The organism is Gordonia sp. 34D (assembly GCF_056682775.1).
Genome location: NZ_CM155293.1, coordinates 2758253 through 2872345, shown reverse-complemented (window position 1 = coordinate 2872345; position 114093 = coordinate 2758253). Strand labels below are relative to the sequence as shown.

At 64.1% G+C, this 114093-nt stretch carries 100 protein-coding genes, 5 tRNA genes, 1 other RNA gene and 3 pseudogenes (2 of these 109 only partly in view); 64 read left to right on the top strand and 45 right to left on the bottom strand.

What is annotated here, in order from left to right; genetic code table 11:
* The 3 genes from AC1L34_RS13395 to AC1L34_RS13385 all read right to left on the bottom strand — a co-directional run.
* Nucleotides 1–2861, bottom strand: the 5' portion of a protein-coding gene (locus tag AC1L34_RS13395) for an arabinosyltransferase domain-containing protein (protein ID WP_424321942.1). It extends 517 nt beyond the left edge of the window; 2861 of the gene's 3378 nt are visible here — the first part of the coding sequence; the start codon lies at nucleotides 2859–2861; the stop codon falls past the left edge of the window.
* A complete protein-coding gene (locus tag AC1L34_RS13390; protein ID WP_424321941.1) occupies nucleotides 2858–6220 on the bottom strand; it encodes an arabinosyltransferase domain-containing protein in 3363 nt (1120 codons plus the stop codon). The genes AC1L34_RS13395 and AC1L34_RS13390 overlap by 4 nt, the downstream gene beginning before the upstream one ends.
* 74 nt (nucleotides 6221–6294) lie before the next feature.
* On the bottom strand, nucleotides 6295–9621 hold the full coding sequence (locus AC1L34_RS13385; RefSeq protein ID WP_424321940.1) for an arabinosyltransferase domain-containing protein: 3327 nt from the start codon (nucleotides 9619–9621) through the stop codon (nucleotides 6295–6297).
* 33 nt (nucleotides 9622–9654) lie between these two features.
* On the opposite strand from AC1L34_RS13385, the gene aroQ reads away from it, so the two are divergent.
* A complete protein-coding gene (gene aroQ, locus AC1L34_RS13380; protein WP_424321939.1) occupies nucleotides 9655–10122 on the top strand; it encodes a type II 3-dehydroquinate dehydratase in 468 nt (155 codons plus the stop codon).
* 336 nt (nucleotides 10123–10458) lie between these two features.
* Nucleotides 10459–11916, top strand: a complete 1458-nt coding sequence (locus AC1L34_RS13375) for a DEAD/DEAH box helicase (protein WP_424325286.1) — start codon at nucleotides 10459–10461, stop codon at nucleotides 11914–11916.
* Nucleotides 11917–12177: 261 nt separating this feature from the next.
* Here AC1L34_RS13375 and AC1L34_RS13370 read toward each other — a convergent pair whose 3' ends face one another.
* The 5 genes from AC1L34_RS13370 to dprE1 are packed head-to-tail and all read right to left on the bottom strand — an operon-like array spanning nucleotide 12178 to nucleotide 18709.
* Nucleotides 12178–13731 (bottom strand): hypothetical protein, encoded by a 1554-nt coding sequence (locus tag AC1L34_RS13370; protein WP_424295686.1) that lies wholly within the window; start codon nucleotides 13729–13731, stop codon nucleotides 12178–12180.
* 43 nt (nucleotides 13732–13774) lie between these two features.
* Nucleotides 13775–14521, bottom strand: coding sequence for an MBL fold metallo-hydrolase (locus tag AC1L34_RS13365; protein WP_424295688.1), 747 nt, complete (start codon nucleotides 14519–14521; stop codon nucleotides 13775–13777).
* Between the two features lie 4 nt (nucleotides 14522–14525).
* Nucleotides 14526–16475 (bottom strand): arabinofuranosyltransferase, encoded by a 1950-nt coding sequence (locus AC1L34_RS13360; RefSeq protein ID WP_424325613.1) that lies wholly within the window; start codon nucleotides 16473–16475, stop codon nucleotides 14526–14528.
* A gap of 5 nt (nucleotides 16476–16480) precedes the next feature.
* Entirely contained in the window at nucleotides 16481–17242 is a 762-nt protein-coding gene (gene dprE2, locus AC1L34_RS13355; RefSeq protein WP_424295692.1) for a decaprenylphospho-beta-D-erythro-pentofuranosid-2-ulose 2-reductase, read from the bottom strand.
* A 48-nt stretch (nucleotides 17243–17290) separates the two neighbouring features.
* On the bottom strand, nucleotides 17291–18709 hold the full coding sequence (gene dprE1, locus AC1L34_RS13350) for a decaprenylphosphoryl-beta-D-ribose oxidase (RefSeq protein ID WP_424321828.1): 1419 nt from the start codon (nucleotides 18707–18709) through the stop codon (nucleotides 17291–17293).
* Between the two features lie 169 nt (nucleotides 18710–18878).
* On the opposite strand from dprE1, the gene AC1L34_RS13345 reads away from it, so the two are divergent.
* On the top strand, nucleotides 18879–19286 hold the full coding sequence (locus AC1L34_RS13345; protein ID WP_424295696.1) for a universal stress protein: 408 nt from the start codon (nucleotides 18879–18881) through the stop codon (nucleotides 19284–19286).
* A 15-nt stretch (nucleotides 19287–19301) separates the two neighbouring features.
* Here the strand turns inward: AC1L34_RS13345 and AC1L34_RS13340 are convergent, their stop codons facing one another.
* Nucleotides 19302–20525 carry a lipase family protein gene (locus AC1L34_RS13340; protein WP_480034841.1) on the bottom strand — a complete coding sequence of 408 codons (1224 nt, stop codon included), beginning with the start codon at nucleotides 20523–20525 and terminating at the stop codon, nucleotides 19302–19304.
* 229 nt (nucleotides 20526–20754) lie between these two features.
* Here AC1L34_RS13340 and AC1L34_RS13335 point away from each other — a divergent pair, with 229 nt between their 5' ends.
* Nucleotides 20755–21186, top strand: a complete 432-nt coding sequence (locus AC1L34_RS13335) for a GtrA family protein (protein WP_424293039.1) — start codon at nucleotides 20755–20757, stop codon at nucleotides 21184–21186.
* A 22-nt stretch (nucleotides 21187–21208) separates the two neighbouring features.
* Here AC1L34_RS13335 and AC1L34_RS13330 read toward each other — a convergent pair whose 3' ends face one another.
* Genes AC1L34_RS13330 through AC1L34_RS13305 form a run of 6 tightly spaced genes read right to left on the bottom strand, consistent with a single transcriptional unit; the run spans nucleotide 21209 to nucleotide 26428 of the window.
* Nucleotides 21209–22228 (bottom strand): fused (3R)-hydroxyacyl-ACP dehydratase subunits HadA/HadB, encoded by a 1020-nt coding sequence (locus AC1L34_RS13330; protein ID WP_424293025.1) that lies wholly within the window; start codon nucleotides 22226–22228, stop codon nucleotides 21209–21211.
* Between the two features lie 49 nt (nucleotides 22229–22277).
* The gene (locus AC1L34_RS13325; protein ID WP_424293026.1) at nucleotides 22278–23156 is read right to left on the bottom strand and encodes a TIGR03619 family F420-dependent LLM class oxidoreductase; all 879 of its coding nucleotides are present in this window, start codon (nucleotides 23154–23156) and stop codon (nucleotides 22278–22280) included.
* Nucleotides 23157–23204: 48 nt separating this feature from the next.
* The gene (gene glfT1, locus AC1L34_RS13320; protein ID WP_480034840.1) at nucleotides 23205–24143 is read right to left on the bottom strand and encodes a galactofuranosyltransferase GlfT1; all 939 of its coding nucleotides are present in this window, start codon (nucleotides 24141–24143) and stop codon (nucleotides 23205–23207) included.
* Nucleotides 24143–24961 carry a galactan export ABC transporter ATP-binding subunit Wzt/RfbE gene (gene wzt, locus AC1L34_RS13315; RefSeq protein WP_424293028.1) on the bottom strand — a complete coding sequence of 273 codons (819 nt, stop codon included), beginning with the start codon at nucleotides 24959–24961 and terminating at the stop codon, nucleotides 24143–24145. The genes glfT1 and wzt overlap by 1 nt, the downstream gene beginning before the upstream one ends.
* A gap of 8 nt (nucleotides 24962–24969) precedes the next feature.
* Complete coding sequence (wzm, locus tag AC1L34_RS13310) at nucleotides 24970–25833, bottom strand: galactan export ABC transporter permease subunit Wzm/RfbD (RefSeq protein WP_424293029.1); 864 nt, start codon at nucleotides 25831–25833, stop codon at nucleotides 24970–24972.
* 22 nt (nucleotides 25834–25855) lie between these two features.
* Nucleotides 25856–26428, bottom strand: coding sequence for a bacterial proteasome activator family protein (locus AC1L34_RS13305; protein WP_480034839.1), 573 nt, complete (start codon nucleotides 26426–26428; stop codon nucleotides 25856–25858).
* Between the two features lie 42 nt (nucleotides 26429–26470).
* Here AC1L34_RS13305 and AC1L34_RS13300 point away from each other — a divergent pair, with 42 nt between their 5' ends.
* Together AC1L34_RS13300 and AC1L34_RS13295 are read left to right on the top strand one after the other, a co-directional pair.
* A complete protein-coding gene (locus AC1L34_RS13300) occupies nucleotides 26471–27667 on the top strand; it encodes an aminotransferase class V-fold PLP-dependent enzyme (RefSeq protein WP_480034838.1) in 1197 nt (398 codons plus the stop codon).
* A gap of 49 nt (nucleotides 27668–27716) precedes the next feature.
* Nucleotides 27717–28190: a MarR family winged helix-turn-helix transcriptional regulator gene (locus AC1L34_RS13295; protein WP_424293032.1), complete on the top strand. Its 474-nt coding sequence runs from the start codon at nucleotides 27717–27719 to the stop codon at nucleotides 28188–28190.
* Between the two features lie 33 nt (nucleotides 28191–28223).
* Here the strand turns inward: AC1L34_RS13295 and AC1L34_RS13290 are convergent, their stop codons facing one another.
* On the bottom strand, nucleotides 28224–29189 hold the full coding sequence (locus AC1L34_RS13290) for an NAD(P)H-quinone oxidoreductase (protein WP_424293033.1): 966 nt from the start codon (nucleotides 29187–29189) through the stop codon (nucleotides 28224–28226).
* 94 nt (nucleotides 29190–29283) lie between these two features.
* Between AC1L34_RS13290 and AC1L34_RS13285 the strand changes: the two genes are divergently transcribed.
* Nucleotides 29284–29368: transfer RNA gene (locus AC1L34_RS13285), tRNA-Ser, on the top strand.
* Between the two features lie 92 nt (nucleotides 29369–29460).
* On the opposite strand, the pseudogene AC1L34_RS13280 reads toward AC1L34_RS13285, so the two are convergent.
* Together AC1L34_RS13280 and fdhD are read right to left on the bottom strand one after the other, a co-directional pair.
* Nucleotides 29461–31753: pseudogene (locus AC1L34_RS13280) on the bottom strand (FdhF/YdeP family oxidoreductase).
* Nucleotides 31754–31818: 65 nt separating this feature from the next.
* A pseudogene (gene fdhD, locus AC1L34_RS13275) lies at nucleotides 31819–32667 on the bottom strand (formate dehydrogenase accessory sulfurtransferase FdhD); the annotation flags it as partial.
* Nucleotides 32668–32928: 261 nt separating this feature from the next.
* On the opposite strand from fdhD, the gene AC1L34_RS13270 reads away from it, so the two are divergent.
* Nucleotides 32929–33417 (top strand): hypothetical protein, encoded by a 489-nt coding sequence (locus AC1L34_RS13270; RefSeq protein ID WP_424293036.1) that lies wholly within the window; start codon nucleotides 32929–32931, stop codon nucleotides 33415–33417.
* A gap of 166 nt (nucleotides 33418–33583) precedes the next feature.
* On the opposite strand, the gene AC1L34_RS13265 is transcribed toward AC1L34_RS13270, so the two are convergent.
* On the bottom strand, nucleotides 33584–35260 hold the full coding sequence (locus tag AC1L34_RS13265) for an FAD-dependent oxidoreductase (RefSeq protein WP_480034837.1): 1677 nt from the start codon (nucleotides 35258–35260) through the stop codon (nucleotides 33584–33586).
* Nucleotides 35261–35442: 182 nt separating this feature from the next.
* On the opposite strand from AC1L34_RS13265, the gene AC1L34_RS13260 reads away from it, so the two are divergent.
* The 4 genes from AC1L34_RS13260 to AC1L34_RS13245 all read left to right on the top strand — a co-directional run bounded on the left by AC1L34_RS13260 (nucleotide 35443) and on the right by AC1L34_RS13245 (nucleotide 39640).
* Nucleotides 35443–36015, top strand: a complete 573-nt coding sequence (locus AC1L34_RS13260) for a helix-turn-helix domain-containing protein (protein ID WP_424293038.1) — start codon at nucleotides 35443–35445, stop codon at nucleotides 36013–36015.
* A gap of 166 nt (nucleotides 36016–36181) precedes the next feature.
* Nucleotides 36182–37654 (top strand): HNH endonuclease signature motif containing protein, encoded by a 1473-nt coding sequence (locus AC1L34_RS13255; protein ID WP_480034836.1) that lies wholly within the window; start codon nucleotides 36182–36184, stop codon nucleotides 37652–37654.
* A 183-nt stretch (nucleotides 37655–37837) separates the two neighbouring features.
* Nucleotides 37838–39310: an alanine/glycine:cation symporter family protein gene (locus AC1L34_RS13250; protein ID WP_424293306.1), complete on the top strand. Its 1473-nt coding sequence runs from the start codon at nucleotides 37838–37840 to the stop codon at nucleotides 39308–39310.
* Nucleotides 39311–39361: 51 nt separating this feature from the next.
* Complete coding sequence (locus tag AC1L34_RS13245; protein WP_424293305.1) at nucleotides 39362–39640, top strand: hypothetical protein; 279 nt, start codon at nucleotides 39362–39364, stop codon at nucleotides 39638–39640.
* On the opposite strand, the gene AC1L34_RS13240 is transcribed toward AC1L34_RS13245, so the two are convergent.
* Nucleotides 39637–41811 carry an acyltransferase family protein gene (locus tag AC1L34_RS13240; RefSeq protein WP_424293304.1) on the bottom strand — a complete coding sequence of 725 codons (2175 nt, stop codon included), beginning with the start codon at nucleotides 41809–41811 and terminating at the stop codon, nucleotides 39637–39639. The genes AC1L34_RS13245 and AC1L34_RS13240 overlap by 4 nt on opposite strands.
* Before the next feature lie 425 nt (nucleotides 41812–42236).
* Between AC1L34_RS13240 and AC1L34_RS13235 the strand changes: the two genes are divergently transcribed.
* Nucleotides 42237–42926 carry a hypothetical protein gene (locus tag AC1L34_RS13235; RefSeq protein ID WP_424293303.1) on the top strand — a complete coding sequence of 230 codons (690 nt, stop codon included), beginning with the start codon at nucleotides 42237–42239 and terminating at the stop codon, nucleotides 42924–42926.
* A gap of 10 nt (nucleotides 42927–42936) precedes the next feature.
* Here the strand turns inward: AC1L34_RS13235 and AC1L34_RS13230 are convergent, their stop codons facing one another.
* Entirely contained in the window at nucleotides 42937–44718 is a 1782-nt protein-coding gene (locus AC1L34_RS13230) for an alpha/beta hydrolase (protein ID WP_424293302.1), read from the bottom strand.
* A 213-nt stretch (nucleotides 44719–44931) separates the two neighbouring features.
* Between AC1L34_RS13230 and AC1L34_RS13225 the strand changes: the two genes are divergently transcribed.
* From AC1L34_RS13225 to AC1L34_RS13195, 7 genes are all read left to right on the top strand, one after another.
* Nucleotides 44932–45834, top strand: coding sequence for a polysaccharide deacetylase family protein (locus tag AC1L34_RS13225; RefSeq protein WP_424293301.1), 903 nt, complete (start codon nucleotides 44932–44934; stop codon nucleotides 45832–45834).
* Between the two features lie 40 nt (nucleotides 45835–45874).
* The gene (locus tag AC1L34_RS13220) at nucleotides 45875–46171 is read left to right on the top strand and encodes a hypothetical protein (RefSeq protein WP_424293300.1); all 297 of its coding nucleotides are present in this window, start codon (nucleotides 45875–45877) and stop codon (nucleotides 46169–46171) included.
* On the top strand, nucleotides 46168–47094 hold the full coding sequence (locus tag AC1L34_RS13215; RefSeq protein WP_480034835.1) for a CobW family GTP-binding protein: 927 nt from the start codon (nucleotides 46168–46170) through the stop codon (nucleotides 47092–47094). The genes AC1L34_RS13220 and AC1L34_RS13215 overlap by 4 nt, the downstream gene beginning before the upstream one ends.
* A 90-nt stretch (nucleotides 47095–47184) precedes the next feature.
* On the top strand, nucleotides 47185–48210 hold the full coding sequence (locus AC1L34_RS13210; protein ID WP_424324288.1) for an asparaginase: 1026 nt from the start codon (nucleotides 47185–47187) through the stop codon (nucleotides 48208–48210).
* A gap of 114 nt (nucleotides 48211–48324) precedes the next feature.
* The gene (locus AC1L34_RS13205) at nucleotides 48325–49686 is read left to right on the top strand and encodes an MFS transporter (RefSeq protein ID WP_424293297.1); all 1362 of its coding nucleotides are present in this window, start codon (nucleotides 48325–48327) and stop codon (nucleotides 49684–49686) included.
* A gap of 30 nt (nucleotides 49687–49716) precedes the next feature.
* On the top strand, nucleotides 49717–50511 hold the full coding sequence (locus tag AC1L34_RS13200) for an SDR family NAD(P)-dependent oxidoreductase (RefSeq protein WP_424293296.1): 795 nt from the start codon (nucleotides 49717–49719) through the stop codon (nucleotides 50509–50511).
* Nucleotides 50512–50537: 26 nt separating this feature from the next.
* On the top strand, nucleotides 50538–51284 hold the full coding sequence (locus AC1L34_RS13195) for an SDR family NAD(P)-dependent oxidoreductase (protein WP_424293295.1): 747 nt from the start codon (nucleotides 50538–50540) through the stop codon (nucleotides 51282–51284).
* Between the two features lie 35 nt (nucleotides 51285–51319).
* Here the strand turns inward: AC1L34_RS13195 and AC1L34_RS13190 are convergent, their stop codons facing one another.
* Together AC1L34_RS13190 and AC1L34_RS13185 are read right to left on the bottom strand one after the other, a co-directional pair.
* Entirely contained in the window at nucleotides 51320–52360 is a 1041-nt protein-coding gene (locus AC1L34_RS13190; RefSeq protein ID WP_424293294.1) for a LacI family DNA-binding transcriptional regulator, read from the bottom strand.
* Nucleotides 52357–53415 carry a LacI family DNA-binding transcriptional regulator gene (locus AC1L34_RS13185; protein WP_424293293.1) on the bottom strand — a complete coding sequence of 353 codons (1059 nt, stop codon included), beginning with the start codon at nucleotides 53413–53415 and terminating at the stop codon, nucleotides 52357–52359. Before AC1L34_RS13185 ends, AC1L34_RS13190 begins: the two co-directional genes overlap by 4 nt.
* A 251-nt stretch (nucleotides 53416–53666) precedes the next feature.
* Here AC1L34_RS13185 and AC1L34_RS13180 point away from each other — a divergent pair, with 251 nt between their 5' ends.
* Both AC1L34_RS13180 and AC1L34_RS13175 read left to right on the top strand, forming a co-directional pair.
* Nucleotides 53667–54854, top strand: a complete 1188-nt coding sequence (locus AC1L34_RS13180) for an acyl-CoA dehydrogenase family protein (protein WP_424293292.1) — start codon at nucleotides 53667–53669, stop codon at nucleotides 54852–54854.
* On the top strand, nucleotides 54851–55984 hold the full coding sequence (locus AC1L34_RS13175) for a CaiB/BaiF CoA transferase family protein (RefSeq protein ID WP_424293291.1): 1134 nt from the start codon (nucleotides 54851–54853) through the stop codon (nucleotides 55982–55984). The genes AC1L34_RS13180 and AC1L34_RS13175 overlap by 4 nt, the downstream gene beginning before the upstream one ends.
* On the opposite strand, the gene AC1L34_RS13170 is transcribed toward AC1L34_RS13175, so the two are convergent.
* On the bottom strand, nucleotides 55981–56454 hold the full coding sequence (locus AC1L34_RS13170; RefSeq protein WP_424293308.1) for a winged helix-turn-helix transcriptional regulator: 474 nt from the start codon (nucleotides 56452–56454) through the stop codon (nucleotides 55981–55983). The genes AC1L34_RS13175 and AC1L34_RS13170 overlap by 4 nt on opposite strands.
* Before the next feature lie 198 nt (nucleotides 56455–56652).
* Between AC1L34_RS13170 and AC1L34_RS13165 the strand changes: the two genes are divergently transcribed.
* The 4 genes and pseudogenes from AC1L34_RS13165 to AC1L34_RS13150 all read left to right on the top strand — a co-directional run bounded on the left by AC1L34_RS13165 (nucleotide 56653) and on the right by AC1L34_RS13150 (nucleotide 59061).
* Complete coding sequence (locus AC1L34_RS13165) at nucleotides 56653–57069, top strand: PaaI family thioesterase (protein ID WP_424293290.1); 417 nt, start codon at nucleotides 56653–56655, stop codon at nucleotides 57067–57069.
* 42 nt (nucleotides 57070–57111) lie between these two features.
* A pseudogene (locus tag AC1L34_RS13160) lies at nucleotides 57112–57750 on the top strand (cysteine hydrolase family protein); the annotation flags it as partial.
* A gap of 24 nt (nucleotides 57751–57774) precedes the next feature.
* Complete coding sequence (locus AC1L34_RS13155; RefSeq protein ID WP_480035333.1) at nucleotides 57775–58296, top strand: TIGR03086 family metal-binding protein; 522 nt, start codon at nucleotides 57775–57777, stop codon at nucleotides 58294–58296.
* A gap of 9 nt (nucleotides 58297–58305) precedes the next feature.
* Nucleotides 58306–59061 carry a LysR substrate-binding domain-containing protein gene (locus AC1L34_RS13150; protein ID WP_424293289.1) on the top strand — a complete coding sequence of 252 codons (756 nt, stop codon included), beginning with the start codon at nucleotides 58306–58308 and terminating at the stop codon, nucleotides 59059–59061.
* Between the two features lie 10 nt (nucleotides 59062–59071).
* On the opposite strand, the gene AC1L34_RS13145 is transcribed toward AC1L34_RS13150, so the two are convergent.
* Complete coding sequence (locus AC1L34_RS13145) at nucleotides 59072–60490, bottom strand: serine/threonine-protein kinase (RefSeq protein WP_424293288.1); 1419 nt, start codon at nucleotides 60488–60490, stop codon at nucleotides 59072–59074.
* A gap of 143 nt (nucleotides 60491–60633) precedes the next feature.
* Here AC1L34_RS13145 and AC1L34_RS13140 point away from each other — a divergent pair, with 143 nt between their 5' ends.
* Nucleotides 60634–61536: a D-isomer specific 2-hydroxyacid dehydrogenase family protein gene (locus AC1L34_RS13140; RefSeq protein WP_424293287.1), complete on the top strand. Its 903-nt coding sequence runs from the start codon at nucleotides 60634–60636 to the stop codon at nucleotides 61534–61536.
* Here the strand turns inward: AC1L34_RS13140 and AC1L34_RS13135 are convergent.
* Together AC1L34_RS13135 and AC1L34_RS13130 are read right to left on the bottom strand one after the other, a co-directional pair.
* Nucleotides 61514–62176: a class I SAM-dependent methyltransferase gene (locus tag AC1L34_RS13135; RefSeq protein WP_424293286.1), complete on the bottom strand. Its 663-nt coding sequence runs from the start codon at nucleotides 62174–62176 to the stop codon at nucleotides 61514–61516. The genes AC1L34_RS13140 and AC1L34_RS13135 overlap by 23 nt on opposite strands.
* The gene (locus AC1L34_RS13130) at nucleotides 62173–63078 is read right to left on the bottom strand and encodes a LysR family transcriptional regulator (RefSeq protein ID WP_424324282.1); all 906 of its coding nucleotides are present in this window, start codon (nucleotides 63076–63078) and stop codon (nucleotides 62173–62175) included. The genes AC1L34_RS13135 and AC1L34_RS13130 overlap by 4 nt, the downstream gene beginning before the upstream one ends.
* 91 nt (nucleotides 63079–63169) lie before the next feature.
* On the opposite strand from AC1L34_RS13130, the gene AC1L34_RS13125 reads away from it, so the two are divergent.
* A complete protein-coding gene (locus AC1L34_RS13125; protein WP_424324281.1) occupies nucleotides 63170–64216 on the top strand; it encodes a YeiH family protein in 1047 nt (348 codons plus the stop codon).
* Nucleotides 64217–64310: 94 nt separating this feature from the next.
* Here the strand turns inward: AC1L34_RS13125 and AC1L34_RS13120 are convergent, their stop codons facing one another.
* The 3 genes from AC1L34_RS13120 to AC1L34_RS13110 all read right to left on the bottom strand — a co-directional run bounded on the left by AC1L34_RS13120 (nucleotide 64311) and on the right by AC1L34_RS13110 (nucleotide 67737).
* The gene (locus AC1L34_RS13120; RefSeq protein ID WP_424325407.1) at nucleotides 64311–64733 is read right to left on the bottom strand and encodes a DUF779 domain-containing protein; all 423 of its coding nucleotides are present in this window, start codon (nucleotides 64731–64733) and stop codon (nucleotides 64311–64313) included.
* A gap of 14 nt (nucleotides 64734–64747) precedes the next feature.
* Complete coding sequence (exaC, locus tag AC1L34_RS13115) at nucleotides 64748–66271, bottom strand: acetaldehyde dehydrogenase ExaC (RefSeq protein WP_424294375.1); 1524 nt, start codon at nucleotides 66269–66271, stop codon at nucleotides 64748–64750.
* Nucleotides 66272–66465: 194 nt separating this feature from the next.
* Nucleotides 66466–67737, bottom strand: a complete 1272-nt coding sequence (locus AC1L34_RS13110; RefSeq protein WP_424322021.1) for a sigma-54-dependent transcriptional regulator family protein — start codon at nucleotides 67735–67737, stop codon at nucleotides 66466–66468.
* Between the two features lie 236 nt (nucleotides 67738–67973).
* On the opposite strand from AC1L34_RS13110, the gene AC1L34_RS13105 reads away from it, so the two are divergent.
* The 6 genes from AC1L34_RS13105 (at nucleotide 67974) to AC1L34_RS13080 (ending at nucleotide 74045) form a co-directional block, all read left to right on the top strand.
* The gene (locus tag AC1L34_RS13105) at nucleotides 67974–68918 is read left to right on the top strand and encodes an ABC transporter ATP-binding protein (RefSeq protein WP_424324280.1); all 945 of its coding nucleotides are present in this window, start codon (nucleotides 67974–67976) and stop codon (nucleotides 68916–68918) included.
* Nucleotides 68919–68964: 46 nt separating this feature from the next.
* A complete protein-coding gene (locus tag AC1L34_RS13100) occupies nucleotides 68965–69741 on the top strand; it encodes an ABC transporter permease (RefSeq protein ID WP_424322019.1) in 777 nt (258 codons plus the stop codon).
* Nucleotides 69738–70910 (top strand): sensor histidine kinase, encoded by a 1173-nt coding sequence (locus tag AC1L34_RS13095; protein ID WP_424322018.1) that lies wholly within the window; start codon nucleotides 69738–69740, stop codon nucleotides 70908–70910. The genes AC1L34_RS13100 and AC1L34_RS13095 overlap by 4 nt, the downstream gene beginning before the upstream one ends.
* A gap of 26 nt (nucleotides 70911–70936) precedes the next feature.
* Complete coding sequence (locus AC1L34_RS13090) at nucleotides 70937–71548, top strand: response regulator (RefSeq protein WP_424322016.1); 612 nt, start codon at nucleotides 70937–70939, stop codon at nucleotides 71546–71548.
* Nucleotides 71539–72726 carry an acyltransferase family protein gene (locus AC1L34_RS13085; RefSeq protein WP_424325408.1) on the top strand — a complete coding sequence of 396 codons (1188 nt, stop codon included), beginning with the start codon at nucleotides 71539–71541 and terminating at the stop codon, nucleotides 72724–72726. Before AC1L34_RS13090 ends, AC1L34_RS13085 begins: the two co-directional genes overlap by 10 nt.
* 110 nt (nucleotides 72727–72836) lie before the next feature.
* The gene (locus tag AC1L34_RS13080; protein WP_424322014.1) at nucleotides 72837–74045 is read left to right on the top strand and encodes a hypothetical protein; all 1209 of its coding nucleotides are present in this window, start codon (nucleotides 72837–72839) and stop codon (nucleotides 74043–74045) included.
* Between the two features lie 7 nt (nucleotides 74046–74052).
* On the opposite strand, the gene AC1L34_RS13075 is transcribed toward AC1L34_RS13080, so the two are convergent.
* Nucleotides 74053–74508: an acyl-CoA thioesterase gene (locus tag AC1L34_RS13075; protein WP_424294506.1), complete on the bottom strand. Its 456-nt coding sequence runs from the start codon at nucleotides 74506–74508 to the stop codon at nucleotides 74053–74055.
* 115 nt (nucleotides 74509–74623) lie between these two features.
* On the opposite strand from AC1L34_RS13075, the gene AC1L34_RS13070 reads away from it, so the two are divergent.
* The gene (locus AC1L34_RS13070; protein WP_424322030.1) at nucleotides 74624–75622 is read left to right on the top strand and encodes an alpha/beta hydrolase; all 999 of its coding nucleotides are present in this window, start codon (nucleotides 74624–74626) and stop codon (nucleotides 75620–75622) included.
* 118 nt (nucleotides 75623–75740) lie between these two features.
* Here AC1L34_RS13070 and hisC read toward each other — a convergent pair whose 3' ends face one another.
* Entirely contained in the window at nucleotides 75741–76802 is a 1062-nt protein-coding gene (gene hisC, locus AC1L34_RS13065) for a histidinol-phosphate transaminase (protein WP_424322775.1), read from the bottom strand.
* A 111-nt stretch (nucleotides 76803–76913) separates the two neighbouring features.
* Here hisC and AC1L34_RS13060 point away from each other — a divergent pair.
* The 4 genes from AC1L34_RS13060 to galK all read left to right on the top strand — a co-directional run bounded on the left by AC1L34_RS13060 (nucleotide 76914) and on the right by galK (nucleotide 79513).
* Nucleotides 76914–77002: transfer RNA gene (locus AC1L34_RS13060), tRNA-Ser, on the top strand.
* A gap of 56 nt (nucleotides 77003–77058) precedes the next feature.
* Nucleotides 77059–77131: transfer RNA gene (locus tag AC1L34_RS13055), tRNA-Arg, on the top strand.
* A 160-nt stretch (nucleotides 77132–77291) separates the two neighbouring features.
* Nucleotides 77292–78434, top strand: a complete 1143-nt coding sequence (gene galT, locus AC1L34_RS13050; RefSeq protein ID WP_424293423.1) for a galactose-1-phosphate uridylyltransferase — start codon at nucleotides 77292–77294, stop codon at nucleotides 78432–78434.
* On the top strand, nucleotides 78431–79513 hold the full coding sequence (gene galK, locus AC1L34_RS13045; protein WP_424293424.1) for a galactokinase: 1083 nt from the start codon (nucleotides 78431–78433) through the stop codon (nucleotides 79511–79513). Before galT ends, galK begins: the two co-directional genes overlap by 4 nt.
* Before the next feature lie 61 nt (nucleotides 79514–79574).
* Here galK and pcaD read toward each other — a convergent pair whose 3' ends face one another.
* On the bottom strand, nucleotides 79575–80348 hold the full coding sequence (gene pcaD, locus AC1L34_RS13040; RefSeq protein ID WP_424293425.1) for a 3-oxoadipate enol-lactonase: 774 nt from the start codon (nucleotides 80346–80348) through the stop codon (nucleotides 79575–79577).
* Nucleotides 80349–80424: 76 nt separating this feature from the next.
* Between pcaD and AC1L34_RS13035 the strand changes: the two genes are divergently transcribed.
* The 6 genes from AC1L34_RS13035 (at nucleotide 80425) to AC1L34_RS13010 (ending at nucleotide 85287) form a co-directional block, all read left to right on the top strand.
* Nucleotides 80425–81312, top strand: coding sequence for a LysR substrate-binding domain-containing protein (locus AC1L34_RS13035; RefSeq protein WP_424293426.1), 888 nt, complete (start codon nucleotides 80425–80427; stop codon nucleotides 81310–81312).
* Between the two features lie 153 nt (nucleotides 81313–81465).
* Complete coding sequence (locus AC1L34_RS13030) at nucleotides 81466–82569, top strand: mandelate racemase/muconate lactonizing enzyme family protein (RefSeq protein WP_424293986.1); 1104 nt, start codon at nucleotides 81466–81468, stop codon at nucleotides 82567–82569.
* Between the two features lie 59 nt (nucleotides 82570–82628).
* On the top strand, nucleotides 82629–83486 hold the full coding sequence (gene catA / locus AC1L34_RS13025; RefSeq protein ID WP_424293977.1) for a catechol 1,2-dioxygenase: 858 nt from the start codon (nucleotides 82629–82631) through the stop codon (nucleotides 83484–83486).
* Nucleotides 83487–83492: 6 nt separating this feature from the next.
* On the top strand, nucleotides 83493–83777 hold the full coding sequence (gene catC / locus AC1L34_RS13020; protein ID WP_424293978.1) for a muconolactone Delta-isomerase: 285 nt from the start codon (nucleotides 83493–83495) through the stop codon (nucleotides 83775–83777).
* A 136-nt stretch (nucleotides 83778–83913) separates the two neighbouring features.
* Nucleotides 83914–84627: a hypothetical protein gene (locus AC1L34_RS13015; RefSeq protein WP_424293979.1), complete on the top strand. Its 714-nt coding sequence runs from the start codon at nucleotides 83914–83916 to the stop codon at nucleotides 84625–84627.
* 60 nt (nucleotides 84628–84687) lie between these two features.
* The gene (locus tag AC1L34_RS13010; protein ID WP_424293980.1) at nucleotides 84688–85287 is read left to right on the top strand and encodes a putative glycolipid-binding domain-containing protein; all 600 of its coding nucleotides are present in this window, start codon (nucleotides 84688–84690) and stop codon (nucleotides 85285–85287) included.
* Between the two features lie 9 nt (nucleotides 85288–85296).
* On the opposite strand, the gene AC1L34_RS13005 is transcribed toward AC1L34_RS13010, so the two are convergent.
* Nucleotides 85297–86268: a prephenate dehydrogenase gene (locus tag AC1L34_RS13005; protein WP_480034834.1), complete on the bottom strand. Its 972-nt coding sequence runs from the start codon at nucleotides 86266–86268 to the stop codon at nucleotides 85297–85299.
* Between the two features lie 51 nt (nucleotides 86269–86319).
* On the opposite strand from AC1L34_RS13005, the gene AC1L34_RS13000 reads away from it, so the two are divergent.
* From AC1L34_RS13000 to AC1L34_RS12980, 5 genes are all read left to right on the top strand, one after another.
* Nucleotides 86320–86841: a tRNA adenosine deaminase-associated protein gene (locus tag AC1L34_RS13000; protein WP_424293982.1), complete on the top strand. Its 522-nt coding sequence runs from the start codon at nucleotides 86320–86322 to the stop codon at nucleotides 86839–86841.
* Nucleotides 86842–86926: 85 nt separating this feature from the next.
* On the top strand, nucleotides 86927–87364 hold the full coding sequence (locus tag AC1L34_RS12995) for a nucleoside deaminase (RefSeq protein ID WP_424293987.1): 438 nt from the start codon (nucleotides 86927–86929) through the stop codon (nucleotides 87362–87364).
* A 110-nt stretch (nucleotides 87365–87474) separates the two neighbouring features.
* Nucleotides 87475–87744, top strand: coding sequence for a hypothetical protein (locus AC1L34_RS12990; RefSeq protein ID WP_424293983.1), 270 nt, complete (start codon nucleotides 87475–87477; stop codon nucleotides 87742–87744).
* Between the two features lie 56 nt (nucleotides 87745–87800).
* Nucleotides 87801–87888, top strand: a tRNA-Ser gene (locus AC1L34_RS12985).
* A gap of 243 nt (nucleotides 87889–88131) precedes the next feature.
* Nucleotides 88132–88788 (top strand): hypothetical protein, encoded by a 657-nt coding sequence (locus AC1L34_RS12980; RefSeq protein ID WP_424293984.1) that lies wholly within the window; start codon nucleotides 88132–88134, stop codon nucleotides 88786–88788.
* 105 nt (nucleotides 88789–88893) lie between these two features.
* On the opposite strand, the gene AC1L34_RS12975 is transcribed toward AC1L34_RS12980, so the two are convergent.
* A complete protein-coding gene (locus AC1L34_RS12975; RefSeq protein WP_424293985.1) occupies nucleotides 88894–89967 on the bottom strand; it encodes a D-alanine--D-alanine ligase family protein in 1074 nt (357 codons plus the stop codon).
* A 39-nt stretch (nucleotides 89968–90006) separates the two neighbouring features.
* On the opposite strand from AC1L34_RS12975, the gene AC1L34_RS12970 reads away from it, so the two are divergent.
* Nucleotides 90007–91326 carry a UDP-N-acetylmuramoyl-tripeptide--D-alanyl-D-alanine ligase gene (locus AC1L34_RS12970; protein WP_424322797.1) on the top strand — a complete coding sequence of 440 codons (1320 nt, stop codon included), beginning with the start codon at nucleotides 90007–90009 and terminating at the stop codon, nucleotides 91324–91326.
* A 7-nt stretch (nucleotides 91327–91333) separates the two neighbouring features.
* Here AC1L34_RS12970 and AC1L34_RS12965 read toward each other — a convergent pair whose 3' ends face one another.
* Nucleotides 91334–91783: a hypothetical protein gene (locus tag AC1L34_RS12965; RefSeq protein WP_424296982.1), complete on the bottom strand. Its 450-nt coding sequence runs from the start codon at nucleotides 91781–91783 to the stop codon at nucleotides 91334–91336.
* 44 nt (nucleotides 91784–91827) lie between these two features.
* Here AC1L34_RS12965 and tgt point away from each other — a divergent pair, with 44 nt between their 5' ends.
* Nucleotides 91828–93078, top strand: coding sequence for a tRNA guanosine(34) transglycosylase Tgt (gene tgt / locus AC1L34_RS12960; protein ID WP_424296980.1), 1251 nt, complete (start codon nucleotides 91828–91830; stop codon nucleotides 93076–93078).
* 1 nt (nucleotide 93079) lies between these two features.
* Here the strand turns inward: tgt and gluQRS are convergent, their stop codons facing one another.
* From gluQRS to AC1L34_RS12945, 3 genes are read right to left on the bottom strand one after another with little or no spacing between them, the layout of a single operon-like run.
* A complete protein-coding gene (gene gluQRS, locus AC1L34_RS12955) occupies nucleotides 93080–93988 on the bottom strand; it encodes a tRNA glutamyl-Q(34) synthetase GluQRS (protein ID WP_424296978.1) in 909 nt (302 codons plus the stop codon).
* A gap of 2 nt (nucleotides 93989–93990) precedes the next feature.
* Nucleotides 93991–95505 carry a DHA2 family efflux MFS transporter permease subunit gene (locus AC1L34_RS12950; RefSeq protein ID WP_424296977.1) on the bottom strand — a complete coding sequence of 505 codons (1515 nt, stop codon included), beginning with the start codon at nucleotides 95503–95505 and terminating at the stop codon, nucleotides 93991–93993.
* The gene (locus AC1L34_RS12945) at nucleotides 95502–96122 is read right to left on the bottom strand and encodes a PadR family transcriptional regulator (protein WP_424325227.1); all 621 of its coding nucleotides are present in this window, start codon (nucleotides 96120–96122) and stop codon (nucleotides 95502–95504) included. Before AC1L34_RS12945 ends, AC1L34_RS12950 begins: the two co-directional genes overlap by 4 nt.
* A 272-nt stretch (nucleotides 96123–96394) precedes the next feature.
* Here AC1L34_RS12945 and AC1L34_RS12940 point away from each other — a divergent pair, with 272 nt between their 5' ends.
* The 3 genes from AC1L34_RS12940 to AC1L34_RS12930 all read left to right on the top strand — a co-directional run bounded on the left by AC1L34_RS12940 (nucleotide 96395) and on the right by AC1L34_RS12930 (nucleotide 100383).
* Nucleotides 96395–98011, top strand: coding sequence for an HNH endonuclease signature motif containing protein (locus AC1L34_RS12940; RefSeq protein ID WP_424323499.1), 1617 nt, complete (start codon nucleotides 96395–96397; stop codon nucleotides 98009–98011).
* A gap of 246 nt (nucleotides 98012–98257) precedes the next feature.
* On the top strand, nucleotides 98258–99316 hold the full coding sequence (locus AC1L34_RS12935) for an ATP-dependent DNA ligase (RefSeq protein WP_424323535.1): 1059 nt from the start codon (nucleotides 98258–98260) through the stop codon (nucleotides 99314–99316).
* Nucleotides 99316–100383, top strand: coding sequence for a DNA polymerase domain-containing protein (locus tag AC1L34_RS12930; RefSeq protein WP_424296514.1), 1068 nt, complete (start codon nucleotides 99316–99318; stop codon nucleotides 100381–100383). Before AC1L34_RS12935 ends, AC1L34_RS12930 begins: the two co-directional genes overlap by 1 nt.
* Here AC1L34_RS12930 and AC1L34_RS12925 read toward each other — a convergent pair.
* A complete protein-coding gene (locus AC1L34_RS12925) occupies nucleotides 100380–101162 on the bottom strand; it encodes a helix-turn-helix domain-containing protein (protein WP_424323498.1) in 783 nt (260 codons plus the stop codon). The genes AC1L34_RS12930 and AC1L34_RS12925 overlap by 4 nt on opposite strands.
* Nucleotides 101135–101527, bottom strand: coding sequence for a VOC family protein (locus tag AC1L34_RS12920; RefSeq protein ID WP_424296510.1), 393 nt, complete (start codon nucleotides 101525–101527; stop codon nucleotides 101135–101137). Before AC1L34_RS12920 ends, AC1L34_RS12925 begins: the two co-directional genes overlap by 28 nt.
* A 115-nt stretch (nucleotides 101528–101642) precedes the next feature.
* Here AC1L34_RS12920 and AC1L34_RS12915 point away from each other — a divergent pair, with 115 nt between their 5' ends.
* The 4 genes from AC1L34_RS12915 to poxB all read left to right on the top strand — a co-directional run bounded on the left by AC1L34_RS12915 (nucleotide 101643) and on the right by poxB (nucleotide 106326).
* Nucleotides 101643–102734, top strand: coding sequence for an HtaA domain-containing protein (locus AC1L34_RS12915; RefSeq protein WP_424325228.1), 1092 nt, complete (start codon nucleotides 101643–101645; stop codon nucleotides 102732–102734).
* Nucleotides 102735–102773: 39 nt separating this feature from the next.
* Nucleotides 102774–103970 carry an AI-2E family transporter gene (locus AC1L34_RS12910; protein ID WP_424296506.1) on the top strand — a complete coding sequence of 399 codons (1197 nt, stop codon included), beginning with the start codon at nucleotides 102774–102776 and terminating at the stop codon, nucleotides 103968–103970.
* Nucleotides 103954–104490 (top strand): putative immunity protein, encoded by a 537-nt coding sequence (locus tag AC1L34_RS12905; protein ID WP_424325229.1) that lies wholly within the window; start codon nucleotides 103954–103956, stop codon nucleotides 104488–104490. Before AC1L34_RS12910 ends, AC1L34_RS12905 begins: the two co-directional genes overlap by 17 nt.
* A 102-nt stretch (nucleotides 104491–104592) precedes the next feature.
* The gene (poxB, locus tag AC1L34_RS12900) at nucleotides 104593–106326 is read left to right on the top strand and encodes a ubiquinone-dependent pyruvate dehydrogenase (RefSeq protein WP_424296502.1); all 1734 of its coding nucleotides are present in this window, start codon (nucleotides 104593–104595) and stop codon (nucleotides 106324–106326) included.
* Nucleotides 106327–106330: 4 nt separating this feature from the next.
* Here poxB and AC1L34_RS12895 read toward each other — a convergent pair whose 3' ends face one another.
* Nucleotides 106331–106993 carry a DNA alkylation repair protein gene (locus AC1L34_RS12895; RefSeq protein WP_424323495.1) on the bottom strand — a complete coding sequence of 221 codons (663 nt, stop codon included), beginning with the start codon at nucleotides 106991–106993 and terminating at the stop codon, nucleotides 106331–106333.
* A 206-nt stretch (nucleotides 106994–107199) separates the two neighbouring features.
* Nucleotides 107200–107288, bottom strand: a tRNA-Ser gene (locus AC1L34_RS12890).
* A gap of 60 nt (nucleotides 107289–107348) precedes the next feature.
* Between AC1L34_RS12890 and ffs the strand changes: the two genes are divergently transcribed.
* From ffs to AC1L34_RS12865, 5 genes are all read left to right on the top strand, one after another.
* An RNA gene (gene ffs / locus AC1L34_RS12885) (signal recognition particle sRNA small type) lies at nucleotides 107349–107445 on the top strand.
* A gap of 57 nt (nucleotides 107446–107502) precedes the next feature.
* A complete protein-coding gene (locus AC1L34_RS12880) occupies nucleotides 107503–108774 on the top strand; it encodes an aspartate aminotransferase type Ic (protein ID WP_424293054.1) in 1272 nt (423 codons plus the stop codon).
* A gap of 78 nt (nucleotides 108775–108852) precedes the next feature.
* Entirely contained in the window at nucleotides 108853–111126 is a 2274-nt protein-coding gene (locus AC1L34_RS12875; protein ID WP_424323701.1) for a DNA polymerase III subunit gamma and tau, read from the top strand.
* 124 nt (nucleotides 111127–111250) lie between these two features.
* Nucleotides 111251–111505, top strand: a complete 255-nt coding sequence (locus AC1L34_RS12870; RefSeq protein ID WP_424293052.1) for a type II toxin-antitoxin system Phd/YefM family antitoxin — start codon at nucleotides 111251–111253, stop codon at nucleotides 111503–111505.
* Nucleotides 111502–111888: a type II toxin-antitoxin system VapC family toxin gene (locus tag AC1L34_RS12865; RefSeq protein ID WP_424293051.1), complete on the top strand. Its 387-nt coding sequence runs from the start codon at nucleotides 111502–111504 to the stop codon at nucleotides 111886–111888. The genes AC1L34_RS12870 and AC1L34_RS12865 overlap by 4 nt, the downstream gene beginning before the upstream one ends.
* 67 nt (nucleotides 111889–111955) lie before the next feature.
* On the opposite strand, the gene AC1L34_RS12860 is transcribed toward AC1L34_RS12865, so the two are convergent.
* Together AC1L34_RS12860 and AC1L34_RS12855 are read right to left on the bottom strand one after the other, a co-directional pair.
* A complete protein-coding gene (locus AC1L34_RS12860; RefSeq protein WP_424293050.1) occupies nucleotides 111956–113224 on the bottom strand; it encodes a class I SAM-dependent methyltransferase in 1269 nt (422 codons plus the stop codon).
* On the bottom strand, nucleotides 113221–114093 hold the 3' portion of the coding sequence (locus AC1L34_RS12855; RefSeq protein ID WP_424293049.1) for an FAD-binding protein. 543 nt of this gene lie beyond the right edge of the window; the window shows 873 of its 1416 coding nt (coding positions 544–1416); its start codon lies off the right edge, out of view; it ends in the stop codon at nucleotides 113221–113223. The genes AC1L34_RS12860 and AC1L34_RS12855 overlap by 4 nt, the downstream gene beginning before the upstream one ends.

Here is a 114093-nt window from a genome sequence, read left to right as displayed (position 1 = left end):
TAGGTTTGCTCCATCGCGTCGGTCGGCATGAGGGCCACACCCAGCGGGACAACTTTGCCGCTGGCGTCGCGTCGACCAAACTGGGCCACCAGGTGACGGCCCGGAGTGACTGCCCGCAAGCCGTTAATGGACTCGATGGAACCGGCCGCGGCAACCGTCAGGAGCGGCTTGTCCTCGGGTGCGCTGCCAGCGTCAAAGCCGAGGTCGTACCAGTCGGTGGTTACCGAGTTCACGCCCTGAGCGCCATAGCTACCCAAGACCGGCGTCGTTGCCGGGTTGAGTCCAAACGGAAGACGGACCGTAGTCGCCTTCTCCGCTGGCTCGGCAGCTTCCTCCGCACCGGACTCCTGTGCCTCGTCGGTGTCGGTCCCGGTTCCGTCGTCGGTTGCCGAACCGCCACCGGCGGTCGGCGGTGCGAGCGACGGATCGGATTCCTCGTCGGACCCGGAACGCTTCTCCTCCAACGGATCGATGTAGGTACCCGCCGGGATACCGTCGGGCCGGAACCCAACATTCTCACCAGCGAGCGCACGGAACGGTGATGGCGCGGGCCTGCCGTTAACGGCGGCCGGTTTCAGCAGCGTCTTGTTCGGGTCCGGTTCGACGAGAACATCGTTAGCCAAACCGCACTCGTTGCCGGTGAGGGCGCGGATATTCGACTTCGTCCACGACCAACTGTCGCGCTGCTCCCAAGCACCCTTCGCGAACGAGCCCAGCATGAAGAGCACCAGGAGGCCAGCGATCACCGGCAGCGGCGACACCTTCAGCTTCGACAGTCCCTTGCGATGAGCTTCGGTCCGAGTCGCTTCGTCGACGTAGTCGTCCCGGAAGTGGTACCAGAGGCCGACGGCCGCGGCGATTAGGGCGGCCAGCAGCACGATCCAGCTGAGCTTGATGCCTGCCAGCGCTACCGGACGGTCCCACCAGGGGATGCCGTAGCTACCGACGTACCACCACATGTTGGTGCCTGCCGCGGATACGGCTGTCACGAGCAGTACGGCAGAGGCGAAGAACGCGCGGTTGCGACGTGACCGCAGCAGCGCGGGCGCCATCATCGCTGCCACGGCCGCGCACAGTGCCGCGCCGATACCCGCGTAGATACCGAAGTGGTGCGTCCACTTGGTCGGGGTAAACGACGTGAAGAACATGGTGCCGATGATGACGGCAATCAACCGCCACATCGGGGCGCGGGCGATACCGTTCGGCGACCGGCGCGAAGCCAACCGGAAAATCGCCACGACCAGCGCCAAGATCATCATTAGGATGCCGAAGCGACGTGGGAACGTGCCGTCGCCCGTCTGCAGAATCAGGTAGTAGTAGCGAACCGGCTCCTGCCACCACTGCTCGGTGGGACCGACTTCGGTCGCGACCTTGTTGCCTTCCAGCAGCGGCGCAAGGGCCTGCGAGTAGAAGATCATGTAGAGCACCGCGGTGCCCGCTGCCGCCACCGGCGCGATCATCGGGAGCAGGCCGTCGCGTTGGCGGCGGTCGACAATCGCCTTGACGACACCGCGCAAACCAGCGACCAGGGCTGCGGCCGCCATCAACCCACCGGGCGCGAGAGCCAAGGTGAAAGCCGCGGTGATCGCGGCAATCGCGAACGGCAGTAGCCGTCGGGTGGCGATCGCACGCTCAACGCAGCACCAGGTCAGCAGGGCGCCAACAGCTTCGGCGGGTTCGGGCCGAATACCGTTGTTGTACGGCATCCAAATGGTGAGGAACACCATCGCACCGGTCCAGACGGCGGCCGGACTGTTCCGGACTGCACGACCGAGGCGCGGCAGTACTTCGCGGCTGATCAACCACCAGCCGAGCAGGCCCAGCAGGAGCGAGGGCAGTCGAAGCCACGGAGTGGCGACCGAAATGTTCGTCATCCACGACAACACTTGGAAGTGCCAACCGAAGGGGTCCTGTGGCACACCGAAGTAGCGGAAGTAGTTGTCCGCGTACCCGGCTTCTTCGGTAATGCGAGCAACGGTGATGTTGTAGCCGTCGTCGGACGTGTTGCCGCCGATCAACCACCAAGCGGCGAGAACCACAAACACGGCTACGTCCGGTCCGCGGATGGTGAACCAACCGGCGGGCAGGAAGCGCTTGTGGCCGCGGCCGTCACGGGCGTCGAGCAGTCCCAACGCGAGCAGCGACAGGATGGTCGCGATGATGCCGACAATGATGGCCGCCAACTTCAGCGGGGTCGGGGAGTTAATGAAGCGAGTGTCGACGGTTGCATTCAACGACAGCCCGTCGCGCGGGGCGTCGGCCGGAAGGTCGGAGAAGACGCCGATAATCTGCGGGCGCATATCCGGATCGTCTACGCGATACGACGTCGCGTCGCCGGGCGCAATGCCCTCGATAGCGGCGGTAACGCCTTCGCCGTCGCCCTTCATGACGAAGCGGCAGTTCGGATTGTTCTGCGCGCTGCGGTCGGTCGACAGCAGAACGACGTCGCGAACAATCATGCTCAACGACTTGTCGGTGGCGCTGACGAAGACGGCGCGAGCGCTCGCCTGCTTGCCTTGGCGCGGCACCGTCGACAGCAGGACGCCGCCAGCGGCCGGGAGTTCCTTGGCGAGCGAGCACGGCACCGACAGGTCAACTTCGGTCGGCACAAACGCAACCATGGGCGCAGTCACGTTGCCGATCGTGTTGTTCTGCGGCCAATGCAGTTCGGAGGTCTTCTGATTGATCGGCATCAACGGTGTCAACACCGCTAAGACAAAACCGAGGACACCGGCAATCGCGGCCAAGAGTTTGGCATTGCGATAGTTGTTCGCCTTCAGCAACTTCCACCGGCCGGTCGGTCCGGTAGATGTGGTTTCGGTTGCGCTCACCTGGGTTTGCTTCCCGTTCTGCTCACTCATTTAGTTGGCTCCACCCGGATCGAACCGGTCCGCGACCAGCCCCAAGTCGAAACTGCGGACGTGTCGACGGTGGCGACGGTGGCGTCAGGACTCAACGACGTCAGCTTTTCAAGGGAACCCCAGTCCTGATGCCAATCATCTCGGAGATAGGTCGGCACGGTCACCGACGACGTCGTCGACTCACTGATCGAAAGGAGGCCACCGGAATTGGCAGCCATCCACGTCTTCGACTGCGAGTTCGCCATCACGTAATCGGGCAGGATGCGCCAGTCGGGGACCTCGGCCACACCGTGCGTGATTGCGAGGGGACGCTGGCACGGGAAATGCGCGGCAACGGGGAAGTCGATGAGCACCGGGTCGTCGGAGCCCACCAGTTCCTGCAAGGTCTGCAGCTTCGGGGCACGCGGCGGCGTGATAGCGATGAACTGCATCGGTCCGAGGTTGGTGTCGTCAAGAACCAGGCGCATCACCTCGGCCTTTGCCGGTACCGCAGTCATCGGGACGCGCAGATTTCGCCATGGCCGGTTGGGGATCACGGGTCCGGGATCGACAGGGATCACGTCGCCACCGACTTGGGTAAACGTGCCGTCGGCGGCTTTGGTGCCAAACTGGACAACCAGCTTCTGACCGTAGGTTGGCACCCCGTCGGCGTTGATCGTCGAAACGGCTCCGGCCGTGGCGAAGGCAATGATCGGCGAGGCGTCCCGGGCCGGAAGGTCGTACCATCCGGTCGTCAGATGCGCGTTGGCACCGAAACCGTAACTGCCAAGCACCGGTGTTTTCTTGGGATCCAAGTCGAACGGCAGCAGGGCCGTTGAGCCGTTAATCGTCTCCGGGCCTTTACCGCCGGTGGTGCCAGCGCCGAGGCCGCCGATGATGTTAAACGGCTTCGACGTGGAGCCGCCGACGTGCATCTGTCCCGCGCGGGCGTTGCGATTGTCGGGCGTCAGGTCGGACGGAATCCCGTCGGGGGTGAAACCGACGGACTTGGTGCCGGTGAGGGCGGCAGTTGCCGACTTTCCGTCTGCGGGGGTCAACATATTGGCGTTCGGATCGGGTTCAGCAAGCACCTGGTCGGCCATCGCGCACGGCTGACCGCGCAGCGCGTCGACATTGTTGCTGGCCACCGTCATAGCCGGGGCACGAAGCACCACGGCCCGGCCAAAGGCGATCAAAGTGGCAGCGACCATGAGTGCGGCGATCACCATCAGCGGGGTCGACGCAATCGCGATCCGACGACGGTCCGCAGGCGAATCGGGGGCACCCTCGGGATGGTGGGCCAAGCCCCTGTTGGTGGTGTAGTCGGAGCGCAAATGCAGCCACAGGGTCACCGCGACCGCGGCCACAGCCAACGCCAGCAGGATCGACGAGACTTCGATACCCGCGACCACAGGCGCGATATTGAACCACGGAATGCCCAGGTTGTAGGCGTACGGCCAGGCGTTGGTGCCCGCTGAGGCGAACGCCAGGGCAAACAGCAAACCGGCGGTCAACGCCGAGAGGTTCCGCAACGATCGCGCGCTGCTCTGCGCGATCGCAATGGCAGCAAGCCCGGCCATGGCCGCACCGAAGCCGGTGAGGACACCAAATTGGATGGTCCACTTAATCGGGGTTGCGAACAGCAGCAGCAAGCTGACACCGAACGCGCCGATCAACCGCCATGCGGGAGCCGTCGCAACCCCCTTGATGCCACCGCGACGCAGCAGGACCGCGGCCACGATGAAGGCGGCAACAAAGGCTAGCAGCACCGGGATACGACGGGCCAGAGCACCGTCGGGCGTGCCGACCGACAGGAAGTAGTACCGCAGGAACTCTTGATGCCACGGCACAATGGGCCCGGTCTGGTACCGGATCTTCATCGCCTCAAGGACATTCATGATGCTCTGATCCCGGAAAACCACCACTGCGACGATGGTCGCGGCGGCAGCAATCGGGGCGAGGAGGGCAGCCAGACCAGCCTCGCGGCGACGGTCGACCAGCACGTGCAGCATCGGTCGGGCGGCAACCAGCAAGATCGCGGCACCCACGATGCCCTGCGGCGCCAAGGCCAAGGTGAAACCGGCGGTCGTAGCGGCGAGAGCTGCGGGCAGCATGCGTTTGCGGCTAATCGCGACCTCGGTGGCCCACCAGGTCAACAACGAACCGAGCACAATGATCGCCTCGGTGCGCAGGCCCGAACAGAACGGAAGCCAGAACGAGAGGAAAACGGCACCGGCAGTCCACGCCGCCCACGACGACGCCGTATGACGCTCGAGTTTGGTGGTGGCGGTACGGGCCACGTCGAGCAGTCGGGGGAGCACCACTCGGGAAATCAGGATCCACGATGCGATACCGGCAACAAGCTGCGGCAAATGCATCCACAGGATCGTCGGAGAGATCTTGGCCCACAGGGCGAGGAAGCTGTAGTACCAGTCAAACGGTGCCTCGGCGATGCCGTAGAACCGGTAGTAGTTCGACAGATATCCGGCATCGCCCGAGGTGCGGGCCATGTTGAGGATGTAGCCGTCGTCGGGCGCGCCGGCACCGATAAACGTCCACAGGATGAGGACACCGCCCACCGCCAGGTCCGACAGTCGGATCCGGATGCGGGAGAAGAACGAACCGGTCCGCTGGGCCAGGCCGCCGCGGTAGCCGAAGAGACGATCGAGGCACCACAGTGCGAACAGTGCGATCAAGGTGGCCAGGACGGCGACGATGATGGCGAGGGTCTTAAGGGGCGAAGCGTGCGACTCGTAGCGGTTATCAACGACAATCCGGGCGCGGATACCGTCGCCCGCAGCCTTGACCTGGGCGGTCGTCAGCGTCGTGTACAGACCGTCGATCTGCGGCCGCTTGTCGGCTTCGAGCAATTTGGGCGGCGCGATCCCGACGAACTCGGCACCCGTCGCGGTGGGCCCGGAGAAGATCCGCAAATTGGTGCATTTGCCTGCCGCAATGTCGGCACGCGAGGCGACAGCCGCGACATTGCTGCGGAACAGCACGGTGATGTTTGCGTCATTCGCGGTAACGGTCAAGGCCTTGTTGGCGGCGCGCTGCGCACCGGGCGGCATGCTCGACAGGATGGTGCCATTGGTCTTGACGTCGGCGAGCACGCTGCAGGCAATCGTGACATCGACCTGCTGAGCAGTCTGCGCGATCAGCGGTGCGACGATCGACGGATCTGCCGAGTTCAAGGACTGTCCCTGCGGCCACGAAATGGTGGCCGCCGATGTCTCAACTGGCAACAGCGGGGTGGCGAGTGCCGCTAAAACGGCGATCACCCCGGCTACAGCCGCAACGATTCGAGCGGTCGAAGCCGTCAGTGGGCTCGACCTGCGGTCGGTCACGGTGTCGGGTGAAGTCGGTGTCGCGTCTGGCACGCCCTCTGACGTTAGTCGACTCGACGCAAACAGACCCAAACCTGGAGTTGCTTGGTCCCGAGGAACGCGTTACCTCAGTACCGGATCGGCGCGGGACTCCAGAGGCCGCTGCGAACCACTTCGCTGTAGTCGATGGTCGCGGGAACCGCGTCGTCGTACGAGGAATACCGTTCGAGGGCACCCCAGTCGCGGCCAATGTCGTCGGACAGGTACGTCGCGACCGTGTTGGCGCGCTGCGATACCTCGAGCCAGCCGAGCGGACCGCCGCCGAGTGCGCTCTGCCATGCGCTAACCGCGGCGAGGTCGGCACCGGGCCGGATGCGCCACTCGGGGATCTCGGTTACGCCCGCATGGAAATTGAACGGCCGTTGACATGGCACAAAAAGGCCCGACGTCCAGTCCACGTGCGTCGGTGCTTCGGAACCAACCACTTCCTGCAGGGTCTGCATCTGCGGCAGTCGGGGCGGGGTGACAACAATGAAATGGTCGGCGGCGAGATCGTAGTCGGTGGCGACAATGCGGACGGCCGTCAAGTCTTTCGGGAGCGAAGCGGTATCAATGCGGACGTTGCGCCACGACGGTCGCGGTCCCGGATCGATCAGCCCGATCGAGCCTGTCGGCACGATTGAGTTGTCCTTGATGCCGGGCGTCAACTCCTGATCGGTGTACTGCAACTTCAGGTTCGACGGCGCAAAGAGGCCAGCGGCAGACAGGGACAGCAGCGGGCGGTCGCGCCAGTCGGCGGGCAGACGGTACCAACCCGAGGTCAGGGTCGACGGGGTCTGCTCGTCGGCGTTGTAACTACCCAACACCGGCGTGCGCGCGGGATCGAGCTCGAAGGGCAGCTCGGCGTGGCTGCCGTTGATACCCGCGGAGGTGGTGGTTCCGCCGCCGGTGCCGCCGCTGTTCGCGATCAGCAGGTCGGGGTTGATGGCGGTGTCGCGCGCGAGGACGCCGAAGGCCCCAGACGGAGCCTTGGTATCGACACTGTCGGGGATACCGTCCGGGGTGAAACCGCTGGTCGGTCGATGATCGGGGTCAGTGGGCGATGGTGTCGACGATCCGGCGAGCGGGTTGGGCAGGGTCTTGTCGACCGGTTCGAGGAGGAACTGGCTGGGATCGGATTCGACGAGGACTTTGTCGGCCATGCCGCAGGGCTTACCGGCCAGAGCGGCGAAGTTCGATCGCGGCACCGAGAACGATTCGCTCTGGTGGACCCCGGTCATGGCCGCCGTCCACACGAGGAAGACCACCACGGCCCCGGCGGCGATCCCGAGTGGTGCCGCAGCGACGACGCGCGTTGCAGAAGTGGCGGTGCGGTGCAGGCGTGATTGGTCGCGAGCCGGCGCGGGCTGGGGATCGGTACCGGCGAAGGGTTCCCGGAAGTGGAACCACAGTGCCAGTGCGAGCAGAGCGAGGGCCGCGTACAGCAGAATGTCGCCGAGTGGGACTCCCGCGATCGCGACCTGGGAGGTGCCCCACGGCATACCCCAGGCTGAGGCGTAGTAGTACGAGTTGGGCGCGGTCAGTGACAGGGCGAGGGTGAACAACACCAGGGCACCGGCGACGGTCCGATTGCGCCGCGAATGCGTGGACTGCGCGCTGGCGGCAATCGTCGCCAGCGCGGCGAGGGCCGCCGCCAGCCCGGCGAAGACACCGAAGTGGTGCGTCCACTTGGTTGGCGTAAACATCAAAAACAGCAGCGAACCGAAGGTGATGCCGACGATGCGTCGAGCCGGTCCCAGTGCCGTGCCGGGGATGCGTGACTTTCGGATAAGGACCGCCCCGGCGATCGTCATGCTGAGGACCATCGCGACGACGGTAAACCGGCGAGCGATGGAACCGTCGGCCGAAAACGCGAACAGCGATGAGTAGCGGTCGATCTCGTTGTACCAGTTCAGCGACGGTCCAAGGGCGGTCTTCATGGCGGACGCTTCGCTGAAGGCACTTAACGTGAGCTTGGAGAAGACGACGAAAATGACAAACGTGCCCGCCGCGACGATCGGTGCCACCAGGCTGAGGTAGGCGGTGAACGAGCCGCGCCCGGTGAGCGCGTTGACCTCGATGGCGCGCTTGCGTAACGCCAGGAACATGGGGCGCGCGCCAGCGACGAGGGCGGCAACGGCCAGCACCCCGGTGGGGCCTGCGGCGATGCTGAATGCGCCGGCCGTGCAGGCAACCGCGGCGGGCAGGAGGCGGCCCGTCGCGATGGACCGCTCAACCGAACACCAGGTGAGGAGGGCACCGAGGCAGATAATCGGCTCGGGGCGCAGCCCATTGTTGAAGGGGAACCAGGCGACGAGGAACACGGCGGCCGCCGTCCACGGCACCGCTGCCCGCACTCGAGCGGCACGCCCAATCCGCGGCAGAATTTCGTGACTGATAATCAGCCAACTGATGATTCCGCAGGCCAGCGCGGGCAGTCGCATCCAGGGACTGGCAACGGTGACATGGCTGAGGAGTCCGAAAATTTCGTAGTACCAGCCAAAAGGCGCTTCCGGTGCGCCGAACCAGCGGAAGTAGTTGGCCGTGTAGTCACTGCTCTGCGCCACCCGCGACATCGTCATCAGGTAGCCGTCGTCGGAAGTATTAGGTCCGATCATGTGCCACAGGGCCAACAACCCGATGACGGTGTAGTCGCGAGAGTTGAGGCGCCACCAGCGGGCCGGGAAAATCCGGCGGTGTCCGCGGCGGTCAGTGGCGTCGAGGCGGGCCAGGGCCGCCAACGCCATCAGCGTGCACAGGATCCCAAAAACAATCGCCAGCCATTTCGTGAGCGTGGGTGCCGTGCTGTAGCGGGAGTCAATCACCATGTGCGCGGTGAGGCCCGGCAAGCTGGCGGCGGGGCCCGTCAACTGGGTGAACAGGCCGGTGACCTGTGGCCGCTGATCTCCACCGGGGATGTCGCCACTGCCGGTGGCCGCGGTCATTTCGTCGCCCGCCGCGTCGGTGAGGCCGACGAACGTCGCGCTGACTTCACTCGCGGAGGCGCGGATCTCGATGCGCTCGCACCGGTCCGAGGTGACTGCCGAGAGCGGCGCGGTCAGGATCGGGATATTCCGGGTGACGACCTCAACGTTGGGGTTTGCCGACCCGGTGACACGAACAAACAGGCCACGGTCGGAGGCTTTGGGTGCCGATGGCGACGTCGTCGACAGCAGCACCGACTCGCCCGCGGGCAGCGATTCGACCGCCCGACACGGAATATCGGCGTTCAGGCTGATCGGCGCATACGAAAATAGGGGTGCCGATACCGATTCGACGACGCCATTTTGCGGCCACGAGACCTCGGCGACGGTTTGTTTAACCGGCAGAAGCGGGGTCGCCAAAGCTAGGAACACACCGAGAATGCCAGCAACGATGGCGACTAACTGAGCGCGTCGGACAGAGAATGCTGGCACAGCAGTTGATCCTAAGCCAAGTAGAGTGCACTTATGTCTGAGGCCTCAGTAACCGGCGCTACCGGCAATCTTCCGATCCTGCTGCTCAACGGACCCAACTTGAACATGCTCGGGGCCCGACAACCAGAGGTTTACGGTGCCGACACCCTTGCGGATGTGGTGCTGCTGGTAGAGCGGGTGGCCGCCGAACTCGATTTCGGTGTGCGTGCGCTGCAGACCAATCACGAGGGCGAGATGATCGACGCGATCCATGCGGCGCGCGGTGAGGTTAGCGGCATCGTCATCAACCCCGGTGGCTGGACGCACACGTCCGTCGCCCTGGCCGACGCCCTGGTGATCCCCGAAGTACCGATTGTCGAGGTGCACATCAGCAATGTGCACGCCCGAGAAACCTTCCGTCACCATTCGTACATTTCGCCGATCGCCGCCGCCGTCATCGCCGGTTGCGGCACCGCGGGCTACGAATTCGCCGTGCGGCGCCTCGCCTCCCTTCTCGCATGATGCGTTCGTTCCCGCACCACGTCAGACGTGGTGCGGGAACGAACGCATCATGCGAGAAGGGGCCACGGGGCACTGTGCCGTCCACCACTGAGTGCTGGTCGCTGGCTCGAATTGCCGTAGGCTGAGAAAGTCGGAGCGTCCCGGAAGGTGCGCTCGTCCACTCGGTGCCTAGCGCCGATCGTCGTAGAACGCCTCCACGCAGACCCCGGAATTCTCGCGGGTGCGTTGACCATTCATACGGCGAACCGACACGCGAAACCGCGCGTGTTCGCCACCTGAATTCGTCTGCGGCGCAGTGCTGCGCGCGAATCCTGCAATTAAGGCAGCCCTCTTTTAATGACTACTTTCGCCGACCTCGGCGTGCCACTTCCCATTGCCGATGCGCTGACCGCTGAAGGCAAATCGACCGCGTTCCCAATTCAGGAACGCACTCTCCCCGACACCCTCATCGGCAAGGATGCGCTCGGCCGCGGTAAGACCGGCTCGGGCAAAACCCTCGCATTCTCGATCCCCCTCGTCACTCGCCTGGCCGAGGCCGGCGTCCGCCGCAAGCCGGGTCGCCCCACCGGGCTTGTCCTGTCGCCCACCCGTGAACTCGCGACGCAGATCGCGACCGCGATGGAACCTCTCGCCAACGCCGTCGGCCTGCGCGTCACCACCATCTTCGGTGGCGTCAAGCAGAGTCGCCAAGAGTCGGCCATGCGCGCCGGTGCCGATATCGTCGTCGCCTGCCCGGGCCGCCTCGAGGACCTCATGCGTCAACGCATCGTCTCCCTCGACGACGTCAAGATCACCGTGCTCGACGAAGCCGATCACATGGCTGACCTCGGCTTTCTGCCGGTCGTCACCCGCATCTTGGCGGCCACCCCGACCGGCGGGCAGCGCATGCTGTTCTCGGCGACGCTCGACAACGGGGTCGACAAGATCGTCAAGCGCTTCCTGAACCAGCCGGTCACCCACTCGTTGGAAGATGCGACGTCGCCCGTCGCACAGATGACGCACCACGTCTTCCGCGTGCCGAGCGCCGCCGAAAAGGGCGAACTAGTTCGGGAACTCGCCTCGGGCACCGGCCGCCGCATCCTTTTCACCCGCACCAAGCACCAAGCTAAGAAGTTGGCCAAGAAGCTGACTTCCGAGGGCATTCCGGCCGTCGACCTCCACGGCAACCTGTCGCAGGGTCAACGTGATCGCAACCTTGCCGCCTTCGCCGCACCGGACGGTGCCAAGGTGCTCGTCGCGACGGACGTCGCCGCTCGCGGCGTGCACGTCGACGGTGTTGAACTCGTCGTCCACGTAGATCCGCCAGCCGAACACAAGGCTTACCTGCACCGCTCGGGTCGCACCGCGCGCGCCGGTTCGGCAGGCGACGTCGTCACGATCTGCCTGCCCGAGCAGTGGGGAGATCTCCGCAAACTGCTGCAGAAGGCAGCTATCAAGGTGCCCGGCCAGCAGGTCACCGCGAAGTCGGACGTCGTTGACGAACTCGTGGGCGAGCGCGCCCCGTACCGCGATACCCCCGTTGTTGCCGCTCCGGCACCGCAGCAGCGTTCGGGTGGCGGCTCGCGCGGCTCGCGTATCGGCGGCCAGGGCCGTCGTCGCGCCGCGCAGGCCGCAGGGCACCGCAAACCGAACCGTAGCGCCGGTGCAAGCCAGGGTGAGCACGGTGGACGGTCGTCGACGTCGAAGCCGACGCGCAATGCCAACTCGCGTCCCGAGTCCAATGAGGGGGCAGGTGCACCGCGCCGCCGTCGTCGCTCCGCTCGTCCCGCAGGTTCACCCCGCAATTCGCATTAGTTGAGACGGCACTGCCAGTGCCACAGAGAAGGCCCAGCGTTCCTCGGAATGCTGGGCCTTCCTTGTTTATGTGCGATCACCAGTGCCAGGTGGGCTACCCCGCAGCAACGTGGCCGCCGCCACCCTGACGGAAGCACCTGCGACGAGGTGGTCGTGGAGACCGAATACCAGTGGCTTACCTACCGTCTGCTGCCGGTTGACGTCGAACCGCGGGCGCGGGCCACGGCCCTTCAGGAGTGATGAATGTACAGCGTGACGTGACTACCAGCGGGCGGCAGGCTGGCTGGCGGGGACCACTTTGCGGTCCTCCGATAGGCATAGTGAACGCAAAACACTGTGATAAACGACGAGGCCGTAGGTGTTGGGCGCATTGATCAGGCCACTCACGCGCGGCAGCAAGTCGAGCCCGCCGGTCAAGGGGACCAGGGCATCGGCCGCATACTCATTCGCGATCGAAATGAACTGGGTCGTCAGTGCGTACGCATAGTAGGCAGCGGTCATCGTCTTCGTCACCGTCAGATCCGACAGTCGGACCATCTCGCCCATGTTCTTGCCGGATCCCGAATTATGACCGAGGCCGATCACAATGTCGGTAATGGTTCCGCCAACCGTGGGGATCACGCCCATCCCGTACGACAGCAGCGTCTCGACGGTAGAGAGATCGTCGGGATCGGCGGGGATCAGGTTGTGCGGCACCCACACGGTCTTCATGAATTTCTGCAGATCGCGGGCACTGTTGGCGATCTGCTTCGCGGCGGCGGGATTCGGTGCGGTGGCGGTCAGGTAGTCAGCGGTGCGGGTGACGATGCGGCTCAGCGGCAGGTCGCCGATGGCCGGGCACGATCCCGGTTCGGCGATCTCGACCTGGCCCGCAATGTCGGCGATGATCTGCGGCACCTTCGACGCGAACGACAGATCGGGGTCGGGCTGTCCGGCATGACGTCGTTCGTCGGGCGTCATCTTGACGATGCACCCGTCGATGATGGCGTTGCCGATCATCGTGTACATCATCTTCAGTCCCGCGACGCCGATGGTGATCGGCAACGTGATCAGCATGCCGAGGGACACCGGGCCCACCGCAGTCACCGACGGCATGGTGTCTTTGAGGAACGTCAACGGAATGACGGCCGTCAGGTAGAAGTACAGCCACGCGGACTCGACGGCCTGCGACAACGTCAGGTTCTCGACGCGCATGGTCTGCCCGTAGCGGCCGTTCTTCGCGTTCATCAATTGCGTGACAATGTACTGCGACAGCGGATCCCGATACGTGTTGATCGGTGCCTCGGGCGAAGCCCCCAATGCCGACGGATGCAGGCTCACGGCAAGGGTCGAAATCTTCAACGAGTGCATGTCGGCGAGCACTTGCCGCTTGGCGGCCAGGGCCGCCGTCCGGTGCGCGGCCGGGATCGACGGCAGGAACGAGTCGAACATCGCCACGAAGACCTTGTCGAGCGTCGCCTCATTCGCACCGACACAAACCGCGGCATTGGGATCAGCGGGCGTTTGCGGGGTCGGTTTCGCAACCCGCCGGATGTCCGACGCATTGCGGGCGGTATCGGGATTCGGGGCGTCGTTGAGAGTCCGGATCGACTGCTGTTCGGCAACCGGGATGGGGCTCACGCTTTGCGCGCTGCCACCCACGGCGACCGCGCACGCGAGCGCAACGGCACCCAGGCGAACGCTCCGCGATCGCCCGATCTGAAGCAGTCGTGCCGTTCCAAATATCCGCATCCGATCCCAATCTGCGACTTTCGCCGCAAATAGGTGCAGCGGACTCCGAGCATCAGGTTCCTCTACCCGCCGGGTATCCGCCATTCAGCCGACACAATGCGGCACGGTTTTGCCGGGATCTACAGCTTCACAAACCGAGCGCCTGCTCAACGAACGTGCCGACTCGGCCGCACAGCATAGGGCCGTGGCCGGGCATCAGAACGACGGCGTCGAGGTTCCCCAAGGCCTCTACGGACTCCGCATTGCGCGGTTCGTCGTGGGTGAAGACGTGGTCGAGGCACTGGGGGCCGCGGAATTTGCTTGTGGGATGGCCGCTGATCAAGGCATCGCCGGAAATCAGGACTTCGCCGTCTCCGACGAGAAAAGCGCTGTGGCCGCGTGTGTGGCCCGGAGTCGGCACCGCGACCGGGCGACCGGGCAACAAGGTCGAGTCGACGATCGGCTGCGCATCGCCGATGCCAGCCTTGTCGAGGGCGCCGAGGCGCACCACTCCAGACAGCCAGCGCGCCACCCGCGGGCGGTAAGCAATGGGGGCAATCGTGGACGCATCGGCCTGCTCGAGGTATTCGCGACGTGCATGTGCGACCTCATTCGGGTCGGCATAGATCGGGAACGAGTGCGTCCGACCGATCTGCGCCAACCCTCCCAGATGGTCGACGTGGGCGTGCGTCAACAGCGCGCCCTGTACCTCCCCGAGATCACTGCCAACGCGACGCAGCGATTCGGCGACCGCGTCTGCATGCCCCGGATAGCCGCCATCAACCAGCGTCACACCGTCGCCGGACTGCAGGATCACCCAGTTCACGTACTTGGTGTGAACCATGTGCGTCTTCGACGACCCGTGGTCGATGGTGGTGATATCCAGATCTGCCATGCGATCAGCCCTTCTTCACGACGAGCACAAACGGACCCACTTCGGTGACCGTGAACGCGGGATCGTCGAACGCGGCCGGGTTGAACGTGACCGTATACCGCTGCACGTTGGGATCGTTCGGGAAGACGTCCTTCGCCAACCGTAGGGTGTAGCCGTCAGGGCTGTAGCGGAAGAGGAAGACGTCGGGCGCGCGCCACGGGCTGGACTGCAGGTTTTGCTTCATCTCGGCGGGCGTGGTGGCTTTCGACCACGCCTCGATGGTGGCCGCACGCTTGTCGAACTCGGCGAGCGGGTTCGCATAGTGAGAGGTCAGGCCCTGGAAGCCCCAGTACGGGTACAGCGAGAGGAATCCGAAGTCTGCGGTCAGCACCACGTGGTCGGACGCTGGCCGTCCAGTCTGCTTGGCGATGAGCGCATGAATTTCCGGATAGTACGATTCGGCACCCGGTGCGTGCTGGTCGGCGCGGACGCCGTGACCGTCGGTGTCGGTGTAGGCGGTGGTGATCTCCGGTGACAGGGCTGCGGGGATTTGCTGGGCGGCGGCGATCGCGGTGATGGTGGCGAGAACGCCGACGACCGTGCGGACGTCGCCAAATTTCGCCACGGCAACCCGCGCCAGCGCTACGACTCCCAAGCCGCCGGCGGCCGCGAGGACTGCGGTACTGACTGGCTCCAACCGGAACGACAGCAGCGTGGAACCGGTGGCGGTCAACGCCAGCGACAGCAGGGTCACCGCGACGATCGCGACCAGGGCGCACGCCATGGCCATGGCGATGGTCCGCTGGCGCAGTCGCAGCAGAATCCACACGAGGCCAATCAAGCTGAGCAAGCCGATGATCGTCAGGTGGAACATTGGCAGCGCGAGCACCGCACCGTTTTCCGGCAGGTAGTGTTCGGCGCTGCCGCTGACGGCGACGTCGCTCCGGAAGCGCTCAAGCAGGTACGGGCCCCACACGACCAGCGCAATCGCGCCAGCCAGGATGCCCATCACCAGCAGTCGCACGATGACCGCGAGGATCTGCGGATTGCGTTCGGCGGCAATGTCTTTCCGGCTTACGGCCGCGTTACGCGGCAACCACCACGCCTGGACCACGTAGACGATGGCCATTAGGACTGCGGCCCCGGCAAACACTGCCGTGTACAGCGTGTACGTCGACGCCGAGAAGCCGAGGAAAGCGCCGGCCGCGACAACTGCCAGCCAACTGGTTTCCCGCAGCGGCGTGGGTCCGTCAGCCAGGCGGGACCGGCCTCGCAGAGCACTCGCGGAGACGATCAGCATCGGAACGCCAATCAAAATCAGGATGGCGCTGTAAGGCTCGGGCGACGCGAACTTCAAGGTCACGAGGGTGACGGGTAGGGAAACCGCGGTGCCGACGGCGACGCCGAACATCCGGTTCCACAAGATGGCACCGAGTCCGGCGGCCACGGCCAGCGACAGGATGGCCCACGGCTTGTACGCTTCCCAGCCGGCGAGGCCGAGCGTGTTGGCGTAGCGTCCGCCCAGCCAGAACCATGTCGCCGGATAGTACGGCGGCAGGTCCGAATACGTCATGTCCGCCAGGTGCGGGCTCGACGTCAAGCGGGTCAGGTACTCAGTGCGGAACTGCTGATCCACCGACAGCCCAAACAAGTACAGCTTGGTGGCACCCAATGGCATCCCGAGCGTGACCGTCACCAAACCGGCCGACGCGAACGCCGCCAGCAACGATGGCAGCGTCCGTGCCCGATACCGCGACCACACGACAGCCACCGCGGCGAGCAGCACAAAGATGATCTGCCCGAGCGAGGTGAGCGCCCGCGTCACATTAGAGGTGTTAAAAGCGGGCCAGCCGACCGCGCCGATAACTTTCAAGCCAACAAATGCGATGATCGCCGCACCGATGATGCCTGCACCAATTTCGACGGCATCTCGGGTGCGACCGGTCAGGCGGGGCGCCGCCGCGGAGCTAGCCACCGGATCTAGATGGGGAGCTTGCGGAACACCGGGCGCGGGATGTGCCGCAACACCATCATGATGAAGCGGAACGGTCCGGGAACCCAGATAACATCCTTGCCCTTGTCGACGGCGGCAACAGCCATCCGTGCCACGTCTTCCTTGTTGACGGTCAGCGGGGCTTCGGCGACATGCGCCGACAGGCGGGTGCGAACCTGTCCGGGGCGGATCACCAGGACGCCGATGCCGTCGGGGCGGAGGGCGTCGCCGAGGCCGAGGTAGAAGCCATCAAGGCCGGCCTTGGTAGAGCCGTACACAAAGTTGGAACGACGAACGCGCTCACCGGCGACGGAGCTCATCGCGATGATTTGGCCGTGGCCCTGGGCGCGGAGCTTCTCACCGAGCAGCACGCCAACCGAGACGGCGGCCGTGTAGTTGATGTTGGCTTCGAGGACTGCCAGCTTCTGGTCCTGCCAGGCCTGCTCGTCGTCGCCCTGAATGCCGAAGGCAACAATCGCGACATCGATGTCACCGTTGGCGAACGCTGCGTCGATCACAGCGGGATGCGTATCGGTGGCGAGTGCATCGAAATCGATGAGTTCCACCGACGACGCGCCAGCGGCCTTCATCTGTTCGGCAGCAGCGGCGGCGGCCGGATCGTTCGGGACGGTCGCGAGGACCACGCGCATCGAGCCCTTCGTGAGGTACTCGGAAGCGATAGCTAGGCCGATCTCGGAACTGCCGCCGAGGATCAGGATGGATTGGGGAACGCCTACGGCGTTAAACATGGGTGAATCTCTTTCGTCTGCGGGGGAAGGTCAGTCGGGGCCGGGCGGTTAAACCAGTTCGAGCCTGCGGCCCATATCGGACATGAAGACCTGGTTTGGGTCAATCCGCCGGCGCGTGGCGATCCACTTGTCGATCTCCGGGTACATCGCGTGGAAGGTGTCGGCGCTGGTGCGCGAATCCTTCGCGGTGTAGAGGCGACCGCCGATCGACATGACGCGCTGGTCGAGTTCGCGGACGAACTCGTGCAGACCGCGCTTAATCGGGAAGTCGACACAGATATTCCAGCCCGGCATCGGGAAGCTCAACGGAGCCTGGTTGCCTTCGCCGAACAGCTTGAAAACATTGAGGAAGCTGACGTGCCCGGATGCCTGAATGTCGTAGATGATGCCCTTGAACTCTTCGACGGCCTCTGGCGGGACGATGAACTGGTACTGCAGGAACCCCTTTGAACCGTAGGCGCGGTTCCAGTTCCCGAACAGATCGAGCGGGTGATAGAACTGCGTCAGGTTTTGGATCTTGCCCTGGTAGTTACCGCCCATGCGGTAATACGCTTCGCCGACCATCGAGAAGTTCAGCTTGTTGGCCAGGCCGTTGGGGAAGATATCCGGGAAGTTCACCAGCGTCGGTGCGTCGAACTTCAACGGGTCGGCGGCGAGCTTGTCCGGCAGTTGGTCGAGCGTCGCCAGACTGCCGCGCGAGAAGGTTCCGCGGCCCAGACGTGGCGGCTTGCTGATTGCATCGAACCAGCCGGAACTGTAGGTGTAGTTATCTTCCGAGCCGTCCATGTGGAGCGCGATGGTTTCGTCGAGGCTCTGTGTCACTGTGCCGTCGGCGATGAAGTACGCGGTTTCGGTGCGCGTCATCTTGATCTTGGCGCGCAAGATGATGCCGGTGAGGCCGATGCCACCGATGGTGGCCCAGAAGATCGAGGCGTCGGGATCGTCGGCCGAACCCTCGGGGGTCAGCGTCAAGATCTCGCCCGACGCGACCAGGAGGGTGATCTCCACGACGTGGTTGCCGAAACTGCCCGCACTGTGGTGGTTCTTGCCGTGAATATCGCAGCCGATGGCTCCGCCGATGGTGACTTGGCGAGTGCCGGGCAGCACCGGGACCCACAGGCCGTGCGGCAGCGCGATCCGCATCAGGGCGTCGAGGCTGACGCCAGCGTCAAGGTCGATCACGCCGGTTTCGTCGTTGATCTCGTGGATCCGCGTCAACTGGGTCATGTCGATGGTGAGGCCACCGGAGTTTTGGGCGTTCTCACCGTAGGAGCGGCCCAGACCGCGCGCGATCACTCCGCGGCGCAGGTAGCTGGGCTTGTCGGCATTGTCGTCGGCCACGCGCGCCACTGCTTCGGCGATGAGCTCCGGGTACGGGGTCGACAGGACGTGGCCTTCGATCGGCATCGTCCGGCCCCAGCCCATGAGCTTGCGGGTCTCAATCGGAAGTACAGCGTTGTTCGTCATCGCTGTAGAGCGTACTCGTCAGTTCACTAAATCTGGATGCCTTGCCCGTGGTCTGTGTCTCGCAGCACTTTCGGCCGGCGAGCGCATTTGCGGGTCCCCGGACGGCTCGATGTCTGCCGTGTCGACTAAGTTTTATCGGAGATCTGTGTCTTTCGAGGAGGACAACACTGTGATCGTGGTTGGTTACTCAGGTGGTTCCTTCGGCCAGGCGTGCCTGGAGCACGGCATTGCTGAGGCGCAATTCCGAGAAACCGACCTGCTGGTGATCAACGCGGTGTCCGATGGCCGGGGCCAACACCACGTCGAAGCCGAGGAGATGGCCGAGGTCGAAAAGGTCCTGGCTGCGTCCGGCGTCAAGTACCGACTTTCGCAAACTATCGGCAGCACGCCCGTCGACGAACTGCTGGCCGCGATGGACGAGCCCGAAGCGGAATTGCTCGTGATCGGCCTACGACGCCGCACTCAAGTGGGGAAACTGCTGATGGGGAGCACATTTCAGCAACTGCTGTCGTTTTGCCGCAAGCCGATACTCGTCGTCAAACCCAAGCGGGATGACGACCAGTACCAGCACATTTAGTGGTAACACGCCTGCTTAGCGCATGATCCGCGCCAGGAACGGGGTGGAGTCCTTCATCGATGCGAGCACCGTTCCCGAATGATCCTTGGTCGGGTACACGTGCATTTCGACCGGTTGACCATTCGCGACCATCTGCGCATACAGCGACAACGCCGACGGAGCAGGCACATCCGTGTCGACGAGGCCCTGGCCCATAAAGATCGGACGGTCGTAGCCGCGGTACGGGGTGCTCATGTAGTTGACCAGCGCGCCCTGCACCCCGGGAATCGACGAGACGGGCTTGCTGAACCAGTCGCGAACCTTGGCGCCCTCGACCATCGAATGCATTTCCGCGTAGCACTTGGTCTGGGCCGCGGCGACAATTCGGCGGCCTTCCCTGGTCAGGATCGACATTGGCTTCAAGTCGGGCCGCGCATCAGCGAAGCCAGCCCAAATGTAGGCGGCGTAGGTGTTCAAGCCCGCGGGGAGCGCGACCGGCGGGAAACCCGGACCAGCCTGCATCACGATGTGCTCAATGTTGGCGGGTGTACCCGTCGACACCACGCCGCGGTAATCAAGACCGGATCCGCGCGAGTAGGCGGTGGCCCAACGCGCACCGTTAAGCGCGGCGCTCGCCCCCTGCGACTGTCCGACAATCGCCCACGTCTTCGACAGCGGCAGACCGGTATGCGATGCGGCCTTCACCGAGTCGACGATCGAATGCGCTTGCACCTTGCTACTGAGGTAGTTCATCAGACCGGGCGTTCCCAGCCCCACGTAGTCGGTGCCGACCACCGCGTAACCCTGGTCCAGCCAGTGATTGAGGTATGCGGTGTCCCGATCGCTGCGCGGTAGGGCCGACGGCGTGCAGCCATCACCCAAACCAGTAGTGCCGTGCGCCCACGCGATCACCTTGTAGCCGTTCTTTGGTGCCGCCTTCTTCGGCAAGAAGATGGCAGCGGTGCTGACAGCGGGACGGTCGTTGAAGTCCGTCGTCGCATAAAGGACGCGGTACGCGCTGCCCGCCGAACTCAAGCCGATGGACGGGTCGAGCGCCGTCTTGGAGAGCAACGTTCCGGGTGCACCGGTCGGGCCGGAGTAGTCGCGGGCGTCGAGGCCCGACCACACGGCGGCCGGGGTCGCCGAATCGTCAGCGCGGGCTGGCGCGGCCACAGCGACGGACAGGCCCGCGGCCGTGGCCACAACGGCGCTGGCGACAACAAGGCGGCGCCCCAAGCGGGGGAGTGAGAGCTTGGTCATAAGGGGAGGTTAGGCCGATCAGTTGACGCCGCGGAACCCGACCCGCAAATTCGAGACGGGACGTTCTCAGTTCACCTTCAGTGGCGGGCACTACGCTTACTGCGTGGCAGACCCCAACCCCAACGATCCCGTCACCGAGCGGATCGAGGCAACGCAAGACGATCGCATCACCGGTCAATTCCCGGCGGTGCATCCGTCGCACGAGGATTTCAAGACCCGTCATGCGCCGATGCCGATCGAGTTGCCGTTCGACGACGAGGAAGCATCGACCAGCGTCGACCTCAAGACGCAGATCGTCCGGTTCATCCTGACGGGCGCGCTGTCGGCGGTCTTCGACTTTGGGCTTACCGTATTTTTGCAGGACGTGGTGGGTGCACCGTTCCCGGTTGCCAAGGGTGCCGGTTTCATTCTCGGGACCACGATCGCTTACCTAATCAATCGCCGGTGGACCTTCCGCGCCGAAGCGAGCAAGGCCAGGTTTGCTGCGGTGATCGCGCTGTACGTGGTGACGTTCTTCATCAACGTCGGCCTCTACGACCGATTGATGCAGCAGTGGGAGACGGGACTGCTGTACACCGCGCTGGCGTTCTGCATTGCCCAGGGCGTGGCGACCGTCGTGAACTTTGTGGTTCAGCGGGCCGTGATCTTCAAGATTCGGTAGAGACGCGCAAAACTTCTGGTGCTTAGGAGAACTGGACGTTCGCCGTGCAGCGGCCGTAGACGCGCTTGCCGTTGAGGCTGGCGCCGAACACGATCAGGCCGCGGCGAGTTTCCGGATCCAACGACTTGATCTTGGCCGTGTACTCCACGACAGCGGGTTCGTCGGCGGGCACGTAAACCGGGCTGGTGAAGCGTCCGCTGAGATCGATGAACGCGGCGGGGTCACCGACAAACGAGGTCAGGTAGCCGGCAGCGGTCCCCAAGGTCAGCATGGCTTGCGCGACGACAGTTTCCAGTCCCGCCTTGCGGGCGACGGACGCGCTGTGGTGGATCGGGTTCGGGTCACCGGAGACCCCGATGTAGTTGATGACGTCACCGCGGGTGAACCGTTGGGCCCGCGGAGGCAGATCCATCCCTTCGGTCAGCGACTCGAACGGGATGGTCGACCATCGAACATTGGCCGGTTCCGGGATTTCCGCCGGCTCCGACGGGATCAGCGGATCGACGTGCGAATCACCGCCACTGAACATGACGCCGTCGACGATGTCCTCGAAGTTCTCGGGGAGTTCGCCCTTCTCGCCCGGTCCGGCGAGCGACGTCCACGACTCGTGTAGAACACCTTTGTTGACGTCGCGGACGAGCGTCTTCACGGTGAACAGGTCGGCACCGGCCACACTGCGGTACGACTCCAACGACACGTCGCAATACAGCTTGTCACCAGCCTCGATAGGGCGATGGTATGCGAAACGCTGATCCACCTGCAGGACGCCGGAGCGCAGCAGATCGCCGGGAATCGCCTTATCGAGGAGCTGGGTCTGAGCCTTCGCGCCCATGATGGCCACGATCGTCAGCGGTGCGACCAGCGCGCCGTGACCGTGGTCGCGGGCCTTCTCGTCGTCCCAGTGCAGCGGATTGTCGTCGTGCAGGGCACGGGCGAATTCGCGAATCTTCTCGCGTCCGACCTCGTAGTAATCGGCTGTCGAGTAGACCTTTCCGATCGACTGATTGATCGCGTCCGTGCGTGTCATTTCACCGCTGGTCATTCCGTAAACGTACCTGACATGCGAAGGAGCCGAAGAATCAGTCCGCCTGTCATGGATTGACCTTGGAAATCACTGACTCACCGAACCTGCTGATGTTCGCGATCTTGTTTTCGAGGGGTTCCGGGTCGGTGCCCATGATGTACGGGAGGCGGAATCCGACGATCACGTCGGTGATGCCCTTGTCTTCGAGGCGCTTGCAGCCGTCGACGGTGTAGGCGTCGAGTGAGATGACGTGGATCTCGAACGGGTCGTTTTCTTTGCCTTCGGCCTTGCGGATGGCCGCCAACTTATCGAGGCACATGTCGAGCTCTTCGGGAGCGCCGCCACCGTGCATCCAACCGTCGCCGCGGATCACGGCGCGCTTGAGTGCGGCATCGGCGTGACCGCCAACGAGGAGCGGAATCGGTTCGGTCGGTGCCGGACTCATCTTGATGCGCGGGATGTCGTAGAACTCGCCGTGGAACTCGAAGTATCCGCCTGCGGTCAGGCCTCGGAGAACGTCCATGCATTCGTTCATGCGGCGGCCGCGGCGCGCGAAGTCGACGCCCATGATGTCGTAGTCCTCGGGCCACGGGCTGGTGCCCACACCCAACGACAGTCGGTTGTTGGTGATCGCAGCGACCGATGCGGCTTGCTTGGCGACGAGGACCGGCGGGCGGATCGGCAGCTTCAGCACGAACGGCAGGAACCGCAGATTGGTGGTGACGGCACCGAGGGCACCAGCCAAGACGAAGGGCTCGATGAAGTCCTTGTCTTCAAGGAACTCGCGTCGCCCGTCCGGCGTGTACGGGTAGGTGCTGTCCGAAACTTCCGGGTAGGCAATGGAATCGGGGAGGGTGATCCCACTGAAGCCCGCGGCTTCGGCGGCCTGAGCCAGCGGCGGGTAGTAGTTGATGTCGGTCATCGCTTCGGCGAAGGTAAATCGCATAGGTCACACACTAGAACACGTTCTAAATGTGCGGCGGGGGTTATGCCACTAACTGGGACGCGAGAAGCGTTCGTCACGCCCCAAAGCGCGCAAACGCCGCCATTCGCGGAACCCCGCGAGATCACGCTGTTGGACGAGGAAATACCAGCCGAAGCGCGCGTACTCCTGCGGGAGGAGCTTCCGCATCCCCGGCTGGCTCATCAGATAGCCGCGGTTGCGGTAGGTGAAGAATCGCTTCACCTCGTTGTCGGGGTACTGCGTGTGCATCCGACCGCCGAGAATGGGCCGGAACTCATCGCTACCGTCCGGATGGAGGTAGGCGGTGGTCAGACAGGTGCCGAAGTTGACGCCCGAGCGGGCCAGGCGACGGTGCATTTCCACTTCGTCGCCGCGGAAGAACAGTCGTAGGTCGGGGACGCCCACCGCCTCCAACGTTGCCGCAGAGAACAGTGCGCCGTTCATCAGCGACGCGATGCCAGGCAGGAGATCGTCATTGGGGTCGATCTGGGTGCCGTCAGAAGTGGGTGCGAAAAGCTCGGACCGCTTGCGACGCCACACCAGGCCGCGCCGCAGTGGAAATGCCAGGGAGTCGGGATCGGTGATGTTGACGACCACCGGGGACACCTGTCCCAGATTGTGGCGTTGCGCGCACGAAATCAACGTCGAAAGGACCTGCGGACCTTCGGGACGACCGTCGTCGTCGGCACACCACACCCAGTCCGCGCCAAGGGCAAGGGCGTGCAGCATGCCGAGCGCGAAGCCGCCGGCACCGCCCAGATTGTGAAGCGACGGCAGGTAAGTCGTCAGGACCGGTTGAGCTGCAACCAACTCGCCGACTTCGGGTTCCGCCGCATTATCGACGACGATCAGGTGGTCCACCGGGCGGTCCTGCGACGACAGCACCTTCAGCGATTCGGCGAGAAGTTCGCGACGCTTGTGAGTGACGACGACCGCAACGATTTTGTCGGGCACGTTGTTTTCGGCCACTAGATGGTCTTCCCGGGGTTCGCTTCAAGTTCCGCGAGCACCTTGCGAACGTGCAGAGCCGCGTCGGGGCCTTCGTAGGCGCCGACCACTTCTTCGATGCCGCCATCCATGCGGACCCTACCGTGGTCGATCCAGAGCGCGCGGTCGCACAGTTGGGCCAGGAATTCGTTGGAGTGGCTGGCGAAGACAAGGATGCCCGAGCGTTCTACCAGGGCCTGCAGTCGGACGCGGGCCTTCTTCATGAACTCGGCGTCGACCGCACCGATGCCTTCGTCGAGGATCAGGATTTCGGGATCGATCGACGTCACAACGCCGAGTGCCAAACGCACGCGCATGCCGGTCGAGTAGGTGCGCAGCGGCATGTTGAGGTAGTCGCCCAGTTCGGAAAACTCGGCGATCTCGTCGGTCTTCTTGAGCATCTCGCGGCGGCTCATTCCGAGGAACATGCCGCGAATGACGATGTTCTCGTAGCCGGAGATCTCCGGGTCCATGCCGACACCGAGGTCGAAGACCGGAGCCACGCGGCCCTGAACGCGACAGGACCCCTGCGTTGGCTCATAGATGCCTGCCAGGAGACGCAGGAGCGTGGACTTTCCTGCACCGTTGTGGCCGACGAGGCCAATGCGAGCGCCGTGCTCGAGGTGCAGGTTGATATCGCGCAACGCCTCGACGACGACCGTCTTCGAGTTGTTGGCGCCGATGATGCCGCCCGCAGCGCCAACGACGGCCTTCTTCAGCGACCGGGTCTTGGCGTCGAAGATCGGGAAGTCGATGCCTGCGTCCCACGTGTCGACGCGGATGTCGGTTGTTTTGGTCATGATTCCCCTTAGACCCAGTACGGCACGCGTGAGCGGAAGTTACGCATCACGAACATGGCTGCCATCCAGCCGAGCAGCGTGCAGCCGATAACGATGAGCCAGTGGTAGAAAGCGACGGGTTCACCCATGAGTGGTGCTCGGGCGATCTCCAGGTAGTGGTACATCGGGTTCAGCTCAGCCAGCTTGGCGCGTCCGGTGACGCCGCCGCCGATGTCGGTGAGCGACTTGGCAGACCAGATGATCGGCGTCATAAAGAACACCAGGCGGATCATGGTGCTCAGCAACTGCCCGATGTCGCGGAAGCGAGTCGACATGATGCCGAAGACAATCGTCACCCACACGGCGTTCAGGATGTACAAGCCCAGGGCCGGGAACACCAGCAAAGCGGACCAGTCCAGGGAAGGCCGGAACACCGCGTAGATGATCACGTAGATCACCACGTTGTGGGCAAAAATGATCAGGCTGCGCCACACGTTGCGATAGACGTGGATGCTGACCGGTGCCGGTAGTTGCTTGATGAGGCCTTCGTTGGTGGAGAACACCACCGAACCATCAAGGATCGTCGTCTCGATGAAGCCCCAAAAAATGAAACCGAGCGTCACGTACGGCAGGAAATAGTTGATGTCCATGTGGAACAACTCGCCGTACAGGATGCCCATCGCGAGCGCGGTGACACCCGTGGCGATCGTGATCCACAGCGGTCCGAGGACCGAACGCTTGTAGCGCTGTTTGATATCGGTCCAGCCGAGATGCAGCCAGAGTTCGGAGTTGCGGAAGCCGTCCGCCAGGTCTTTAAAACCACGGGCGAACGTTTTCGAATCCGAGGACACAGGTGCGGGCGGGATTCCGCCGCTATCGACTACGGCTGACACAACGCCACAGCATACAAGTGCGTCAGAGGTACTGGCCCGTGCTGTGCCCGTCATGTGGCGAAGCTCCCGGTGGGAGGACACCCTGACGCATCTGCTCAAGTTGGCTCCGGGCCGCCATTTGTTGAGCGAACAGCGCGGTCTGAATGCCGTGGAAGAGCCCCTCCAGCCAGCCGACGAGCTGGGCTTGGGCAATCCGGAGTTCGGCGTCGGACGGGGTTTCTTCGTCGGAGAAGGGAAGCGCCAGGCGTTCGAGTTCCTCGCGCAATTCCGGTGCCAAACCGTCGGAAAGTTCGGCAATCGAGGTGCGATGGATTTGGGCGAGCCGGGTGCGACTGGCGTCGTCGAGAGGTGCTGCGCGCACTTCCTCCAGCAGTTGTTTGATCATGGTGCCGATGCGCATCACCTTCGCTGGCTGTTCCACCATGCCTGCGACGCTGCTCGCCGAATCGTCGTCCGGTGCCATTCCGGGCATGACGCCGGGCATGATGACGCCGTCGCCGTCCTCGGACGGAGGAACGCCAACCTGGCCGAAGCCTGGATCGGACGGGTTGCCGGGCCCGTCCGGAGTTGCTGAACCGAACATTGCGGGGTGCATGGGTGCCATTGTGCACTTTCTTCTGCCAGTATCGTTGGGCATATGCCGTTCGACATCGCCTCCGTCAGGGGACTCTTCCCCGCTTTAGGCGACGGCTGGATCTACTTGGATCCGCAGGCAGGCATGCAAATTCCGGATGCGGTCGCCTCCGCGGTCGGCACCGGTTTTCGCACGTTACCGGGCATTTCTGGGACGCGGAGTCCGCAGGCGCGAGCGGTCGCCAAAGCCGTCGCAGATGCCCGAGATGCCATCGCGGATCTGCTTGGCACTGATCCGGCCGGAGTGGTCCTGGGTACGTCGCGCGCCGCGTTGGTCACCGCATTCTTGGATGCGCAGCCGCTGTCGTCGTGGATGAATCGCAATATTGTGCTCTCGCGGTCCGACGACGAGGAGGTTCTCGCGCCCGCGTTGGCTGGGGCAGGCAGGCACGGAACACAAGTGCGGTGGGCCGAGGTCAATATTGAGGACGGGACATTGCCGACCTGGCAGTTCGCCGATGTTGTTGACAGTCGTACGTCGATCGTTGCGGTGACGCTCGCGTCGTCGGTGACCGGTGCGATTACCGACATCGGTCCCATCGCCGGACACGCGCGGGCTGCCGGGGCACAACTGCTTGTGGATGCGTCGACCGCCGCACCCTATGTGCCACTGTCGATGACCGAATTGGGGGCCGACGTTGTGCTGGTGTCTGCCGAGCGGTGGGGTGGGCCGCGGGTGTCGGCTCTGGCGTTTGCCGATCCGACGGCAATTAGTTCGCTGACACGAGTTTCGCAGGATCCGACATCGACGGGTCCGACACGGCTCGAACCCGAGCACGTTTCTGGTGCCATGCTGGCGGGCTTGGTTTCGTCGGTGGACTACTTGGCGGGACTCGATGGCGGCGCCACCGGTCCGCGCCGCGACCGGATTACCGCGTCGATGGATGCGACCTACGAGTATGTGCACAGGTTGCTGTATTACCTGGTGAATTCGCTGTCGCACCTGTCGAATGTGTCGATCATCGGACCAGATGCGCACCGGGTGCCGATCGTAAGCTTCGTGGTCAGCGGCGTGACAGCAGCCGATGTCTGTGCGCGGTTGAGCGATAACGGAATCGCGGCGCTCAACGATATTCCTAATCGTGCGCTCGAAGCGATTGGTGTCGCCGATATCGGTGGCGCGGTGACTGTTGGACTGTCTCCGTATTCGACGCCGTTCGAGGTGGACCAGTTGGTCCGCGTCCTTGGATCGTTCGGCTGAGACCCGCTCGGTAATCTTGGGGCATGTTTCAACTACGCGGGGGGCTGCGGTGACGGCAAGTGATGAGCCGACGATGAGTGCGGAGCAGCGTGAGCTGTGGCAGCAGCTCGTTCAGGGTGGCTGGCTGACATATCGATCGTTGTGTCGAGAAGTCGATCAAGCGTCGACGCTGTCGTCAGCGGATTGGCGGGTACTTGAGGTGTTGACAGCTGCACCCCAATTGCGGATCAGTGATCTTTCCGATCGCACGCAGATCAGTTTGAGTACCGTTTCTCGACAGGTCACCAGATTCTTGGAGCGCGGTCTCGTTGCGCGCGTGGACAGTTCCGAAGTCGACGTGCGACAGAAGGATGCCCGTCAGCGGTGGGTCAAGATCACCGATGAAGGCCTCGCGGTGCTCAACCCAGTGCTCGCGGCCCGCGACCGGGCCGTCCGCACCCTCGTCATCGACCGGTTGAGCGAGGAGAAATACCGTCAGCTGTGCACCATCTTTGGTGAGTTGGGTGCACAACTCGCCGACTAGGGCGGGGTGCAATCGCTCGCATCCGGGCTTCGGCTACACCGTCAACAGAATCTTTCCGACGGCATCGCCCGAGGTGAGCCGCTCGTGCGCAGCAGCGACTTCGGCGAGTGGGAAAGTGGAGTCGATGATGGGACGGATGTCGCCCGATTCCACCAACGGCCATGTGCGCGCCACAGTTTCGGTGACCACCGATGCCTTTGAATCGGGGGTGCCACTCGAGGGTCGTGACCGGAGCGTGGTCCCGATGATCGAGGCACGCTTCGCCATGAGGGTTCCGATGTTGAGCTCGGCTTTAGCGCCGCCCTGCATCCCGATGATGACTAGGCGACCGTTGGTGTCGAGGGCCGACAGGTTCCGATCGAGGTACTTGGCACCCATGATGTCGAGGATGACATCTGCCCCGCCTTCGGCTTTCAAGCGTTCGGTGAAGTCGTCGTCGATGTAGTTAATGAGGATGTTGGCACCGAGTTGTTGTGCGCGAGCCAGTTTCTCGCTGGTGCGCGCGGTAGTCGCTACGCGGGCACCCATGGCGCGAGCAAGTTGGATGGCGTGGGTGCCTATTCCGCTGGTGCCGCCGTGGACGAGGAACAGTTCGCCAGGCGATAGGCGGCCAGCCATCACAACGTTCGACATCACCGTGCACGCCACTTCGGGGAGCGCCGCCGCGGAGACGAGGCTGATGCCGTGCGGAACCGGCATCACCTGCACCGATGGGACAGCGACCTTTTCGGCGTAGCCTCCGCCCGCGAGCAATGCGCAGACTTCGTCGCCGATGCTCCAGCCAGTGACTCCGTCGCCGAGTGCGCTGATGCGGCCGGACACCTCGAGGCCGAAGATCTCGGACGCGCCGGGAGGTGGCGGGTAGTGGCCTGCGCGCTGCAACACGTCGGCACGGTTGACGCCAGCTGCGACGACATCGATGACGACTTCACCAGCTCGTGGTTGGGGGTCGGGGACGTCGATGACGCTCATGGTGGCATTAGCTGAGATGGCGCGCATGGGTCCAGTCTTCCAGTGTGTGATGGTTGCGTCGAGGGAGACCGTAGGTGGGCCTCGTCGAGCCAGACACTCGTGCGCTAATCTTGGTCGCCAGGGAAGCGTGGCAGAGCGGCCGAATGCACTCGCCTTGAAAGCGAGCGTGGGTGAAACCACCGGGGGTTCAAATCCCTCCGCTTCCGCAAGGTGATGAGTCGCGACATTGTTTACACACGATGTCGCGACTCATCTGCTTTTGGGGTTCAGCGCGTGCTTACCGTCGAACCCGACAGTGTCAGGCGGACTTGCTGATCCGCACGGCCACGTTCTTCATTAGCGGCTGATCGGATTGGGTGCTGTAGTCGGCGATACCGACGAGGGCGTTCATCTCCGGCATGTAGCCGGAGGCCGCACCCCGAGGTAGGTCGTAGCGCAGCGCGCGGAACCGGCGCAGTGTGCGTTGCGAGCCATCCCGCGACGTGGAAGTGATATCGACGAAGTCACCCTCGGTTAGGCCTCGGGCACGCATATCGGCCTCGTTCAGGAAGATCAGTTCGCGCAGATTCTTGATACCGCGGTAGCGGTCGTTCGCCGAGTAGATCGTGGTGTTCCACTGATCGTGCGAGCGCATGGTGCCCAGGATCAGCACGTCCTCTTCGGCGGGGATAACGTTCGGCATCGGTGCCAGGGAGAACTCGGCGCGGCCAGACGGCGTCTGGAACACCCGCTCGCGGGCCGGCTGCGGTATCCGGAAGCCTCCCGGAACCTTGATCAGCTCGTTGAACCCCTCGAAGCCGGGAAGCACCTTAGCCATCCCGTCGCGAAGGCGGTCATAGTCGTCGACGTACCACTGCCACGGAGTGCGACTCTCCGGCAGTGTGGCCTGCGCGATACCGGCGATGATCGCCATCTCAGACTTCAACTCCGCCGACGCGGGCCGACGCTTGCCGCGAGAAATGTGCACCATGCTCATAGCGTCCTCAACGGTGACTCCCTGAAGTCCAGACACCTGCTCGTCCTTCTCGGTGCGGCCAAGGCAGGGCAGGATCACCGCGCGGCGCCCGTGGACCAGGTGGCTGCGGTTGAGCTTGGTGCTCACCTGAACGGTCAGCTCGGTCTTGCGCAGTCCCGCTGCCGTATAGACGGTGTCGGGCGCGGCGAGCACAAAGTTTCCGCCCATGCCAACGAAGACCTTTACCCGGCCGTCGTTCATGGCCTCGATTGAATTGACCGTGTCGAAGCCATTGGCCCGCGGGGAGACGATGCCGCAGACCTCGTCGAGCTTGTCGGCCCATGCCGGGAGACGGTGATCGATGCCGCAGGTACGGTTGCCCTGCACGTTGCTGTGGCCGCGCACCGGTGACGGGCCCGCCCCCGGTCGGCCGATATTGCCGCGCAGGAGCAGCAGGTTCGTGATTTCGCGGACGGTGTCGACACCGTGCTCGTGCTGCGTGACGCCCAAGCACCAGGAGATCACCGTTTTGTCCGCGTCGAGGTAGATCTGCCCGGCGCGGCGAATCTCTTCCTCGGAAAGGCCAGCCTGCGCGGTGATCTCGTCCCAGCTGGTGGCGGCCACAAGGTCGCGGTACGCCTCGAACTCGGCCGTGAGGCCTTCCAAGAAGGCCCGGTCGAGCACGGTCGGATCTGATTCCGCGGCCTCCAGGACGACCTTCGCGAGGCCGCGCATGAGGGCGAGGTCTGCCGCCGGGTCGCACCTGCATATTCAGGTCCGAGACGGAGGTTTCCTTCATCATCGCCATGTCGACAATCTCGTGCGGGACGATGGTCTTGGTCTCGCCAGCCTCCACAAGCGGATTGATGTGCACCACCTGGGCGCCGCGACGGGTCGCGTTCGCCAGGGCCGTGAGCATGCGAGGCGCATTCGAAGCGGCGTTAACGCCCATCACAAACAGGGCGTCGGCCTCCTCCCAATCGTCCAAATCGCAGGTGCCCTTCGCAGTGCCAATTGCCGCCTTCAGCGCCCGGCCCGATGCCTCGTGGCACATGTTGGAACAGTCGGGCAGGTTGTTGGTGCCGTACTCGCGAGCCATGAGCTGATAGAGGAAAGTGGCCTCGTTGCTCAGCCGCCCCGAAGTGTAGAAGGCCGCCTCGTTGGGGCTGGCGAGCCCGCGCAGCACGTCACCGACCAGCGTGAATGCGTCGTCCCAGCTGATTGGGACGTAGCGGTCGGACTGCTCGTCGTATGCCATGGGCTCGGTGAGCCGACCCTCGTTCTCCAACTCGAAATCGGTCCAGTCGGCCAGTTCGCTGACCGTGTGCTGCGCGAAAAACTCGCGCTTGACGCGCTTGGGAGTCATCTCCCAGGTGACGTGCTTGACGCCGTTCTCGCAGAGGTCCAGGGTTAGCTTCTTGTCGTCGGGCCACGCGCAGCCCGGGCAGTCGTAACCGGTGGGATGGTTCATCACGAACATGGAGGGCGCGCCCCGGATCAGCTCGCGCTGTTGAAACAGGATGGAACCGACCGACTTCGCGGCACCCCAAGACGCGGCGGCGTGACGGTACGGGGAGCTTGACCATGCGCCGTCGGTGACGGGCCCGTAGCCGCCCTGCCGGGGGACCTCGGGCAAAAGGCCGGGAATGCGGCCCGAGTCGGGGGACTGATGGTCACTGGTCGTGTCCAGACTTCCTGTCGCACTCGGTGGGGCTGGGAGTAGATGTTCAGGCGGTCTTCGCGGACAAAGCCGAGCAGCGTCAGGTCCGCCTCGTCGGCCAGTTCCACCGCGAGCGACGACGGTGCCGAGACCGCCGAGAGCACGGGTATCCCGGCGGTCACCGCCTTCTGCACCAGCTCGAAGCTGGCCCGACCGGAGACCTGAAGGACGATGCCGCGTAGGGGCAATCGACGCTGGAGTAGAGCCCACCCGACCACCTTGTCAACGGCGTTGTGCCGACCGACGTCCTCGCGGAGCACGAGGAGCTCGCCGGTCGCGGCGTCGAACAACGCGGCAGCGTGCAGACCGCCGGTCTTGTCGAAGACGGATTGCTCCGCGCGCAGTCATTCCGGAAAACTCGCCACCTGCTCTGCGGAAACGACCACCGGATCCTCGCGTACCTGAAGCGCGAGACGGTGCGTGCGGCGTCGATGCTGGCCTTCCCGCAAATCCCGCACGAGCTGGTGGTGTAGAAATTGCGCGTCCAGTGGGCTTGGGCGGCCGGACACCGGGAGCGAGCGCGACATCGAGCACGTTGTAATCGTTGATTTCGCCGCCAGTACCGGGGCCACCGCAGTGGATGGCAGAGTAAAACTCGTCGGCTTTGGCGATCACATACTCCGACACGAGGAAGCCGGCGGCGAGCTCCACATCGTGCCCCGGCGTACGCATGGTGACCGCGAGAGGTGTTCCCGCAATACGGATTTCGAGGGGTGTTCCGCCGCGAGGGTGTCGATCCGGCGAGTCGGCTCGCGGCCAGCGGTAACTCTGATCACCGCTCGACGCACCGTGATCCGCCCATGGCCCGAGGCTAGGCTGCGGCCCTGCACGTTCGATTGCCTAGCAGCGATTTCACGGCCGGTGCCGGTACGAAGAAACGAGCGATTCGGATGGTAATCCCGGCGATGTCCTTCGATTGTCTTAATCTCGGGGCACCGACCACGCCGTCTGCGTCCGATGCGTGAGTGGAGCGATTTGAGTGAAGTATTGTGTTTCGCGTATCACAGTAGATTCTCAGGATACTGTCACCCTTACAACATCAGGGAAACAGTCGGCGCGCCGCCGGGAGAACCACTATTTGAAGGGGAGAAATGAAGAAGAACCTCATCCGTGCCGCAATTGTGGTGGCATCGACCGGCACCGTTGCCGCAGGGCTCGTTGCCGGTACCGGAACTGCAGCCGCCGCTGGCGACCTCGCCGTCTCCGCGTACACCAAATGCGTGACCAGCCACGACCGCCCCGGCACTGACCGTGTCGTGTTCGTTCGCAACGTCGGCAACACCACCGTCAAGCATGTGCGCGTCGGCGAACTCGACGGACCCGAGGCTTCGATCCCGCGGCTGGCCGCCGACCAGGAAATCGGCCCCCGCAGCAACGGCATGCGCTACTACTCGGCGACCGGCGTTCGCCGCGCAGGCGAGCTGGCACCGGGCGAGTCGATCAAGACCTGGCACGTGGTCCGCGGCTGCACCGGCCCGTGGGCCATTGCTGGTTACGCACTCAGCAACCCGATGGACAACCCGTTCAACAACGCCGATGTTCGCTGGAGCCCCAACAAGCCCCCGCGTGAAACTCGCTAATCTGACGCAGTAACGCTGACGCAGTAACACTGACTCTGGGCTCCCGAACGCCGCAAGGCGATTCGGGAGCCCAGATGCGTTGTGCCGTAAACTGTTTCCGCGAAACCGTCATTCCTTGGTGCCGTCGGCTTCGTGACTGGCTCGCTACGGCGACGAGTGTTTCCCGTTAGCTGTGAGCGCGTGACACGGCGAGAGTGAGGTCCGCGAACGCCAGGTCACCGTGTACCGCAGCACCGGTGGCAACTCCGGATGCGGCAGACGCGACGATCATCGCCATCGACTGGCTTGCATTGCCTGCGGCCCAGACTCCAGGCACGGGCGTCATGCCGCGCGGGTCCGTCGGAATCTGATGGCCGAACGGGTTTGCTTCCGCAGTGCCGCCGAGAGATTCGTAGATGTCGGTCCGGGCATTGAACCGGGGGACTACGACGACCGCGTCCACATCGAATGATTCGCCACCTTCGAGTTCAACGCTACGCACCTGAGTGCCGTCGACGACGAGGCGTTCGACCCGAGAGCGGACGACGGAGACGTTGAGGGATTTCAATTGTTCCCATTGCTCCGCCGTAGGGTCAGGGGCTTCGTGGAGCAGTACGGTGACGTGCGCGCTGAGCTGGCTGAATAGCAATGCCTGGTGGATAGCTACTTCGTCGCGGCTTAAGACCGCGATACGTTGATCGCGGACCTCCCACCCATGGCAGAAAGCGCAATGCAGAACTGAGCGCCCCCACCCGGCCTTCACGCCCGGGACATCGGGGAGGTCATCGACGAGCCCGGTTGCCAGAATGATCCGGCGCGCGTGAATACGCTGGGTGCCAGTTGACACGTCGACGGTGAAATCGTCGACGGTGCCGGAGACCCCCGTCGCTTCGCCCTTCACAATGCGCACCCCGTACGACTGCGCTTCCGCACGTCCGCGGGCAAGCAGTTCGTTGGGTGCGATGCCTTCGCTGCCAAGTACGTTGTGAGCGCCATCGGAGGGGGCATTGCGTGGTTGTCCGGCATCGACGACCACCACTGGGCGGCGGGAGCGGGCCAGAGCGATCGCTGCCGCAAGCCCCGCAGAGCCGCCACCGAGGACAGCCACGTCCACCTCGATCACCTCGGGCGGGATCACCTCGGGCGGATTGCCGGTTCCGTCGAATTCTGGGCGAACCGCCATCCACACCGCTCGGTCCGAATGCGACGAGACCATTGAGTTCCGGGCATTGACTGACTCGATCACGGTATCGAGGGCAGCGACGTCCTTGTCCGTGACGCCCGGCTGGAGATGTTCGCGTTGCGCGCGCAGCATTTGCTGCAAATACTGGGCGCCGTGCGGCGTATCCACATGGGCGCTCACCGTGTGGTCGTTTCGTTCAATCTTGGTGAAACCAACCTGGCTCAGCAGCCGGGTCCAGTCGTTGCTCGCGTGCTCGTGACGCGGCAGGGCCTCGGCGATGCGATGACGCAGCCCGGCGCTACCGGTGCCCAGATCGTCAGGTTCGAGCCGAGGTTGGCCGGTCAGCTCGGTCACGATGAGCACCCCGCCTGGGCGCAACGCTGCATACGCCTGTTGAAGTGCGGCACGCGGATCACTGACGTGATGCAAAGACAGTGCAGCCCAGACCAAGTCGACGCCGTGGGGAACCTTCGAGGTCCAATCGCCGTCCAGGTCGACCAGGTGTTGCTCAACGCGGTCTCCTACGCCTGCAGTTGCCGCCACATCAGCAACGCGGCCAAGGAGCTCCCCAGAGACGTCGACGGCGTGAATGCGTGAGGCCGGGAAGCGCCGCGCTAGGGCGATCACGTCTGCGCCGGTGCCCGACCCGAGATCGAGGATCTGTGTGGGGGTTTCGGTCAAGGCGACCGCCGCCCGCTCGAGGGAAGTTGTTCTTATCGACTCGCTCAACTTCGCTTCTAAATCTAGGTGTGAGGCTAAGCCATCTGGTAGATCGCGCCAGGGCTGTCGTGGTGGTTGATGTGAGTGGGGTTCCATAGCGACAACCGTAGGTGGATTTCCTATATGCGCATACAATCTTGCGTATGACGCAAGAATCGACGGAGTCCATCATTCGGCAACGAGTCCGAGGGCTGCGTGTCGCACGCGGCTGGACCCTCGATGTGCTCGCCGCACGCTGCTTCCTCTCGCCTTCGACGCTGAGTCGTATCGAGACTGGAAATCAGCGGATCGCGGTGGAGCAACTTGTGGCGATCGCCAAGGCGCTCGGCACCTCCCTTGATCAACTTGTTGAACCAGAAGGGGAAGAGGACGTGGTGATTCGCCCCGAGCCGGAAGCAGTTGGCGGCACTACCTTCTGGCTTCTCTCTCGCGAACGCGATCGACGTGGCGTCACCATCGGCAAAATGCGCATCACTGATGAACTCGATACCACCGAGGCGCGGGTGCACCCGGGTTACGAGTGGTTCACCGTCCTTAGCGGGATCATCAAACTCCGGCTAGGAACCAGAACCATCCTGGTGCACCCCGGCCAGGCTGCCGAGTTCTCAACCATGACCCCGCACGTGATTGAAGCCCACGAAGGTCCCGCTGAGATCCTCACCATCTTCGACCACGACAGCGAGCAAGCCCACCTACCGGGCCGCCGCCGCGGGTAACCAGTTGGTACCTGAGCGTCCGCCCGTCGGGTGACGAAAATTGTCAGACCCTCGCGATAGTGTTCACACAAATAAACGAACACAGAGTGAAGTGCTTCACTACAGGTTCTTTAGCGCAGCTACGTCAGTGCAGCTACTTCACTAACGCCGCGAGGAGGTGGACCCGATGGACCTAACCCAGGCAATCGCCGAGATGGCCGATCCGGCCAAACTCGCGGTCGTTATCGACGCGGCGATGACCCAGCTCGCCGGGGCGGTGTTCGCTGCTTCCACCGAGGGGCAGCTCTTGGAGACCGCGGAGGTCCTTGAGCGGGCCAACCGCCGCTTCGACGGCGCCAACTCGGCGCTACTGGCCGAGATCTCCGACCGCGGCGCCTACCGCAAGGCCGGGTTCCTCTCACTGCACGCCTACCTCGCCGGAGGCCTTCGCCTCGGTGACGGGGAAGCCAAGCGCCGCCGGATCACCGGCGCAGGCATCGCCCGCCTGGCCAATTTGCAGGGCGAGACTCTTCCGCCGGTGTTTCCGGCCACCGCGCAGGCGGTCGCCGACGGCGCTATCGGCACCGACCACGTGGTGGTGATCGACGAGGTGATGCGCAAGATCCCCAGTGCGGTCGACCCGCAGGTGCAGGCCGGGGCTGAGGCCCAGTTGGCCGAGGTCGCCCGCGACCTCACTCCGGCGGGGGTCCGCACCGCCGGGCACCGATTGTTGGCCCACCTCGACCCGGACGGGGCGCTCACCGACGAGCGGGACCGCAAACGGCTCCGCCAGTTCGGGCTCGGCGGGCAAGACCAACGCCTGATGAGCAAAGTTCGGGGCTACCTCACCCCCGAACTTCGGGCCCGGTTCGAGGTCATGTTCGACTCCTGGGCCAAGCCCGGGATGAACAACCCCGCCGACCCAGCCTCCCCACGCGGGGCTGCTGAGGCTGCTGATCCGGCCGCCCTGGCTGCGGCGGCCGAACGCGATGACCGTTCGATCGGCCAACGCCAGCACGACGCCCTGCTGGCGCTGCTGGAGGCCGAGCAAGCCCTGCGGCCCGGCGCCGGCCGGGCGCTCTCCAGCGAGTTGGTCGTCACGGTGACTGACCGGGAGTTGGCCGAACAGGCCGGAGTCGCCCTCACTGCGACCGGCACCCGCGTTCCGGTGGGCGAGCTCGTCGAGCTGGCCGCGGATGCCACCCCGCATTTGGCGGTCTTCGCCAACTCCACCGGCCAGCCTCTCTACTTGGGGCGGGGGTCGCGGTTGGCCAACAAGCCCCAACGGCTGATGCTTTTCGCCCGCGACCGCGGGTGCACCGCACACCGGTGCAATGCCCCGTTCGCCCGGACCGAGGCGCACCACTTCCCCGATTGGGCCGACGGTGGCCCCACCGATGTAGACCATTTGGGTGCCGCGTGCGGACGCCACAACCGTTCGGTCGGCAAGAACGTCGGCGAGTGGGAAACCCAACTTGTTATTGATGGCCCCGCCCGGGGCCGGGTCGCTTGGCGACCCCGCACCCCCGGCCGACGCGCTCAGTGGCGGGTCAACCAAACCCACCACGCCGAGTTGCTGCCCATTCAGGGTCCGCACGCCCCACCCTCGGCGAAGGATTCCCGCATCGAGGCCCACCTCGACCACTTGCTAGGGGCTTAACCACCCGACCAGCCGGAAATCACCGCCGGTCGGGGGTTCAGTCGTGCCAGAAACGTCATGCCGGAACGAAACTGGGTCTAGGTGGGGCGTCAGCAACGTCGACGAAACCCGGCTGGCCCCGACAATTCACCCACCGACCGTGACTTCCCGGAGGATCACTCGATCGGCCTTTACACTTCCGGCATGGACGCAATCGACAATGCCGTCATTTGGTTCAACGACTGGTACGGGTACGTGCTTATCGTTCTACTCGTAAGTGCCGGGTTGTGGTGGGGCGTGCGGACAGTCATCGTGCAAATCCGAATGCTGCCGGACATGGCGCGCGCAATACGCGAGACGCCGCCAAAAGCGGCTGGCGGTACCGCTCAGATCTCCGCGTTCCGTGCGTTCTGCATCTCCGCAGCTTCACGAGTCGGTACCGGAAACGTGGCGGGCGTCGCGGTCGCCATCACGATAGGTGGACCGGGTGCGGTCTTTTGGATGTGGGTGCTGGCGATCATTGGCGGTGCGACCGCATTCGTCGAATCGACACTCGGACAGCTCTATAAAGTCCGCGATGGAGCCGACTACCGCGGCGGTCCCGCGTACTACCTGAGTCGTGGAATCAAGAACAAGCGACTCGGCATGGTGATGGCATTGCTGTTCGCCGTCGCGATCACCTTCACCTATGGCTTCGTCTTCAACTCTGTACAGTCCAACTCGATCACCGCAGCCGTCGACCTTGCAATCGGCTCAGAGTCAGCATGGGTCCCGTACGTGATTGGGGGCGCACTCGCGACCCTCACCGCCTTGGTGATCTTCGGTGGCGTGCACCGGATTTCCGGCGTTTCACAGGTTGTGGTGCCGCTGATGGCGATCATCTACGTCGGTCTCGCGCTCGTTATCGTCGTAACGAATCTGTCGCAGCTGCCAGGCGTGATTCGCGACATCGTCGAGTCGGCCTTTGGTTTCCGCGAATTCGTCGGCGGCGGCGTGTGGGCGGCAATCATGCAGGGCATGCGTCGCGGACTGTTCTCCAACGAAGCCGGTATGGGTTCGACGCCCAACGCCGCTGCGACCGCCGCGGTCTCGCATCCGGCCAAGCAGGGCCTGGTCCAGACCTTGGGCGTCTACTTCGACACGCTGGTCGTCTGCTCCGCCACCGCCTTCATCATTCTGATGTCCGACCCGGATTACGGCAGCGGCGTCGAAGGTGTGCAACTGACCCAAACTGCGCTCGCGCATCACATCGGTTCGTGGGCAGGTCCGCTGCTAGCGATAATTCTGTTCTTCCTTGCCTTCAGTTCGGTGATCGGCAACTACTACTACGGCGAAACCAACATTGTGTTCTTCACGCGACGACCCTGGGTGTTGAACGTCTTCCGAGTGGCCGTTATCGGCTTTGTTTTCTTCGGCGCGATCGCCAAGGTATCCCTCGTCTGGAACCTCGCAGACGTCTTTTCCTCGCTGATGGCTACGGTGAACATCGTCGGTCTGTTCCTGATCGGAGGAGTCGCGGTGGCGCTGCTGAGCAACTACTCGGTACAGCGCGCGAAGGGCCTGGACCCGATCTTCAACCGCAACGACATCCCCGGCCTGACCGGTGTCGAGTGCTGGGATGGCACCGACCCGGAGACCATTCGGGACCCCCTACCCGAATCGGTTCTGCTCAAGTAGACATAGTTCTAGTCGCCGTCGTAGACGGCCCCAACGAAGGTGAGATACACAGTGGCTAAGTCCAACTCCGGGAATCTGCTTGCGACAATCGCTGGTGCCGGGCTCGCAGTGACCGGTATCGCGCACTTCTTTGTGCCGACCGTGTTCCGCGGAATCACCGAGACGGCGTTCCCCGACGATCCCGAACAGGCATTGAAGGTCAACGGGACCATCGAGGCCGCCGTCGGAGCTGCGATTGCAGTACCCAAGACGCGGAAGGTCGGACTAATTGGCCTTGGCGCATACATCGCTTACCTCGCCGCCAACACGGCAAAGGCTCGCCGCCGCTAGCCGGTAGTGAGCGGTGGCCCGGTCCATGGCAACGCTGCCGTCAATTGCCGCGAGAAGTCCTGAATCAAGGTCCGAATGTAGGTCTGTGTGAGGTGGTGGATGTCCCGGTACACCATGATGTTGCCGACGACAGCCGGGCAGAAGGTTGGCGTGCAAATCCCGTCGGATAGGTCGATGGGGTGGAACAGCGGGTTATCGGCCGCGTAGGCCAACGCGGGATCAACACTGCTTAACGCGCTATCGCGAACGGTGCCGCAACTCTTCGCATTGCCGCCAGCCGAGAGGCAGTCGGGTGTCGTGATCGGACCTTCGTCGTTGTGCGGCCACGGCGAATCTCGGATGCCAACCACGGGGATTCCCGCTGAAGTCAACTTGTCGAAGGTGTGGCGGTATCCCTCTGGCATGTAGTCGCCCGGACCAGAAATCGATGGGCGGGTGGAATTGGTGACCACGGCGTCGGGCTTTATCCGCAGCAGGTCCTTCATAACGGCGTCGTTCCACTCCGCACATTCGGGGTACGGATTCCGTTCCAAGTAGGGCGGATTGACATCGGTCGTGAGTGCGCAACCACGCTTGACGTAGGTGACAATCTGGAAGCCGTTTGCCTTGCCAATCGGATCGAGCGCGCCCAGCCACATTTCGGTGTGCGAGCCGCCAGCCAAGGCAATCGTCCACGTCCCGTTGGGGTCACCGTAATGACCGACCTGGGGCGTGGTGACGTCGAACTCGCTCATAACGCCATCGAAGAAAGTTTGCGGCAGATCGCTCTGTGCGCCCAACGGGGTGGGCTGCGGCGGGAGTGCCGGGGCCTGTGCGTTCTCCAATAGGGCGCGAGCTCCCGGATAGAGCGCCGGATCCAGGTTCGTGGTGTCGACTCGCGTGGTCTCAACGTGCTGGTCCCACGCTTTTATCAATCCCGCCGTCGTGAGCGAGGCGATTACCAGCACCACGGTCACCGCTGCGGTGTAGGTGAGCCGAGGATGGGCCCGCCAGCGAACGTGCGCCATGGCCGACCGTCCGCCGCCGCGCATCGGATCCTCGATGTAGCGCTTCATCAACCACGACAGTCCCAGCGAAACGATCAGGATTGCGGCGCCTTCGACGAAGTTCGCGTGGTCGACCTGTCGCCAGGTCAGGTAGAAGATCAGTAGCGGCCAGTGGATCAAGTACAACGAGTACGACAGGCTGCCCAGCCACACCGCGCGTTTGCTTGCCAGGGCGCGGTTGGGGGAGGGCAGGGGCTGATTGTCGGCGACCTGCCCCGACCAGATCACCATGAGCGTGGCGCCGACTGGCACCCAGGCGAGGGCGGCCGGGTAGTGCGCGACGCCGTCGATCCACCAGCCGCACGTGGCGATCAACAGCAAGGCAATGATCGTGACTGCGCCGCGAATGCGATTCGACACCCGGAATGCGGGCATCCAGATCGCGAGCAAGCCGCCGACCAGGGGTTCCCACAATCGGGACAGTGTGTCGTAGTAGTTGTAGGGCTGGTCAATACCTGACCGGTACTGGGCCCAAATAAACGATGCGAGGGCGACGCCGCCGACGACAATCCCGAAAATCGCCCGGATCGCGGCCGGCCGGGTGAGGCCATCGAACCGGCGGCCGAGATATTTGATGGTGCCGGCGAGGAGGTGCAAAACCACCAGGGCACCGAGGAAAAACTGGCCCTGCATCGACATCGACCACAGGTGTTGCAGCGGACTGTTGACCGAGCTTGCGGCGAGATAATCCTGGGAGTTCCCGGCCAGGAAGTAGTTCTGGTAGTACAGCGCGCTGGCCAAAATCTCGTTGCCAATGTTTTGCCAACGGGTCTGCGCGATGACCACGACCGTCAGGATCGCGACACCGATCAGCAGGGTGTAGAGCGCCGGGAGGAGACGACGGAACAGTCGTTCCATGCGGGGCCACGGGTTGATCGTCTCCCCGAGCCCAATCTTCGACGACTGGCTGTGAATGGTGTGACGTACCAGCGATCCAATGAAGAAGTAGCCCGACAGGGTTAGGAAGACGTCGACGCCGCCGGAGACTCGACCGAACCAAATGTGAAAGCACGCCACTAGGGCAATCGCGATGCCGCGCAGACCGTCCAGATCGGTGCGGTATGCGGGCACTTTGGGGGCGGCGACTTCAGTGGTCTTGGGGGAGGGAACAGCACTCGTGGACATCGACTAGGGCCGCCTTTGCAGGCGACGGCATGACGGCATGACGGTACGCGGTCCGCGGGGAGTCGGCACTCAGCTCTCCCAGGTAGTGAAATGGGGCCGGTTGACGTCGACCAAGCAAGGTCGACGCCCATCAGTTAGAGCCACGCTGCCCCCGTGAAGAAGTCCGTGTTCGGTGAATATCTCGGTCGCACGGGATGAACGGTCCTCGCACGGCAAGTCAATTATGAAGCATTTTGTCATGCGAACGGCTGGCGACGAACTCGGCAAGATCGGGGCTGGCCTTGATCTAACGTCGCGGGATGATTCCTCGTCTACGACGGCGATGGCGGTTTGACGACCGCACCTAGCGTGCGGTGGACGTGATCTCTACCCCTAGAAGCCCCGTGGATTGGCCCGTTGGTGCCAAAACGCCGTAGCTTGTTTGAGTGCATCCTGACGACACGATCCTCCCCGCGTGGCGCGAGCCCAGTGAAATTCCGGTCCCCTTCGACGAGGCGATCGGCGAGTGGGCCCAGGTGGCCCGCGAGGTCTTGATCGAAACCGCGGGGATCTACGGCGCGCTCATCACGCAGGCCGAACTAGGGTCGAAGGTGCAGAGCGAAACCGGCATTCGCGCTGGTGGTGCGGTCCGCCTGTGGGTCGATCACCTGCTTGTTGCGGTCACCCGAGCGCAGTCGGATGGGGAACCGCTGCTCGCTTCGCTGTGCGTGCGCCTCGACCAGAGTGTCGGCGAAACGTACCTCAACGTCTTGGCGGACTCGGGTCGCAGCAAACCCGAAGACGCTGACATGGATGCAGCAATCGCACGGTTTGCCTGCTATCAATCCTTCGGCGCCGACATCCCCGAATTCGCCCGTCCCACGCTCGCGGCGCGTGTCGCGGAGAAGCGCTCCAAGCGTCCGTCGTCCCCGCCGCGAAAGACGGCGCAGACGAAGGGCACCAAGCCCACTAAGGCTTCAGCAGCGAAGGCGGCCAAGCCCCCGAGGGCTTCAGCAGCGAAGGCTGCAGCCTCGAAGGCGAAGCCGAAAGCACAGCAGGAGGAGCCCAAGCCGAAGCTGTGCCCCACCTGCTACACCGTGCTGTCGACCTCCGGCGTCTGCGGTTTCTGCTACTGACCGATCGGACCTAGTCGCGGGAAAGCAGCGGTTCGAGTTTCTCGGTTTTCTCCGGTGTCCAGCCGGGCGGCTGCAGAATCTGTGCCCAGGCATACGGCACGGCGTGGAGGTAGTGGTGACCATGCCCGTCGGGCACGTTCACCGCGACGGCCATGTCTGCGGAAACCTGGAGGAACGTCACGATCGGAAGCCATCGCGTCGCGTCGAGCACATCGGAGCCGCGTGGTTCTTTCAACCAGTCCGGCTTACTAAGCAGCAGGTCGGGATTCCACCAGGTGATGGGGTCGGACGCATGCTGCAGGTAGACAACCCGATTGGGCGGCCACGGGGCGTCGGGGCGGGACAGGTCTTGTTCATCGGCGATGAACCGGACGGTCTTGCCGTCGTCGAAGATGGGCTTAACTTCGGGACTGCCTGCATCCCGAGCATTGGTGGTGTCTAGCCACAGTTGGTTGTTGAACGTTGGGCCGGAAAACAGGGCGCCGTCGGTCCGCGCGGCGATGGTCGGGATGGACCCGAACGGTGCCTCGCCGGAGAACGATCCCAAGCTTTCACCAAAGATGACGAGTTTGGGGCGCTGAGCCTCCGGGATTGCCCGAACTTTCTCGCTGACCGCCTCGAAGATGGCGATACCAGCTTGGCGAGCGCGTTCGCTGTCGACCAGGAAGCTGATCCAACTTGGCAGGTACGAGTACTGGATGCCAACCGTCGCCACGTCACCGTTGTACATGTACTCGAGTGAGTCGACCATCGCCTTGTTCATCCAACCGGAACCCGTTGTGCCCGCGATCGCAATTAACTTGCGACTAAACGCATTTGTTCGTTCAAGTTCGGCGACCGCGAGGTCAGCGGCGTCACGAATGTCGTCCGCCGAATCGAGGCCAGCGTAGGCGCGGATTGGTTCCATGGCGGGAGCACCGTCGTTGAACTCGGTGAGCTGCTGAACGGTGGGACCGTGCGAGACAAACACGCGACCTTCACGGCCCAGGGACTCCCACGACACCAGCGACTCGGGGCCACCGGACCTCAGGTTGGATGTCGGCGGCGGAGTATTGGGCTTGTTCTCTTCGTTGGCGGCGGCGAACGTCGCGTTGAGGCCCTTCATGGCGTAGTTCGCGAACACGCCATTGACGATGAAAATCGTCAGGATCAGCACCAGTGTTACGCCGATCGTGGCCGAGATTCGGGGTGGCGCAATGCGGTTGATCTGTCGGACCAGCCACTTGAGCAGGGTCGCCCAGGCTTGGCCGATGCTCATGAAGATCACAAAGACGATGAGTGCCACGACCACAATCAGCGGGTAGGCCGTCCAGGTCAGGTGGTCGACGCCCATCATGTCGCGGATCTCGTCCTGCCAGCGCGCATACCAGTACAGGGTGAAGGCGGTGCCCGCGACGCCGATGATCGCTGCGCCGATCCACCAGGGGCGCGACGGCCGCGGCCATGGCCTATCGCGAGACACCATGAAACGGGCAAGCCAGGTTAAGAAAGCGCCAACGCCGTAGCCGATCGCCGCTGCTCCACCGGAAACCACGCCTTGAAAGAACCAACCGCGCGGGAGTAGCGACGGCGTCGATGCCGACCACAGGAACAGCAGGCCAACGACGAAGCCACCGAAGGAATAGCGTTGTAAGTGCTTATGCCACCAGGTGCCAAGGCGATGGCGAAGTGAGGGCTTGCCGAGATTGCCCGTGTCCGGACTGTCCGTGTCGACGGCGGCGTCAGTCAGGGCTGAATCCGCAGATTCTGTCGCATCATTCGGAGGTGCCGAACCCTCAGGCGGTGTGGTCATGGGTCATTCTATCCATGCGACACCCTGGTCTTTCGCGATTGGGATGCCGCTGAGTTGGCGCGTCTTTTGCTGCCGCACAAATGTGACGATCCACTGTCCCCTTGACGGATGTAACGACCATCACATACCTTGAAGAAAGAACGTTCTCGCGAACGTTCCTTCTCGATTCGCTCCGACAACGGATGCGACCCCTGTGACTCCGCGAGGTACATCATGGCTAAGGAAATCATCGTTAGTTTCGGCGTCGACATCGACGCCGTCGCTGGCTGGATCGGCTCGTATGGCGGAGCTGACTCGCCGTCGGACATTCAGCGCGGCGTGTGGGCGGGCCAAGTCGGCGTGCCGCGGCTGCTGAAGATGTTCAAACGTCACGGGCTCAAGACCAGTTGGTTTATCCCCGGACACAGCATCGAAACCTTCCCCGACGAATGTGCGATGGTGGCCGCCGACGGTCACGAGATCGGTGCCCACGGCTACCTGCACGAAAACCCGGTCGCGATGACAGCAGCGCAGGAAGAAGACGTCCTCGCACACTCGGTGGAACTGGTCACCGAACTGGCAGGCAAGGCACCGCGCGGCTACGTCGCTCCCTGGTGGGAATTGTCGTCCAATACGCCTGACCTGCTGCTGAAGTACGGCTTCGAGTACGACCACAGTCAGGGCTTCAAGGACTTCGTTCCGTTCTACGCCCGCTCCGGGGACTCCTGGACCACGATCGACTACTCGAAGCAGGCCGCGGACTGGATGAAGCCGATGGTGCACGGCAAGGAAATCGACCTCGTCGAAATCGGTGCCAACTGGTATGTCGACGACCTGCCGCCGATGATGTTCATGAAGGCTTCCCCGAACTCGCACGGCTTCGTCAACCCGCGCGACATCGAAGAACTCTGGCGCGACCAATTCGACTGGGTTTACCGCGAACTCGACTACGCGATCTTCCCCATCACCATTCACCCGGACGTATCGGGGCGTCCGCAGGTGCTGCTGATGCTCGAACGGCTCATCGAATACATCAACGGTCACGAGGGCGTGCGGTGGATGACGATGGAAGAAACTGCCGCGGACTTCCGCAAGCGTTTCCCCTTCGCCGGCACCGAACGACCCGCCGACTACTGACCCGACGGGAGTCGACATGTGCGGGATATGTGGGACGCCGGTGCCACCACCTGAGTGGTGCGCTGCGGGAATTGCCGACGACGCCGGTTCGCGGCGTCGTGCGCGCGCCGCCTCCGTCCGTGTTCTCGCCGTGCAGTTGGCCGACTGCGGCATCCGAGTGGGTGCCGACCTGGCCGGAAATGGCTACACGGTGAGCACGGCGGACGGTCGTACCCGATTGGTGACCGACCTCGCGGCGGTGTGGCCCGCGGTCGCCGAATTGGCGGGCGAACCCTTTGACCCGCTCGATCCGGCGCTGGTTACGCGACTGCAAGACCTCGCGGTGGCCGACCGATGACCGCGCACGCTGATTCACGACTGCCGCTGACCATCCTTGGCGGATTCCTGGGATCGGGAAAGACGACGCTCCTGGAACGGGCCTACCGCGATCCGCGCACGGAGTTCATCGTCAACGACACCGGCACCCGGTCGCCCGATCTCACCGGGGGAGTGCACGCGCTCCTGGGTGGTTGCGCATGTTGCGAACGGCTCGACGATCTCGTCGACCTGCTGCGCGGCCTGTGCAATCGCCGACACCTGGGCACCGGACCCGCACGTGCCGTACTTGAAACGAGTGGACTCGCGGACCCGGCCCGCATCCTCGAAGCCATCGAGGCGGACCCGGTCCTGGCCTCCAATGTTGTCATTGCCGACACGACCATCACGGTCGATGCCGAGCGTGGACTTTCGGATCTGACACACGAGCCACTGGCCCGAATCCAGGTGGAACAAGCCGATACCGTCGTCGTGGCGAAGGCCGACCTGGTCGACGGCCACGAACTGAGCACGGTGTTGGCGACCGTTGCGTCGGTCAATCCCGGAGCCCGATTGGAAGTCCGCGCATTCGGGCAGTCGCAGCAAGTTCCGTCGGTCGACATGGCCGATGCTGTCGCACTCCCAGCCGCGACCGAACTGGCAGTCCCCAAGTCGGCGTGGATTCCGGTGCCCGGCACTGTCGATTGGACGGTCCTTGTGCTGTGGCTGGGAGCGCTGGTAGTTGCTTACCCGCACCAGATCCTGCGCGTGAAGGGACTGTTGAATACCCCGCGATCGCCGGTGGTCCTGCATGCCGCACGCGGCACGGTGGGTCTTCCGACTCGCGTGAACCCCGAGGTCGCCGACGCCGACTGCGGACTCCTGTTCGTTACCCGCGATCTGGATCCCGACGTCATCAGCGCGTCGTGGACGGCCCACCGCAACGCCCTGTCATCGGCCACCTGACCCGCGCGGCACCCGCTGCCGTTCATCTATTCCCATTGCCCGTATCCCCTTGCCCGTACCCTCATCGCCCGCTCGAGAAGAAGGACCATCGTGACCGCATCATCGTCGCCCGCGCCCCGCATCGACTACTTCGCTCTGGGCGGCACTATCGCCAGCATTCGAGGTGACGAGGTCGGTGCCGTACCGACACTGACGGCACAGGACATCGTCGATTCCGTCGACGGTCTCACCGACGTCGCCGATGTGCACGCCCACCAGTTCCAGCTCACTCCCTCCCCGGAAATCACCATCGCCGACCTCATTCGTCTCCGCGACGCGATCGCGGCGTCGGTGGCTGAGGGCTCGGTGGGTGCGGTCATCACGCAGGGCACCGACACGATCGAGGAGACGGCGTTCATCCTGGACCTACTGCGGCCCGGAACTACTCCGATCGTCGTGTCCGGAGCCATGCGCAATCCTTCGCTGCCGGGTACTGACGGCCCGGCGAACCTGCTCAGTGCCGTTCAGGTGGCGGCATCGCCGCAGGCTGTGGGCACGGGCGTCACCGTATGCCTCAACGACGAGATCCACGCCGCCCGGTTCGTGACCAAAAGTCATACCTCGAGCGCGTCGACCTTCGTGTCCCCGTCACTGGGCCCCATCGGGTGGGTGTCGGAAGGACGACCGGTGGTGGCGCTGCGCCCCGCAGGCCAGCACCACATCGACCTCGCACCCGGAACCGTCATCCCGCCTGTCGCGCTAATTCGCATGGGCCTCGGCGACGATGGCCGAATCCTCGGAACCCTCGCCGACCTCGGGTACCGCGGCGTGGTGATCGAAGCCTTCGGGGGCGGACACCTTCCGGTCGCTGCGCTTCCGGCCGTCGCCGAACTCGCCGCGGCGATGCCGGTGGTGCTGGCATCGCGGACCGGTGCCGGCGAAGTCCTGAGCCACACCTACCGGTTCCGCGGCTCGGAGATCGAACTCCTGAACATGGGCCTCATCCGGGCCGGCGCCCTCGATGGCCTGAAGGCACGACTGCTGCTCACCCTGTGCCTTGCGGCGGGGCAAGACGACGACACCACCGCCAAGACGTTCGCATCGGTAGGCACGACCACCGGGCCGACGCGTACGTAGCACCCCCACCTGTAACAGAACACTCTGGCCTCAATACCCCACTCCCGACCGACGCGACCTTCGCCGCCGGCAACCCCCTCCTGCCCAAATCTGGGCCCGTTAAAAGGAATCCCCATGTCCATCACCGAACCCGTCGCCGAGACGCCGCCGGATATTGATCACGTTTGGCCACGAAATCAGCGACCGTCCGACGAACTCCTCTTTGCCGGCCCGCCGACCATCAGTCCGCGAGTAATCCGCACGACGTCGATCGTGTGTTTCCTCGCCTGGGTGTTCTCGGTATACGACTTTGTACTGTTCGGAACCCTGCTACCCAAGATCGCTGACGAGTTCGGCTGGTCGGCGTCGCATGCGACCGCGATCGCCACCTGGGTCACCGCCGGAACGTTTGTGGTGGCCCTGGCAGTGGGACCGCTGCTAGATCGATACGGCCGCAAGCCAGCCCTGATCATCACGACGGCTGGTGCAGCCCTCGCTTCGGGCCTCACCGCCGGTGTGGTCGGTGCGCTCTCCCTCATTGGGGTTCGCTCGCTGTCCGGACTGGGATACTCCGAGGAAGTCGTCAACGGCGTCTACCTCAACGAGATGTACGGCAAGGAAGCCAAGCGCGGTTTCCGCTACAGCCTGGTGCAGAGTGGCTGGCCCGTCGGCGCGCTGATGGCTTCGGCGTTTGCCGCGGTCCTCTTGCCCATCGTCAGCTGGCGATTCGTGTTCCTCATTGCCACCTTCCCGGCCATCGCCATCATCATTCTGGGCCGCCGCCTCTACGAATCCCCGTCGTTCGTCGCGCTGCGGCGCAGCCGCGAACTGCGCAAGGAAGGCCGTCAGGCCGAGGCGCAGCAACTGGCCGAACTCTACGACCTCGACGTCAGCCGCGATGACGAGTCGGGTCTGCGCCAGCTCTTCGAGCCGGAACTGCGTCGCCACACGCTCTGCCTGTCGGGTGCGTGGTTGCTGAACTGGATGGGTATCCAGGTGTTCTCCGTCTTGGGCACTACGATCCTCACCGACGGCAAGGGCGTTTCGTTCTCCAATGCACTGGTGATCTTGATCCTCGCCAACGGTGCTGGCTTCCTCGGCTACCTGTTCCACGGCTGGCTTGGCGACCAAATTGGGCGACGCAGCACCATCATGATCGGCTGGACGCTGGGTGGCCTCGCCATGAGCGGAATGCTGTTTGGTCCGAACTCCGCTGGCTTTGTGATCACCATGTACGCCATCGGCCTGTTCTTCCTGCTGGGCCCCTACGCCGCCATGGTCTTTTACATGGGCGAATCGTTCCCCGCACGAGTCCGCGGAATCGGCTCCAACACCGCGCACGTCATGGGGCCGCTCGGCGCGATCGTCGGCAGTGCCGTCCTGACCGCCGTCATCTCCGCCGGATATGCCGTCACCACGGCCGCCTTCGTGGCCGGAGCGCTGGGCATCTTCATCTCCGGGATCTTGATGCTCGGTGCCCGGAACCCCGAACAGTGACCACGAATCATTCCACCTCAGGAGGTTGTCATGAGCACCAGTGAACCGACGCGCGACGATGGGCTCGCCGGGAAAGTCGCCGTCATCACCGGCGGCGCTAGCGGAATCGGGCGGGCCCTTGCCGTGGCTTATGCCCGGGCCGGAGCCGACTCCGTCGTCGGCTACTACCCGGGCGACGCACACGATGTCACCGAGACCATCGATGCGGTCGCGGCCGAAGGTCGAACGGCGGTGCCCGTGCCCGTCGACGTCCGCAGTACTGAGCAAGTCGACCAACTCGCGCAAACCGCGTTGGATCGTTTCGGTCGCCTCGACATCGCAGTCGCGGCTGCCGGAATCCTCCGCCGCAATGCGCTGACAGAAATGACCGACCAAGCTTGGGCGGACATGCTCGACGTTGACCTCACCGGCGTGGTGCGACTGTTTCGGGCGGCGGCGGCGCGGATGCCGGATGGCGGTGCAATGGTCGCGATCTCATCCATCGCGGGCGGTGTCTACGGCTGGGACGAGCACGCGCACTACGCCGCGGCGAAGTCGGGACAGGCTGGACTGTGCCGATCGCTGGCAACCGAACTGGCTCCGCGCGGTATCCGAGTGAATGCGGTGATTCCAGGATTGATCGAGACCCCGCAGTCGCTGGATGCGGTCAACTCACTCGGGCCGGAGGGGCTGGCCGCTGCGGCCGCATCGATTCCCGCCGGTCGCGTCGGTCGTGCCGACGATGTCGCTAGGGTGATCCGCTTCCTAACCGGTGACGACTCCGTCTATCTGACGGGGCAACAACTCATCGTCGACGGCGGACTCACCGTCCGTTGGCCGGAATGATCAAGACTCCACAGAAGGGAACGACCATGATGCTAAAAGACAAGATCGCCCTCGTCACCGGTGCAGGCGGTGGGATCGGTGCGGCGATTGCGGAGGCATATGCCCAGGCAGGCGCCCATGTGGTCCTTGCCGACCTCAACGAATCGGCCCTCGCCCCGGTCCGGGATCGGTGCGCCGAATATGGGGTGCGGGTGCAGGCAGTATCGGTCGACGTCACCGATTCGGATGCGACGAAGGCCATGATCGACGGTGCCGTCGCCGATTTCGGGCGACTCGACATCCTCGTCAACGGCGCAGGTCTGCTGACCGAAGCGCCGCTGCTGGAGATGGAGCCGGCGCTGTGGGACCAAATGATTTCGGTGGACCTCACGAGCGTTTTCCTGTGCTGTCGTTGGGCTGCCCCACACATGGTGGCTCAGGGGTCGGGGCGGATCATCAACATCGCCAGCCAGTTGGGCATCAAGGGCGGCGAGTCGCTGGTCCACTACAGCGCGGCGAAGGCCGGGGTCATTGGCCTGACCAAAGCGCTTGCCAGGGAAATGGCTCCGCTGGGTGTCCTGGTGAACGCGATCGCGCCGGGACCCGTTGAGACCCCGCTTCTGGCGGGGATCACGAAGGAATGGCGAGAGGCCAAACAGGCCGAGCTGCCGTTGCGGCGGTTCGGGACAGTCGACGAAGTGGCACCCACCGCGGTGCTACTGGCTTCCGAACCCGGTGGAAATCTGTATGTCGGTCAGGTCCTCGGGCCAAACTCAGGCGATGTGATGCCCTGACCGGCCACCCCAGCTGGCTGGGTCGCCAATTTGGACTAGATCAACGCCGCCAGCGCTCGGGTGGAGCCCCGGGCGACCAACTCCACCGGAAGCACAATGTCGGCGGGCACCGTGTCCGGATCGGCGATAAATTCCAGCAACAGTCGGACCCCGGCCGCACCGATATCGTGCGCCGGGGTCACGACTGTGCTCAGCGGTACTGGTAGCTGGGCGGCGAATGGAATGTCGTTGTACCCGATCACGCCCAACTGTTCGGGAATAGCCAGTCCGCGGTCGCGGGCGACGCCAAGGATGCCGATCGCGATCGAGTCGCTGACGGCAAAGATGGCGTCGGGCGGATCGATCGCGTCGAAAAGTGCGGTGGCCGCGGCGATGCCACCGGTCACGTCAAACGGACCGTGCTTGATGTAGTCGTTGGGCAGCGCTATCCCGGCCTCGGTCAGTGCGTCGACAAAGCCGCGGATCCGGTCCCGGCTGGTGGTTGCGTGGTGTGGTCCGCCCACGACAGCCAGCTTGCGATACCCGCAGGCAAGCAGATGCCGACCGGCGAGCAGCCCGCCGTGGTGGTCGTCGCCGCCCGCATACGGAAGGCCGGAATCGGCATGTCGATTGACGGCCACCGTGGGGACGGAAAGCCCCAGGTCGGCGACAAATTCGCTCGCGGGGCTGTGCAAGCTGCTCAAGAGAAGCCCGTCCACCTGCCGACCCGCGAGCAAGTCGATCGCAGCGCGCTGCTCGGCGGGGTCATCGGGCGGGCTGCTCAGCAGCAGGGAGTAGCCGGATTCGCGTGCGGCTTGCTCGACGCCCTGGTAGATCGTCGCGACCACCCCATCGGTGAGCCGCGGCATGACCGCGCCGATCGTGGTGGTGCGCCTGGTGCGCAGGCTCGCGGCCCACGGATTGGGGCGATAGCCGAGTTCAGCGGCCACCTCGTGAATCCGCAGCGCCGATTCCGACCAGCCATCGACGGGTTCGGTTTGCCGCAACACGCGCGAGACCGTTGAGGTGTGCACTCCCGTCCGCTCGGCGATCTCCTTCATCGTCGGCGGCCGCGGATTGCGTCGTGCTCCGGTCATCGCCGCAGGCCGACCACGCGCGGTGGTGCCGTCGAAGCACGCACCACAAGGTCCACGGGCAGTCGCTCGGAGACGACGGACTTGCCCTCGATGAGATCGATCAGGCGTCGGACCGCCGTCTGGCCCATGAGATGCGCCGGGGTGCGGACCGTTGTCAGGGCCGCGGGCAACTGCGCAACCACGGAGATGTCGTTGTACCCCACGAGCGAAAGGTCCTCGGGAACGCGCAGACCCAGATCTCGGGCAACGCCGAGTGCACCGATGGCGGCGGTGTCGTTCACCGCAAACACGGCGGTCACCGGATCGGGGCGGTCGAGCAGAGCCCGCGCGCCGACAAGGCCTCCGTCGACTTCGAATCCGGAAGGCACAATCCGGTCCGGAGGCAATGAGATACCAACCTCGGACAGGACCTCAACAAAGCCTGCGACACGGTCGGTGGCGGTCGTGGCGTGCTGCGGTCCACCGATAACGCCGATCTCCCGGTGGCCGAGTGCCAGCAGATGTTCGGCGGCCAGGCGCCCACCAGCGTGGTCATCGCCGGTGATGGCGGGCAGACGACTGCCAGCGTGACGGTTCATGAGGAGCACTCGGGTGTTCTGCAGTCGCAGGGAATCGAGGAACTCGTCGGCACCCTGGTGCAGGCTCGTCAGCAGGAGACCGTCGACCTGTCGGCTGCGCAAGAACTCGATCGAACGCTGCTGAGCCGCAACGGTATCCGGTGGGCTCGACAGCAGAACCGAGTAGCCGAGTTCGGTTGCCGCGTACTCGATTCCTTCAAACATTGTCGCGACCACGGTGTCGGTCAGACGCGGCATCACCACGCCGATCGTGTCCGTGCGCCGGGTGCGGAGGCTGGCGGCCCACGGATTTGGGGCGTAACCGAGCTCGTCGGCTACCTCGCGGACCCGGAGTGCCGTTGGTGACCACCCGTCTGGCGGTTCGGTCTCGCGGAGAACGCGGGAGACCGTCGAGACATGGACGCCCGCGCGTTCGGCGACTTCACGCAGGGTGGGCGCGCGGCGTCGGTCACGGCGGCCGGAATCGTCTTCGGACACGAGCGGAATCCTTCTGCGGTGGGCGGTCATACGGGCATGACCTCTCGGGCGTCGATGCCCACTGTATCGCTGCTGGTTTGTGCCCCGCGTGAGGGATTGACGGGGCGTGGTGACTTTGGTTACTCTCATCCCAACACGATGCAATCGATTGCGCAATGCATTGCAGCCGGTTCAAATGTCTGAACCTCATCGATCGTGCGCCTGCCGATTGACCATCGTGAGTCCCATTGCCTTCCGACAGGAAACCCGCCATGTCTGACACCCGTACCGTCACCGACCTCTTTGCCCTCGACACCTTGCTGTCCGATGAGGAGCGCCAGATCCGCGACACCGTCCGCAAGTTTGGTGCGGAGAAGATCCGCCCCCACGTCGCCGAATGGTTCGAGGAAGCTCGCATCCCGGCAAAGGAGCTTGCCAAGGAACTCGGCGGTCTCGGCGTGCTCGGTATGCACCTCGACGGTTACGGATGTGCGGGCATGAGCGCCGTCTCGTACGGCCTGGCGTGCTTGGAACTGGAGGCCATTGACTCGGGTATCCGATCGCTGGTTTCGGTTCAGGGCTCGCTGGCGATGTTCGCGATCCACCACTGGGGCAGCGAAGAGCAGAAGCAGGAGTGGTTGCCGCGGATGGCGGCAGGCGACGCCATCGGCTGCTTCGGTCTCACCGAACCCGACTTCGGTTCGGACCCGGGTGGCATGCGCACTCGCGCGGTCCGCGACGGCTCCGACTGGGTCCTCAACGGTGCCAAGATGTGGATCACCAACGGTTCGGTGGCCGACGTGGCCGTCGTCTGGGCCAACACAGACCTTGAAGAAGGTGCCCGCGGCATCCGCGGGTTCGTCGTTCCGACGGACACTCCTGGGTTCTCGGCTCCGGAGATTCGCGCCAAGATGTCACTGCGCGCCTCGGTCACCTCGGAGCTGGTCCTGGAAGACGTGCGTCTGCCGGAATCGGCGATGCTCCCGAAGGCCGCCGGCCTCCGTGGCCCGCTGAGCTGCCTCAATGAGGCACGGTTCGGCATCATCTTCGGTGCCATCGGCGCTGCGCGTGACTGCCTCGAAACGGCCGTCGACTACGCATCCACCCGTCTGGTCTTCGACAAGCCGCTCGCCGCGTACCAGCTGACCCAGGCCAAGCTCGCCGATATGGCCCTCGAAGTCGGCAAGGGCCACCTGTTGGCATACCAGCTTGGACGCCTCAAGGATGCAGGCGAAGTGGAGCCCGCGCAGGTCAGCCTCGGTAAGCTCAACAACTGCCGCGAGGCCATCAAGATCGCCCGCGAGTGCCGCACCATTTTGGGTGCCAACGGCATCACCCTCGAATACCCGGTGATCCGCCATGCCAACAACCTGGAATCAGTCCTGACCTATGAGGGCACCTCCGAGGTGCACCAGCTGACCATCGGTCGGGCGCTGACTGGCGAAGCGGCGTTCCGGTGACCAGCTCAGAATCAGCCTCCGCCGGTGCCCTCGACGGGCTGGTAATCGCCGACTTCGGGCGCGTGCTGGCTGGCCCCTACGCAACGATGCTCCTGGCCGACCTGGGGGCCGAGGTCGTCAAAATTGAACGTCCCGGTGCCGGCGACGACACCCGCTCGTGGGGTCCGCCGTTCGCCGATGGGCAGGCGACCTACTTCCAGGCGGCCAATCGCAACAAGGAGTCGGTGGCCCTCGATCTGCGGAACCCCGATGACTTGGCGCAGGCGCGTGCTCTTGCGGCTCGGGCTGATGTGGTGGTTGAGAATTTTCTGCCCGGAACCATGGATCGACTCGGGCTGGGATACGCGGAGGTAGCCGAGGCCAACCCTGGTGTCGTCTACTGCTCGATTACCGGCTTCGGCGGGCAGAACGACCTCCCGGGCTACGACCTGCTGGTTCAGGCTGTCGGTGGGCTGATGAGCATTACGGGTCCGTCGCCGGATGAGCCGACCAAGGTTGGGGTGGCGCTAGTCGACATCGTGACCGGCCTGCATGCGGCCATCGGGATCTTGTCTGCGCTGCGGCACCGCGACACCACCGGTCAGGGGCAACGCGTCGAAGTGAACCTGCTGTCGTCGCTGTTGTCCGCGCTGGCCAACCAGGCTTCTGGGTTTGTCGGTGCCGATGTGGTGCCGCGGGCCATGGGCAATCGGCATCCCAGCATCGCGCCGTACGAGTTGGTCGCGACCGCGGATCGCTCGCTGGCTCTCGCGGTGGGCAACGATCGGCAATTCGCCTCGCTGGTGCAGGAACTGGGAGCGGTCGAATTGGCGTCGGATCCGCGCTTTGCCACCAACACCGAACGCGTCGCTAATCGCGATGTGCTCGGCAAGGAGTTGGCACCTCTGCTTGCTGCCGACACCGCGGAAGGCTGGTTCCGTCGACTGTCCGCCGTCGGCGTGCCGTGTGGGCCCGTCAACGACATTCGGGAAGCGTTCACGCTTGCGGACCGACTGGGCCTGGCCCCGATAGCCGAGATCAACGACCCACGACGCGAGGGGCCGGTCCGGACCGTGGCGAATCCGATTACGTTCTCCGTGACGCCGCCGCGGTATCGGAAGGCGCCACCGCATCTGGGCGAGGGCGACTAAGTTTCGCGTTCGCGCCTGCGTGCGCCCGGTCCAGGCTCGGCGCGGACGTCCCGTTGTGCGACCGGGTGGCCGTCGTCGCAGATGATTGCGGCGTGGACCGGGGCACCGCAGTCGCGATGCGTGGCCAAGAGTGAGGGGCCCGTCGGGTCGGCTCGGTACTTGTCGCCCCAACGAAGCATTGAGATCATCACCGGCTGAAGGTCGAGGCCGGCCTCGGTGAGGCGGTACTCCTTGCGTTTTCGGGCACCTGGATCCTGGTACTCCCTGGCGGCGACGACCCCATTCGCCTGTAGTTTTCTGAGTCGGTCAGAGAGGACGGAGTCGGAGATGCCGGTGTGTTCTTTGATCTGGTCGAAGCGGCGGACACCGTTGAAGATCTCGCGCAACACCAGGGCGCTCCACCGATCGCCGATGACGTCGAGGGTGCGCTGAACGGAGCAGTTGCCGGTGTCGAAGTCGAGCCAGTCCATGCCTAAAGTCTTCCCCATTTCTGTCACGATTCAGCCGATCCGTCACGACACGCCGCGATCGGTGACGGAAACGTCGGTGCGTTCGTGTCGAATGTGACAGAAAAGTCCAGCTGGCTTTGCTATTGACAGCCAGACCTAGCATATCTAACTTTTAAATCAGAAGCTAGATCGATGCTGGAACTAAACGTAGGAGAGATCATGACCGAAGTAGTGCAAATGCCAGGTCCGACGAGCGCCTTCATGGAGGCCTCAGGCCTCGTCGTTACCGAAGCGAGCGGGAGTCGGGTCGCCGGATACGTTGACCTCGACGAGCGCCATCACACGCCGTTCGGCGTGGTCCACGGAGGCCTCTACGCCACCCTCGTCGAGAGTGCCGGCAGCATCGGTGGCAGCGCCGCCGTCGCCGATCGCGGCCAGTTTGCGGTGGGCCTCAACAACTCCACCGACTTTCTGCGGTCGTCCACCGGGACTCGGGCGATCGTGGTGGCCGAGCCCATCATTCAGGGCCGCACCCAGCAGTTATGGGTCGTCACCATCACCGACGACGCCACCGGCAAAGAGTTGGCACGCGGACAACTTCGTCTCCAGAACATTCCGCTGCGCACCGGTGAATAATCGCGGCTGACGGCGGGCTCGCACTGTGCAACGATCATTCACATGGCCAATTACCTGGCGCCCGATTGGGCCAATGCCGCGCTGGTGATTATCGATGTGCAGCGCGACTTTGTCTCCGGGCCCGCGGCCATTCCCGGGACCGACGTCGCCGTCCCCGCCATGGCTGTCGCGGCGGCCGAGTTTCGTCGCCTCGGTCGCCCGATAATTCACGTCGTGCGGTCGTACTCGCCGGGCGAGAGCGACGTCGACCTGTTGCGACGCTCCGCGGTTGAAGGCGGTGCAGCGATGGTGGTGCCCGGGACGCCCGGAGCGGAGATTGTTCCCGAGCTACTTCCGGGCCCCATCGAATTTGATTGGGAGTCCCTGCGCTTCGGTGCCTTTCAACAGATCGGTGACGCCGAGTACGTGCTGTACAAACCGCGGTGGTCGGCGTTCTTCCGAACCCCGCTCGATTCGTTGCTCGGCGACCTGGGCGTGTCGACCGTGGTGGTGGCCGGGGCAAACCTGCCCAACTGTCCGCGCGCGACCCTTTTCGATGCATCCGAACTCGACTACCGCACGGTGCTGATCACCGATGCGACATCGCAAACGACGCCTGAACGACTGGCCGATTTCGAGCTGATCGGCGTCCAACTGCGATCCGCCGACGAGGTCGTCTCGGCACTCTCCGACGACGAACTACTCGGGGCCGCCGAATCGCTGTGGGTGAGCGTGCTGGGGCACGTCGAACGCGACAATTTCGATCGGGCCAGCGGTTGCGGCGAGTGGACGGTCCGCGAACTGGTCGATCATGTGGCCGGCGGTGCTGACCGAACAGCCATTCTGTTGCGCGGCGGCACCTCTGACGACACCGCGACCACTCGCGGCCTCGACTACATCGGGGACGACGCGGTCGGCAGCTTCTGGTCACAGGAGCACCTGATGCGGGAGGCTGCGGCAAATGCAGATCTCTCAGCGCCGGTCGACTACCGGCTCGGTGAACGCAGCGGGGAAGCGCTGATGCAGATCCGCGTGCTCGAACTGGTCCTGCACAGCAAGGATCTCGCCGATGCCAACGGTGACGCATGGGATCCGCCCGCCGACCTCGTCGAGTTTCTGCTCGGTACCGGATCGACGGTGATCGAGGAGTTCCGCGCGTTCGGTGCGGTGGGGCCGGAACTGCCTGTCGCGGAAGACGCGACGCCAGGTGAGCGGTTGTTGGCTTTTGCTGGTCGTGCCAGCCGGTAGCCTGGGCCGGTGATCACCGACCCGGCCGACAGTGCGCATTCGCACCGCTTTCGTCTCGCTTACGTGCCCGGCGCGACTCCCGCCAAGTGGGTTCGCAAGTGGCGGGAGCGTTTCCACGATGTGCCGCTGCAACTGATCCCGTGCAGCGTCGCCGAGAGCGCTGGCCTGCTCCGCGACGGGGGCGTCGATGCGGTCGTTACCCGGATTCCGCAGGCGATCGACGCCGTCGACCCCGGCCCCCACCACCTCATTGAACTGTATGAAGAGACCACGGTTGTGGTTTTGCCGAACGATCACTATCTGACGGTCGCCGATGAACTGACGTCGGATCAGCTTGCTGACGAGCAGATTCTGGTGCCGCTCGACGACGTACTTGGCTGGGATGACGTGCCGGGGACTGTCGTCGATCATCGTCCGGAGACGACGGCCGATGCTGTCGAACTGGTTGCGGCGGGAACGGGTTTGCTGGTGGTTCCGCAGTCGTTGGCCCGCCTGCATCATCGCCGTGATTTGGATTTCCGTCCGCTACTTGATGCGCCGACGAGTCGGGTTGGGCTGGTGTGGTCGTCGCCGACCTCCGAGTTGGCCGAACAGTTCGCTGGTTTGGTCCGCGGCCGTAGCGCCAACTCATCTCGCGGTCAGGCCCCCGCCCCCAAGCGTTCGGCGAAGGAAAAGGCCGCGGCGAAGAAGGCCAATCGCGAAGCCGCAGGCAAGGTTCCCGGCAAAAACTACGGCAAATCCGCGGCCCGGAAGCGCCGTCGGTAAGTGGCTCCCGCTACTGCAGATTCCAGCTGAGGGCCCCGTCGGGGCCGGTGCTGCAAGTAGCAACCGCATCAGTTTGGGCGATGCGCGCACGGGCGCCGGGCTCGCTGCAACTCTGGCCGCGGCTGACCGCGGGCCGGTCCTGATGCGTCCGATCCGACCAAGCGCCATTCATGGCGCTGCAGTAGAGCGTCCCGTCAGACGACTGCTCGCCAAACTGCTCCACCCCACACGGTTGTCCCTCCACCGGTTCCGGTGCGACGGGTGTCTCTACGACTACCGGCTCCTCGGGTGTCTGCACGGGCGCTTCGACGACGGTCGTCGTGGTGGTCGTAATGGTTGGGGGTGCAGTCGTGGTCGCCGGGGAACTGGTTGACGGTGCCAGCGCTGCGGGCGTCGAATTGTCGGACTGGGTGTACACGTAGCCAGCGGCGCCGATGGCACCGAGTGCGGCAATGGCGGCGACAACGACTCCAGCGAGAAGCCACCGCCGGGTATTGGGGCGTTCCGTCGTTGCCGCAGTATTTCGAGCCATCGTCGGCGCAGTCATGGTCGGTGCGAACGCCGGGCTGGCCAGCGTTGGCGCAATGCCCCGAGTTGCGTCGTCGAGTGCGGCGACAAACTCGGCGCACGTCTGGAATCTGTCGTCGGGGTTTTTGGCGAGGACCTTGGCGAATACCGGGTTCAGCGCGGACGGAAGCTCCGGGTTGATCTCGGTGACCGCCGGTGCCGGGTGATTGAGGTGGGCGGACATGAGTGACGCCATCGTCCGACCGGCAAACGGTGCCTGCCCGGTGATCAGGTGGAATGCCGTGCAACCCAGCGAGTAGATGTCCGAACGGTTGTCGAGAACGTGCCCTTCAATGGCCTCCGGACTGATGTACGCCATCGTTCCGACGGTGATGCCGGTCGATGTCAGTGAGGTGGCCTCCCCGGCGGCCTTCGCGATCCCGAAGTCCGCGAGTTTCACCGACTCGACGGTCATCTCATCGTCGGCATCGTCAAGGGCGACCAGGATATTCGCGGGCTTCACATCGCGGTGGGTGATCTGTTGTTTGCGCCACGCGTAGTCGAGTGCGGAGCCAGCGCCAGCGACCAGTTGGACCGCGAGGTCAACGGGGAGCGGGCCCGCCGATTCGAGCAGCCTGCCGCCATCGGTGCCGTTGACGTATTCCATGGTGATCCACAGGCGACCGTCGTACTCGCCACGGTCGTGCAGGGTGACGATGTTTGGATGTGAAAGCTGGGCGAGGACATCTGCCTCGCGGTGGAAACGGTTCTTGAAGTCTTCGTTCCTTGAGACCCCGGCGTCGAGAAGCTTCAGTGCATCCCGGCGTGGGAGGCGCGGATGTTCGACGAGGAAAACCTGTCCCATGCCGCCCTCCCCAAGGGGGCCAAGCACCTGGTATTCAGCAATTTCGGTGACATCCATGAGATCGCTCTTTCACGCGGGCGGCAGCGGCAGGGCCAGTCTTTCATTGCGGTCCCGGTGCCCCTGAACGGACGACAGACCTTAAGTGCCGGAGCCGAAAGCCAGCCCACGACTACCGTGGGGAGCGGAACGAGGAGGCGCCAGTGAAGATTGCGATCGAGCCCGTGCGGGACCAGCCACTAGTGGATGCGGTGGTGGGAACAGGTAGTGAGGTGGTTGCACTCGACGACGCCGAAGCGTTGGTCTGGATCGCTGGACCGGATGGTTTTCCGGAGCTCCCCGACGCCATTAAGTGGGTCGCGTTGAGCTATGCGGGAATCGAATCGTATGTGGCTGCGGGGCTTCTCGACGATCGTCGAATCTGGACCAATGCGTCGGGCTTCTATGCGGCGGGTGTTGCCGAGCATGCCATCGCGCTCCTGCTGGCGGGATTGCGGCAAATCAACACGGCCGTTCTGGATCATTGGGTTAAAGACCGGATCGATCCCGCAGTGCGCACATTGCGTGGCGCGAGGGTGGCGATCGTCGGCGCCGGTGGCATCGGTCGGCAACTGACGCCGCTCCTCAAGGCGTGTGGTGCCACCGTAATCGCGGTGAATCGCAGCGGCCGAGAACTGCCGGGCGCCGATGAAACACTGCCGGCCAGCCTCCTCGACGACGTGTGGGAGCGCGTCGACCACGTGGTTCTCGCCGCACCGGATACGCCGGAAACGCATCACCTGATCAATGACCGCACACTCGCCAAGTTGCGGCCGCACTCGTGGGTGGTGAATGTGGCGCGTGGGCCGCTGATCGATCAAGCTGCACTGCATCGAGCATTGACGAGCGGAGTCATCGCTGGTGCGGCACTCGACGTCACCGACCCCGAACCGCCCGCCGCCGACGACCCGCTGTGGTCGTTGCCGAATGTCATCATCACGCCGCACGTGGCGAACCCGACGTCGGGCCTCACCGCCGAGATGGCGCCGTTCCTCGCGGAGAACATTCGGCGCTTCGAGGCGGGCCAAGATCTGCTTGCCGTCGTTACGCCGGGTGCGGGCTACTAACGCGCGCCGCCAGGTGCACTTCGGGGAAGCGATGGTCTGCGTCGATCCGGCTCACGGTGCGCCACACCTCGTCGAAGCCCGCACCGGACACGGACTCCGCCAGGGCATCTGGATGCCACCGCCAAGCCTGCGCGACGAGGTGATCGAACTCGTGGACGCCTGCCTCGTCCGACGACTGCGCGGAAAGCAGTACCACGGCCCCAGCGGGTAGGCGCGCGTGCCAATCGGCGAGCACAGTCCGGACTTCTGGTGGCGGCACGTGAATCAGGCTGTGCCGGGCAATGATGCCGCGGACCGACGACAGGTCGACGTCTTCCAGTTGTGCGTCTCCAGGTGTCAGGTTCAGGTGGGGGTGGTTGGCTCGGGCGATGGCGAGCATGCCGGCGCTCGGCTCCACGCCACGGACAACCAAACCCCGGCAGGCGAGATACGCAGCGGTCTCGCCTGTCCCGCAGCCGACGTCGACTACCGCGGCCGTGCCTTCGACCGCCGCAGCGGAATCCGCCGCCTCGATAACCATGTCGGCGAAGGCGTCGACGGCTCGTCGTTCTAGCGCCGTCTGAAATGGGTCGGGAAACGTCTGCGCATACAGTCCGGCGAGTGCGTCGTAGCCGGGCTGTTCCGGCTGGCCCGGGTTCACGGCAACTGTGCCGACCGCAAAGCGATCGTCACCAATTCGGCTGCGGGCCCCTGCAGAGTTCGCGGCGGACGCCACACGGCGCGCAACTGTCGTGACAGGTCCAGGCCGTCCACTTCGATGACGCGCAGGTCGCCGCTACGGGTCGAATCTTCAACGGCGAGGGTGCTGAGGACGGCTGGCCCGACCCCACCGGCAACCGCGGTTCTGATCGATGCGCTGCTGCCGAGCTCCAGGATCGGATCAACGCTGGGGTAGTTGGTCAGCGCCAGCTCCAGGGTGGTGCGGGTGCCGGACCCGGATTCGCGAACGAGGAGGGGAGTGGCCGCGAGTTCCCGAATCGAGATGGGGCCCGGTCGACGAGCCCACTTGTGGTCGGGGGCCACCACCAGGACGAGCCGATCGAGACCGACCAGGGCGCTGTGCAGTCCACGGGGGATCGACGGTGCTTCGACAAATCCCACATCGCAGGCTCCGGCTGAGACCGATTCGAAGACCTCGGTGGAGTTGCGAACACGCAGGTGAACGGTTGTTTCCGGATGTTCCACGCGAAACGTTCCCAACCACTGCGGCATCAAATGCTCGGCTACCGTCATCGACGCGTCGACGGTGATTTCGGCGGCGGTTTCGCCGTGCAGGCCTGCCGCAACGTCGAGCAGGGCGCGCGCATCTTCGACGGTCCGTCGTGCCCAATGTGCGACGACCGTCCCGTCGGTGGTGAGACGTGAACCGGTGACGAGCCTGTCGAGCAGGCGGACACCGAGCTGTCGTTCGAGGCGGCTCACGGCGCGCGACGCGTTTGGCTGCGCCACGTTGAGCGCCCGGGCAGCGGCACTAAGGCTGCCGTGATCGTCGACCCCGACTAGCAACTCCAGTGCTCCTAGGTCGAGCGATCGTAAGTCCACTGCTGGACCGTACCACCGTATGCACATTTGATATGGGAATATGCCAAGAGTCTGGGTTCCGGTACCGCAGGCCAGCGGCGATGGTTGATACATGACGCAGCAGCTGAACCCCCCCGCCACCCCAGAAGAGCAGACCCCTGCAGCTCCGCGGCCCAACGGCACCTCCAAGATCAAGGCCCTCGTGCCCGGGTTGCTGGTGTGCGGCAGCGTTGCGCTCGCCGCCACCGGTATCAACTTCCTACTGCCCGCAGTGAGCCCGCTCCTGCTGGCCATCGTGATTGGTGCGATCGTTGCCAACACGGTGCGCCTGCCGTCGTCCGTCGGTCCCGGCCTCACCTTCGCGGCTAAGACCCTCCTCCGCCTCGGTGTTGCGCTCCTCGGTTTGCAACTTGTCCTCGGTGACGTGCTGGGCCTCGGGTTCGGCATGATCCTGGTGGTGGTGGCCATCGTCGTCGGCGGCATCATTGGCGGTCTCTTCATCGGCCAGGCTCTCGGGATCCCGCTGGCCCGTCGACTCCTGATCGCCTGCGGCATGTCGATCTGCGGTGCTGCCGCAGTCGCTGCCGTCGACGGCGTCATTGAGGCAGAAGATGAAGATACGGCCACCGCAATCGGCACGGTCGTCATCTTCGGCACCCTGATGATTCCGCTGATTCCGTTGCTGGCGAGCGCGATGGGACTCTCTCAGGAAATGGCCGGGCTGTGGGCCGGTGGGTCAATCCACGAAGTCGCCCAGGTGGTTGCGGCGGGCGGCATGATTGGTGGCGGTGCGCTTACGGTCGCCGTCGTCGTGAAGCTGGCCCGCGTCATGATGCTGGCCCCGGTCGTCACCTTCCTGAGTATTCGTCAGCGTCGTCTCACCGGTAGCTCGGGCAAGCGTCCCCCGATCGTCCCGCTGTTCGTCGTCGGCTTCATCGCTTTCGCGCTGCTGCGCTCCACCGGTGCTCTGCCCGAGTTGGTGATCTCGATCGGCCACCAACTGCAGGTCATCTTCCTGACCGTCGCCATGTCGGCACTGGGCCTCGGCGTCAAGCTGGCAGTGATGCGCAACGTCGGATGGCGACCCTTCGTCCAGGCGGCGGCCACCACGGTCCTCGTCGCAGGCATCGCCCTCGGTGGCATCCTCCTGGTCCGCTAGGACGCCGCAGAAGCCCGCTCCCTCCCCAAGTAGAGCGCCCCACATAGAAGAACGACGCTGCCCAGCGGGCAGCGTCGTTCTTCTATGTGCGCGTCTAGACGTCGAAGTCGGCTCCAGTCCTCGGGGGGTTCGACTCGAGCTCCGTAATCTCTTCGTCCGTGAAGACCCGCGACCGCGTGAGGAAGCGAACTCCCTCGGGGGCTTCGAGTGAAAAACCGGCACCCCGGCCGGGGACTACATCCAGGATCAGCTGGGTGTGCTTCCACAGCTGAAACTGATCACCGTTGATCCACACCCGCACCGGCGGGAGCGGAACGGGCAGTTCGACCTCTCCAAGCAAGACGTCGCGCTGTCCAATCCGGTATTCGCCGGAGGGGTAACACATCGGGGCGGAGCCATCACAGCATCCGCCGGACTGATGGATCATGAGACCGCCGTGGAGCTCCGAAAGCTTAGTCAAGAGCTCCACGGCGGAGTCGTTGGCAACCACGCGTTCGACGGTTGCAGGTTCAGTCATTTGTACACACCGGCTTAGAAGAAGCCCTTGGCGCTCTGGGCGTAGCCCACGAGCAGGTTCTTGGTCTGCTGGTAGTGGCTGAGCATCATCAGGTGGTTCTCGCGACCGACGCCCGACTGCTTGTAACCACCGAACGCGGCGTGGGCCGGGTAGTCGTGGTAGGTGTTGGTCCACACGCGGCCGGCCTGAATGTCCCGGCCCGCGCGGTAGGCGACGGCACCGTTACGGCTCCAGACGCCAGCGCCCAAACCGTAGAGGGTGTCGTTGGCGATGTGCAGCGCGTCGTCGTAGTCGGTGAACGACGTGACAGCCAGGACGGGTCCGAAGATCTCTTCCTGGAAGATGCGCATGTCGTTCTTGCCGCCGAAGACGGTCGGCTGGATGTAGAAGCCGCCTGCGAGGTCGCCGCCGAGGTCAGCGGGCTCGCCACCGGTGAGGACCTTGGCACCTTCTTGCTTGCCGATCTCCAGGTACGACTTGATCTTCTCCCACTGGTCGCTCGAAGCCTGGGCGCCCATCATGGTTTCGGTGTCGAGCGGGTTGCCCTGCTTGATCGCCTTGACGCGGGCCACCGCGCGCTCCAAGAAGTCGTCGTAGATGCTGTCCTGGACGAGTGCGCGGCTCGGGCAGGTGCAGACCTCGCCCTGGTTGAGCGCGAACATCGAGAAACCTTCGAGTGCGCGGTCGAGGAAGCCATCGTCGCTGGACATGACGTCTTCGAAAAACACGTTGGGGCTCTTGCCGCCGAGTTCGAGGGTGACCGGAATCAGGTTCTCGGACGCGTACTGCATGATCAGGCGGCCGGTGGTGGTTTCACCGGTGAACGCGATCTTGCGGATGCGGTTGCTCGAAGCGAGCGGCTTGCCCGCCTCCACGCCGAAGCCGTTGACGACGTTGAGGACGCCGTCGGGGAGGAGGTCGCCGATGAGGCTCATGAGGTAGAGGATCGACGCCGGGGTCTGCTCGGCAGGCTTCATGACGATCGCGTTGCCCGCGGCGAGGGCCGGTGCCAGCTTCCAGGTGGCCATCAAGATCGGGAAGTTCCAGGGGATAATCTGGCCGACGACGCCGAGGGGCTCGTGGAAGTGGTAGGCCACCGTGTCCTGGTCGATTTCGGAGATGCCGCCCTCCTGAGCGCGGATGGCGCCGGCGAAGTAGCGGAAGTGGTCGATCGCGAGCGGGATGTCGGCGGCGAGGGTTTCGCGAACAGCCTTGCCGTTCTCCCAGCACTCGGCCACGGCGATCTTCTCGAGGTTCGCCTCCATGCGGTCGGCGATCTTGTTCAAGACGGCGGCGCGCTCAGCGACCGAGGTCTTGCCCCAGGCCGGAGCAGCAGCGTGCGCAGCGTCAAGGGCCAAGTCGATGTCTTCTGCAGTCGAGCGGGCGACTTCACAGAAGGTCTTACCGTCGATGGGTGAGGGGTTTTCGAAGTACTGGCCCTTCACCGGCGCGACCCATTGGCCGCCGATCCAGTTGTCGTAGCGGGACTGGTAGCTCATGATCGAGCCGTCGGTACCGGGCTTTGCGAAGACGGTCATGTTTCTGCACTCCTTGGAATGGATTCACTTCGTTCGGTGAGGTGAATCACAGAGTAGGAGGGGAGTGGTTGCAGTCACGTTGCAACGTTGCGGCGACAGTCGGACCAGCCGGGTTACCAATTAGCGAAAGCCAGATTTCCCTGGTGATAGACCGCCACGCACGCGGTATCGCGCTGAGAGGCTGACCCTGGCGGTCAGGCGCCGAAGCGGCGGTCGAGCAAGCGGACGCGACCTTCGGCGACTGCGCGGTCCGGATGGCCGATGGGCAACTGCTTGGCGAGGTGATGCCAGGCGGTGATGTCGTCGCGGCCGTGTGGGGAGTCAACCCAATGCCGGAGCGCGGTGAGATCGCCGGTGCCGAAGATGCGGGAACGCAGGTCCTCGCGGATCTCGTCGAACAGCTCGGTGATGCCGGGAGCGAGGGACCCGGCGAGGAGCCCGCCACGCCCGAGCATGGAAATCGCGGACGTAAGTTCGCCCTTGGCGATCATGGCCCGCAGGTCGGCCACGTCGGATTCGAGTTCCACAATCAGTCGATATGGCCGCGAAGTTACGACGTCTCCGAGGTCGCGTCGCAGTCGTGAGATCTCGGCGCGCACGGTTACCGACCCGAGGCCTTCATCGGAGAGCAGGGTTGCAAGTTGTTCGGTGCCCAATCCTTCGCGGTAACTCTGTAGCAGCACGATGATCTCCGCGTGCCGTGGCGACAGTGGTCGCGGGGCGGACACACCGTCGTGCCATTGCGCGGCCCCATCGGCGAGAACAGTCAGACGACGGCGCGTCGCGGCCGGCGAAAATGTTTCGGGCGCAGCAAGGTCCACGGCCTGCGATTGCAATTCGCGCTCTACCGCCGCCACTACCGAACGGATCGCCGACAGTGCGAAAGGTGCTGCCACCGCCGGTCCGCCGGTCACATCGATCACGCCCAGAAGTTCTCCGGTCGTCGGATCGTGCACGGGTGCGGCGGCGCAATTCCATTTCTGGACCGGCCCCGAAAAATGTTCCGGCCCAATGATTTGGACGCCGCGGTTAACGGTCAGCGCCAGGCCGGGCGCGTTGGTGCCAACGGTCTCTTCGCTCCAGACGGACCCCTCGACGAAGTTGATGCGAGCCGCGGCGTCGCGGGCTGCACGATCGCCTTCCACCCACAGTAGGCGCCCGTGCTTATCGGCCATTGCCACGACGACGCCGGAGTCGGAGATGTCGTCGAGCATGAGGGAATGCACCAGGCTGCGGACCGTAGCAAGACGATGCACGGCACGGTATTCCTGAAAGTCGGTATCCGACATGGGGGTGTCGGCGTCGCTGTCAGGGTCGACGGCGCCGGGATTGAGTCCTCGGCTGCGCGAGCGTTCCCACGACTCGCGGACCATCGAGCGGACAGCGTCATCGGCAGGCGCAGAGCCTGCCAGAAACTGTTCGTAGGCATGACGGACATGAGTCGACACTGACGTGCCTTTCCTCATCGCGCCCTCTTCCAGCAGTCATTCATATACCCCGATTGTGCCTGCGTACTGTGATCTGGGCAACGATCGGGTGATTTTGAGTGCCGTCGCAATTTTTGAAGTGAATCAACGCGCCGGTCCGTAAAACGCGCAGCCTACGCAAAGCGCCCAGGTGCCTGTTTCCCCTGACAAACGTCATGGGGAATAGGTGACATTCGCTCTGGGTGCGGGTATCGGCACGACGGCACGCTAAATGCATGACATCGCAACACTTCACCCCAGTCAGTTCCACACCGGCAACCTCGACTGCGACTGCGGCCGTCTCGTTGACCGGCATCACCAAAGGTTTCCGCGGGCCGAAAGGATCCCACGTCCAAGCGGTCGACGGGATCGACCTGCAAATTCAGCCCGGCGAGGTCGTGGCCTTCCTGGGCCCCAACGGGGCCGGGAAAACCACCACCATCGACATGGTGCTTGGGCTCACCGAGCCCGACTCGGGCACGGTCACCGTGTTCGAACAGGATCCGCGCGAGGCAGCACGCGGTGGTCGGATCGCGGCCGTCCTGCAGACCGGCGGCCTGCTCGACGATTTCACCGTCAACGAAACCGTGTCGACCATCGCCGCGCTGCACGGGCGGACGTCGGCCATCGAGGAAGTGATGGCCCGCGCCGACATCACCGACCTCGGCGACCGCAAAGTGTCCCGATGCTCGGGCGGTGAACAGCAGCGCATCAAATTCGCCCTCGCACTGCTTCCCGACCCGGATCTGATCGTGCTCGACGAGCCAACCGCAGGAATGGATGTGGAAGCGCGGCGCGCGTTCTGGGCGGCGATGAGAGCCGATGCGCTCGGCGGCAGGACCGTCGTCTTTGCCACCCACTATCTCGAGGAAGCGGACGCCTTCGCCGACCGGATTGTGATGATCGCGCACGGCAAGATCGTCGCCGACGGCACGACCGCCGAGATCCGTGCCCGGGCGAGCCGCCGCATCGTTTCAGCCGTGGTGGACGACGACGTCATCGCCAGCTTGGAACGTGTGTTCAGCGACTTGCGCGTCGTCGACCATCGCGGCGGCCGCGTGTACTTCTCGATTGAGAACTCCGATGTCCTGGCGCGACACCTGCTGACCAGCACGCGGGCCCGCGACGTCGAGATCGCCGGCGCCAACCTCGAAGACGCCTTCGTCGCGCTTACTCACTGAACCCCAGAACTCTCACTGAACCCCAGAACTTCTGAAAGGCATTGCCATGAGCACGAACTTGACCCTCTCTGGATCCGCCATCTCGACGGTCTACCTCCGGAACGATGTCCGGCGCGTCCTTCGCAATCGTCGCGCCATGATCCTGACCGTGGGCATGCCCGCCCTGCTGTACCTGGTATTCGGCGCGACACAATCGAGCAAGGACAGCATCGGCTCGGGCAACGTGGCCTTCTATGTGCTGGTCGGTATGGCGCTGTACGGGGCTGTCCTGGCTGCGGCGTCGAATGCTGCATCGGTGTCGATCGAGCAGCAGTCGGGTTGGACCCGAACGCTGATGATGACCCCGTTGCGCCCGGCCGGTTACGTGTCGACCAAGGTGGCGCTGGCGCTGGCGATGAGTGCATTGCCGGTGATGGTGCTGGCAGTGGTGGGCGTGGCCTCGGGGGCTCGCGCCGGCGTCGGGACTTTCGTGGTGTGCATGCTGCTGGCGTGGTTGGGGTCGGCTCTCTTTGCTGCACTGGGCCTTGCGTTGGGCAGCGTCCTGAAGTCTGAAGGCGCCATGCAAGCACTCGGTGGCGTTCTCGCGCTGTTGGCCTTTGCGGGCAACGTCTTTGTTCCGCTCAACGGCGTGATGCTGCGAATCGCTGAATTTACCCCGATGTTCGGCGTCGTCTCGCTGGCCCGCTATCCGCTCGATCACGGCGTCACCGTGTACGGCACGTCGATCCCGTTGGCCATCATCATTGCGAACGTCGTCTTTTGGGCCGCAGCGTTCGCGGTTGCGGCAAGCTATTTTTACAACCGCAGCACGCAGCGTCAATGATCGCCATCCAGGAGAACCTGATTCACCCGAAATCGATCGGCCCAGCACTCGCTCCCACATCACCGTGGCGGAGCGGGCGCTGGGTTTTTGGTGCGGTCTGGTTGTTCTTCATGGTCTACCCGGCGATTGGGATCGTCACCTCCGACGGGGCCATCGTGGAGAAGGTCTTCGGCATGGCGATGATTTCGGCATTTGCCGTCATCTACCTCCTGCTGTGCGTGTATTCGATGTTCGTCGGCGAGGCCGAAGAGAAACTGTCGCCCGCCACGCGCACCGCTGCGGTGGCCATCTTGGTCGCCCTCATGGTGGCGTCGATGCCGCTCCTGAAGACCTCGGCGTTTGCCATGGCACCGTTCGTGATGGCCGCGATCGCCTTCGCCGCTCCGTGGAAAGGACGCTATGCGCTGATCGGGATCGTCACGATCATCGCCGCGGCGGTAGCCGTCCCAGAGTTCTTCGGGTGGGAACTCGACAGCGGTTTCCTCATCGTCATGATCATCGTTGGCATCACCATGCTGTTCTCGCGTGTGATGCGCGATGCACAACGCGACCGGGAAACAGTGGTCGAACGTCAGCGGGCCCTCAATGCGCAACTGGCGGTCGTAGCTGAGCGGGAACGCGTGGCCCGCGACGTCCACGACATCCTCGGGCATTCACTCACCGTTATCACCGTGAAGTCGGAGTTGGCCGGACGATTGGTAGATCTCGATCCCGGGCGGGCAAAAACCGAGATTGATGAGGTCACTGCCCTGGCGAGGGAGGCGCTCGCGGAAGTCCGCTCCACGGTCGGCAACCTGCGAACCCCGGATCTGACCAACACCATCGCCGCGGCGGAAAGCGCCCTCGCCGCCGCAGGCATCACCGCAGACCTTCCCCACGCCGACGGGTACGCGTCCACGATCTATGAGGGCCCGCACGCGACACTGTTTGCTTGGGTCCTACGGGAGGCGACCACCAACGTCGTCCGCCACTCCGGGGCCACCCGCTGCGAAGTCACGATCTCCACCGACGCCATCACAATCAGCGACGACGGTCGTGGGTCGCCGGTTCTCACCTACGGCAACGGCTTGCGGGGGTTGGCGGAACGAGTCGAGGCGGAGGGCGGACGATTGACGGTGTCGTCGGACGCCACCGGCACGACCGTCGCCGCACGCTTCGACGACCGGTAAGTTCACAGCGCACGGGAAGGAGTCAGGTGGAGACCATCAAACTGTTGCTCGCCGACGATCAAGCATTGGTTCGCGGTGCCCTCGCCGCGCTCCTCGACTTGGAGCCCGATCTGCAGGTTGTCGCGCAGGTTGGTCGGGGCGACGCGGTGGTCGACGCGGCGCGCTCCAGTGGCGCGCAGGTGTGTCTGCTCGACATCGAAATGCCGGGGGCCGACGGCATCGAGGCGGCCGCCCAAATTGCCCGCGAACTGCCGGGTGTGCGGTCGTTGATCGTCACCACCTTTGGCCGACCGGGCTACCTGCGCCGAGCCGTAGACGCCGGTGCGTCCGGGTTTGTTGTGAAAGACACCCCGGCCGCCGAACTCGCCGACGCCGTCCGCCGGGTCCACGCTGGCCTGCGCGTCATCGACCCAACCCTCGCGACCGAGTCGCTGACCAGCGGCGACAGTCCGCTCACTCCGCGGGAATCGGAAGTCTTGGCCGCTGCCCTGTCCGGTGCGACCGTCGCGACCATCGCCGCGCAGGTGTACCTGTCGGCGGGTACGGTACGCAATCACCTGTCGTCGGCCATCGGTAAGACCGGCGCCGCCACGCGTGCCGAGGCCGCGCGCATTGCCCACGATCGGGGATGGATCTGAACACCCCTGCGCAGGAATTGGCACCGACACGTCGGCGGGTCCCCGCACTCACCGGCATCCGGACCATCGCCGCGCTCGCCGTCTGCCTGACGCACGCGGCGTTCTGGACGGGCCACTACACCGATGACTTTCTTGGCCGACTCCTGTCGCGCTTCGAGGTTGGTGTCGCGATCTTCTTTGTCCTCTCCGGATACCTCCTGTTTGCGCCGTGGGTGAAGTCGTTACAGCGGGCTAAGTCGGGCGCTAGCACCTATCCGGCGCTCGGCCGGTACGCCTGGCATCGTGCGCGACGCATCCTGCCCGCCTACTGGCTCACGGTTGGGGCCGTCTACGTCATCTTCCTGTTCCGTGACGACCCGTCGGATTTCGGTCAAGGCTGGTCCGGGCTGCTGCGAAATTTGACGTTCACGCAGGTCTACGGCCTCGGTCACTTGCACACCGGGCTGACCCAAATGTGGAGCATGGCGGCCGAGGTGGCCTACTACGTTGCGCTTCCCCTCGTCGCCTGGCTGCTGGTCCACGTGGTGTGCCGTGACCGCTGGCGACCCGACCTCCTGCTCGTCGGACTGGGCGCGCTACTGCTGGTTTCGCCGCTGTGGACGGTGGTCGTGCATGGGTCCGAAGGCATCGACCTGACCGCCCGATTGTGGCCACCGGCCTTTGCTGGCTGGTTTGTCGGCGGCATGATCCTGGCGGTCCTGGTCCGGCTGCTGACGAGTTGGCCAGCGTGGCCGAGCGTGTCGGTCGCTGTCGTCGCCTTCCTCGCCAGCGGTGCGGCTTGGGCTGGGGAACCGACAATCGTTCCGTCGGATGCGGGTGCCGCCATCATCAAACACACCTTGTACCTGGTGGTGGCTTTGGGATTGATCGGTCCGTTGGCCGTCGGGGCGGGAAAGCTTGGGGCGGGAGAGCTTGGGGCGGGGGAGTTTGGGGCGGAAAAGCTTGGCGGGGGGATGGGCGGATGGTCGGCGTTCTGCGGCAGTCGCCCGATGGTGTGGTTTGGCGAGATCTCGTACGAGTTCTTTCTGGTGCACGTGATGGTGCTGGAACTGGTGATGGATCTGCTCGGCTATTCGGTGTTCACCGGGTCAACAATCGCTGCGTTTGCTGTCACCACGGCGATCAGCATTCCGGTCGCGTGGATACTGCATCGAATCACCCGGCCGCTCTGGCGATGACGCAAGTATTGGGATTGTTCCTGATGTCGGTGTGAAGCCGGGTCGGGGACAACCCTGAAGTCGCCATTCGCACAGGGATGTTGTCGGAGGTCACGAGTACCATCGGCATCATGAACTCACCGCAGCGAGTCGTCTCGCCCGCCGACCTTCGGCAGTGGACGACGGACGCGCGGGTGCCCGGACAGCCTTCCGAATTGTCCGATGCCGCCTGCATCCTCATTGCCGCCGGCTATCTGGCACCGACCGCCCGTGCCACGGTGGTTCGGCGTATGTCCCTGGGCCTGCCGATCCCGGTGCCGCCGACCAGCTTTAGTGAGTTGCGGCGCGTTCAGCGGGGCATCCTGCATGCCGAACGCAAGCTCACATCTACTCGGCTGCCCGGCTTTGTGGTGCCGATCATCCGGTCGCGCATGGCCGGCTTGGTAAAGCGCCGCGACGAAGCGCACCGTGCGGTCGTGACCGCGAAGGGCGTGTTCCCGTCGGGAATGCGGGCCATTCGTCGAGAACGCCGCGAGAATATTTACCTGGAGCTTGAAGAGCGCGAGCAGTTGTTCGCGGCGCTACTCTGCACGCCGGTGGCAAATATCTCCAGCTCGGGTGCTCGCTGGGCCGGGACCGATGCCCTCGACAAGGTCGCCGGAGTCGTTGACAAGGTGGCAGGCCGGGCGGGTCGTCGGCAAATGGAACAGTGGGCCGACGAAGTATTCGGCACCGTGCCCACCACGCAGGATTCCAATCGCGGGTCCACCTTCGCTGACGGTTACGAGACCCTCCTGTTCGTCGCCGGACACTACTTCGACCGGATTCGCACCAATCCGGCATGGCTGTCGGATCACTTCGAAATGCAGCGCGTCCAGGTCAATTTGAATGCCGAACTCGCGGAAATCTCGTCTGACATCGTCGCCCTGCGTGCCCTGCGCGTCGACCTCGACCGTGCGCGCGCCAATGGCGGCTTCGATCAAGGTTTCGCGGCGCACCTCGCCGAGCGTGAAGCCGCGCTGCGGCCGGTGTGGACGGAACTGATCGACCGGGTTCAGGCCCTCATCTCAATGTGCGAGACGGTCGAATCTGCGGCCGTCGAACTTCGCCTGCTGAACGAATTCGATCGCGCCACCACTATCGATGCTCGCATTGATCACCTACTGTCGCGGTCCGGCGATCGCGAGTTGTCGGCTGACCATTCGCGCAGGCTTGCGGAGCAGGTGTCGAGTGGTGAGGAGCAGCTCCGCATCTACCGCGACGTGCTGCAAGGCAATATTGCGCAACTGGGGTCAATTGCCCCGGCACAATTGCCGCCCAGGTACGAACCGAACAAATGACGCGAAGCTAGCTGCGGCTCCACGCTTTCAGATAGCTCTTTTCCAGCTCGGTGAGTCGTCGGAGGCGATGTTCTTCAATATCGACGACGGCCATTTGGGTGCTCGCCACGCAGGCCGGTTTTTGATCCGGCTCGGCCAGCGCTGAGGAGATCTCGTAACCGATGGTGAAGTCGACCGAGCGGAACTTCTTGATCCACATCACTACGCGCAGCGGGGAGTCCTCGTGGCGGAGTTGTGCCTGGTAGCGGATGTCGACATGGACGATCATGGCGCTTTTAATGAGTGGCGAGTACTCGTCTCCGGCGCTCAGTAGCCACTGAATGCGGGCCTCTTCCATTAGCGTCACCATGCGTGCGTGATTGATATGCCCGAAGGCATCCATGTCCGACCAACGCACCGGAACGTCAGCGGCAAATGCGTAATTTGCGCTGGATGGCTGAGGGCTGTTGGCGGCGTCGGTCATGGCGTGATCCTATCGCCGGTGGGGAGGCCTCCTCGACGCCATGCGTTCATGCCGACGGTCACTGATTGGGCGGCGTTTAGCTTCCGGCAAGGTTTTGCCGGTATCTTTGGCGGGCATGTGGGCCAAACGACTGTCACGTTCTTGGGGGCCAAAGTTCTGTGTGCTGGTGGGGGCCAGTCTCCTCGGGGCGACGCTGACCGCCGCTCCGGCTCAAGCAGCACCGCAGGGCGCGCACATTGTGGCCGAAAAGGTCCGCAGTATCTATCGCGTCGACCTCAAGGTGAAGTCCGCTGCCATGCGCGATTCCATCCCGGTCACGGTTCTATCGCCGGGTGGCACAGCCCCTCGTCCCACCGTCTACATGCTCGACGGTGCCGATGCCGGTGACGAAGTCAGCGACTGGATCACCAAGGGTGGTGCGGAGCAGTTCTTTGCCGGGCGGAATGTCAACGTCGTACTCCCTGCCGGTGGTGCGGGCAGTTTCTATACCAATTGGATCCGCAAAGACTCCAAGCTCGGCAAGCCCCAGTGGGAGACCTTCTTGACCGAAGAACTTCCCGGGGTCATCGACAAAAAGTTCCACGGTTCCGGACACAATGCCGTGATGGGCCTGTCGATGGGCGGCCAGTCGGCTTTCGCGCTCTCTACCCGTCACCCGAAGCTTTACCGCGGGGTGGCCTCGATGAGTGGGTGCCCGCAGGTTTCGGGCCAGGCCAACGAGGCCTATGTGCGAGCGACCGTCGCGAAGTCGGGCGCAAACACCGACAACATGTGGGGTGCGCCCGGCTCCAAGAATTGGCGAGCGCACGATCCGGCAACCAACATCGAGGCTTTGCGTGGCAAGGCGCTGTTCATTTCGTCGGGCACCGGTGCGATTGGCCCGATGGACTTGGCGGCGAAGCGTGACCCCAAGGACGGTCCCGCTGACGCGCAGATGGCTGCCGGTTCGGCGTTGGAAGTGGGTGCCAACCGGTGCTCCCTGGAGTTCGTCACTCTCCTGACGGCTAACGACATTCCCTACACGTCGGGCTTCCGCTTCATCGGGACCCACAGCTGGGACTACTGGAAGATTGACCTTCCCCGAGCCTGGGATGCGATCAAGCCTGCCCTCTAGGTAACGCCTTCCCCCCTTCTCGCATGATGCGTTGATTCCCGCTCCACGTCTGACGTGGAGCGGGAATCAACGCATCATGCGAGAAGGGGCCCGGCGGGACGCTGGGGTCGGCGGAGGGTTACCGCTGGGACCAGGTGCGAGCGAATGCGAGGAAGGCGTCGTCTTCGGTCGGGTTGGTGACCGTGACGCGGACGCCGTCGCCCGCGAAGGGGCGGACAATCACGCCAGCTTCCGCGCAGGCTGTGGCAAACGGGACCGACTGCTCGCCCAGCATCAACCACACGAAGTTGGCTTGGGAATCGGGTACCCGGTAACCCATCTCGCGCAACGCTGCGGTCACGCGACCACGTTCGACGACCACCGCGTTGGTGCGGGCGAGTAATTCGTCCTGGGCGCGCAGGGAGGCGATAGCGGCCGCCTGTGCCACATTCCCCACGGTGAACGGCACGTGCACCTTCCCGAGCGCCTCAATGATCTCCGGGTCGCCGACCGCGTAGCCGACGCGCAAGCCAGCCAGTCCGTACGCCTTCGAGAACGTACGCAGCACGACGACGTTGGGGAACTCGCGCCGCAACTCCAACGCGTCGTAGGCCAGCGGTCCGTCGAACCGGGTGTACTCGAAGTAGGCCTCGTCGAGCGCCACGACGACGTCGGCGGGTACGGCGCGCAGGAACTCGCGCAAAGCGTCCGCCTCCACTGCGGTGCCGGTCGGGTTGTTTGGGTTGCACACAAAGATCAGGCGGGTGCGGTCGGTGATCGCCGCAGCCATCGCGGTCAGGTCGTGCACGGCGTCGTCGGTGAGAGGCACTTGGACCGGCGTGGCACCGACAACCTGGGTGGCGACCGGATACATCTCAAACGACCGCCACGCGAACAACACCTCGTCGCCGGGGCGACAGGTAATAGTGATCAGGTTTTGGCACAGAATCACCGATCCGCAGCCGACCTGAACTTCGGCGGGTGTGACGCCCAGATTTTTGGCGAGCCCGTCAGTCAGGTCCACCATGCCGTTATCGGGGTAGCGGTTGACGACGGTGGCGGCTTCGGCGATCGCGGCGGCCACGCTCGGCAGCGGGGGATCGGTGACTTCGTTGCTCGCCAGCTTGATCGCACCCGGGAATGTCTTCCCAGGAACGTAGACGGGAAGGGTGTCCAGGTCTGGTCGGATTCGCATGCTCACCCCACAAATGTACGTCTGACCTGCGTCGCTGTCCGCACTTGGCTGGTGATTTGCTTCCTGGTGCCGGTCCTGTGTAATGTTTTGCCCCGGCGGGTCGAAGGACTCCACCATGGAGGCGTGCCAGAGCGGCCGAATGGGACTCACTGCTAATGAGTTGTTTCGTGAAAACGAAACCGGAGGTTCAAATCCTCTCGCCTCCGCCGACCGAGACACGTGCTCGGTACAATTGAAGAAGTCGGATCGTAAGATCCACTACGCGCCCGTAGCTCAACGGATAGAGCACTTGACTACGGATCAAGAGGTTAGGGGTTCGAATCCCTTCGGGCGCACAGGTAGAACGCAGGTCAGAGATTCTCTGGCCTGCGTTTCTCGTTGTGGGGGCAGCATGCAATTCGTGACTGGCGGGCACAGACTTGCTCCGGGACGACGGACTCGTGATCCAGGCCGGGGACACTGTTGGTCGGGAGTCGAGACTGCGAAGGGAACCCGATGAATCACGCACGAGGGCGGGTGTTGCCCGAACCGCAACGCCGCCTGCTGGCAGACGGTCGCCAGATCGCGTACTTCTCCAACGCTGAGACGCCGCCGGAGCCCGGCGTCGACCGCCGCGAGTTCACCCCGCGACCCACCTCCTCGCCGACCCACCTGCGCCGCGACCCCCGGACCGGAACGTGGGTCATGATGGCCCCGGCGCGCCAGGACCGCACCTACAAGCCGCCACGCAATATGTGTCCGCTGTGCCCGGACGAGACGGGACAATCCAGCGAGGTGCCCGGCACGTCGTACGACGTCGCGGTCTTCGAGAACCGCTTTCCCTCGCTGTCTACGGCCAGCGTTGGCAGCGACTTCACACTCCCTGCACCGATCACGGACTTGGAAGTCCAGGCGCCCGGCTACGGGCGCTGCGAGGTGGTCTGTTTCACCGACCGGCACGACGGCTCGTTCGCCGAGCTGACGGTGGATCAGGCACGCCTGGTGATCGACGCCTGGTCGGAGCGGACCGTCGACCTGCTGAGTCGCGACGGCGTCGAAGAGGTGTTCTGCTTTGAGAACCGCGGCGAGGAAATCGGAGTGACTCTGGCCCACCCGCACGGACAGATTTATGCCTACCCTTTTCTGACCGAGCGCACGGCGGCACTGCTGGCCGAGGCTCAGCGATATCACGCAGCATCCGGTCGCGACCTCTTTGAGTCGATCCTTGACGCCGAGCGGGCGGACGGGCGACGGATTCTGCTGCAGACCGAACACACGACGGCGTTTGTGCCGTACGCCGCGCGCTGGCCCGTCGAAGTGCACGTCTATTCAAATCGCAAGGTCGGCCAGTTGGCGGAGCTCACCGAGGCCGAAGCCGACGACCTTGCCCGCACATATCTGACGGTATTGCGCGCATTCGACGCCCTCTACGACGAGCCGTTGCCGTACATCGCGTCGTGGAACCAGTTCGGCCCCACCGTCGACGGTCGGTTGCATGCCGAGCTGTTCTCGATTCGACGCAGCCGCGACAAGCTTAAATATCTGGCGGGCTCGGAGTCCGCACGCGGTGCCTTCGTCACCGACAAGACACCGGAGACAATTGCCGCCGAACTGCGGGCAGTGTTGCCTGCCATCGAGACAGTCGAGGAGGGGGCATGACGGTCATCGGCGCGTTTGCGCCGGGCCGTGTCAACTTGATTGGCGAACACACCGACTACAACCTCGGGTTCGCGCTTCCCATCGCCTTGGAGCTTGGCACGACCGTCATGTTCACTCCCGACGGTTCTGCGGCGATCACCGCAGTCTCGGACTCGGAGACCGCGTCGTCAGTGATTCCGCTGACGACGGCACCCGGTGGCGTCACCGGCTGGGGTGCGTACGTCGCTGGCTGCGTGTGGGTGCTGGGAGAGGGCGGTATCGCCGTGCCTGGCGGTCGCTTGGAAGTGTCGTCGGATGTTCCGGTTGGTGCGGGACTGTCGTCGTCTGCGGCGCTCGAGTGTGCGGTGCTGCTCGCGCTGACGTCGGCAGCTGACGGTCCGGTTCCCGACCGCATTGCGTTGGCGAAACTGGCCCAGCGGGCCGAGAATCACTACGTCGGTGCACCCACCGGCCTTCTCGACCAGTTGGCAAGCCTGTGCGCGGAACCGGACGCGGCGCTGCTGGTCGACTTCCAATCGCTGGACCTAACAACGGTTCCCGCAGACTTTGGCGATTGCTATCGGCTGCTGGTGATTGACTCGCGGGCCCCGCATCGGCACGCGGACGGCGAGTACGCGGCCCGTCGGTCCGTGTGCGCGGCAGCGGCGGCGGAGTTGGGCCTCGACAGTCTGCGGGACGCCGCACCCGACGACTGGCGGCGGCTCGTCGATCCGGTGCAAGCTGCCCGGGCCCGTCACGTGATCACCGAGAACGCTCGAGTCGTCGATGCTGCCGACGCCCTGCGGGCCAGTGACTATGCGCGGTTCGGGGCCTTGATGAATGCCTCGCATATTTCGATGCGTGATGACTTCGCCATCACGACCGACCAGATCGACTTGATTGCCGGCACCGCCGCCGCCATGGGAGCGATTGGCGCGCGGATGACCGGTGGCGGCTTCGGTGGCTCGGTGATCGCCCTCGCGAGCGCCGAGGCAGCCGAGCGGATCATCGCGGATCTGCCGACTGCCGTTGTGGATGCCAGGTTCAACGAACCAACGGTGCGCGCGGTCCGCCCCGGCGCGGGTGCCCATCTGCTCTAGCCCGGAGCGGGCGAGGACTGCGTGTGATCGCCAGCGCGTTGAGGGCGGCCCAGGCTGACCGCTAGCTACGCAGGTGCTCGACGATCGCCGGTGTAACGATCTCCGGTTGCTGAGCGTTGGCGAGGTGAGCCGATTCGGGGACCACCAGCAGGCGTCCGTCCGAGATGTTGTCGACGATCGCGCGGAGGGAGTCTGGCCCGGTGGCGGGGTCTTCGGCACCGGCGATCGCGAGGGTGGGTGCGCTGATCGCGGCGAGATCATCGCGCAGATCCATCGCGGCGATGGCTTCGCAGCAGCCCGCGTAACCCTCGTCGGGAGTGGCGGCGACCATAGCCTCGTATGACTGCTTCCGGTCGACGTTAGCCGTCAGGTAGTCGGGGGTAAACCAACGACTGACCACAGCCTCGGCAATGGAAGCGATACCGTTGGCTCGGACGGTGGCGGCACGATCAAGCCAGCCCTGGGCGGGCGGCATGTGCGCGCTCGTGCACAGCAGCACCATGCGGTCGACGCGTTCGGGATTGCGGGCCGCGAGACGCATGCCGGTCATACCGCCGAGCGACAGCCCCACGAAGTGCGCGCGCTCGATGCCGAGTCCATCGAGGAGGGCAACGACGTCGTCGGCTAACTCATCGATCGAATACGGGCCCGCCGGAACGGGACTGGAGCCGTGGCCGCGGGTGTCGTAGCGGATCACCTGAAAATGCTCTTCCAGTGCGCTGACCTGTGTGTCCCACATGCGGTGGGTTGCGCCGAGGGAACTTGACAGGATTACGGCGGGCCGATCGGGACGGCCGGAAATCACGGTGTGAACATCAACAGTCTCGTTCGTCATGGATCCACCCTAGGTTCAGCGATACATACTGTGAAGTACACATTTCACTCTGGCTGAAACTGAGACGGTATCAATCATGGAGCTTCGTCACCTGCGATATTTCCGCGTTGTCGCCGAAGAACTGCACTTCCGGCGGGCTGCGGAACGACTGCACATCGCGCAACCCCCGCTGTCGGCGCAGATTCGACAACTCGAGGAGGAACTCGGCGTTCAACTCTTGAAGCGGTCGACGCGGCGGGTGGAACTGACACCGGCCGGAGTGGTCTACCTGGAACGGGTCCGCGAAATCCTGGATGCCGTCGATGCGGCGGGCGATCAAGCGCTGCGGGTTGCCGAAGGCTCGCAGGGCAGTCTGTCGATTGGCTGTGTCGGATCGGCCACCTATTCGCTTTTTCCCCGATTGGTCCGGGCGCTGCGCGACGAAATGCCGGGTGTTGATCTCAGTATCCGCGGCGAGATGCTCGCACCGGATCAACTGGCGGCAGTGGAAGCCGGACAGATTGATCTGGCGCTGCTTCGACCACCCATTGCCAGCTCGCGGGTGGTGCTGGAAACGATGCGTCGCGATCGGCTGATTGCCCTCTTGCCTGACAGTCATCGCCTAGCGGACCGTGCCGAGCTCGACATCGCTGATCTCCGCGACGACGATTTCGTCGCTCACGCCGGGCGTGGCCGTTCAGTGATGAGCGGACTGGTCACCGGGATGTGTGCCGATGCGGGGTTTGTTCCGCGCATTCGGCACGAGGTTGCCGAGACGTCCACGCTGGTGACGTTGGTGGCGGCCGGCCTTGGGGTCGCGGTGGTTCCGGAGCCGACGGCGGCCCTCGATATCGCTGGCGTCTGCTACCGCCCGCTCACGCCGGAAGTCGGAGCGGATTTGGCGGCGGCTTGGATTCCGGGTTCGTCACCGCTGGTGGATCGAGCGGTCGCGGTGGTCCGCCGGGTTGCCGCTGTCCCCAATTGAGAAACAAAAAGTCTTAATCATCGAAAACCATGTACTGGTCTTGTATGGATAGACGCCCTACCGTAGTTGATGAATGATCCACATCACACCGTGGCGACCGCTGGCGGTCGACGGCGATGTGTGGTCGAGCAACTGCCGATGGGAGAAAAGAAGGTGAAAATCACCCGGGTGGAATCGATTCCCTTCTCGATTCCCTACCGCAAACCGCTGCATTTCGCGTCCGGCGAAGTTTATGCCGCCGAACATGTCTTGGTGCGCGTGCACACGGACGATGGGGTGGTTGGGGTCGCTGAGGCGCCGCCTCGTCCGTATACCTATGGCGAGACTCAACGGGGGATCGTCGCCGTAATCGAGGATGTTTTTGCCGCCCAATTGCAGGGCCTTACCCTGCTCGAGCGTGAGCAGGTTGGTGCGCGGCTAGCGCGGACCATCGGGAATCCGACCGCAAAATCAGCTATCGACATGGCAATGTGGGATGCCCTCGGCAAAACACTCAAGCTCCCAGTTTCGGAGTTGCTTGGCGGGTACACCGACCGCATGCGGGTGAGCCACATGCTTGGTTTCGACGAGCCGACGACCATGGTCGCCGAAGCCCAACGGATGCTCGACACCTACGGCATTTCCACCTTCAAAGTGAAGGTCGGTCGGAGTCCGGCCAAACTCGACACCGCCGTCGTCCGGGCCCTTCGTGAGCACTTCGGCGACACGATCGAACTGTACGTCGACGGAAACCGCGGTTGGACGGCCGCCGAGTCGGCACGAGCCATGCGTGAGATGTCCGACCTCGGGCTACTGTTCGCCGAAGAACTCTGCCCCGCCGACGACGTCCTCGGTCGACGGTGGCTCGTCGGGCAACTCGATATTCCATTCATCGCCGACGAGTCAGTCCCCACCCCGGCGGACGTGACGCGGGAAATCCTCGGTGGCTCGGCGACCGCGATCAACATCAAGACGGCCCGCACCGGGTTCACCCAGTCGATGCGGGTGCATCACCTTGCCGAGGGCCTCGGGGTCGAAATGGTGCTCGGCAACCAGATCGACGGCCAAATTGGCACGGCCTGTGCGGTGGCCTTCGGAACCGCCTTCAAGGCCACGTCGTCGTACGCCGGCGAACTGTCGAACTTCCTCGACATGAGCGACGACCTGCTGACCGAGCCCCTGCAGATCCGCGATGGCTACCTACAGCGATCGTCGTGTCCGGGCCTTGGCATCGAGGTCGATGAAGACAAACTCGAGCACTACCGAACCGATAGATAAAGATCTCCACCTCCCCAGCCCCACCGTTAACACCGCCTTCCCAACGAGGAGAAGAACAGATGACCACTACCGAACACAGCCCCAGCGCCGCAGCTTCCGGTGCCTCCGCGACCGAGCGCTTCCACCAGGACAAGTCACCGTACGAGGCCGTCAAAGACGTCGCCCCGGAGCGCGTCAACAAGTTGGCGCAACAGGTTCTCGCTGGCGTGCACCAGACCATCCGCGACAACAATGTCACCTACGACGAGTACAACGCCCTCAAGGCGTGGATGATCCAGGTCGGTCAGGACGGCGAATGGCCACTGTTCCTCGACGTCTGGGTGGAGCATGTCGTCGAAGACGTGAACACCTCGCACCGCCACGGCAACAAGGGCTCCATCGAAGGGCCGTACTACGTACCGAACGCACCCGAGCAGGGTGCCGACGGCGTCCTCCCGATGCGGGACGGTGAAGCCGGCGACCGCCTGGTGTGGGATGGCCAAATCACTTCGACCGACGGCACTCCGCTGAAGGGCAAGGTGGAACTCTGGCACGCCGACAGCGACGGCTACTACTCGCAGTTTGCACCCGACATCCCCGAGTGGAACCTTCGCGGCTCCTTCTCTACCGGCGACGACGGCAAGTTTCACATCACCACGATTCGTCCCGCGCCCTACCAGATTCCGACCGACGGCTCGTGCGGCAAGCTCATCGCGGCCGCGGGCTGGCACGCCTGGCGTCCGGCTCACCTGCACGTCAAGGTATCTGCCCCCGGCCACGAACTGCTGACCGCGCAGCTGTACTTCCCGGGCGACCCGCACAACGGCGACGACATCGCCGACGCGGTGAAGCCGGAACTGATGCTGGAGCCGAAGGGCGACGGCCAGGGCGGCTTCACGATCGACTACGGCTTCGCGCTGGATCCGGTGCAGGGCTGATCGACGATGCTCTTTCACGTTCGGATGGATGTTCACCTGCCGCACGACATGGATCCCGCGGTGCGCGAGGACACGCTCGCCCGCGAGAAGGCGTACTCGCAGGAGTTGCAGCGCGCCGGGAAGTGGCCCGAGATTTGGCGCATCGTCGGCGAGTACGCCAACATCTCGATCTTTGATGTTGAGTCGAACGACGAACTGCACCAACTGCTATCGGGGCTGCCACTGTTCCCCTTTATGAAGATCACGGTGATGCCGCTGGCGGTACACGCGTCCGATGTCAAGGCTGGATAGTCAGCACATCGGCAATACTCAAGAACATGGCACCCGCGGCGACCAATTTGGTGGCTGCGGGTGCCACCCGTCTGCAGTGATTCTGGCACCATCGAATTGCACGGTTTATTAGCGCAGCATGTTCGAGGGAGAGATCGTGGACCGGTCAGTCGGTGCGAAGGCGGACGGGCAGTCGGCGCCGGACTATCGGCGACCGGTGGCACCGGGACAGTCGTACCCGCCGCTCGGCTACAGTGACCGCGGCGCACCCCTGTTCACCTACGACGACCGCGAGCGGGCGTTGGCGGGGCCACAACCGGTGGTCGTAGCGCCCGAACCTGAACCGCAACCACCGATGGTCGAACCGCAACCGCCGGACCGTCGCCGCAATCTCGCGATTGGGGTCGGGGTGATTGCGGTGGCGATCCTTTGTTTGGCGTTGGCTTTTCAAACGTTTGGTCGCGGTAATGCAAACGATTCGGTTACCCGCGCCGATCCACCCGCAACCCAATCCACTGACGACCCGTATCTGCAGGGCATTCCGGACGGTCCGGAGTCGACGGTTCCGCGCGATCCCAGCGCCGCTCCGTCGACCGTGCCCGGAGATGCGAGCGTGGTTTACGAAGTGGAGTCCGGCAGGGCGACGGTCCTGTATGTGGACGGTGCCGATGTAAAGATTGCGAGCAGCCGCGGCGGAGTGTGGAAGCAATCGGTCGGGCGCGGCACCAACGCGCTGTTCCGCATCACCGTCGTCCCATCCGACGCTGAGCCGGTCAAGTGCACGATCACGATCGACGGGAAGGTTGTGGACCAGCAATCCAGCGCCAATCAGCAGACTTCTGGAATGGTGACCTGCCGTTTTGAGGGCTGATGGGTGGGCGCCTCTTGGCCGCCCCGCCTATTTTGTTGCGGCGAGGGCTACCGTGAGGGGGTGACTTCCTTCGATGCGTCGCCGACTGATGCCGGCGTCAAAGCGATGCTGACCTGGCGCAGCTCCGACAACAGCCGACTCGAGCAGGTTCGACTCAATCTCAACGGATCGCGGGTGCGCGCTTACGGGCGCATTGTGGCTGCGGCAACAGACGATAGTGCGGCGTACTCCGCGTCGTATGAACTGGTTACCAACGATTCCGGCGTGACGCGTCGCCTTTCCGTTCGGGTGCTGCGCGCCGACGGTGACAGCGCTCTCGATCTGAGCCGCGACATGGACGGCCGGTGGATGGTGCAAACCCCGACCAGTACGGTTCGCAGCGACTTCGACGGTGCCGAGGTGGTCGACCTGGAACTCTCACCGTTCTTCAAGGGACTGCCGGTTCGCCGCTTCGGTATCACCCCGGGAGTGCGCCGCACGGACCTTCCGGTCGTCACGCTCCGCCTCCCCGACTGTGAAATCGATTCGCTGACCAAGAGTTACGTCGGGCTTGCCGACGGCCGCGTGGAAGTGATCGGGCCGAAGGGCTCGAAGTTCCTGACGGTCAATGATGCCGGGGTGGTCAGTGACTACTCGGGCATCGCCAGCCTCATCGGGTAGTCGAAGCGGCTAGCCGACCCAGACTTTTCCGCGGTGGGCTTGCCGACGAAGTTCTTCCTGCCAGCCGTCGTCGCCGACCGTCACGCCCGTGATGGCTTGCGGCTGGGCGTTGGCGATCGCTTCGTATTTGGCGCGAGCACGATGGCCATCGTCGATGATCGCCGCCACGTCACCGTTGTCACGTAACGCGTCGCGGGCGGCCGTGAGACGGTCGATGGTGGTGCTCAAGGTGTTCAGCAGTGCGATGGAGTTCGCTTCGAGCATGGCGCGCTGAAGGTCGGGGGCCGTGCCTGCCACCCGGGTCCCGTCGCGGAAGCTGCCTGCGGCCAGACGGAGCGCCAGATCGCTTTCGCCAGCACCGACGGTGGCAGTGACGGCAGCCATCAGATGTGGGTTGTGCGAGATGGCGGCGGCGGCGCGGTCGTGGGCGTCGTTGGCCGCGGGCACCACATAGGAGCCTGCGGCGCGGGCCAGGTGCGCCACTGCGAGCCAATCGTCGGCATCGGTGTGGTCGTCGGTCGTCACCATCCACATGGCGCCGTCAAACAGGCTGGGATCAGTGGCCAACCAGCCAGAGTGCGCGGTCCCGGCCATCGGGTGCCCCCCGATGTAGCGACCGTGGGGATGCAGGCGAGCGATCAGATACGCGACCTCTTCCTTCACGCTGATCACATCGGTGAGCAGGCACGACGGCGCGTGATCGCGGATCGCTTCCACCATCGTCGTGGCTGCGGTGAATGGCGTCGCGAGGACGATCAGAGCGTCGGACTCGGCCGCCTCGCGCAACACCGCGACAAGGTCGCTGGAGGCGGTGTAACCGTCGGCGGCGGCCGCGTCGACGGTGGCGACGGAGCGGTTGTAACCGAAGGTGCGGTGGCCCGTGTCGGAGAGGCGGCGCAGCAGTGACCCGCCGATCAAACCGAGGCCGAGGACGCAGATGGGGCGAGTGAGTGCAGCAGACACAAACCCAGCGTGGCACATTCGCGTGAATCTAACTTGGGAGAGTCCTCAAAAGCGGCTACCGTGGCGAGCATGGCGAAGCCTGATGCGCAGAGCGAATACGACGATGTCGATGGTTTTGCCGTGGCGGTGGTCCGCGAAGAGGCCGGGTGGAAGGTGACCGCGCTCGCGCCGTCGGCCCTTGACAGCGTCGACGATGCCGAACTTCAACTCCGTGAACTCCGCGCCCCGGGTGCGGTGTTTGGGCTCCTCGACGTCGACGACGAGTTCTTCATCATCGTGCGTCCGTCGCCCGCGGGTGCGCGGTTGGTGCTTTCGGATGCGACGGCGGCCGTCGACTACGACGTCGCCGCAGATGTCCTCGACGCTCTTCACATCGACATTCCCGATCTGGATCCGGACGAACTCGACGATGTTGACCCGTGGGAGGAAGGCGACCTGGCGATCCTGACCGACCTGGGCTTGCCGGATGCGGTCCTCAGCATCATTCTTGGCGACACTGACCTCTACGCCGATGAGCAAATCGGCATGATTGCGGCGCGCATGGGTTTTGCCGATGAATTGTCGGCTGTGCTCGACAAACTCGGCCGCTAACACCGCTATGACATCCCGCGCAGCCACCCCCGCAGCCGCCGGGTCGCGCCCGGATCGGGGGCAGGTTGATCGACTCGCCGAGTCGATGATGTCCGCGGCCCTCGATGCGGCGCGCACCGCCGATCCCGCTGACGTGCCGATCGGCGCGGTGATCTTTGGCCCGGACGGGACGGAACTGGCGCGGGCGTCGAACCGACGTGAGGCGGACGGCGACCCCACCGCTCACGCCGAGATTCTGGCGTTGCGGGCTGCCGCGCGCGTTTTCGGCGACGGGTGGCGGCTGTCCGGGTGCACCCTGGTGGTGACTGTGGAGCCGTGCACGATGTGTGCGGGCGCGATCGCTTTGGCGCGCGTGTCCCAAGTGGTCTTCGGCGCGTGGGAGCCAAAGACCGGCGCTGTGGGGTCGCTGTGGGACGTGCTGCGAGATGAACGCCAGATGCATCGACCGGAAGTGCTGTCGGGCGTGCGTGAGGACGAATGCGGGGCGCTCGTGCGGGAGTTCTTTTCCGAGCGTCGGGGTTAACCCTGACCCGGCCCTGATCTTTTCGTTAGGCCTCACCACTTCGTGGCGGACTGTGGCAGATTTGGAGATGCGATCGTGCCGAGGTGCAGGTCGCGGAAGGGGAAAACCACATGTCGGATCCAATGGACAAGATCAGCGAGGCCCTGGCGACCGCGGCAGGCAAGCTCGACGAGTTCGCGAAGAGCGAGCAAGTGCAAGGCGCCGTCGACAGTGCCAAGGAGAAGCTGTCGGAGATCGCGAACAATGATCAGGTGCAGGGCGCGGTCGAGACGGCAAAGACCAAACTGAACGAGATCGCGAACAACGAGCAGGTGCAGAGCGCCGTCGAGACTGCCAAGACTAAGGTCGGCGAAATCGCCGACAAGCTTTCCGGCCACTAAAGGTGCTCTGACCAGCCGATTTCGTACTGATGAACCACTGCGGTACAGTTTTCCGCGGTGGCGTGTCCGAGCGGCCGAAGGTGCAGCACTCGAAATGCTGTGTACGGTGACCCCGTACCGAGGGTTCAAATCCCTCCGCCACCGCGCAAGGCCCTGATCTGCTAATGCAGGTCAGGGCCTTTTTCATGCTTGTTCCCGCATTGCCGCACACAGGGGATTCTGAGGACCCGACGCGGAACGTGCTTCAAAGCAAGTTCGACCCACCATCAGTGGAGGTCAGCTGCTGTAAACCAGCGATTCTGTGCACATCTTCTGCCCTCTAACGGCTATGGTCATTTGCGATGATTGCCGGACGGCGATCGACGGTCTTATCAAGGGGAGAGTCACATGCGAATCAAGAATCGGGTGTACGCGGTTGCAGCCGCGGCGTCAGCCGCAGCCTTGCTGGTTACCGGATGTAGTTCAGGGGACTCGAACGACAACGCGGCCTCGGCAACACCGACAACCAGCGCGGCATCGCCCGGCGACACGGCAGTGGCCGGAGATTGCGCAACGCCGTCGGGCAAGGTGACCGATGCGAACCATCAGCCCGGAGAGCCCACCTTCGGCCTCCTGACGCTGCCCGGATGGGACCGAGTCACCTCGGCCGATAGTGACGTGGTGCGACTTGCCGTTCGGAACGCGGACTTGCGGTCGGGCAACTTTTCGCCGAATGCGGTCGTGACCGTCGAGAAATCGCCAGTTTCGGACATCGAGAGCGAAACCGAGCGGCAGATCGAGGGGCTGAAGCAGTCCACCGTTTCGCCGACCGACATCAAGACTGAGGCCCCCACAACCACCTGTGGCTTCCCAAGTCAGACGCTGACCTACTCGATGAAGAACCAGGCCGGCAGCATGTCGTCGGTGACCGCAACCATCTTCATGGTGCCGAATGCGACCGGTTCCACGGTGGCTGTGTTGACGATGCAGACCACCGAACCCGATAACGAGGAGTATCAGGCGGCGGTGAAGCAGATGATCGAGGAATTCCAGATCGAGAAGTAGTACTGCTGACAAAGGCGTCCCCGAGAGCGGGTGTCGAGGGAGAATCTCCCTCGGTACTGGCTCTCGGGGACGTTTCTGTCTGTACCGGGTAAGTGACCGCTGGCGTCAGTGCTCAGTCGAGAACGAACTCCGACGCCGGTGCACTTCGAGCGCCAACGCCACGAGACGGTCAATGAGATCGGGGTAGGCGATCCCCGTCGCTTCCCACATCTTCGGGTACATCGATGATGGTGTGAACCCGGGAATCGTGTTGACCTCGTTGAGCAACCATCCACGACCACCCTCTTCGTAGAAGAAGTCGACACGGGCCATACCTGCGCAGCGCAGCGCGATAAATGCATCAGCCGCGTACTCGCGGATCTGCGCGATCGCATCTTCGGGCAGGGGAGCGGGGATCATGAGTTCGGCGGCGCCGGTCAGGTACTTGTCGGCGTAGTCGTAGAAGTCCGAACCGATCTTCACTTCACCGGGCAGTGAGGTGTCGGGTGCGGTGTTACCAAGGACCGCGACTTCAATCTCGCGTCCAACGACGGCCTCTTCGATGATGACGACATCGTCGTAGCGGAGGGCGTGATTGATGGCGGCGTCGAGTTCTTCGCGGTTTTGCGCGCGGCTCACGCCGACCGACGATCCCATGTTGGCGGGCTTGACGAACACGGGCATGCCCAGCTGTTCTTCGACGTCGGTGAGGATCTGGCGGGCATCGTCGACGCCGTCGCGGAAGGTGATCCACCGGCACTGGGGGATCCCGGCGCGTGCCGCGATCTCCTTGGTCATCGCCTTGTCCATGCACACGGATGAGGACAGGACGCCGCAGCCGACGTAGGGGAGCTTGAACAGTTCCAGCATGCCTTGGACGGTGCCGTCTTCGCCGTGCGGTCCATGCAGGAGGGGGAACACGACGGTCAGGTCCTCGGGTGGACCGTTCAGCACCTCGAACGGATTGACCGTGGGGCCTTCGATCTCCAGGCTGTTGGGTAGTTCCGCACCTGCGGCGATGGCCTCGGCGGCGGCGTCGTTGCGGTGCCACACGCCGCGTTGGTCGATGCCAACGGGGATGATGCGGTACTTGGTTCGGTCTGCGGCAGCCAACACATGTGCTGCGCTCACGCGGGAGACGTCGTGTTCTGCGGATACTCCGCCATAGAGGACGACAAGCCGGATGAGGGGAATGCTCATGGGTGCAACGATACGTGCACCCTTGTAGCGTAGTTCGACGTGCGCCTCTCAACTTCTCAGATCGCCGCCGCGACCGGCGGAACCCTCCATGGACCCGACGTTGACATCGATTCGGCCAGTATCGATTCGCGGTCGGTCCGTCGAGGTCAATTGTTTGTGCCGATTGTCGCCGCGCGCGACGGTCACGACTTCATTTCGGCGGCGGTCGAGTCCGGGGCGTCGGCGTACCTGACGGATCGGGCACCCGATGCGGCGGTCGATGCGACAGCGATCCAGGTGGCCGATACGGCGGAGGCGCTGGCGGACGTGGGCCGCGCGGTCCGCGCCCTGCTCCCGGGTCGGGTGGTTGGCGTTACCGGTTCGGTCGGTAAGACATCGACCAAAGACCTGCTGGCCGGCGTGCTGGAGACGACGTTTGTGACTGCGGCGAGCGCGAAGTCGTTTAACAACGAACTGGGGCTGCCGCTGACACTGGCCGGTGCGCCCGACAGCACCGAGGCCGTGGTCTTGGAGATGGGTGCCCGGGGCGTCGGCCACATTGCCCAACTGTGTTCGATCGCCTCACCGACGGTGGGGGTCCTGACTCGTGTCGAGGGCGTCCACCTGGAAATGTTCGGCACTATCGAAGATGTGGCACAGGCCAAGGGGGAGCTCATCGATTCGCTGCCCGCCGACGGTCTGGCGGTGTTGAACGCCGACGATCCGCGGGTGGCGGCAATGGCATCGCGAACCAGCGCACGAGTGCTCACATACGGCGTCGAGAATGCAGCGGACGTCTACGCCACCGACATCACCCTTGACGATGAACTGCGGGCGAGTTTCACCCTGCATAGCCCGTGGGGGCAAGCGCCGGTGAAGCTCGGTGCGCGCGGCGAACACCAGGTGGGCAATGCGCTGGCCGCTGCCGCCGCTGGCGGAGGTTTGGGAGTGCCGCTCGACCAGATCGTCGAGGGTCTCTTCGCAGCCGAACTGTCGGGGCTGCGAATGGAAATGAGCACGACCGCGGCTGGCGTCACGATCGTGAACGACGCATACAACGCCAACCCCACGTCGATGGGTGCCGCACTAACTGCACTGGCGCGGCTCGATGCGAGCCGCAGGTATGCGGTCCTCGGCACCATGGCCGAACTCGGCGACGACAGCGCTGCTGCCCACCGAAGCGTCGCCAAACAGGCCCTTGACTTGGGCGTGACGGTCATTGCGGTCGACGAACCGCATTACGGAGACGGCGTGACGCACGTCGCCGGGGTCGACGGCGCGGTCGCTGCGCTGAGCGAACTCCAGCGCGGCGACGCGGTCCTGGTGAAGGGCAGCCGCGTCGCCGCCCTGGAACGTGTCGCCGACGCTCTGAGCGAGTAGTTCTCGATCAGTTCGGCATTAGTGCGAACGCCTGGCTGCCCTTGGTGCACCGGGCGAGTTCCCCGACCACCTTCGACGGTCCGCAGTCCCATCCGGAGACGGTTTGGGGTGCGCCGGTAGCGATCAGCGGGCCATACTCCTTCGCGATGGTTTTGGCGGTGTCGCACGAGACGTCACCTTCGACGATGTGAATTTGGAGGGCACCGTCCGGGCCCTTGGTGGCACCGCAGGTCTGATCGCCCTCAGCGGACCTGCTCGACGGCGCGGCATCCGCGGAAGTCGTCTTCGGCTTGGGGCCGCCAACCACGGGGATGCTGCTGTTCGCCGGTGGCGTCACCACAGTCGCCGACGAATCGGCGCTCGAGGTGGCATCGTTTTCCGACCCGCACGCCGTAGCTGTGAGGACCACTGAGAAGCCGAGGAACGCGGTCGCAAGCAGTTTCTTGGTGACAGTCATGGGCTCTACGCTAACGAATTTGAGCGTGTACGTGCACGACTGGGATGATGACGAGTGTGACTACCAGCCACTTCGCACCGCGCACGTCCCTACCCGGCACTGCCGGCCGTACGGGAACCATCACGACGCCGCACGGTCAGATCCAGACGCCAGCCTTTGTGCCGGTCGGAACCAAGGCGACTGTGAAGACGGTGCTGCCCGAATCGGTGGAGGCCCTTGGCGCGCAAGCCGTCCTCGCGAACGCCTATCACCTCTACCTGCAGCCGGGGCCGGAGATTGTCGACCGGGCGGGTGGCCTGGGCAAGTTCATGAACTGGCACGGCCCCACCTACACCGACAGCGGTGGCTTCCAGGTGATGTCGCTGGGCGTGGGCTTCAAGAAAGTCATCTCGATGGATGTTGTCGGCGAGCAGGACGACACCCGGATCGCCGAGGGGAAAGAGCGGCTCGCAAACGTCGACGACGATGGCGTCACGTTTAAATCGCACCTCGATGGTTCCAAGCATCGCTTTACGCCCGAGGTGTCGATGCAGATCCAGCACCAACTCGGTGCCGACATCATCTTTGCGTTCGACGAGCTCACCACGCTGATGAACACGCGTGGCTACCAGGAGAGTTCGTTGGAGCGCACCCGCCAGTGGGCTATCCGCTGCCTCGCCGAGCACAATCGACTCTCGGTTGAGCGGGACCATCGCCCGCAGCAGGCACTGTGGGGAGTGGTGCAGGGTGCCCAGTACGAGGACTTGCGCCGCAAGGCGACCCGCGACCTCGTCGAACTGAGTCGGATCGACCGGGAAAACGGCGGCAAGGGTTTCGGCGGCTACGGTATCGGGGGCGCGCTGGAGAAAGCGAACCTTGGGACCATCGTCGGATGGGTCACCGACGAGCTGCCCGACGACGCACCCCGTCACCTGTTGGGTATCAGCGAGCCCGACGATATTTTCACCGCGATCGAGAACGGCGCTGACACGTTTGACTGTGTTTCACCGACGCGTGTGGCACGTAACGGGGCGATCTATTCGTTCGACGGTCGTTACAACATCACAAATGCTAAGTACCGCGACGACTTCTCGCCGTTGGATGCCGAACTCGACAACTATTCGACGCAGTACACCCGCGCCTACCTGCATCACCTGTTCAAAGCCAAGGAAGGTCTCGCATCGACGTTGGCGACGTTGCACAACCTGTCGTTTACGGTCACCTTGGTTGAGCGTGCCCGCCACGCGATTGAGGCTGGCAACTACTTCGAGTACCGCGACGAATTTCTGCGACGGTATTACGCGGGCGCGAAGTAGGTCATTTCGGCGGGATAAAGATCCACGGTTCGCGGGGCAAAGCCGCGGGGTCAAAACGGGCGGCCAGCGTCTGCATCGTCACCGGCTCGCCCGGCGAAGCAAGCCCCAGCGACTCCGCGATCATCGACAGTGCACCCGCCGCGTCGATCCCGTGCTCGGCGAGGTCTTCGAGGGTCACCGCACCGTCGCGTTTGGCGAGGCGAACGTGCTTGTCGTTCAGCACCATCGGCACGTGCGCGTATTCGGGCGGCTGATGGTGCAGCAGTGTCGCCAGGTACGACTGCCGCGGTGCCGAACTGAGCAGGTCATCGCCGCGAACCACCTGGTCGATACCGGTAGTGGCGTCGTCGATGACGACGGCGAGATTGTAGGCGGGCGTGCCGTCGCCGCGGACGAGAACGAAGTCGTCGACGTCGCCGGTGTACTCGCCGTGCAGAGTGTCGTGGACGGTGAAGGTCGACACGTCGGCGCGCAAGCGGATGGCGGCGGGGCGGGATGCGCGTCGTTCGACCCGTTCAGCCCGAGTGAGGTCGCGGCAGGTTCCCGGGTACGCGCCCTGCGGGGAGTGCGGCGCGCTGGGGGCGTCGAGGATTTCTCGACGGGTGCAGTAGCACTCGAAAGTACGGTCGGCGGCGATGAGCTCGTCGACGATGCGACGGTATTCGGCCAGCCTGGCCGACTGGTAGACGATGGGCTCGTTCCAGGTGAGACCGAGGGCGGCGAGGTCGGTGAGTTGTCGGCGATCTGAGCCCGGTGCCACCCGGTCGAGATCTTCCATGCGAATCACGAAATCGCGGCCGCTGGCGTGGGCAAACAGCCACGCCAGGACCGCGGTCCGCAAGTTCCCGATATGTAGGTCGCCGGATGGCGATGGCGCAAAGCGACCTGCGGCAGGTGAAACCGATGGCATTCCTACACGGTAGTTTCTGCTGCTTTCGCGTCGGCTTCCCGCTGCAGTTTGGCCCGGTATTCCGGGCGGGTGCTATCCGGGCGGACCATGAACGCCACGGCAATCACGCCGATGATCATCACGGCCGCGGGGAGCAGAAGTGACTGCTCCATCGCCTTTGAGAATGGTGCCAATAGGAAGTTCGGCAGGGAACCGGCACCGATGGCGTCGGAGTGCCCGGCGCTTTCCGGCATGTTGGCAACGAGCCGGGACTGCATTGCGGCGGCAATTGCTGCCGAACCGAGGACCGAGCCGATCTGCCGCGTCGTGTTGTAGATGCCAGCACCGGCACCGGCCTGGCGTGGTGGCAGATTTCGGGTTGCCGTCGTCGCGAGCGGACCCCACATGCCAGCGTTCGCCAGGCCCATCAATGCGGAGGGGAGTAGGAACATCCAGATCGGGGTATCGACGTTCATCATCGATGCGTACCAAAACAGGGCGACGCTGAAGAGCCCAAGGCCGGGGATCAGCAGGTAGCGCGGATCTGTCCGGTCGAGGAGTTTCCCGGCAAGGGGCGCCAGGACGCCGGCGAGGACGGCCATCGGAATCATCAGCAATGCCGACTGGGTGGGGGTGAGTCCGCGTCCGAGCTGGATGAAGAACATCATCGGCAGTGTCATGCTGGTTACGGCAAAGCCGACAACCGCGATTCCGAGGTTGGAGATCGTGAAGTTCCGGTCCTTGAACAGTTCGAGCGGAACCAGTGGTTCAGATTTGGTCCGCGACTGCTGCCACAAGAACACGCCCATGACGGCCACACCGCCGAACACCATCGCCCAAATGCCGGTGGACCAGTTGTACTTTTCGCCTTCCTGGAGCCCAAAGACGATCAGGAACATGGCGATGGTGCTGAGGACGACACCGATCATGTCGAAGCGGTGCGGGTGGGTCTCCAGCTTCGGCACCAACTTCCATGCGGCGATGATGCCGATGACGCCGACCGGGACGTTGACGAAGAAGATCCATTCCCAGCCCGCATGGTCGACGAGGAGACCGCCGGCGAGTGGCCCGACGAGCATGGCGACACCGGCGACAGATCCCCACAGGCCCATCGCGGTTCCGCGCTGATGCGGCGGGAAGGTACGCGTGATGACGGCCATCGTCTGCGGGGTCACCAGGGCGGCACCCAAACCCTGGATGGCGCGAAACCCAATGAGTTCACCCAACGACGACGACAGTCCGCACGCCAGCGACGCGAGCGTAAAGATGGTGATGCCGATGAGGTAAATGTTGCGGGGACCGAAGCGGTCGCCGAGACGGCCGGTGATGAGCAGTGGCACCGCATACGCCAACAAGTAGGCGCTGGTGACCCACACGACGTTGTCGAGGTTGCTGGTGTCGGGGTCGAGCGCAGCTTTGATGGCGGGGTTGGCGACCGACACGATCGTCGTATCGACCAGCACCATAAAGAAGCCGATGACCAGCGCCCACAGCGCAGGCCATGGACTCCGTTCGGCGGTGGCGGAGGGGGTGGTCATGAGGTGGCGTCTTTCGATTCGGGATGGTGCGAACTGGGGAAGCGCGCATCGACGCCCCACAGGTAGTTGGGGTCGCCCAGATGCGTAAGTAGTCGGCGGGTCCACCGGAGATCGGTTTCGATGAGTTCGGCCTGCCGGTCAATTTCGATGAGGAACTGAGGTGGGGTGTCCCGTTCGGCGGCACCGGCGAGGCCTGCGCGATGCCCGTCAAGGTCGGCGATGAGGGCGTCGCGTCGTTGGCTGAGAAGTTGGATGGTTTCGGCGCGGTCGAGGTTGTGGGCTTCGGCCAGGGCGACGCGGAACTGGGCGGGCCGTTTGTTTAAGGGGAGTTCGGCCCGAACCCACGCGACGACAGCGTCGCGCCCGGCTTCAGTGAGCGTGTAAGTGGTGCGTTCAGGGCGGTTTCCATCGCGGTCGACGCCCACTTCGTCTACTAATTTGGTTGCTAGGAGCCGGTCGACGGTGTGGTACAGCGTCCCGTTGGTTATGGGCACCATGCGGTCATCGCGGCGTGCTTTCAGCGTGCGAGCCATCTCGTACGGGTGCATGTCGCCCTCGCGCAGTAGCGCCAAGACCATTACTGCCAGCGGCGTAAGACGAAGGGATTTGCCCGGCATTCGAAGTCCCGTCCACATTGATTAGTCCATACCAATTAGTCAACATGGACTATAGGCCGACGGCTGACTTCGTCAAAATCGGCACGTTCCTTCCGTCGCGCTAACGCGTCGAGGGTCGAACGCGGCGTGTCCGCTTCTTCGGCGTGTCGAACCTGGCTGCTCCCTCTGGCTCTCCCTCGTGCGGAATGCCCTCAGATTCCGATCCAAAATTGTCAGACCCTCGAATTAGAATCGAACGTAAGTTCGAGCTAGCAATTCGAAGGGGAAATTAGATGACTACTCGCACCAGTACCCGCCCGCCGGCCTCCACGGTTGAGGTTTCCGACGGGGAGATTTTGATCCGGATCGCCCGCCCTGCCCCGGTTGCCTCTGGCGGTTCGGCGGAGGGTTCGGCTGCCTCTTCTGGTGTGGTGCGTGATTCGCGTGCGCAGCGGTTGGCGTTTGCGGCTCGGGTCGATTCGTTTGCCGGGGTGGTGATGTGGCATCGCTACAGCGAGATTTGCTCGCTGCTGCAGGAACGGTTTGCCGAAGCGCAGGCCGGTACGACCTCGGATGTGTTTGCCCGCGTGTACGATCCGTTGTGCCAGGTCGCGGCGTCGTATGCGACGGCGGCTGGAGTGCGGCAGTACACGGCCGAGCAGTTTGTCGAACGGGCCGTAGCGTGTGTTGAACGCATTCCGGCGGTGGGTGGCTTGTTGCGTGATGGGCTGATCCCCGACGCCTGGTTTGCTCGTGTGGTCGAGCAAACTGCCCTGGTCGACGACCTCGCTTTGCTGGCCCTGATCGACGCCGAGGTCGCTCACCGACTGATGGGTTTGGGGGGCCTTTCGGCCAAGCGTGTGGAGGCCGTTGTTGCTGCGGTCGTCGCCGAGCATGACCCCGATGCGGTCACGTTGACTCGTGAGCAGGTCAAGGCCTACAAGAAGGTATTGGTCAACCCGCTCAGCGAGGGGATGTCGGAGTTGATCATTACCGCTGCGGCCGAGGACGTGCGTATCGCTAAGGAGGTCCTTGATGCGGTGATCGCCGGGGTGTGCCCGAAAGATCCCCGCACCAAGCAGGTCCGTCGCTCGGATGCGGCGATGGCGCGGTTGAACGGTACGGCGTTCACCTGCCAGTGCGGCGAGGATGATTGCACCGCTGAACTGTCGGCCGAGCAGGTTCAGGCTCGGTGTGCGCGGGTGGTGTTGCATGTGGTGGTGCGGGAAGAAACCCTCGACGGCACGTCCGAGACGCCGGCGCAGTTGGATGGGTTCGGCCCGATCTCGGCCCAGCATGTTCACGAGATCGCTGCCCGTTCCGATGCGGTGGCCCGCAAGGTCGATCTGGGTGATCTGCTCGATCACCAGGCCCAGCCGGGTAACAACTACCGGCCCACTGCCACTCTCGACGTGGTTTTGCGGGGCCTGTTCGGGACGTGCACCTGGCCCGGCTGCAGCGAGCCAGCGTTTGCGGCGGATTTGGATCACGTGTGCGAGTATGACCACGACGACCCGGCCGCTGGTGGCCCGACGTGCTTGTGCAATATCAACCCCAAGTGCCGGTTCCATCACGGGCTTAAGACCAGTGCCGAAGGCTGGCTTGACGATCAGATCGTTGACGCCAACGGTGTGATCTGGACCGAGGTGACGACCCCGGAAGGGTTCACCGTTCGTCAGCAAGCGTTGAACACGTGGCTGCTGCCGGAAGTGGGGTTGATTCCGTGCTCGCACCCCACGTTCGGCGGGACACGCCCGGATTCCGGACACGTCGAGGACGGCCCTCAACGCACAAAGTCCCGCACGAAGGCCAAGCACGATTACCGAATTGCCCGCCGCGCCGCCAACCGCCGCATCCGCGAGGAAGCCGAAGCCCGGGAATTAGCTGAGGACGGAGTCCCACCGTTCTGACAAACGCGGCAGCGCGTCAGGTTCGACACGCCGAAGAGTCGGACACGCCGTGTTCGACCCTCGACGCGTTAGCCCGAAGGCGTCCGCGATTGTCGCGTACTCCTCGATTAGGGGGTGCGCTCGCTTCGCTCGCGGCCCCACTCGGAGAGCGAGGGGAAAGGTTAGCCCGAGTACGGGAGACGCCGGAGTTTGGAACATGCACCTGAAGTCGTTGCCAAGCGACTGGTACTCGGGAACGATGGGCGAGTGGACCTTCCGGTAAACCCGCCCGTGCAACCGATGCTCGCGAAAGCCGTCGGTGCTGTTCCGGACCAGCCAGCTGAGGGGCCGGTGTGGTCGTACGAGCCGAAGTGGGATGGTTTCCGCGCCTTGATCTTCCGCGACGCCGACGAGGTTGTGATGGCGTCGCGCGGTGGCAAAGACCTGGCCCGCTACTTCCCGGAAATCGTCGACGCCGCTCGCCGTGCACTACCGCCGCGCATCGTGCTCGACGGTGAGGTGGCGGTGGCCAGGCCTGTCGGCGGTGTCAATCGGCTCGACTGGGACTCGCTTTCTCAGCGCATCCACCCCGCGGCGTCGCGGGTGGCGAAGTTGGCTGAGGAGACGCCAGCCGTGTTCATCGGGTTCGATGCCCTCGCCACCGACACTCTCGATCTGACCGGCGAACAGTTCGACGTCCGTCGCGCTGCGCTGCTTGAGGCCGCCGCTGACTCCGGGGATGAGCGGATCCAAGTCAGTCGTGTCACCAGGGACCCCGACGTCGCCAAAGCGTGGTTCGCCGAATTTGAAGGCGCGGGACTCGACGGCGTCGTCGGTAAACGACTCGACGGAATCTACGTGCCTGGCAAGCGTGAAATGGTGAAGGTGAAGCACAAGCGCACCGCGGACTGCGTGATCCTCGGCTACCGCGTTCATAAGTCCGGAACCGGGCTCGGCTCAATGCTTCTCGGCCTCTACGACGACACCGGCGACTTACGGATGGTTGGCGGGTCGAGTGCCTTCGCCGACAAGGTGCGCCTTGAATTGCAAGAACTGCTGGAACCGATGCGCCTCGATCCGGACAACGTGGCGCAAGGGGAGGTCAGCCGGTGGCGCAGTGCCGGAAGCGCCGAGTGGATTCCGGTGCGACCGGAACTGGTCGCCGAGTTCGCGTACGACCAAATGGAAAACCAACGCTTCCGGCACACCGTGAAGTTTCTGCGCTGGCGTGCCGACCGCGAACCGGAAAGCTGCGGGTACGACCAACTCGAAGTGCCGCTCACCTACGACATCTTCGACGTCCTCGAGACCGGAAAGAGTTCCTGATGCCGCCCAAACCGAAGCCCGTCATGCTCGACGTCGACGGCGTCGAAGTGAAAATGAGCAGCCCCGACAAGATCTACTTCCCGGAACTCGGCGACGACGGCGGACGGAAAGCCGACCTCGTCGACTACTACCGGACCATGGCGGTGACCGGACCCCTCCTGACGGCGATCGCCGGGCGGCCAACCTTTCTGCAACGCTTCCCCGACGGGGTGGAGGGTGAGCAGATCTATCAAAAGCATCTGCCGAAGTATCACCCCGAACACGTCCAGTCGACGCGGATCGTCTTCCCGTCCAAGCGTTCCGGTGATGCATTCTGTCCGCGAATTGCCGCTGACGTGGTGTGGGCCGCCAACCTGGGGACGTTCACGTTCCACACCTGGCCCACCGTCGACCCCGACAACGATCACCCGGAGCAACTGCGAATCGATCTGGACCCGCCGGATGGAAAGTCGTTCGACGATGTCCGACGCGTGGCACTCGACCTCGTGAAGCCGTTCCTCGAAGAAATTGGCATGACGGGATTCGTGAAAACCTCCGGAAGCCGCGGGGTGCATGTCTTTGTCCCCATCCGGCCGGAGTGGGATTTCATCGCGACCCGACGCACGGTGATTGCGCTCGGACGCGAGCTGGAACGCCGGGAACCGAAAGCCGTCACCACATCGTGGTGGAAGGAAGAACGCGGCGACCGGATCTTCATCGACTACAACCAGAACGCCCGTGATCGCTCGATGGCCTCGCCGTATTCGGCGCGCAAGTCGGCCCGCGCCCGCGTCTCCACCCCGGTGACCTGGGAAGAGCTCGTCGACATCGACCCTGAGGACCTCACGATTGCGACCGTTCCGGCCCTCGTCGAACGTCGGGGCGACCCATGGGCCGATATCGCCGAGCACCGTTCCGGCTTGGAGAAACTCCTGGAAATGGTCGAGCGCGACGAAGCCGACGGCCTGGGTGACATGGTGTACCCGCCCAACTATCCGAAGATGCCGGGCGAACCTCCGCGTGTTCCGCCGAGCAAGATGGTCGCCGAACATTGGGATGAAGACGGGAATCGAATCGAGCCGAGTTAGCGCTCGTTGGCTGGGGAAAATTCTGCCGCCCGTCGCGCCAGCAATGCCCCGGGCGCGAACCCGGTCAACTCGGTGAACTCGCGCGACATGTGCGGCTGATCGGCATACCCATAATCCGCCGCGACCGCTGCTGCGGGCAGTCCCGATTCGAGGGCGGCGCGTGCGGCGTCGAAGCGAGCCAGTCGAGCGGCCTGCTTTGGCCCGACGCCGAACTCCGCGACAAAAAGCTTGGTTAGATACCGCGCCGACCACCCCGACAATTCGACGAGTTCGGCCACTGTCACCTGGCCGCGCCTGCGCGCGATCACGTCCCACGCGGTCTGCGCGTCGAAGGCCGGAGTGGTGTCGGCGGCGATGGCGGCGAGCGCGCTTGCACACACCTGCGTGCGGACCGCTGGCCGCGCGTGCGCTAATTGTTCGTGCAGGCGGCGTGCAAAGTCCGTGTTTACCTGCGATAACTCGATCATCTCGCCGGTGAGTTCGCCGAACGGCATGCCGAGGATGGCTCGTACCGCGGTGGGCGAGAGGGCAAGCTGCACCCCGTGCTGGGAACCATCGTGATGAATTGTCACCGGCCTCAGGTGCATTCCCGCCAGGCAGCAGCGGAAGGCGGTGGTCCCGCGGGTGCTCTCGCTACTGAGAACTAAACCGTCGGCCAGGTCGACCACCAGCGTCGCGGAGGCGGAAGGCAGCCCGAGATGCTCACCGGGTGCGGCACCGTCGATGTCGTACGGGGTGATCGTGACGCCAGTTAGCCCGCGTAGGTCCCGAAACTCCATACGTTGCCTTCCGGATCGGCGATGGAGAACCCTCGGGATCCATAATCGGCGTCTTCCATTTCTCGGACAAGGGTGGCACCGAGCGCGGTGGCCTTGGCGAAGACCGCGTCGGGGTCGGTGACGACCACGTACAGGCTTCCGGAGCCGACCGGTCGGTTGAAGGTTTTGTCGGCCTTGTTTGCGGAGTGGATCATCACTCGGCCGCCGTCGGGCCACAGCATTTCGGAATGCATCACTTCTCCCGCGCCGTCGCCCTCGACGAGGACGCCGGGGATGAATCCGAGTTGCTCGAGCCAGTCGCGCTGGGCGATCGCGTCGTTGCAGGTGAGCCCGGGCCAGATGTTGGTGTCTTTGCGTGTGTTCATGACCTCAGTTTGGGCCTGTCTTTCGCGCGGATCTTGGAAAAATCGGCACAAACACCCGGGTGGATGGGACTTTGGTCCCGGTTGGCTCGAAAAGCTCGTAGGTTAGGGTTAGCTTATGAACAAGCTGTCGCGGCTAATCGTCGCACTCGTTTCCGGTCTGATGGCCGTGGCATTGACAGCTGTCGCGGTTGCGCCTGCGACAGCAAAACCCTGGAAGCCCGCGATCACCGTGTACCTCGCCGACGGTGTGACCCCGGTCGGCACCACCGTGCTGCACCCCGGCGACGTTGTCGTTGTGAAGGGCACCGGCTTCGATCCGAACGCCAATACCTCCGGTGGTTTTCCGGTTCCGGTGCCGCCGGGCGTTCCGCACGGCACCTTCGTCACCTTCGGGGCGTTCTCACCGAACTGGCGTCCATCACAGGGGGCGCCGGAATCCTCGCGCACCACCGTCCGCGCGCAAACCAAGTGGGCACTCTCCCGCGATGCCCTTAGTCGCGTTCCGAACGTGCCGTTCGACATGCGTCGCACCGTCCGCCAACAGTGGACCCCGGTGAGCCGCGCCGGCGAGTTCACCGCACGCATCAGCCTCGCGACTCCGAAGGAACTGCCAGCGAACGGCCGCTGGGGCATCTACACCTTCGGTGCTGCCGACGCGGTAAATGCCGCCCAGGAACTGCGCGTTCCGTTGAACTACTCCACCGAGAACGGCCCCAACACCCCGACTCCGGCACCAAAGAACCTGATCTGGGCTTACTCACCGTCGTTCGCCGACACCGTCAAGAACACCACGTCGGGAGGACTGTCGGGCAGCGACGGTGCGGCCATCGACAGCAACGGGCGGATGTCGTTCAAGCTCGTCGGCAACAGCCTCAGCAACGGCAAGGGCCAACTGCGCTACCAGGGGACCGTCGTCGCGTTCACCAAGTTCCACCTGCTCGAGATTGCGCTGGCCGATCCAGTCATCACAGTCAATGGCACGCGAGCGGTGTTGAGCATGCGGACCTCAACCACCGACCAGAACGGCAATGACGTGCTGCGTCGCGTCAACATCGCCGACCTGACACTGACCGCCGCGCAGGCCGCCCGTCTCGCCAAGGGTGAGGACGTTTCCGGGATTGCCGCAGCTTTCCGCCAGGGCATTACGCCGACCTCGCTCGCCGCGCTGTCGTTGGGTAACGCAGCCCCGGTGACGCTGGACTTTTAGTCGGTCCGTTTCTCGACGATCGCGAGTAACGTCGCCGGTGTGAGTTCCGCACCCGACGAGGGGCCCAAGAAACTCGCCGCCGAGATCGTCAGCGGTGTCGACAAGAACGACCCGGATTGGGCTGCGACGCAGGTCAATCCGGGTCTTCGCGTGGCCGCAGCCTGGACGTGGCGACTGCTGATCGTCGGTGCGGGGTTGTTTGTTCTCGGGCAGATTTTTCTCCGTTTTAAAGAACTCTTTGTTCCCGTGGCGATCGCGATTCTGCTGTCTGCACTCCTGGTTCCGATGGTTGGTTGGCTCGAACGGCGCCGGATTCCGCGTTCGATAGGCGTCCTGCTGGCCGTCGTACTAACGCTCGCGGTGATTGCCGCCGGGCTGAGTTTTGTTGTCCAACAACTCATCACCGGTGTTCCGCGGATGTCCGACGACATCGCCAACTCGGTGTCCAAGGTCCGCAACTGGCTCGAAACCGGCCCCTTCAAGATTGACTCCGAGACCGTTCGCAGCAGCAGCAACGACATCATCGGGTGGCTGCGCGCCCACGAGGCCACCATCGCGACAGGTGCGATCGATACCGCAGCGGTCGTCACCATGCTGGCGACGGCCACCCTGCTGACAATCTTCCTGCTGATCTTCTTCCTGTACGACGGTCGCCAAATCTGGCAGTACGTCACCAAACTCATCCCCTCGGCACACCGCGAGCACGTTCGTGCCGCAGGCGATGCGGGATTCCGGACGCTGCAGTCGTACGTGCGCGCCACCGTGCTCGTCGCCCTGATCGACGCCATCGGAATCGGTATCGGCTTGGCGATCCTGCAAGTACCGATGGTGCTACCGCTGATGGCGCTCATCTTCTTGGGTGCCTTCATCCCGATCGTCGGTTCGGTCGCCGCCGGATCGCTGGCCGTCCTCGTCGCACTCGCCACGCAAGGCTGGGTGACCGCGCTGCTGGTGGTCGTCGTGCTGGTGGTGATCATGCAAGTGGAAAGCCACGTGCTCCAACCGTTCCTCCTCGGACGGTCAGTGAAGCTCCACCCAGTCGCCGTGATCATCGTGATCGCCGCAGGCATTATGTTCGCGGGCATCGTCGGCGGCCTCCTCGCAGTACCCATCCTCGCGTTCGTGAACACAGCGATCGGGCATCCGCGCGGATCCTCTGGCGGCGAACCGCCGCTGCTGCCCGGTGAAACCGAGATACCGCTCGATGGGGAGCCACCGCTTGCCGAAGGAAGTTGACCTCACCGCCGAGGATTTGCGGGCCGTCGTCGAATTCGCGCTGACCGCAGCCCGCAGCGTGCTGCCGCTGTATGTCGAAGCGTGCCCTGATAGCCCGATGCCGCAGGCTGCGCTCAACGCGGCACAGCGTTTCGTCGACGGTGAACCGCGGTCGAACCTGCAGCGTCGAACTGCTGTCGACGCGCATCGAGCGGCGAAAGCTGCGCCAACGATTGCGGCTTCCCGTGCCGCCTACGCAGCCGGTGACGCGGCCGCAGCTGCCTACCTGCATCCGCTTCCAAAAGCGACGCAGGTCGGTCACATTCTGCGGGCGTCGGCGTACGCAGCAGCGGCGGTCGAAGCTGACGGTTCAGCGGCAGACGCCGAGCGCTTCATTGCCGCAGAAATCGCGCGCATGCCCGCGGCAGTGCTCGACGTCCTTCGCCGCTATCCGCCCGCACCAAAAGGGAAGACCCGCGTCGCGCAGTTAATGTTCCTGCTCGACGCGACGCTGCGCCCAGAGGTTTTCCCCGAGCCGTGAAGTAGGCAGGTACCGCCCCAGCTTTCTTTGGGAGGCGGCGTTATTCCAGTGATGAACGTCCTACCCTGGCGAGAGATACGCGTCCTGTACTGGAGGAGAGTCATGAGCTACACCGTCGCTGACCTGATTGTCGAAACTATCGCTGCCGCGGGCGTCGAGCGTATCTACGGAATTCCGGGTGACTCTCTCAACGGCTTCACCGATGCGCTGCGGACCTCGAAGTCGCTGGCTTGGACCCACGTGCGGCACGAGGAGGGTGCGGCTTTCGCTGCGTCGGGTGAGGCGGCGATTACCGGTCGACTGGCAGTGTGCGCGGGTAGTTGCGGGCCGGGAAACCTGCACCTCATCAACGGGTTGTATGACGCGCACCGTTCTCGGGTGCCGGTTCTGGCGATTGCGGCGCAGATTCCAGCGGCTACCGTCGGCACCACGTACTTTCAGGAGACCCACCCTGAGCAGATCTTCGCCGAGTGCAGCGACTACTGCGAGACGATCAACACTGTCGAACAGGCGCCCCATCTGATCGACATCGCGATCCGTACGGCCGTCGAGCAACGCGGTGTGGCTGTCCTGGTGATTCCGGGGGAGTTGTTCCTCGCCAAGATCGACCGTCCCGAACGAGTTTCCCGGATCCGTGCCGTGGAGACCGTGATGTATCCGGCGGTGGAACCGTTGAGCTTGGCCGCCGTCCGGCTCAACGAATCCAAGAGAGTCACGATCCTCGCTGGCGCGGGCACTGCAGGTGCTCACGACGAATTGGTTGCGCTCGCTGCCGCGTTGAAGGCTCCGATCGTCCACGCGCTCCGCGGGAAGGAGCATGTGGAGTACGACAATCCGTACGACGTTGGCATGACCGGCCTGCTCGGATTCTCGTCCGGCTATCGCGCCATCGAGCACTGCGACACCCTGCTGATGATCGGCACCGACTTCCCCTACTCGCAGTTTCTGCCGTCGAAGGCGTTTGTCATCCAACTCGACGTCCGCGGCCGCCAAATCGGCAGGCGTTGTCGCGTCGACCTTCCGTTGGTCGGCGACGCCGCCGACACGATGCCGCGCCTCACTGAACGGATCGTTGATGGCCGTGACGGCGGGCACCTGGATGCCGCACTTGAGCACTACCGGCGAACCCGCGACGGACTCGACGAACTGGCAGCCCCAGCCGGGCCGGGCGAACCGATCCATCCGCAGTACCTGACCAAACTGCTTTCGGATGCGGCGGATGACGACGCGGTCTTCGTGCCCGACGTCGGCTCGCCGGTGGTGTGGGCATCCCGGTATATAAAGATGAATGGTCGCCGCAGGCTGATCGGCTCTTTCAGCCACGGATCCATGGCCAATGCGCTCTCCCAGAGCGCTGGCATCTCGGCGGTCTCGCCGCAGCGGCAGGTCATTGCACTTGCCGGTGACGGCGGGCTCGCGATGTTGCTCGGCGAGTTGTTGACGCTGGTTCAAAATTCGCTGCCGGTGAAGGTCGTCGTCTACAACAACGCGTCACTCAATTTTGTCGAGCTTGAGATGAAGGCCGCCGGATTCGTTACCTTCGGCACCGACCTCAAGAACCCCGACTTCGCGGCACTCGCCGAATCGGTCGGGATCTGGGGCCGCCGCGTCACCGAATCAGAGGATCTGCCCACCGCGGTCGACGCCTTCCTGGCGCACGATGGCCCGGCACTGCTCGATGTCACGACGGCACGCCAGGAACTGTCGATCCCACCGACGATTTCGGCGGCACAGGCCAAGGGGTTCGCGCTTTACGCCCTCCGGACGGTGATGTCAGGTCGCGGCGACGAACTCGTCGACCTAGCCGAGACGAATCTGCGGCGACGGCTGTTCTGATCGGCTACTCGGCGGCCCGGCGCACCATCTCGCCAATCCAGATCGGCGCATAGGGCGACGTGCAGTTCGGTGGTGTCGGATAGTCCTTGAGTACCTCAAGCTTTTCGCCGATCGCGATGGCGCGACTCCGCAGGTCAGGGTTATTGATGCCGATCTGGGCGAGGGTCTCGTTCATGGGCCACTGAAGGTCGGACGGGGCGTCCTTCATGTCGGCTTCAATCGTGTCGAGCAGTCCGGACAAGTCCAGGCCTTCGCCGCCCTTCGCGACACGAACACTCGTCAGGTGCCAGCCCGCGCCGGCGATCGTCGGATCCGGGTCGTCGAACCATGCGACGCGAAGCTCCTCCGCGTAGCGGCCCTTCTTCACCAGGTTCGCCAAGAGCCAGTCCCGCACCTTCGGAGTCCGCGCCTCGCGGAGCATGGCGTCCAACTCAGCCGCTGAATAGTTGCTCGGCCGACTGACCAAGATCGCGAGCAGTCGTGCTGCTGTGTCATCCGTCGCCCACAGCTCACGCGCCAAATCCGGCTGGGCCTTAAGGCGCTTCCCAATCGCCCGCAGCTTGCTCAGATTGACGCCGTGATCATCGCCGTGGCGGGCATTGATCGCGAGGACCTTCGGGTCGTTAAGGGCATCCAGCTCGGCAAGCAGGTCATCGACGGTGGGCATGGTGTCGAGGGTAGCGGGGCTCAAACGGCAACGAAGAAGTTGTCGCGCACCTGCTGGTTGTCCTATGTCGCGCATGGTCTTCCCGGCTGGGCCCAGCTGCGGTCGGATAGAGGAACCGTCGCTACGCTCCTCCCGAATCCGCAGTGCTCAATATGCACAACGCGGCCCCCTGCCTTCGTTCCTCAGGCAGGGGGCCGCGTTGTGCATGGCGGAGGATAGGGGATTCGAACCCCTGAGGGCTATTAACCCAACCCGCGTTCCAGGCGAGCGCCATAGGCCACTAGGCGAATCCTCCAGGCAGAAATGATCGTAACGGGTGCCGTGCATGGAACCCAAAACGACCCGCTACACTGGTCTACGGATCCCGCGCGGCGTGCATCCTGTGAACTCCCCCAGGGCCGGAAGGCAGCAAGGGTCAACGGGCTCTCTCGGGTGCGCGGGGTCCGCTAACTTTTTCAAGCGTCACATCTGCAAACGCCGCGAGGCGCGTTTGTGGGAGAGGTCCTCCGTTGAACTTTCACTCTATGAGTGTCGACCAACTCCGCACCACCCAAAACGACCTCCGCAAACGCTACGAAACGCTCAAAGCCGCCGGCCTCAAACTCGACCTCACCCGCGGCAAACCAGCACCCGACCAGCTCGACCTCTCCAACGAGATGCTCAAGCTGCCTGGCGACGTCTACACCAGCCCCGACGGCACCGACTGTCGTAACTACGGTGGCGTCACCGGACTACCCGGACTCCGCGAAATCTTCGGCGAACTCCTCGGCACCGGCGCCGACCGCACCATCGCCCTCGGCAACGCCAGCCTGCAAATCATGCACGACATCACCGTCGCCGCACTGCTGCACGGCACTCCCGACTCCGAAACCCCGTGGTCGCAGAGCCCCATCAAATTCCTGTGCCCAGTCCCCGGCTACGACCGCCACTTCGGCATCACCGAGCGGTACGGCATCGAAATGGTCAACGTCCCCATGAACCCGGACGGCCCCGACGTCGCCGCCTGCGCCGAACTCGTCGCAAACGACCCCAGCATCAAAGGCATGTGGGTAGTTCCCACCTACTCCAACCCCACCGGCTACACCGTCAGCGAAGACGTCGCTCGACAACTCGTCGCCATGCCCGCAGCCCCCGACTTCCGGATCTACTGGGACAACGCCTACGCCGTCCACACCCTCGTCGACAGCGAGCCGACACCGGTACCGATCCTCGACCTCGCCGCCGAAGCCGGAAACCCCAACCGCGTCTACGTTTTCGCCTCCACCAGCAAAATCACGTTCGCTGGCGCAGGCGTCGCATTCCTCGCATCATCGAAAGCCAACCTCGACTGGTACGGGAAAAACGCCGGCGTGGCGACCATCGGTCCCGACAAGCTCAACCAACTCCGCCACCTCATGTTCTTGCGCGACGCCGACGGCGTGCGCGAACACATGGCGAAACACCGTGCACTCATCGAACCCAAATTCGCGGCCGTCCTCGAGATCCTCGAAAACCGTCTCGGCGAAAGCAAAATCGCCTCCTGGACGCACCCAGAAGGCGGCTACTTCATCAGCCTCGACGTCGTCGACGGTGCCGCAGCGCGCACCATCGCCCTCGCCAAAGAAGCTGGCATCGCCCTCACCGCTGCAGGCTCCACGTTCCCGTACAAGAACGACCCCCGCGACGAAAACATTCGCCTCGCACCGACCTTCCCGTCGATCGACGAACTCGGCACCGCCATGGATGGCGTCGCGACATGCGCATTACTGGCCGCGACCGAAGTGCTGATCGACAAAAACTAGTCGGCGAAAACAGCGCCAGTTTCACGCCAGGGCCAACGTCCCGGCATGGCTGTCGCACGTCGCCGGTAGTCTTGCTCCGTGGCCCTCTATCGCACCTATCGTCCGGCAACATTCGCCGAGGTCGTCGGCCAGGAGCACGTCACTGAGCCCCTGAGTCGAGCCCTCGATACTGGCCGCATCAACCACGCCTACCTGTTCTCCGGTCCGCGCGGTTGCGGCAAAACATCATCCGCGCGAATCCTGGCCCGCTCGCTCAACTGCGAGCACGGACCCACCTCAACGCCATGCGGCACCTGCGCGTCATGCCTAGCGCTGGCACCGGGCGGGCCCGGCAACCTCGACGTCGTGGAACTCGACGCCGCGAGTCACGGTGGCGTCGACGACACCCGAGACCTCCGCGACCGAGCCTTCTATGCCCCGGCCGAATCCCGCTACCGCGTCTTCATCATCGACGAAGCGCACATGGTGACGCCCGCGGGCTTTAACGCGCTCCTGAAGATCGTGGAAGAACCGCCAGAACACCTGATCTTCATTTTCGCGACCACCGAACCGGAAAAAGTGCTGACGACCATCAAGTCGCGCACCCACCACTACCCGTTCCGACTGCTCGCGCCGCCAGTCATGCGCGGACTGCTGGAGAGCATTTGCGAACGCGAAGGTGTCGTCGTGGCACCGGAAGTGTTCCCGCTCGTCATTCGGGCAGGCGGCGGCTCTCCGCGCGACAGCCTCAGCATCCTCGACCAACTCCTCGCTGGCGCGGGCGACGAAGGCGTCACCTATCCCCGCGCATTGTCACTGCTTGGTGTCACCGATTCGGCCCTGATCGACGGTGCCATCGACGCACTAGCCTCGAGTGACGGTGCCGCCCTCTTCGGTGTTGTCGAGAGTGTCGTCGACGCAGGCCACGACCCTCGGCGCTTCGCGATCGACCTCCTCGACCGCTTCCGCGATCTGATCCTTCTCCAAGCCATCCCCGATGCTGCCGACCGAGGCCTCGTTGAGGCCCCGGAAGATCAGATCGCTGGAATGGTCGACGCCGCAGCCAAACTCGGTCCCGCAACACTGACCCGCTACGCCGAAGTGGCGCATGCTGCGCTCGGCGAAATGCGTGGAACCACGTCGCCGCGACTGCTGCTGGAAGTGATGTGCGCACGGCTGCTGCTTCCGGCGGCCTCCGCCGACGATGCGGCGCTCCTGCAGCGCGTCGAAAGCCTCGAACGTCGTCCCGCGGGAAGCGGTCCCGCCGTCGTCGAAGGAGCCCCAGCGGTGGCGCAGGGTGCACCCGCGGCTGCTCCGCAGGCCCCGGCAAGCGAGGATGCCCCGCCGCGCTTTGTCCGACCGTCCCAACGCAAGGCTGCCCCCGAACCGGCACCCGCCGCGGCCGCACCGGAACCGGCACCCACTCCGGCGCCAACAACAGAGCCGACAACAGAGCCGACGCCCGCCCCGGAACCGGAGTCAACACCGGAACCCGTGCGCGAGCAAGCCACGCAGCCGGAGCCGACCCCGGAACCTGAGCCGACCCCGGAACCTGAGCCGACCCCGGAACCTGAACCGGTCCGCGCAACCGTGCATCCGCCGGTGGAATCAGATCCGCGAGCACCGGAACCGCCCGTCCGCGATCAGGGCACGCAGCGTGGATCACGTCCCGCGCAGGCACCGCCGCACGACGACATCCCGCTGCCACCGGAGCCGCCGATGGAGTCGGATTACATTCCCGAACCGGAACGGCACGTGGCGAAGGCCCCCGTAGCGTCGGCCGCGCCCAAGCCGGAACCGGAGAAGCCGTCCGGACTCACTGTCGAGGCTGTCGCCGCCAAATGGCCGGAGATCCGCGCAGCGGTCCGCAAACAAAGCACCGTCCTCGAGGCGATGCTGTCTGCGGCGTTCGTCCATCACGTCGACAGCCCCAATGTTGTTCTCGGGCATCCACATTCGGCGCTCGTGGGACGACTTTCCGATGACCGCGGCCTCCGTGCACTGAACTCGGCGGTCACCGAGGTGTTCGGTCCGGGCCTCAGCGTTTCGCTAGTGCACGCGCAGCCGGGTTCGGCCCCGGCTAGCGCGCAGTCGCCGTCGAACGAGCAGGCGCAGTCAACTCCGCAGCGTCGCCAGACGTATACGCGGCCAAGTCAACCTCAGGGTGGGCAGGCGGCTGAGGCGAGTCGGGAAGCGACGCCGGAGCTTCCGGAGCCGGAAGCACCGCCTGTCCCCGACGAAGAGCTGACCCACGCCGAACGCGCAGAGATGGTGGAGCAAGCGCAGACGGGCACTCCCGACCATCGTCTCGACCCCGACCAGGTGGCCCTCGAGTTGCTGAAGTCTGAGCTCGGCGCTCGCCCGGTGGAGTAGTTCGCCGCTCTGGCAAGAATTGTCAGACCCCAGCGGTACCGTCCAGCTTGTCGGTTGGTGATCGCTGGGGGAGCAGATGACGACAAATCTAGATGTGGGTAGACAATCGATCTACCATCAAGAGATGAAGACCATCACGGTGGCTCAATTGCGCCAGAACCCAACGGAGGCGTTGGAGGCAGTCGCTCGTGGCGAACGTTATGTCGTCACTAAGCACCGACTCGCGGTGGCGCACTTAGTTCCGGTGGACGACGCGCCAATGGGGATTCGTCCTGCGAAGGAACCTGGCAGCGCACGCCTGCGCGAGCAGACAGACCTGCCCGACCTGCCCATCGAGGAGGTCGAGGGGTTGCTGGCTGAGATGGAAGAGGACCGGTGACGACGCGGTATTACGTCGATACCTCGATCGCGGTGCTAGCCCTCACCAGCAACTCCGCAGCCCGATCTTGGTTCGACGAGGCGACCGCCACCGGATCGCTCTCGTCGTCTCGCTTACTGAAGACAGAGTTGACGAGAGTACTCCGGCGAAAGGGCCTCCCGGTCGCCTTGAGGTCGCGGATCCTCGATTACGTCAGCGTCGTCCCGATGACAGAACAAGTCCTCGTATTAGCGGAGGCTATTTCGCAGCACGTGAAGACGCTCGATGCGATCCACCTTGCCTCGGCTTTGCAACTCGGTGAAGCGACGGTAGTGAGCCACGATGCGAAGATGCTGACCGTTGCTACTGATCTCGGTCTGGAAACGTTGGACCCGTTTGGCTGAGGCCTGACGCTTTCGGAGTCCACCAACTCCTACGGCGTCCACCAGTCTTTACGGCGTCCACCAACCTCTACGGCGTCCACCAGGGCCGCAGCGGCAGCGTCGTCGTCGAATCGAGCTGCAGCTTGGTCGCCAGCACGTGGTGCAGCTGAACAATGTTGCGCTCGAACCCAATACGACAGCCAGCCATGTACAGGCCCCACAGGCGTGCGGTGCCCTCGCCGACCTCTGCGACCGCTTCGTCCCAGTTGGCGACGAGGTTGGCGTTCCAGTCGCGCAGTGTCATGGCGTAGTGCAGGCGGAAGTTCTCCTCGTGCAGCACCTCCATCCGTCCGACATTCTGGATCTTGGAAATGATGGTGCCCGAACCGGTCAGTTCCCCATCGGGGAACACATAGCGGTCGATGAACGGGCCAGCCTTGCTGCGCCTGCTGTTGTGCGGGCGGGTGATGGAATGGTTCAGGATCAGGCCGCCCGCACGAACCTTGTCGCGCATGAAGGCGAAATACTTCGGATAGTTTGCGACGCCGATGTGCTCGGTGAGGCCGATCGAGGAAATCGCGTCGAAGCCGGATTCGGCGACGTCGCGATAGTCGCTGAAGCGGACTTCCGCGAACTCCGACAGTCCCTCGTCAACGATGGCCTTCTGTGCCCAGCGTGCTTGCTCGGACGAGAGGGTGACGCCCAGGGCGTACACGCCCCTTCGTGCCGCATACCGGACCATCCCGCCCCAGCCGCAGCCCATGTCGAGCAGGCGATCGCCTGGCTTGAGATCGAGCTTCTCGAAGATGAGCCGGTACTTGTTCTCCTGCGCCTCCTCCAGGGTGGCTTCGGGATTGTCGTAGACGGCGCATGTGTAGGTCATCGATTCGCCGAGGACCAGTTCGTAGAAGCGATTCGACACGTCGTAGTGGTAGTGAATAACTTCGGCGTCGCGTTCCTTTGTGTGGCGCAACCCTTCGGCCATTCGACGCCACCGAGGCAGGCTCTCCTGCGGGGGCGGGGCAATGAGCTTGAAGTGTTCGCGACCGATGGAGCGGGCTACCTTCGCCAATTCCACCGGGCTCGGTTTGGTGAACTTCAGGTCGCCCGCGAGGGCCTGAAGGGCACCGTAGGGATCCCCGGGATGCGAGCCGATAAGTTCCAGGTCGCCGGCAATGTAGGCACGCGCGAGCCCGAGGTCGCCGGGTGCGGTTACCAGGTAGGTGGTGCCGCGCGGATTCTTCAGATTCAGTCCGTACTGGGCGTCTTCCGGTCCGGCGCTGCTGCCGTCGTAGGCCGTGACGCGCACGGCGAGATCGTTGCCGACCAGCGTTTCCAGGACTTGCGCGAGCTTCATGCGTGTTTCACCGCTTTCTCGTATAGGCCGAGCAGACGACGTTCGGGGTCGTACTTTGCCTTCAGTGCATCGTAGGTACTTCCGCCGTAGAGTTCTGCGAATTCTTCTGCGCTGTAAAAGGATTCGGAATACAGCGACTTGTGTCCACCCAGTTCGCTGACCTTCTGCTCGATCCGTCGATTGGTATAACCGGGCTGGCCGGGGGTGACGGGCACACCGGACCAGAACCCAACGTTGACGTAAAATTTCCCGCGTTCGAGCGGATACAGAGACCACGGCTGGACCGCGTCGGTGCCGATCGGCGAGGGCTCCGTCAGTTTCAGTGGGCACAGCCAAATCGGTTCAATCGGCACTTGCTCGAGGAACCAGTCGATGAAGTCGACGGCCGCTTCGATCGGAACCTCAATGTCTTGGACCACCCGCTCAGACGCGGGTAGTCCCTTGCGGGCGTTGAGTTTGTCGCCGATGTCCCACCGTTGGTCGTAGCCGATGAGTTTCCAGTAGAAACTGCTGCGCAGGTACTTCTTTGGCCAGAAACGGCGGACCTTGGGATTCTGGGCCCCGAATGCACGCGAACACCAGAACCAGTCGGTGTCCCAACGCCACAGGTAGTCGCTAATCGTCAACCGGTCGCGCTTGGGCTCGGGACTGTCGTGCTGGATGGACCGATAGAAGATGCGGTGATTCGTGTAATCACTGACCGGGCCGGGATCGTCGGACTGCCTCCCCAGGACCAGGTAGCCCTCGTCTGCGGAGAAGACCACCCCGTCGAGGTAGTCGACGCGCTCGCCGAGATACTCGCGGTCGGTGGCAATCTGCGCCATCAGGTCGCGCAGTTCGCGGGTGCCATGCACGCGCACGTGCCGCAA

Excerpts from the sequence above, each read along its gene's own strand:
- aroQ (WP_424321939.1), top strand. The coding sequence starts at position 9,655 with ATGTCTGAGGCCTCAGTAACCGGCGCTACCGGCAATCTTCCGATCCTG.
- AC1L34_RS13375 (WP_424325286.1), top strand. The coding sequence starts at position 10,459 with ATGACTACTTTCGCCGACCTCGGCGTGCCACTTCCCATTGCCGATGCG.
- AC1L34_RS13370 (WP_424295686.1), bottom strand. The coding sequence starts at position 13,731 with ATGGCGGATACCCGGCGGGTAGAGGAACCTGATGCTCGGAGTCCGCTG.
- AC1L34_RS13365 (WP_424295688.1), bottom strand. The coding sequence starts at position 14,521 with ATGGCAGATCTGGATATCACCACCATCGACCACGGGTCGTCGAAGACG.
- dprE2 (WP_424295692.1), bottom strand. The coding sequence starts at position 17,242 with ATGTTTAACGCCGTAGGCGTTCCCCAATCCATCCTGATCCTCGGCGGC.
- dprE1 (WP_424321828.1), bottom strand. The coding sequence starts at position 18,709 with ATGACGAACAACGCTGTACTTCCGATTGAGACCCGCAAGCTCATGGGC.
- AC1L34_RS13340 (WP_480034841.1), bottom strand. The coding sequence starts at position 20,525 with ATGACCAAGCTCTCACTCCCCCGCTTGGGGCGCCGCCTTGTTGTCGCC.
- AC1L34_RS13335 (WP_424293039.1), top strand. The coding sequence starts at position 20,755 with ATGCCGATCGAGTTGCCGTTCGACGACGAGGAAGCATCGACCAGCGTC.
- AC1L34_RS13330 (WP_424293025.1), bottom strand. The coding sequence starts at position 22,228 with ATGACCAGCGGTGAAATGACACGCACGGACGCGATCAATCAGTCGATC.
- AC1L34_RS13325 (WP_424293026.1), bottom strand. The coding sequence starts at position 23,156 with ATGCGATTTACCTTCGCCGAAGCGATGACCGACATCAACTACTACCCG.
- wzt (WP_424293028.1), bottom strand. The coding sequence starts at position 24,961 with ATGACCAAAACAACCGACATCCGCGTCGACACGTGGGACGCAGGCATC.
- AC1L34_RS13305 (WP_480034839.1), bottom strand. The coding sequence starts at position 26,428 with ATGCACCCCGCAATGTTCGGTTCAGCAACTCCGGACGGGCCCGGCAAC.
- AC1L34_RS13300 (WP_480034838.1), top strand. The coding sequence starts at position 26,471 with ATGCCGTTCGACATCGCCTCCGTCAGGGGACTCTTCCCCGCTTTAGGC.
- AC1L34_RS13290 (WP_424293033.1), bottom strand. The coding sequence starts at position 29,189 with ATGCGCGCCATCTCAGCTAATGCCACCATGAGCGTCATCGACGTCCCC.
- AC1L34_RS13270 (WP_424293036.1), top strand. The coding sequence starts at position 32,929 with ATGAAGAAGAACCTCATCCGTGCCGCAATTGTGGTGGCATCGACCGGC.
- AC1L34_RS13260 (WP_424293038.1), top strand. The coding sequence starts at position 35,443 with ATGACGCAAGAATCGACGGAGTCCATCATTCGGCAACGAGTCCGAGGG.
- AC1L34_RS13255 (WP_480034836.1), top strand. The coding sequence starts at position 36,182 with ATGGACCTAACCCAGGCAATCGCCGAGATGGCCGATCCGGCCAAACTC.
- AC1L34_RS13250 (WP_424293306.1), top strand. The coding sequence starts at position 37,838 with ATGGACGCAATCGACAATGCCGTCATTTGGTTCAACGACTGGTACGGG.
- AC1L34_RS13240 (WP_424293304.1), bottom strand. The coding sequence starts at position 41,811 with ATGTCCACGAGTGCTGTTCCCTCCCCCAAGACCACTGAAGTCGCCGCC.
- AC1L34_RS13230 (WP_424293302.1), bottom strand. The coding sequence starts at position 44,718 with ATGACCACACCGCCTGAGGGTTCGGCACCTCCGAATGATGCGACAGAA.
- AC1L34_RS13225 (WP_424293301.1), top strand. The coding sequence starts at position 44,932 with ATGGCTAAGGAAATCATCGTTAGTTTCGGCGTCGACATCGACGCCGTC.
- AC1L34_RS13215 (WP_480034835.1), top strand. The coding sequence starts at position 46,168 with ATGACCGCGCACGCTGATTCACGACTGCCGCTGACCATCCTTGGCGGA.
- AC1L34_RS13205 (WP_424293297.1), top strand. The coding sequence starts at position 48,325 with ATGTCCATCACCGAACCCGTCGCCGAGACGCCGCCGGATATTGATCAC.
- AC1L34_RS13200 (WP_424293296.1), top strand. The coding sequence starts at position 49,717 with ATGAGCACCAGTGAACCGACGCGCGACGATGGGCTCGCCGGGAAAGTC.
- AC1L34_RS13195 (WP_424293295.1), top strand. The coding sequence starts at position 50,538 with ATGATGCTAAAAGACAAGATCGCCCTCGTCACCGGTGCAGGCGGTGGG.
- AC1L34_RS13190 (WP_424293294.1), bottom strand. The coding sequence starts at position 52,360 with ATGACCGGAGCACGACGCAATCCGCGGCCGCCGACGATGAAGGAGATC.
- AC1L34_RS13180 (WP_424293292.1), top strand. The coding sequence starts at position 53,667 with ATGTCTGACACCCGTACCGTCACCGACCTCTTTGCCCTCGACACCTTG.
- AC1L34_RS13170 (WP_424293308.1), bottom strand. The coding sequence starts at position 56,454 with ATGGACTGGCTCGACTTCGACACCGGCAACTGCTCCGTTCAGCGCACC.
- AC1L34_RS13165 (WP_424293290.1), top strand. The coding sequence starts at position 56,653 with ATGACCGAAGTAGTGCAAATGCCAGGTCCGACGAGCGCCTTCATGGAG.
- AC1L34_RS13145 (WP_424293288.1), bottom strand. The coding sequence starts at position 60,490 with ATGGATGTCACCGAAATTGCTGAATACCAGGTGCTTGGCCCCCTTGGG.
- AC1L34_RS13125 (WP_424324281.1), top strand. The coding sequence starts at position 63,170 with ATGACGCAGCAGCTGAACCCCCCCGCCACCCCAGAAGAGCAGACCCCT.
- AC1L34_RS13120 (WP_424325407.1), bottom strand. The coding sequence starts at position 64,733 with ATGACTGAACCTGCAACCGTCGAACGCGTGGTTGCCAACGACTCCGCC.
- exaC (WP_424294375.1), bottom strand. The coding sequence starts at position 66,271 with ATGACCGTCTTCGCAAAGCCCGGTACCGACGGCTCGATCATGAGCTAC.
- AC1L34_RS13110 (WP_424322021.1), bottom strand. The coding sequence starts at position 67,737 with ATGAGGAAAGGCACGTCAGTGTCGACTCATGTCCGTCATGCCTACGAA.
- AC1L34_RS13105 (WP_424324280.1), top strand. The coding sequence starts at position 67,974 with ATGACATCGCAACACTTCACCCCAGTCAGTTCCACACCGGCAACCTCG.
- AC1L34_RS13100 (WP_424322019.1), top strand. The coding sequence starts at position 68,965 with ATGAGCACGAACTTGACCCTCTCTGGATCCGCCATCTCGACGGTCTAC.
- AC1L34_RS13095 (WP_424322018.1), top strand. The coding sequence starts at position 69,738 with ATGATCGCCATCCAGGAGAACCTGATTCACCCGAAATCGATCGGCCCA.
- AC1L34_RS13085 (WP_424325408.1), top strand. The coding sequence starts at position 71,539 with ATGGATCTGAACACCCCTGCGCAGGAATTGGCACCGACACGTCGGCGG.
- AC1L34_RS13080 (WP_424322014.1), top strand. The coding sequence starts at position 72,837 with ATGAACTCACCGCAGCGAGTCGTCTCGCCCGCCGACCTTCGGCAGTGG.
- AC1L34_RS13075 (WP_424294506.1), bottom strand. The coding sequence starts at position 74,508 with ATGACCGACGCCGCCAACAGCCCTCAGCCATCCAGCGCAAATTACGCA.
- AC1L34_RS13070 (WP_424322030.1), top strand. The coding sequence starts at position 74,624 with ATGTGGGCCAAACGACTGTCACGTTCTTGGGGGCCAAAGTTCTGTGTG.
- galT (WP_424293423.1), top strand. The coding sequence starts at position 77,292 with ATGAATCACGCACGAGGGCGGGTGTTGCCCGAACCGCAACGCCGCCTG.
- galK (WP_424293424.1), top strand. The coding sequence starts at position 78,431 with ATGACGGTCATCGGCGCGTTTGCGCCGGGCCGTGTCAACTTGATTGGC.
- pcaD (WP_424293425.1), bottom strand. The coding sequence starts at position 80,348 with ATGACGAACGAGACTGTTGATGTTCACACCGTGATTTCCGGCCGTCCC.
- AC1L34_RS13035 (WP_424293426.1), top strand. The coding sequence starts at position 80,425 with ATGGAGCTTCGTCACCTGCGATATTTCCGCGTTGTCGCCGAAGAACTG.
- catA (WP_424293977.1), top strand. The coding sequence starts at position 82,629 with ATGACCACTACCGAACACAGCCCCAGCGCCGCAGCTTCCGGTGCCTCC.
- catC (WP_424293978.1), top strand. The coding sequence starts at position 83,493 with ATGCTCTTTCACGTTCGGATGGATGTTCACCTGCCGCACGACATGGAT.
- AC1L34_RS13005 (WP_480034834.1), bottom strand. The coding sequence starts at position 86,268 with ATGTGCCACGCTGGGTTTGTGTCTGCTGCACTCACTCGCCCCATCTGC.
- AC1L34_RS13000 (WP_424293982.1), top strand. The coding sequence starts at position 86,320 with ATGGCGAAGCCTGATGCGCAGAGCGAATACGACGATGTCGATGGTTTT.
- AC1L34_RS12995 (WP_424293987.1), top strand. The coding sequence starts at position 86,927 with ATGATGTCCGCGGCCCTCGATGCGGCGCGCACCGCCGATCCCGCTGAC.
- AC1L34_RS12990 (WP_424293983.1), top strand. The coding sequence starts at position 87,475 with ATGTCGGATCCAATGGACAAGATCAGCGAGGCCCTGGCGACCGCGGCA.
- AC1L34_RS12980 (WP_424293984.1), top strand. The coding sequence starts at position 88,132 with ATGCGAATCAAGAATCGGGTGTACGCGGTTGCAGCCGCGGCGTCAGCC.
- AC1L34_RS12975 (WP_424293985.1), bottom strand. The coding sequence starts at position 89,967 with ATGAGCATTCCCCTCATCCGGCTTGTCGTCCTCTATGGCGGAGTATCC.
- AC1L34_RS12965 (WP_424296982.1), bottom strand. The coding sequence starts at position 91,783 with ATGACTGTCACCAAGAAACTGCTTGCGACCGCGTTCCTCGGCTTCTCA.
- tgt (WP_424296980.1), top strand. The coding sequence starts at position 91,828 with ATGATGACGAGTGTGACTACCAGCCACTTCGCACCGCGCACGTCCCTA.
- gluQRS (WP_424296978.1), bottom strand. The coding sequence starts at position 93,988 with ATGCCATCGGTTTCACCTGCCGCAGGTCGCTTTGCGCCATCGCCATCC.
- AC1L34_RS12950 (WP_424296977.1), bottom strand. The coding sequence starts at position 95,505 with ATGACCACCCCCTCCGCCACCGCCGAACGGAGTCCATGGCCTGCGCTG.
- AC1L34_RS12945 (WP_424325227.1), bottom strand. The coding sequence starts at position 96,122 with ATGCCGGGCAAATCCCTTCGTCTTACGCCGCTGGCAGTAATGGTCTTG.
- AC1L34_RS12940 (WP_424323499.1), top strand. The coding sequence starts at position 96,395 with ATGACTACTCGCACCAGTACCCGCCCGCCGGCCTCCACGGTTGAGGTT.
- AC1L34_RS12930 (WP_424296514.1), top strand. The coding sequence starts at position 99,316 with ATGCCGCCCAAACCGAAGCCCGTCATGCTCGACGTCGACGGCGTCGAA.
- AC1L34_RS12925 (WP_424323498.1), bottom strand. The coding sequence starts at position 101,162 with ATGGAGTTTCGGGACCTACGCGGGCTAACTGGCGTCACGATCACCCCG.
- AC1L34_RS12920 (WP_424296510.1), bottom strand. The coding sequence starts at position 101,527 with ATGAACACACGCAAAGACACCAACATCTGGCCCGGGCTCACCTGCAAC.
- AC1L34_RS12915 (WP_424325228.1), top strand. The coding sequence starts at position 101,643 with ATGAACAAGCTGTCGCGGCTAATCGTCGCACTCGTTTCCGGTCTGATG.
- poxB (WP_424296502.1), top strand. The coding sequence starts at position 104,593 with ATGAGCTACACCGTCGCTGACCTGATTGTCGAAACTATCGCTGCCGCG.
- AC1L34_RS12895 (WP_424323495.1), bottom strand. The coding sequence starts at position 106,993 with ATGCCCACCGTCGATGACCTGCTTGCCGAGCTGGATGCCCTTAACGAC.
- AC1L34_RS12870 (WP_424293052.1), top strand. The coding sequence starts at position 111,251 with ATGAAGACCATCACGGTGGCTCAATTGCGCCAGAACCCAACGGAGGCG.
- AC1L34_RS12860 (WP_424293050.1), bottom strand. The coding sequence starts at position 113,224 with ATGAAGCTCGCGCAAGTCCTGGAAACGCTGGTCGGCAACGATCTCGCC.